Below are 113,414 nucleotides of genomic sequence, written 5' to 3' on the forward strand. Positions count from 1 at the left end.
GCGGATGGACCGGATACCAAAGTGACAAATCAAATGGCCCCATCACTATGCGCGACGGACTCGAACGCTTCTACGCTATCGCTGATGGTTACCATCTCGCAGCGCAACATCTGTGCTCAAGTTAGGCTTCGCTGGGGAGGAGGATGAGGATCACGCTTCACCAAACTGCACGATGTCGCGGTAGGCGTGCCAGGTGGCATGGGCGATGACCGGCAGCACGATCACCAGGCCGAGCAGCCCGGGCACCATGGCCATGGTCACCAGCACGACGATCAGTCCGGCCCACAGCAGCATCGGCCGTATGTTCAGGCGCACGGCGGCGACCGACGCCGCGATCGCCTCGAACAGGTTCGATTGGCGCCGGTCGAGCAGGTAGGGCATCGAGAACGCCCCGACGACGAACGCGACGGCGGCCAGCACCGCCCCGATGGCGATGCCGATCGCCAGGAACGGCAGGCTGCGCGCCGAATACCAGGCCAAATCCATGAAGCGATCCCATGACGGCACGGTCTGCCAGCCGAAGAAGGCGAACAGGAGTTGCGCCACCCGCATCCAGGCCAGGTGGAGCAACAGCAGCAGAAGACCCATCAAGGCGATCTGATCGGGATTGCGGCGCCACGCTCCAAACATCGCGCTTGCGTCAATGGCCAATCCGCCTTCGATTCGCCGGCTGATCTCGTACAGGCCGACGGCCATGAACGGACCGATGAAGAAGAAGCCGGCGCTGAGCGGCAGCACGAGATAGGGCAGGTCGCCCCATAGCAGCAGGGCGACGGCCAGCCAACCGGCGAGGACCGACAGGCTGCCGAAGCACAGGCTGAGGGCCGGCTCGGACCAGAGGTCGCTCCAGCCGGCCGCGAGCCATGTCCACGGCCGATCGATCGCAACTCTCCTGATGCGCGGCGGCGGGCCGGCAAACACGGCAACGGTCTCGCTCATGGTCGTCTTCTCCCAGGTCGTGCGAATTCAAACCCGCCGGAGACCGGCGGCCTTGACGCAAATCAAGGGCTCTCGCTCCGCCGCTTCCTATGGTGACCAAACCAGTGTGCGGAGAAAGCATGTCCAGCCAAGCCGTCGCGATAGCCGTTGCCCGGCCACAACCACGATACGTCGAAGACGTCATTCGCGCCGCGGTCGTGCTTACCATGTTCTGGGGCGTCGTCGCCTTCCTGGCCGGCGTCGTGATCGCAGCCCAACTGGTGTGGCCGCAGCTCAGCTTCGACAGCGAGCATCTCACCTTCGGCCGGCTGCGCCCCTTGCACACCTCGGCAGCCATCTTCGCCTTCGGCGGCACGGCGCTGATCGGCACTGCCTTCCATGTCGTGCAACGCACCTGCCGCGCCCGCCTGTTCGGCGGCGCGCCGCTCGGCTGGTTCGTGCTGCTCGGTTATCAGCTCTTCATCGTCGCCGCCGCCGCCGGCTATCTGATGGGCGTCACCCAAAGCAAGGAGTACGCCGAGCCCGAATGGTTCGTCGATGTGTGGCTGACCGTGGTCTGGGTGGCCTACCTGATCGCCTATCTCGGCACCGTGCTGAAGCGCGAGGAGCCGCACATCTACGTCGCCAACTGGTTCTACCTCGCCTTCATCATCACCATCGCCATGCTGCACATCGTCAACAATCTGGCGATGCCGGTGTCGATCGTCGGCAGCAAGAGCTACGTCGCCTGGGCCGGCGTGCAGGATGCGATGATCCAGTGGTGGTATGGCCACAACGCGGTCGGCTTCTTCCTGACCGCCGCCTTTCTCGGCATGATGTACTATTACATCCCCAAGGCGGCGAACCGGCCGATCTATTCCTACCGGCTGTCGATCGTCCATTTCTGGTCGCTGGTGTTCCTCTACATCTGGGCCGGGCCGCATCACCTGCACTACACGTCCCTGCCCGACTGGGCGCAGACGCTCGGCATGGTGTTCTCGGTGATGCTGTGGATGCCGAGCTGGGGCGGCATGATCAACGGCCTGATGACCCTGTCGGGCGCATGGGACAAGCTGCGCACCGATCCAGGCCTGCGCTTCTCGGTGACCGCCGTCGGCTTCTACGGCATGGCGACCTTCGAGGGTCCCGTCATGTCGATCAAGGCGGTGAACTCGCTCAGCCACTACACCGACTGGACGATCGGCCATGTCCATTCCGGCGCGCTGGGCTGGGTCGCCTTCATCGTCTTCGGCACCCTCTACTATCTCGTGCCGCGCCTGTGGAACCGGCCCGGCATGTGGTCGACACGCCTGATGGGCTGGCACTACTGGATCGCCACCATCGGCATCGTCCTCTACATCACCGCAATGTGGGTGAGCGGCATCATGCAGGGCCTGATGTGGCGCGCCTACGACGAGCTGGGCTTCCTGCAATACTCGTTCATCGAGACGGTCGCCGCGATGAAGCCGTTCTACGCGATCCGACTGCTGGGCGGCGTGTTCTTCCTGAGTGGCGGCCTGATCATGGCCTACAACATGTGGCGCACGATCCGCGGCAAGCCCGCGGCCGTCTCCGCCGCCCAACCGGCTACCGCGCTGACAGCCTAGGAGACGAGCTGTGTTTCTGCGTCACGAGACGATCGAGAAGAACGTCATCCTCATGGTGGTCCTGACCCTGATCACCGTGTCGATCGGCGGCATCGTGCAGATCATTCCGCTGTTCACCATCGAATCGACCATCGAGCGGGTCGACGGGGTCAGGCCCTACTCGCCGCTCGAGGTGCTGGGCCGCAACATCTACATCCGCGAGGGCTGCTACACCTGCCACAGCCAGCAGATCCGGCCGTTCAAGGACGAGGTCGAGCGCTACGGCCCCTACAGCCTCGCCGCCGAGAGCATGTTCGACAAGCCCTTCCAGTGGGGTTCCAAACGCACCGGTCCCGACCTGTCGCGGGTCGGCGGCCGCTATTCCAACGACTGGCACGTCGCCCATCTCGTCTCGCCGCGCGCCGTCGTGCCCGAAAGCATCATGCCGGCCTATCCCGCGCTGTCGACGCGCCGGCTCGACTATGCGGACGTCGCCCGTCATCTCGAGGCGCTGCGCGCCGTCGGCGTGCCCTACAGCGACGCGATGATCGCCAACGCGCGCGCCGATCTGGTGACGCAGGCCAGCCCCGATGCCGATCCGACGGCCTTGCTGGAGCGCTATCCGCGCGCCGTCGTCGGCAAGTTCGACAGCCAGTCGGAATCGATCACCGAGATGGATGCCCTGATCGCCTACCTCCAGATGCTGGGCACGCTGGTGCGCTTTTCCGACCTGCCGCCCGAGCGGCTGCGGCAATAGGAGAAATCACGATGAGTCTCGAGTCGTTCAATCAGATCGCCACGTCGGTCTGGACCGTGTGGGCGGTCCTGGTCTTCACCGGAATCGTGTCATGGGCCTTGCGGCCGGCCAATCGCCGCCGCTTCGAGCAGGATTCCCGCATCCCGCTCGACGACGAGTAGGAGACCAACATGCCGACGAAGATCGACAAGGACTCGCTGTCGGGCCGCGACACGACCGGCCACGAATGGGACGGCGTCAAGGAGCTCAACACGCCCCTGCCGACCTGGTGGGTCTACACCTTCTACGCGACCATCGCGTTCGCCGTGGTCTACTGCGCGCTCTATCCATCGTGGCCGTGGGTCAACAGCCACACCACTGGCTGGCTGGCTTATTCGAGCCGCGCCGAGCTCACGCACGAGCTCGCGGCCCAGACCAAGGCCCGTGCGATGTTCGTCGATCGCATCCGCACGACGCCGCTCGCCGACGTCGCCAAGGATCCCGAGCTGTTCAAGTTCGCGCTGGCGGGCGGGCGCTCGGCCTTCCAGACCAACTGCCTGCAATGCCATGGCGCGGGCGGCGCCGGCAGCACCGGCTTCCCCAACCTGGTCGACGACGACTGGCTGTGGGGCGGCAGCCTGCAGCAGATCTACGCCACCATCGAGCACGGCATCCGCAATGCCGACGACAAGTCACGTCAATCCCTGATGCCGCGCTTCGGCGTCGACGGCCTGCTGACCGGCGCGCAGGTCGCTGCCGTGACCGACTATGTGCTGAGCCTGTCGGGCAAGGGCACGGCCACGCCGGAAGGCGCGGCGATCTTCCGCGAGCAGTGCGCGGCCTGCCACCAGGCCGACGGCAAGGGAAACCAGGAGCTGGGCGCGCCCAACCTGGCCGATGGCCTATGGCTCTACGGCGGCGATCGCGAGTCGGTCTATCGCTCCATCTTCTATGCTCGCAACGGCAGCATGCCCGCCTGGAGCGGACGTCTCGACGAGGCGACGCTGAAGATGCTGGCGATCTACGTCCACGCGCTGGGCGGCGGACGCTAGACATTCGGTGGGCCTGTCATGGATGTACGCCTGCACGATGACGATGCGGTCTCGCTGCGCCAGCAGAAGGCGGAGCTGCCGCTCTATGTATCGCGCATCAAGGTCTATCCGCGCGCCGTCGGCGGCAAGTGGCGGCGCATCAAATGGTCCGTGCTCGTCCTGCTGCTCGGCCTCTACTATGCCGTGCCCTGGCTGCGTTGGGATCGCGGTCCCGGCGTCCCCGGCCAGGCGATCCTGATCGATCTCGACGGACGGCGCGGCTGGTTCTTCGATGTCGTCATCTGGCCGCAAGAGATCTATTTCGTCACCGGTATCCTGATCCTCGCGGCGTTTGGGCTTTTCCTGGCGACATCCCTGTTCGGCCGGGTGTGGTGCGGCTTCACCTGTCCGCAGACGGTATGGACCGACCTTTTCATGCTGGTCGAGCGCCTGATCGAGGGCGACCGCAACCAGCGCATGCGGCTCGATCGGGCGCCCCTGACGGCAGGCAAAGCCATCCGCAAGACCGTGAAGCATGCATCCTGGCTGATCATCGCCGCGGCAACGGGCGGCGCCTGGGTCTTCTACTTCGTCGACGCGCCGAGCACGCTGGCCAAGCTGTTCAGCGGCACTGCCTCGCTCGAGGTGTATTTCTGCGTCGGCCTGCTGACGGTCACGACCTACACCCTGGCCGGCTGGGCGCGCGAGCAGGTCTGCACCTACATGTGCCCGTGGCCGCGCTTCCAGGCGGCGATGCTCGACGAGCAGAGCCTGATCGTCACTTATCAGAAATGGCGCGGTGAGCCGCGCGGCAAGCACAAGGCCGGCCAGAGCTGGGACAATCGCGGCGACTGCGTCGATTGCAGCCTGTGCGTCGCCGTCTGCCCGACCGGCATCGACATCCGCGACGGCCAGCAGATCGAATGCATCGGCTGCAGCCTGTGCGTCGATGCCTGCACCCAGACCATGGAAAAGGTCGGCCGCCCCGCCGGGCTCATTCGCTGGGATACGCTGGCCAGCCAGCAGGCAAAGGAGAAAGGTCTCCCGGGCGCACGGTGGAAGCCCGTGCGCCCGCGCACCCTGCTCTATGGATTGCTGCTTGGCGTCGTCGCGGCGGTCATGCTGGGCGCCTTCCTCCTGCGCACCGAGACCGAGCTCACCGTGCAGCGCGACCGCAGCCCCAACTTCGTCCGACTGTCGAACGGCGACATCCGCAATTCCTATACCGTCAAGATCCTGAACAAGCGCCAGGACGAGCAGCGTTTCACGTTGGCGGTGGCCGGCCTGCCCGCCGCGCGGCTCGGCTTCGTCGGCGCGGAGATCGAAGGCGATGCGGCGGCTCCGCGCCTGCTTGTCCATGCCGACAGCGTCGGCACGTTCCGAATCTTCGTCACACTGCCGCCGACGGCGGCGCCGGCCGGTTCGCGGGCCCTGGAATTCTCGGTAATCGGCGCCGACGGCCGTCGGCGCGCCTCGCATGACGCCGTCTTCGTCGGCCCGGATCGCTAGGGAGAACGCCATGACCACCGTTTCAACCGCCCGCGATCGTCACGTACCCTGGCTTTTCGTCGGCGGTTTCGCCGTGGTGATTGCCGTCAACGCGATCATGGTGTGCCTGGCCGTCGGTTCGTTCTCCGGTCTCTACACGCCGCAGCCGCGCCAGCGCAGCCTTCACTACAACGAGGTCATTGCCCGGCAGGGCGACCGCGATGCCCTGGGCTGGCAGCTCGCGGCAAGTTGGCGACCGCAAGACAGCCGTCTCGAGATCGCGGTCGTCGATGCGCACGGCCGGCCGCTCGGCAACGCGCGCCTTCATGCCGAGCTGGTCCGACCGGTCGAGAAGCGGCCACCCCTCGTGATCGACATGATTGCCGTGGAGAACGGCCGCTACGCCGCGACCGTCGACCTGCCGGTGCGCGGGAACTGGGATCTCGATGTCGTGATCGACCACGACGGCCAGCGCTTCGCGCAGACCCGCAGGATGTTCCTGCAATGAACGAGTCCACGCTCTTTGCACCCGTGCTGAGCGCTCCGGCGAGCCGCGCCTGCGCGCATTGCGGAGAGACGCTGCGTGGAGCCCCGGAGGCCCGCTTCTGCTGTAGCGGCTGCGCCAGCGCCCACGCCATCATCGGCGCCGCCGGGCTTGGCTCGTTCTATCGTCGCCTCGAGCAGAACCGCGCCCGCCGTCCCGAGCCGACCGAGACCGACTTTACGGGCCACGTGCGCAGGCGCGGCCGCGACGAGTGCGAGCTCGAGCTGCTGGTCGACGGCCTCGATTGCGCCGCCTGCGTCTGGCTGATCGAGAGCCTGCTCGCGCGCAACCAGTCGGTCCTGAAGGCGCGCGCAAACCTCTCGACGCGGCGGCTCGCGTTGCGCTGGCGCGGGTCGGCGTCCGACGCCAACGCCCATGTCGGCCTTGTCGCCGCCCTTGGCTTCCGCCCCGTGCCCTATGACGCCACCGCCGCCGTGGCAGGCGAGGATGGCGAAGCACGCGCGCTGTTGCGCTGCCTCGGCGTGGCGGGCTTCGCCGCCGCCAACGTGATGCTGCTCTCGGTCGCGATCTGGTCGGGCCACGACGGCTCGATGGGCGATGCCACCCGCACCCTGTTCCATTGGCTGTCGGCCGCGATCGCCCTGCCCGCCGTGGCCTATGCCGGACGGCCGTTCTTCGCCTCGGCCGTGGCGGCGCTCAAGGCCGGCCGTACCAACATGGATGTGCCGATCTCGATCGGCGTGACGCTCGCCTGCATCGTCAGCCTGCACGAGGCGTGGATCGGCGGCCGGCATGCCTATTTCGATTCGGCGATCACGCTGCTCTTCTTCCTGCTGATCGGCCGCTATCTCGACCGGCAAGCCCGCGGCCGGGCACGTGACGCCGTCCGTTCGCTGCTGGCACTTTCCAAGGTGAACGCCCGGGTGATCGATGCCGACGGCACGATCGTCTCCCGTCGGGTCGAAGCCCTCGCGCCGGGCGACCTGTTGCTGGTCGCGGCGGGAGAACGGCTGGCGGCCGACGGCGTAGTCAGCGAGGGCCGTTCGGCGCTCGACGCCGCCCTGGTGAGCGGCGAAAGCCTGCCCCAGTCCGTCGAGCCGGGTACGTCGGTGTTCGCCGGCATGGTCAATCTCGGGGTGCCGATCCGGGTGCGGGTCACCGCCTCGGGCGATCGCACCTTGCTGGCCGAGATCGTCCGCCTGGTCGAAGCAGCCGAGCACGGGCGATCCCGCTTCGTCGCCCTCGCCGACCGGGTGGCACGGGCCTATGCGCCGGTGGTGCACGCCGCGGCGCTGCTGACCTTCATCGGCTGGATGCTGATCGGCGATCTCGCCTGGGATCGTGCCCTGCTGATCGCCACGTCGGTGCTGATCATCACCTGTCCCTGCGCGCTCGCGCTTGCTGTGCCGGTGGTCCAGGTCGTCACCAGCACGCGCCTCCTGCGTTCCGGGGTCCTGCTGCTGTCGCCCACGGCGCTCGAGCGCTTTGCCGAGATCGATCACGTGGTGCTCGACAAGACCGGGACATTGACCCTCGGCCGACCCGAGCAGGTCGGGATCGTTCCGGTGGATGCCCTGCAAAAGGCGGCAGCGATCGCTGCCAACTCGCGCCATCCGCTGGCAAGGGCGTTGGTGCGCGCGGCGGGGGGCGCCGCACCGGCCGCCGGGGTGATCGAGCATGCCGGTCTGGGGCTCCAGCAAGGCGCCATACGACTGGGCTCGGCGGCCTTTTGCGACGTCGAGGCGGCGACCGAGGACGGCCATTCCGAAATGTGGCTCGCCGAACCGGGACGGCGGCCCGTTCGCTTCGCCTTCGCCGACCGCCTGCGGCCGGATGCGGCCGCAACGATCTCCGCCCTGCGCGAGCTCGGACTGACGGTCGAGCTGCTTTCCGGCGACCGGCGCGCAGCCGTGGCGCTGGCAGCCGGGGACAGCGGCGTGGTGGATTGGCGGGCGGAAACCCCGCCGGCCGGCAAGGTGCAGCGCCTTCGCGACCTCGCCGCCGACGGCCGGCGTGTCCTGATGGTGGGCGATGGCCTCAACGATGCGCCGGCGCTGGCGACCGCACACGCCTCGATCTCGCCTTCCAGCGCCGCCGAGGCGACCCAGAACGCTGCCGACGCGGTGTTCCAGGGCGACATGCTTCGCGCCGTGGTCGACACGCTGGTGGCGGCGCGACAGTCGGGCCGGCTTGCCCGGCAGAATCTGATCCTCGCCCTGCTCTACAATCTCCTGGCCGTGCCGCTCGCGATCGCCGGCGAGGTCACGCCGCTGATCGCCGCCATCGCCATGTCCTCTTCGTCTCTTCTGGTGATCGGCAACGCCCTGCGGCTCAGCGCGGGCCGGCCGCGCCGGACGGTGACGTGATGGACAGCCTGCTGATCCTGATACCGGCAGCCTTGCTGCTCGGCCTCACGGGACTCGCCGCCTTCCTGTGGGCGCTGCGCAACGGCCAATACGACGATCCCGCCGGCGCGGCGGGACGCATCCTGTTCGACGACGATTGAGGAGAAGCAAATGTCTCATTGGATCATGGGGATACTGGCCGCCCTGTTCGGCCTGGTGGGCCTGTTCATGGCCGGCAGCGCACGTGATTTCGGCATCCTGAGCTTCGGCCTGGCGCTGGCGCTGTTCGCGGTCCTGTTCTGCTGGTGGATGATCAAGATCGCCTACGACGAGGCCGAGGAGCGAGGCTAGGGATCGAGCTGCTTCGTCCGCCGTTACCTCTGCCCCGATCCAATACCTGCTGTATAGTGCGAGGCAGTCCGAACGCCTTCTTGACCTGCATCAACGCAAGGCAGGGGGCGCTGCCGGCACGATCGTCGGCCTGCGATACGTCGTCGTCTCTGGAGAACGCTCATGAGCCTCAAGCGCATTCGACTGGAACTCGCCCGCACGCCGGATTTTCCCAACGGCAGCTCGGACCATGGCTATGAATTCGTGGCGCCGCTCGACGCCAAGGGACATCTCGACTCCGCGGCCTGGCCCCAGGCCAAGGGGGCGTGCACCGTCCGGCGCTTCTGGAGCCGCTCGCCCGACGAGCATGGCCAGCTGATCCATCGTCGCAACGGCAGCTGGGCATTTTCCTACGAGCCCGGCGAGGACGACGACGAGCCGATCTTCCGCTTCGACAAGCACAATTTCACGGTCGGCGAGTACGTCACCGTGACCGAGCACGATGGCGTCGCACGGCCGTTCCGCGTCGTCGATGTCTCCCCCGCGCTCATCCGTACGTGAGCGCCAGTGCCGGCCGCGCCGCTATTCCGCGGCGCCCGGCTGCTGCTTGATCCAGCGCCGGTATTTCACATAGGCGAGCGCCATGCTCGCGGCGAACACGAGAAACGCGCCGCAGACCAGCACCACAAAATAAGCTTGATTCGTTGTCACCCGCCGCTCCCGCTCCTGGTTCGCGCAAGATTGGCAAATCGCGAATGCGTCAGGATTGATCTGGATCAATTGACCGCGTTGTGACGGAGAACCTTGCGCCACCATTGGGTCATGACAGCTCCGTCGCTGGTTGACGGCGACACCTCAGGCTTTTGGCCGCTTGCAGCCAAAATGCCGACCACAGCGGAGCTGGGGAGGAAGACGAGGTTGCGTGTTACCGTCCCGCGCGGGAGGATACCGCCTTGACGAAGCCGATGATGCACCTGGCGCAGTTCCTGGTGCATGGGCCGACCTATCACAGCCTGGCGATGTGGCGGCATCCGCGAACGGCCGCCGCCGGCCACGATTGGATGCAGCCCGACCTCTATCAGCACATCGCCCGCGTCTGCGAGCGCGGCAAGCTCGACATGCTGTTCTTCGCCGATCTCAACTACGTGTCCGACACCTACCGCGGCTCGCTCGCCCCTGCCCTGCGCAACGCCACCCAGGCGCCCGAGCACGACCCGATCCCGCTGCTGTCGTTCATGGCCGCCGTCACGAAGCGGATCGGCCTCGGCGCCACCTACTCGGTCAGCCATCAGCATCCGTTCCACGCGGCGCGGCTGTGGGCGACGCTCGACCATCTGACACGCGGTCGCGCGGCATGGAACGTCGTGACCACGCTCAACCACAACCAGTCGGCCAATTTCGGCGAGGAGCTGCGGCCGGTCGACGAGCGCTACGACCGGGCCGAGGAATTCGTCGAGGTCTGCCGCAAGCTGTGGGACAGCTGGGAGGCGGACGCGCTGGTCATGGATCGCGCCAAGGGCGTCTTCGCCGATCCCGACAAGGTGCACCGCATCGAGCATGTCGGCCGCTTCTTCAAGTCGCGCGGGCCGCTCAATGTCGTGCCCTCGCCGCAGCGCGGACCTGCCATCCTGCAGGCCGGCACGTCGGGCAAGGGACGTTCCTTCGCTGCCCGCCACGCCGACGCGATCTTCGCCATCCAGCCCAACCTGGCCGGCGCCAAGGCCTACTACGACGATATCAAGCGCGGCGTCGCCGAAGCCGGCCGCCCGGTCGCGGCCTGCAAGATCCTGTTCGGTATCCAGCCGATCATCGGCAGCTCGCGCGCCGAGGCCGAGGACAGGCAGGCCGAGCACAATGCGCTCGTTCCCCTCGAAGGCGGGCTCGCAATCCTGTCCGGCCATCTCGATTTCGACCTGTCGCAGCTGCCGCTCGACACGATCATGGCGCATCGCGCCGAGCCCAAGCTGCAGCGCATGCAGACGCGCTATCGCACCATGACGGGCGAGCTGCTGACCCTGCGCCAGGTGGCGCAGAACCACGGCCAGAGCGTCGGGTTGCCGCAGATGGTCGGCACACCGACCGACATCGCCGACCAGCTCGAAGCCTATTTCGACGCCGTCGGGGGCGACGGCTTCATGCTGTCGCCGATCTACTGTCCTGGTGCGATTGAGGAATTCGTCGATCTCGTCGTGCCGGAGTTGCAGCGCCGCGGCCGTTTCAGGCGTGAGTACGCCGGAACGACGCAGCGCGACCATCTCCTGCAGGATTCGTGATCCGCACCCGGACGAAGACAAGGCTCCCTCGCTGCGCTCGGGATGACACTATTACTGACATTCTGAGTAATGGTGTCATCCCGAGCGCAGCGGGGGGACCTTTCCTTTCATCCGTCGGTGGTCCAGAAGATCATCGTCAACGAGCTCACGAATTCGCAGGAGAAAACGCAATGAAACTGGGCCTCGCCATCGGCTACTCCCGCGCTCATCTCGACATCCCGGTGAAGCTGGTGCAGCGCGCCGAGGAGCTCGGCTACGATTCGGTGTGGACGGCGGAGGCCTATGGCTCGGACGCGGTGACGCCGCTGGCGTTTCTGGCGGCGCACACCAGCCGCATCAAGCTCGGCACCGGGATCATGCAGCTTGCCGCACGCACGCCGGCCAACGCCGCCATGTCGGCGGCGACCGTCGACGCCATGGCGGGTGGCAGCCGCTTCATCGCCGGGCTCGGCGTGTCCGGTCCGCAGATCGTCGAGGGCTGGTACGGCCAGCCGTGGGGCAAGCCCTATTGGCGCATGCGCGACTACGTGGCGATCATGCGCAAGATCTTCGCCCGCGAGGCGCCGGTGACCCACGACGGCCGCGAGATCGCACTGCCCTATATTGGGCCCGGCTCGGTCGGGCTGGCCAAGCCGTTGAAGTCGATCCTGCACATGAACCCCGACATCCCGATCTACCTGGCCACGGGCAACGAATCGACCGTCAAGCTCACCGCCGAGATCGCCGACGGCTGGCTGCCGATGGGTTTCGTGCCGGGCGCGATGGAGGAGTTCCGGCCGTGGCTCGAAGAGGGCTTCCGCCGAGCCGGCAACGGCAAGAGCCTCAAGGATTTCGCGATCCAGGCCTCCGTGCATGTCGAGGTCGACAACGACGTCAAGGCGGCGCTCGCGCGGCTCAAGCCCGAGGTGGCGCTCTATGTCGGCGGCATGGGCCACAAGACGAAGAACTTCCACAACGACATCATGGTGCGCCGCGGCTTCGGCGACGCCGCCCAGCGCATCCAGGAGCTCTACCTGGCAGGCCGCAAGGACGAGGCCATCGCCGCCGTCCCCGACGAATGGGTCGACCTCAAGTCTCTGGTCGGACCGGCCGCCCGCATCAGGGAGCGCTATCGCGCCTGGGAGGATTGCGGCGCCGACTCGCTCAGCGTGCGCTCGCGCCAGCCCGAGGCGATCGAGGTCATGGCGCAGGCGGCGCGGCTGAACTGAGCCGCGCGAGTGTGGCGAGGGTGCGGCCGTTCAAGGCCGCGACAGGCTCAGCCTGCACTCGCGAGTGCCGACCCCCTGCTCTCTTCCCGCCGCGCTGATGCCTGCGCCGTCATAGTGGCCCGACAAGGTCCCCTGGTGGGCCCGCCCTATGCCATAGCTGCGCGTGACACTTACGGAATTGCCACTGACGACCAGACGAATCTCCAACGTGCCGGCGACGGGCATCGCCCAGGACTGCGTGCCCTTCCAGATCGCGGAGCCGTTCGAAACACGGAGCTCGAGTGGTATCGTGAAAGGCGGAGAGATATTCGAAGCAGCGCCGCAGGTATAGGCACCCCGCCACAATCCGTCGGATGAAGCCGCGGAAGGGGTTGCGGCCGCCGGCAACGCTGCGACGACCGGCAAAGCGGCGACGATCGGTGTAGCGGCGACGACCGGTGAAGCTTTGGCCGCCAACCGGGCGTTGAACGAACTCCGTCCTGAACGAAAATTGAGAGCAATCTCCTTGCCTTGGTATTCACCCGTGATCTTGAAATCGCCGGCGAAGATGGTGTTCCCGATGCTCCCGTTAGTCACGATGCAGTTGAAGTATACCTCGCCGTTGATTGCACCCAACGATGATACCGACACGATGAACCGGCTCTGGCTACAACCTGGAGTCACGAGCGCGCCGACACCGCGGCCGTTCGCCATCTGAAGGGATACCTGCAGCCGCGCGACACTGGGGCCGGTATAAACATCCCCTTGATAAGAACCGCCCTCCAGGACAGCGACAGCATTGCCGGCGGGAGAAGGGGACGCCAAGGGTGCGGAGGGTGGCACCGATAGCGACACGGCGACAACCGAGGGCGTCCTTGCCTCCTCCTCTGCATTTTTCTGTTCGTCGTATTTCGCGACCGCCGACGCCCCTTCCCTCAGCAGTGTCCGCTGCTGCTGAGCGGTCAAGAAGCCGGTTGGTCCGAGGCGACGCGCCTTCTGCCACGCCGCGATCATCTCGCGCGAGCGCGGCCCGAAGACGCCATCGCTGCCGCGCGTGTCGAAGCCGAGCGACGTCAGCGCAGCCTGCAGGCGCGCACGAGAGGTCTGGTCGAGGCTCAGCACTCTTTCGGCGACTTCCGCCTCTTCCTTCTGCCTGGCCAATGTCGCGCCTGGCGCCTCTTCCGAGGCCCGCCGCAGCGCTACCTGCTCCGCATCGGCTTTCCGCTGCGCCTCGCGTTCTGCTTCCTGCCGCTCGGACCGAGCCTTGGCCAGCGCCTCGTCTGCCTGGCGCTCGATCTCCGCATCGGCCACCGCTTTCTGCTTCGCCGTCTCTTCGGCCTGGCGCAGGCCGGCGGCCTCGTCCTCGGCCTTGCGCTGCGCGGCTTCCTCAGCCGCCAGACTTGGCGCGGTCTCCACCTGCTCACCCTGGCTGGTGTCGGACTTGCGACGAAGCTCGAGGTCGGCCCGGAGCTTTGCCAGATCGTCCTCGGCCTTCTGCCGCGCCTGGCGGGCGCGTTCGAGCTCTGCCGCGGCCTGCCGCGTGGCCTCGGCTCCAACCGCGGCCTTCTGGCGTGCTTCGCCCTCCAGCTGCCGTTTCTCGAGGGCCAAGGCGTCCGCCTTACGGCGCTCGGCCAGTGCCTGTTCGAGCTGCTCCGCCGACAGCGACAGGGCGACCGAGGAGACGGTCGCGGGCGTATTGGCCTGATAGGCAAAGTAGCCGCCAACGGCGAAAAGAAGCGCGACGCCGGTCACGGCGCCCCACAAGGCCGGCCCGCGCATGGTGAGCCGAGCGCTCAGGCCGTGTCGAGCGGCACGGGCCAGTTCCCCTGGCCAGCGCGCGATACGGACTGCCGGCGGCACGAGGACAGCGGCGTGCACCGAGGCGCCCGATCGCGGCCGGACATGGTAGATTCGCAGCGGCCGGCTGACATTTTTTGCCCGATGCTCGCCGCTATCGATGAACGCATACTCGGCGCGCAGATCCGCCGCCTCGCGCAGGACGTGCGACACGGCGATACCACCCGGCTCGGCCATGGTCTGGATACGAGCCGCGATATTCACGCCGTCGCCAAACAGGCTCCTTGTCGTCTCGTCGACGATGACCTCGCCGAGATGCAACCCGATGCGGAACATCAGCCGCTGGTCCCGCTCGAGTATCCCGTTGAACAGCGCCATGCGCTCCTGGATGTCGATTGCCGTCGCCACCGCAGCGCTCGGCGATCCGAACTCGGCCAGCACTGAGTCGCCCTCGATATTCACCACCGAGCCGCCGCTCGCCTCGATCGACGGCCGCCAGATCTCAGCCCGAACGGCCTGAAGGCGGTCGATCGTCCGCTCGTTGCCGCCCTCCATCAAGCGCACATAGCCCGCGATGTCGGCGTGAAGGATGGCGGAGAGCCTGCGGGGACGCTTTGCCATCAGGGCAACATCCCGGTCAGATTGGACCGCACATGCGGCAGCTCACGGTCAACCGTGCCTTCCGACACTTCGACAACGGAAGCGACTCGGCGCGGCAACCCCAAAGAGGCCATTGCCCGGTTGCTCCTTTCTCGGACAGTCTATTGTGAACCCCTTCACAGAACTCTTGCAACCTGTCGTGCTAAATTCTCCGGGCGAGGCTTCGCATGACATGACTCTCGGATGATACCGCGGAACAACATTCGTCTGCGCCCTTTTCGCGGCGCGCTGACGGCCATCGAGACGCAAGAACTGTTCAGGGGCGCTCTCGCCCCCAATGCTCGGCGTGTCGCGCGAGTTCGTGAGCAAGCTCCTCGCCATGTGGCGCGAATCGGGAGTTGTCGACATCGGCCGCCGCCGCCTCACCGTTGTCGACGCGCGCGCTCTAGGCGCGGACTGATGCCTCGGGAAGCAGTCCGTTACGAGGCCTTCGCTCCTACATCCCCGCCTTCACAAATCCATCGCGGAGATGCTGCAGGTCGGCGTCGTTCGCATAATGCATCATTGCCAGCAATTTCGGCGGATCCAGTTCGCGGTCGAGCTCGCGTACGCGGGCGACATGCGCCGCCGCCGCGGTGCGATCACCCAACCAGCCGTAGCACGCCGCGACGAAGGCATGCTGTTGGGCGTCCATCGCCGAAAGATGCATGAAAGCCTCGATCGCCTGGGCATATTGTCGGCCAACGAAATGGGCCTTGCCTAGATGGCTCCAGAAACGCGCCGGATGATGCGGATTCAATTTCATCGCTCTGCGAATCCACTCGACCCCTTCCTCTGATCGGCCGAGCCAGGTGAACAGCTCGCCCATCTGGACGACGACCAGGTCGTAGTTCGGATTCAAGGCCAAAGCGCGATCCTGATGAAACCGGGCGCGAGTCAAGTCGTTGCGGGTGATAGCGACGGCCGCGAGGATGCGATGCACGTCGGCGTCGTTGTCGTCGAGAGCCATCGCCTTGTCGAGCTCGAACACGACCTCGTCGAACGTCGCTTCCCTGTCCTCGCACCAGCCATAACCCCAGGCCTGCCCGAGGATGCAGCCGCGCCAGGCACGGGCATGCGCGTAGTCGGGGTCGAGCTGCAGCGCCCGGCCGATGAGCTTCTGGGCCTCGACATTGTCTTCCCGCGTGCTGCGATGATGCAGGACCTTGGCGGCCAGCACGCATTCGTAGGCCGCCAGGCTGGAAGGCTTCAGGCGAGCGAGCCGATCCTGCTGTGCTGCCTCGAGACGTCCGGGTAGCGTGGCGACGATCGATGAGGTGATCTCGTCCTGAATGGCGAACACGTCGTCGAGCTTGCGGTCGAAGCGCTCGGCCCAGACGTGGGTGTCGCTTGCCGTGTCAATCAGCTGGACGGTGATCCGCAAACGGTCGCCGGACTTGCGAACGCTGCCTTCGACGAGATAGCGCGCACCCAACTTCCGGGCGACCTCGCGCAGGTTCGCTGCCTGGCCTTTGTAGACGAAGGTCGAGGTGCGCGAGATCACGAACAGCTCGCGACGCCGGCTGAGCTCGGTCAGGATGTCCTCGGTGAGGCCGTCGGCGAAGAACTCCTGCTCGGGATCGCCGCTCATGTTGGCGAACGGCAGCACCGCGATCGACGGCTTGGTCACCGCGGCCTTGCGATCGGCCAGCGGTGAGCCGGCAGCGCTCTGCGGGACGGCTCCTTCGGTGACGACGCGATAAAGTCGCACCGGCCGGCTGATATTCTTCAGCAGCTTCTCGCCGAGATCCTCGAAGACCACGTCGAGGCGACCGTCGACCTGGCCGTGAACAGCGGCGCTGACACAGATCCCGCCGATATCGGCAAGCTGCTCGATCCGGGCGGCGATGTTGACGCCATCGCCGTAGATGTCGCCGTCCTCGAAGATGATGTCGCCAAGGTTGATGCCGATGCGAAAATCGATACGTCGATCGTCGGGAACGTCCGCGTTGCGCCGCCGCATACGCTCCTGGACCTCGACAGCACATCTGACGGCATCGGTCACGCTCTGGAACTCGACCAGCAGGCCGTCGCCGGTCGTCTTGATGATGCGCCCCTGGTTCTTGGCGATCGCAGGGTCGATCAGCTCTATGCGATGGGCCCGCAGGCGGGCCAGCGTGCCCCGCTCGTCAACCTCCATCAGTCGGCTGTAACCGACCATGTCTGCGGCAAGAACCGCCGCAAGCCTGTGCTCCATCGACACCGCTCCGCGAGCCGAGCCGACTGTACGGACGGACGGCAGAGCTGGCAACGTGTGCAGGGGTCAGCGACGTCCTGCAGGTCAGATCCGGTCGATGACCGCCGCCTTGAATCGGTGCATCTCGGCGATCATCTCGGCTGCCTTCGGGCGGCCAAAATCGATGTCGATGGCGCTGACGCCGAGGCCACGCAGGGCACGCAGGTCGGCCAGGATGTCAGCCTCGCTGCCCGAGAACAGCCGCCGGCCGCCGTCCGACGCGAGTGGCGGTATCGCACTGCCGTAGCGCTTGACGCGATAGCCGACCTGCACGGAAGCGGGATCGCGCCCGGCGGCGGCAGTGGCCTTGCGCAGCCGGCCGATGCCCGCCTCGAGGCGCGGCAGCGTATCGAGCAGGTGCTGGTTGTTGCTGCCGATCGGATACCACAGATCACCGATGCGGGCGGCGCGGCGTACCGAGGGGCCGCTCTCCCCGCCGACCCAGATCGGCGGATAGGGACGCTGCACCGGCTTGGGCTCGAGCACGATGCCGGCGAAGCTCGTGTACTTGCCGGCGAAGCGCGGCTGGGCTTCCGTCCACAGCACGCGGAAAGCGTCGATGTACTCGTCGGTCACCGCGCCGCGCTCGGCGAACGGCGTGTGGACCACGGCGTCGAACTCGGTCTTCAGCCAGCCGGCGCCGATGCCGACGACCAGCCGCCCGCCCGACAGGATGTCGAGCGTGGCCAGCATCTTGGCGGCGAGGACGGCCGGTCGATGCGGCACCACCATCACCGCGGCGACCAGCCGGATGCGGCTCGTCTTGGCGGCGATGTAGGCCATGGCGATCAGCTGCTCGTGCCGCTCGATCGGATCGGCCTCGTAGAACTCGCCGCTCTCCGAGTAGGGATAGCCGGGGACCTTGAGGTTCGGCAGCACCACATGGTCGGTCAGGGTCAGGTAGTCGAAACCCATCGCCTCGCCTGCGGCCGCGATCTCCGTCATCGTGTCGACGCCCGACAGGGGCCCGGAGTTGGGCAGGTTGAAACCGATCTGCATGATGCTCCTTGCGTAATGTGCCGAGATCAACCGCCGGTCCGCGCCATCCAACCGATCGTCACGTCGCTCCGCGGCCGGGCGCGGCAGGCCAGCGTCAACCCGGCCTGGCGCTGCGCCTCGCCCAGCGCCGCATCGGCACGCGGCAGCAACGAGACCTCGCCCGCCTCGAGCTTCGAGATGCAGGTCGCACAGTTGCCCGTGGCGCAGGCGTAGGGGTAGTCGATGCCGGCGGCGATCGCTGCCTGCAGGATGGTGCGGTCGGACGGGCAATCGATCGTCCGCTCGCTGTTGCGCACGGTGACGCGGAACACGCTCCGGGCTTCGGTCACGGCGTGACACCGGCATGGCGACGTGACGCCGTCGTGCGCACGGACATGAACTCGGGAAGGAACCAGCTCACAGAAGGAAAGCGCGTCAGGGCATAGCCGTACAGCGCCAGGCCGATCGCGGGATGCTCGCTCACCACCTCGGTGGCATGGATGTCGTGATCCGCCATCACCATGCCGCTGCCCGGCTGCACCAGCACCTCGCCCACCTTGAGGACCTCGGCACGCCCGGGCTGCCTGCCGTCATCGATGCGCCGATAGAAATCGTGCCGCTCGCGGCCCGAGATGACGGCGTTGGCGCACCAGATGCCATGGTCGTGCGGCGCCGCTTCCTTGCCGGGCAGGCTGATCGTCAGATAGAGGCCGTGACCGTCGTTGTCCTCGACCAGCAGAGGATGGGTGCGGCTCTCGGCGATCGGCATGGCGAAGTCGTTCAGCGGAAACAGTTCCGCGCGATTGGCCAGGGCGACGAGCTTCTGCTTGATGGCATGCAAGGTCGACGGATTGATGCCTTCCGTCGCGGTGATCGCATGCACCTTGTCCATCAGCGCCTGGCAGGCGCGGGCACGCCTGCCGGCTGTGTCCGATCGTTTCGCCATGGGATGTCCTCCTGGTGGCGGCGAGCGCACACGTTAGAGGCGTGACCGCTCCCGTCAACCGGCTCGCTCAAGGCATCGACAGGGTCGCTCACAACAGGGGGGCAAGGGCGCGCAAGCCACCGGCCGAGACAACTCCCACGACGACGACGGCGATCAGCGGCGACCGCCAGGCGACAATCAGCGTGATCAAGGCCGCCACGGTCTCGGGCCAGCCGGTCGCCAGCACGGCCGGTGCGATGATGGAGGCAAGGACGGCCACCGGCATCGCCTCGAATGCGGCCTTGAGGCGACCGCGTCGCGCGAAGCCCGCCGGCACGATCAGGCCGGCGAACCGGGTGGCAACGGTCGCAAGCGACATCGCGACGATCGCAGCCAGGGTCTCCGGGCTCATTGCGTTGCCTCGGCCGGATCGACCGCAAGGGCTGCGGCAAGGATACCGGCCGCCGCACCGGCGACAATCGACAACGGTCCTGGTTGAAGCAGGTGCACCAGGGTCGCCGCACCGGCGCTCGCCATCACGGTGACGACGAAGCCGGGACGCGACCGGAAGCCGACAATCAATCCAATGAAGATGGCGATGAAGGCAAAGTCGAAACCGTAGGCGCGCGGATCACGAATCAGGCGACCGACATAGGCGCCGGCCACGCTGGAGGCCACCCAATTGAGATAGAAGAAGCCCGACAACCCGGCATAGTACGCCGCTGTCAGTCGGCCTTTTGCGGCCCGGGCTTCCGCGAACGCCCAATTCTCGTCGGCCAGGAAGAACAGGGAGATGCAGCGCGCGCCGGGCGAGAAGGCCCCCATGTGCCTCAGGACCGAGGTGCTCATGAAAACATGGCGGAAATTGACGACGAACGTCACCAGCCCGATCAGCAGCCACGGCGCGGGCGATTGCCAGGTATCGAGCACGATGAACTGGGCGCTGCCGGCGAAGACCAAGGCTGACATCAGGCCGGTCTCCAAGGTCGACAGTCCCTTGTCGGTCGCCAGCGCACCGAGCAGGAAGGCAAATGGCGTCGCGGCTGCCATGGCCGGAAGGGTCGTGACCACGCCATCGCGGAAATCGGCGAGGATGGTCGATTCGTGCGGAGGGGGCATGGGAAGGCTGCTCGAAGGGTTTTCAAGCTCCCATTTGAGCGATCGAGAGCCGGCCGGCTTGGACAAAAGTGACGCCTGCGAGCCTCGTGGGCTGCGACAAGGCAAGGGCGCCAGTCGTGACGACACTGCTGTTCTCCCGAAGAGGGCGCTTGGCATCGCAAGCGCCGAAAGCGAGGGACCTTTCATGCTGCCCCAACGGTCCCTCGCTGCGCTCCGGATGTCACGGTACTCGTCGCTGACAGCGTGCGCCGGCCTCGAAATCTGTCGTACGCCGTCGCACGCTCTCAGTGAGCCCGGCTGCGCCGATGCCCGGCCTGGAACGCCCCAGGGGCGACGCCGACGCGCGCCTTGAAGGCCCGGTTGAGATGGCTTTGGTCATAGAACCCGCACGCTGCGGCGACCGCGGCAGGCGGCGCGCCCGTGGCGAGCATCGCTCGGGCGTGCCGGACCCGCCGGTCGGTCAGCCAGGCATGCGGCGTCAATCCCGTCTGCCGATTGAATGCCCTGATCAGCCGTGTCCGCGGAATGCCGGCGATGCCGGCCAGGGTGACGAGATCGACCATCTCGGCAAAATGCGCATCGAGGTAGTCCATGGCGCGCGAAACAGGACCGGGCTCGCCTGGCGCCGCGGTGCCCGGACCTGCGATGCGGCCGTGCCGCAACAGCAGCCGCACGAAGAACTGCAGCAGGAACTCATCGGCCTCGAGAGACTCGCCGCGCTCTTCGGCCAGGCGGTGCCCGGCAGCGAATACCCGCGCCAGCTCGGGATCTCGGACGATCGGATCGGGAAAGGACGGTGTCCCTGGCAATCGACGGCCGGCAGCGTCGGACGTCACATCCAGCAGATAGTCGGTGGTCGGGTAGGTGATCCGGTAGGCATAGCCATCGGCCGCCGGCCGGCCGTCGTGCACGACGGCAGGGCTGACCAGGCAAAGGTCGCCCGGCCCGGCGTAGCAGCGGCTGCCGTCGATCATGAAGGTCTCGCAACCGGAAATGATCGTGCCGACGACGAACGAGTCGTGCGTGTGCGGGGCATAGGCATGCTGGCGGAAGCGCGCCGACAGGCACTCCAGCGGTGCCGCCGGCGACACGCTGAAGAAGTTCGTCGCTTCGCCGGCGCCCAGCTGATCCAGGCCGAAATCGTTCCTCGACATTTGCCTCTTCTAGCACATTGACCACGGGTCCCGCCGGCGCATGATCCGTCGTCAACGAGGTTGAAGGGAGAAGACGCATGGAAGAGGTAGGCATCCTGGCGACTGGACTCGGCTTTCCCGAGGGGCCGGTCGCAATGCCCGACGGCTCGGTGATCCTGACCGAGATCCGCAACAATCGCTGCTCGCGCGTGACGCCGGACGGCAAGGTGTCGCTGTTCTCGGCGACCGGCGGCGGACCGAATGGCTTGGCGGTCGGCCCGGATGGCGCGCTTTATCTCTGCAACAACGGCGGCAGCCGTTATGTCGAGGGCGTGTCGATGGGCGTGGGTCCGCATCCGGACTACAAGTTCGGCTCGATCCAGCGTCTCGATCGCGCGACCGGCGCCGCCACCACGCTCTACACCGCATGCGACGGTCACAACCTGTCGGCCCCCAACGATCTCGTGTTCGACAAGCAGGGCGGCTTCTACTTCACCGATCTCGGCAAGCGCTATGCCCGGCATCGCGATCATGGCGGCGTCTACTACGCGCTGCCCGACGGATCGAAGATCGTGGCGCTGGCCTACCCGATGCTCAGCCCCAACGGCTGCAGCCTGTCGCCCGACGGCAAGACGCTCTACGTTGCCGATACCGAAGGTGCGCGGCTTTGGGCGTTCGATGTCGAAGGGCGCGGTGTGCTGCGCAAGCCCACGGGCCACGCACCACACAGTGGGCGTGTGATTGCGGGCTTGCCCGGGCCCGCCCGCTTCGACAGCCTCGCGGTGCTGGAGAACGGCAACATCACGGTGGCGACGCTCACCACCGGCATGATCAGCGAGATCTCGCCCGCCGGCGCGCTCATCCGCGAGGTCAAGATGCCGGACATCTATCCGACCAACATCTGCTTCGGCGGCGCCGATCGGCGCACCGCCTACATCACGCTGTCCGATTCAGGCAGGCTCGGGACGATGCAATGGCCAACGCCCGGCCTGAAGCTCAACTACGAATGACGTGGCCTTGCAACCGGGCAATGGGAGACCGATATGGCTGACAACGGACAGACAATCATCGACCTCGACAGGAAGCGCATGCAGGCAATGGCGGCCAAGGATGTCGCGACACTCGAGACCTTGCTGGCCGACGACCTGATCTATGCGCATTCCTCGGCGCGCCTCGACACCAAGCGGAGCCTCATCGATGCGATGGTGTCGGGCGCCACGGTGTACACCGGTGTCGAGCCGTCCGAGGTGAAGGCGCAGGATCTCGGCGACGCCGTGGTGCTGACCGGGATCGCCCAGATCAAGGTCACGGCCAACGGATCGCCCCTGGCTTTCGGCGTGCGCTTCACCGATGTCTACGCCAAGCGCAACGGGCGCTGGCAGATGGTAACCTGGCAGTCGACGCGGCTGCCCACGTGAGGAGACAGTCATGAGCGAAGCCAAACTCGCCCCCAACATGCCGAAATGGATGGTCGATCACGTCGACAAGTATCTCTCCAGCGGCGGCAAGGAAGGGCACATGTACACGCTGACGCCGCCCAATTCGGCGCCCATTACCGTGCCCTCCCTGCTGCTGATCACCACGGGCCGCAAGAGCGGGCAGAAATTCCTGTTCCCGCTGTTCTATGGCAAGACCGGCGACAGCTACTACATCGTCGCCTCCAAGGGCGGCGCGCCGGAACATCCGGGCTGGTACCGCAACCTCCTCGCCAATCCCGAGGTCGAGATCCAGGTCGGCACGGCCAAGATGCGGGCCAGGGCCCGCACCGCCAAGGGCGAGGAGCGTGCCCGCCTGTGGACGGACGCCGCCGTGTTCTGGCCGCCTTACATCGACTACCAGAAAAAGGCAGGCGACCGCGAGATTCCGGTGGTGGTGCTCGATCCGGTGCATTGATTCATTCTCCTCCCCAGCTTCGCTGGGGAGGTGTCCGCGTCTTCGCGGACGGAGGGGTCATGAGCAACCCTCCTGTGCCCTTGACCCCTCCGTCGCCGTATGACGGCGACACCTCCCCAACTTCGTTGGGGAGGGAGATGATAGTCCCCTCGCCTTGCCTTTCGGCATGCGAGTTGCCTAAGCTTCCGTCAGATCCAATGACGGTGAGTCCATGGCGATTGCCAAGCGTCAGTTGCGCTTTGGCGCCTTCTTCAGTGTTCCCGGTTGCCATCCGACGGGATGGCGCCATCCCGATGCGATCTGCGAGACGGACCTCGACATGCGGCTGCTCGCCGAGATGGCGCGCATGGCCGAGCACGGCAAGCTCGACTGCATGTTCTTCCAGGACAGTGTCGCGATTCCGGGCAGCACTGCCGTTTATGGCGCCAAACCGTTCCGGGTGAAGAACGGCCGCCAGGCGCACATCGAGCCGATGAGCGCCATCGCGGCCCTGGCCGCCGTCACCAGCCGCATCGGCCTCGTGTCGACCTGCACGACCTCCTACAACGAGCCATACAACGTCGCGCGGCGCTTCCTCACCATCGACCACATCAGCGGCGGCCGCGCCGGCTGGAACCTGGTGACCTCGCAGGCCGAGGACGAAGCCGTCAATTTCGGCCGCGACGCCCATTTCGAGCACGGCGTGCGCTACGACCGCGCTGCTGAGTTCCACGACGTCGTGATCGGCCTGTGGGACAGCTGGGAGGACGACGCCTTCCTGCGCGACAAGGAAAGCGGCGTCTGGTTCGACTACGACAAGATGCACATCCTGCGGCACAAGGGTAAGCACTTCACGGTGCGCGGGCCGCTCAACGTCGCGCGCTCGCCGCAGGGCCGGCCGGTGGTGGCGCAGGCCGGATCGTCCGACGTCGGCATGGAGCTCGCCGCGCGCACCGCCGAGATGGTCTTCACCGCCCAGACGACGATCAAGGAAGGCCAGGCCTTCTGTAACGAGATGCGCTCGCGCATGGACAAGTACGATCGCGGGCCCGACCACATCCGCATCTTCCCCGGCATCATGCCGATCGTCGGCCGCACCGAGTCCGAGGCGCAGGAGAGGTACGAGGAGCTGCGCGGCATGGTCGATGACGGCGTCGGCATCGCCGGCGTCGCACGCCTGGCCGGCGGCGTCGACATCTTCGCCTGCGACCCCGACGGCCCGCTGCCCGAGCTGAAGCCCAGCAACGCGGCACGCGCTCGCCAGGAGATGATCATCGCCATGGGCAAGCGCGGCATGACCATCCGCCAGATCGGCCGCGTGCTCGCCATGAGCCAAGCCCATCGCGTGCTGTACGGCACGCCCAAGTCGCTGGCCGACGACATGCAGGCCTGGCTCGAGGCCGGCGCCTGCGATGGCTTCAATCTCCTGTTCCCGCACTATCCCAAGCCGCTCGAGGAGTGGGTCACGCTGGTCATCCCCGAGCTGCAGCGCCGGGGCATCTTCCGCACCGAGTACGAGGGCAAGACGTTCCGCGAGAATCTCGGCGTGCCGATTCCCGAGAACATCCACGTCAAGAACCGCAGCAGCGTCCAGGTCAGCGCGGCGGCGTCCAATGACTAGCCCGAATTTCTCAAAGGGGCGCCAGCTCCGTCTCGGCGGCTTCTTCAGCGTGCCGGGCAATCATCTGGCGGGCTGGCGCCATCCCGACGCGCTGGTCACTGCCGACATGGATTTCCAGCTCTACGCCCACATCACCCAGGTCGCCGAGGCGGCCAAGTTCGACACCATCTTCTTCCAGGACACGGTCGGCGTGTCCGGCAGCCGCGCCCTGGCGCGCGGCGAGCGCACCCGGGCCAAGCTTTCGCGCACGGTCAAGCTCGAGCCGACGGCGACGCTCGCGGCCCTTGCAATGGTGACCAGCCGCATCGGCCTCGTGGCGACGGCGACCACGACCTACAACGAGCCCTACAATATCGCCCGCCGCTTCGCCTCGATCGATCACATCAGCGGCGGCCGCGCCGGCTGGAACCTGGTGACCTCGCAGATCGAGGACGAGTCGGAGAACTTCGGCTTCGACGAGCACATGGCGCACGCCGACCGCTACGAGCGCGCCGCCGAGTTCTACGAGGTCGTGACCGGCCTGTGGGACAGCTGGGAGGATGGCGGCCTGCTGCGCGACAAGCAGAGCGGCGTCTACATGGACCGCGACAAGGTCCATTTTCTCGATCACGTCGGCAAGCACTTCAAGGTCAAGGGGCCGCTCAACATCACGCGCTCGCCACAGGGTTGGCCGGTGATCGCGCAGGCCGGATCGTCGGAGGCCGGGCGCGAGCTCGCCGCCCGTACCGCCGACGTGGTGTTCACCGCCCAGACCAGGATCGACGAGGCCAAGGCGTTCTACGCCGACATCAAGAAGCGTGCGGCACGCTACGGCCGGGGGCCGGACGACATCAAGATCATGCCCGGCCTCACGCCGGTGCTCGGCCACACGATGAGCGAGGCGCGCGAGGCGTACGAGTACCTGCAATCGCTGATGCCCGATGACGTCGCGCTGCAGTCGCTGTCGCACATCTCGGGCGGGCTCGATCTTTCCAGGTACCCGCTCGACGGGCCGTTGCCCGAGCTGCCGCCCAGCAACGCCGCCAAGGCGCGCCAGGCACTGGTGGTGAAGACGGCGCGCGAGAACAACATGACCTTGCGCCAGATCGCCCGTCACACAGCGGCCGGCACCGGCCATCGCGTGCTGGTCGGCACGCCCGAGTACATGGCCGATGAGATGCAGGCCTGGCTCGAGGAGGAGGCGGCCGACGGGTTCAACGTCGTGTGCAACCACTATCCCAAGCCGTTCGAGGATTTCTGCCGCCTGGTCGTGCCCGAGCTGCAGCGGCGCGGCGTGTTCCGCACCGACTACGAAGGCACCACGCTCAGGGAAAATCTGGGCTTACGCGTACCGGAGAACCGATACACGCGCGAGGCGCGCCTCGCCAAAATCAAGGAGGCGTCATGAACAAGCTTTTTGGCTGGCCGGGAGCGCGCCACTCCGTTCATTCTCCTCCCCAGCATCGCTGGGGAGGTGTCCGCGTAATCGCGGACGGAGGGGTCATGAGCCATGAGACTCATGACCCCTCCGTCGCCGCAAGACGGCGACACCTCTTCAGCGAAGCTGGGAAGGAGAATGAACGGAGTGGCGCGCTCCCGGCGAAGAGGATACTGGCGGCTGTGATCGCCGGGCTCGCCGTCCTGTCGGCCGCGACGACAGCCATGGCCCAGGGCCCGACCGAGAAGGTCCGCAAGATCAACCTCTATACCTGGCCGCAGGCGGCGCTGCCGCAGCACTACCAGGCGGCGCAGCTGATCGCCCAGCAATGGCGCCAGCTCGGGCTCGACGTCGAGGTCAAGCCATTGCAACGCCAGCAGCAGACCCAGCTCATCTGGTTCAGCCGCGACAAATGGGACACCACCACGTGGCGCATGGTCGGCCGGCCCGAGCGCAGCGATCCCGACGAGTTTCTCTACAGCCTGTACCATTCGAGCTATGCCGAGAAAGGCTACAACTTCATCGGCTACAACAACCCGGAGTACGACAAGCTGGCGGAGAAGCAGCGCACCCAGCTCGATCCCGAGGAGCGACGCAAGACCGCCTATGCCATGCAGCAGATCATCAACCGTGATCAGCCGCAGGCATTCCTCGTCCATCCGAAGTATCCGCTGGCCTTCAACAAGGCGGTGTTCAAGGAGGATACGGTCGTCAACCAGAGCGGCATCGGCATCCGCAACGTCTGGACCTTCATGAAGATCGAGCCGCTGGGCGCACAGAAGGACCTGATCATCAACAGCAACGAGGTGATCAACGCCACCAACCCGCTCTATATCGGCGGCGCGGTCGACAGCTGGGTCACCGACCTGATCTGGGACCGCATCATGCGCATCGGGCCGGACGGCCTGCCGCAGCCGTGGGCGGCCGAGACCGTCAACTGGGTCGACGACAAGACCGTCGAGATCAAGCTGCGCGCCGGCATGAAATGGCACGACGGCAAGCCGGTGACGATCGACGACGTGGTCTTCTCCTTCCAGACGCCGGCCGGCTCCAAGGCACCGATGTACAAGCCGTTCGTCACCGACATCGTCGAGATGGAGAAGGTGGGCGAGCTCGGCCTGCGCTTCAAGCTGAAGCAGCCCAACACCACCTTCCTCGCCGCCTCGCTGGCCAAGATCAACCTCATTCCCAAGCACATCTGGGAGCCGGTGCTGAAGGACCTCGAGGGCAAGCCGGAGACGGCCGAGCAGCTCAAGGAGGTCTCCAAGATCGGTTCCGGCCCGTTCAAGCTCGTTCGCTGGTTGCCGACCGAGGAAATCCTGACCGAGCGCAACGCCGAGCATTTCTCGGCGCCCAAGATCGAGCGCTGGATCATGCGCATCGTTCCGAATGCCGAGGCAACGCTCGGCATGCTGAAGCGCGGCGAGCTCAATTTCCTCGGCATGTTCAACGGCGACCCCGAGGTGCTGGTCAAGTTCGCCAAGGAAAATCCGGATATCGCCATCAGGAGCGAGGTCGATATCGGCTTCGAGTACGTCGCCTTCAACAACCGCCGCCCGCCGTTCGACGACGTCGCCTTCCGCCGTGCCCTGTCGGTCGCCATCGACCGCCGCCTGATGGTGTCGGCGGCCTGGCAGGACTACGCGATCCCGGCCAACAGCCACGTCTCGCCGGTGCTGAAATTCTGGCACGACCCATCGGTCGACACTTTCAAGACCGGCCTCGCCGACGCCAGGAAGATCCTGCAGGACGCCGGCTACCGAGTCGTCGCCGGCAAGCTCTACTACCCGGTCGGCAAGTCGGAAAAGCTGACGACGGAATAAGATGCAAGACGTGCTGTCATCCCGAGCGCAGCGAGGGACCTTTACGGATCCCCAAAGATCCCTCGCTTGCGGCGCTTGCGGAGCAAGCGCCTTTCTCGGGATGACAGAGTGCGGGTGCGCGCTCCCATGAAGCTCGTCCTCGAGCGCTTCGCCCACAACGCGCTGGCGCTGCTTGCCGTCACCACGATCCTGTTCTTCATGTTCCGGCTGATGCCGGGCACGCCGCTCGCCGCCTTCATCAACGAGAACCTGAACGCCGACCAGCAGCAGGCGATGCTCGAGCAGTTCGGGCTCGATAAGCCGATGTGGATGCAATACCTCATCTATCTCGGCAACCTGCTGACCGGCGAGATGGGCCTGTCGTTCTTCCAGCGCCGGCCGGTGACGACCATCCTGCTCGAGGTGCTGCCCAACTCGATCGTGCTGACGCTGACCTCGCTGATCATCGCCTACATCTTCGGCGTGCTGGCCGGCGCCTGGCTGGCCTGGCGGCGCGGCACCTGGATCGAGCGCGTGGCGGTGCCGGCCGTGCTGGCCACCCGCGCCGCGCCGGAATTCTGGATCGGCATGGTGCTGCTCGCGCTCCTGTCGTTCAACGCCGGCTGGTTTCCCTCGGGCGGCGCCAGCAGCCCCGGTCTTGCCTACAACAGCATCTGGGAGCGCATGCTGTCGTGGGACTACCTGCACCATCTCGCCCTGCCCATGCTCACCCTCGCTTTGTACCTGCAGGGCCTGCCACTCCTGCTGATGCGCTCCAACATGCTCGAGGTGATGCACGAGGAGTTCGTCACCATGGCGCGCATGAAGGGCCTCTCCGAATGGCGCATCGTCATCGGCCATGCCGCGCGCAATGCGCTGCTGCCGGTTGTCACCGCCTTCGCGCTGGGCGTCGGCCTGTCGATGGGCGGCAACGTCGTGATCGAGACGGTGTTCAGCTGGCCGGGCATCGGCAGGCTGCTCGTGCAAGCCGTGTCGGTGCACGACTACCCGCTGGCCCAGGGCGCCTTCCTGATGATCGCCCTGGTGCTGGCGATGATGAACTTCGTCGCCGATCTCCTCTACATGGTGCTGGATCCACGGGTGAGCCATGGTCGACGCGCCTGAGACCAGCGTGGTCGTGCCGCGGCACCGCGGCCGCGGGCAGTCGATCCTGCCCGTGCTGCGCCGCATGGCGGCGATGCCGCTCAAGGATCCGTTCGCCTTCGCCGGCCTGCTGATCTACCTGCTGTTCGCCGTGGTGGCGCTGCTGGCCGACCAGCTGGCGCCGGTCGATCCGCTGGAGATCCTGTTCACCCAGGCCGGCAAGGTCGCCGCCAACCTGGGCCCGAGCGGCGAGTTCCCGCTGGGCACGACCAATCTCGGACGCGACATCTATGCCCAGCTGGTGCACGGCACGAGGAGCGCGCTCGCCGTCGGCCTGTCGGCCGCGGTGATCGTCGCCACGGTCGGCACCGTGGTCGGCCTGCTGGCCGGCTATTTCGGCGGCGCGACCGATGCGGTGCTGATGCGCATCGCCGACATGGCGCTGTCGCTGCCCTTCCTGCCGTTCGTCATCGTGCTCACCGGCTTCCTCGGCGCCAGCACGTCGAACATCGTGCTCGCCGTGGCGCTGCTCTTGTGGCCCAATTCGGCGCGCGTGATCAGGAGCCAGGTCCTGAGCCTGCGCGAGCGCGCCTATGTCGAGGCCGCCCGCGTCACCGGGGCGAGCCACCGCCGCATCCTGTTCGTGCACATCGCCCCCAACATCCTGCCGCTCAGCTTCGTCTATGCCGCCATCGCCATCGGCTGGGCGATCATCACCGAGGCCAGCGTCAACTTCCTGGGCTTCGGCGATCCGACCAGCGTGTCGTGGGGCATGATGCTGCAGGACGCCTTCACCTCGCAGGCGCTGTCGCGCGGCCAGTACGCCTGGTTCGTGCCGCCCGGCATCTGCATCATCCTGGTGGTGGTCGCCGGCTTCTTCATCAGCCGCGGCTACGAGGAGGTCTTCATGCCCAGGCTGCGCGGCCGATGATCCTCGAGGTCGACGGCTTGCAGATACACTATCGCACCGCCGGCGGCACGGTGCGCGCCGTCGACGGCGCATCCTTCGCCATCCCCGAGGGCCGCATCGTTGGCCTGGTGGGCGAATCGGGCTGCGGCAAGACGACGGCGGTGCGCGCCATCATGGGCGTGCTGGCCGAGAACGGCCGGCGCGCCGGCGGCCGCGTGACCTTCAAGGGCAAGCCGATCGACGAGGCGACGACGAAGCCGCTGCTGTGGCGCGACATCGCCTACGTACCGCAATCGGCAATGAGCTCGCTCGATCCGGTCTATACCGTGGGCTCCCAGATCGTCGAGGTGCTGACCAAGCGCGGGCGCTACGGCAAGGCCGCGGCGCGCATCAGGGCGGCCGAGCTGTTCAACCTGGTGGGCTTGAGCGAAAGCCGGCTCGGCGACTATCCGCACCAGTTCTCCGGCGGCATGCGCCAGCGCGCCGCCATCGCCATGGCGCTGGCGCTGGAGCCCAGCCTGCTGCTGGCCGACGAGCCGGTGACCGCCCTCGACGTCATCGTGCAGCGCCAGATCCTCGACACGCTGCGCGCCCTGCAGCAGCGGCTGAAGCTCTCCATGGTGCTGGTCACGCACGACATCAGCGTCGTCGCCTATCTCTGCGACGAGGTCGTCGTGATGTATGCCGGCCAGGTGATCGAGAGCGGGCCGGTGCGCGAGGTGCTGGGCCAACCGCGCCATCCCTACACGATGGGCCTGCGCAACGCCTTCCCCGACCTGATGTCGGACGCGCTCGATCTGGTGCCGATCGCCGGCAGCCCACCCGATCTCGGCGACCCGCCGTCGGGCTGCCGTTTCACCCCCCGCTGCCCGTTCGCGCTTGCCAGCTGCAGCACGCAGCCGGCCTCCATCGGAGCCGGAAGCAACCAGGCACACGTCTCGGCCTGCCTGCGCGACGGCGAAGCCGATCACCTTCGCACCTCCGCCCTGGACCCCGTGACATGGCAGCGCTCGTCAGCGTACGCGACGTCGTAAAGCACTTCCCGGTTGCGCGCTCGCTCGGCGAGGTGGTGCGTGGCGAGCGGCCGGTCGTGCGCGCCCTCGACGGCGTCAGCTTCGAGGTCGGCGCCGGCGACGCGGTGGCGATCGTGGGCGAATCTGGCTGCGGCAAGACCACGCTCGGCCGGCTGATGCTGAAGCTGGTCGAGCCGACCACCGGGTCGATCACCTTCGACGGCTCGGGGCTGGGCGGCTTGAAGGGCCCGGCGCTCAGCGAGTTCCGGCGCCAGGCGCAGCTCGTGTTCCAGAACCCGTTCGATGCCCTGAACCCGCGCTTCACCATCTACCGCGCGGTCGCCGAGCCGCTGGTCAATGCCGGCATCCCCGAGGCCGAGCATGCCGACCGCATCGCCGCCGCCTTTCGCCGCGTCCACCTGCCCGACCTGGATCGCTATCTCGACAAGTACCCGCACCAGCTGAGCGGCGGGCAGCTGCAGCGCGTCGTGCTGGCGCGCGCTCTGGTGCTGGCGCCGCGCTTCCTGGTCGCCGACGAGCCGGTGTCGATGCTCGATGTCAGCGTGCGCGCCGGCATCCTCGCCCTGATGCGCGAGGTGCGCGACGACATGGGGCTGACCGCCATCTACATCTCGCACGATCTCGCGCTGGTGCGGTACCTCTGCGATCGAACACTGGTGATGTATCTCGGGACCATCGTCGAGGACGGCTCGACCGAGGAGATCGTGCGGCGGCCGCGCCATCCCTACACCCAGGCGCTGGTCGCCGCCGTGCCGGTGCCCGATCCCGACCAGTCTCGCGCGCCCCTGCCGATCAAGGGCAACGTCCCGGACGCCCGCGAGCCGCCGTCGGGCTGCCGCTTCCGCGACCGCTGCCCGCATGCCTTCGCCCGCTGCAGCGACGAGCCACCACTGCTGCGCGCCATCGCCGACGGTCATCGGGCGGCGTGCCATCTGGAGATGGGCTAAGTCTTCGCTGGGACCGCGCCACTCCAGTGGCGTCCACGGGATTTATGGTCGACGAGAAGAGCGCCCTCGGAGTGGCGCGGTCCCGGCGTATGATCACCGCTTCCTGATATCTGCCAGCAGGCGATCGACGAACTTCGGCGACAGGCCGAGCATCGCTTTTTCGTCGGCGAGCTCGCGCTCGAGCTGACCCAGCGCCGCGACGAACGAGCCGCCCTTGGACAGGGCCGCCTCGACGATCTTGCCGGCCTGTTCCTTGCCCATCTTCTCGGCCAGCAGGAAGGTCGCGCGCTCGGCCAGGACAGCACCATTGGTCGCCGCCAGGCTGGCGGCCAGACGATCGACGTCGATCACCAGGCCGGGCGCCACCTCGGCCATCGCCTCGACCGCCGAGCCCATCGACTCCACGAGTGCAGCCAGCGTCGGCCATTCCGCCTGCCAGCCGCCCAACGCGCGCTCATGCTCCTGCGGCAGGCCGGCGACGATCGTGGCGGCAAGCTGCGGCGCCCGGCTCGCCGCGGTGAGCACCGTGCCGGCGCCGACCGGGTTGCGCTTGTGCGGCATCGTCGACGAGCCGCCACGGCCGGCACCCGTCGGCTCGCTCGCCTCCGCGACCTCGAACTGCATCATGAGCGCGATGTCGCGCGCCGCCTTGCCCAGCGCACCGACCACCAGCGCCACATCCTGCGCAAAGGCCGCGACCCTGACGCGCTGGGCAAACCACGGCGCCGGCGGCAACGCGAGGCCAAGGCGACTCGCCAGCAGTTTCATCACGGGCTCGGCCTTCTCGCCCAGCGCCGAGAGCGAGCCGGACGCGCCGCCGAACTGCAGGATCTGGGTCTCGGCAAAGCTCTCTTCGAGCCGGCGCGTCGCGCGATCGATGTCGGAGGCCCAGCCGGCGATCTTCTGGCCGAGCGCCAGCGGCGTCGCCGGCTGCAGCAGCGTGCGGCCGAGCATCGGCGTGGCGCGATGCCGGCGCGCCAGCCCGGCCAGAGCCGTCACGATGCCGTGCAGGTCCTCGAGGAGCGGCGGCACGGCTTCGCCGAGCTGCAGCACCATCGCGGTGTCGATGAGATCCTGGCTGGTCGCCCCCCAATGCACGGACGCCGCCGCCCCGGCGTCGCGCTTGCGCACCTCGGCGGTCAGCGCCCGCACCACCGCCACGGTGAGCGTGAGATTGCGCCGCGCCGTCTCGGCGAGGGCGACCGGATCATAGAGGTCGGGATTGCAGGCCTGCTCGATCACCGCCAGATGCTTCTTCGGGATCAGCCTGGCGCGGGCGACCGCGACGGTCAGTGCCGCCTCGAAACGCAGCATATGGCGCAGCGTTGCCTGATCGGAAAACGCCTCTGCCGTTCTCGCCGCCGCGCCCAACGCATTGACCAATCGTCCCGCCATGCTGCTCCTCCCTCGCGTCTGCACTGTAGCGGCTCGATCGAATGCCCGTCATTCATCTGCTGATCTCGCGTCTCAGCGGGCACGACGATGCCGAGGACACCAGGCAGCTGGTCGAGGAGGCCGGACGCAAGGCCGGCGGCAGACCATTTCTGTAGCGCGCACGGGTCCGCACTGTAGGTGTGGAAGTTCGATTGCTCGACGGGCCCGTCCTGAACGGCGATCTCGCCTTAGAGCGCGGCGGAGATGCCGAAGATGGTGCCGCTTCGATCTGCGCCCATACCGTGTCGGATTGATCACCGCAGGCCGCTTTCTGACACCGACGAGATCACAACGGTCCCGGATGACAGCCACGCAAGGCGCGCGGTACAGATCGGAAAAAGGAGGAGACGATCCCGCCCGTCAATGTCGGTCGCCTGGTCGATCTGATCCGCGTCGTCGTGCGCCGCCAGCCTGACGCGCCGGCGATCGAGTTCGAGGGCGGTATGCAAACCTACCGCGAGACGTACGAGGCTGCGCTGCGTCTCGCCAGCGGGCTCCGCCAATCAGGCCTGCAGCCGGGCGATGCCGTCGGCATGCTGGCCGGCAATAGCCCTGCCTATCTCGAGATCTATCTCGCCTGCCAGCTTGCCGGGCTGGTGGCCGTCCCGCTCAACTACCGCTCGGTGCCGGACGACGTCGCCTATGTGCTGGGCAACTGCCGGGCGCGCGGTGCCTTCGTCGGCCTCGACTATCGCCACGTGATCGACGCCGCGCTGTCGCGCTTGCCGGCGTTGCGGCCCGAGGCGATCTTCGAGATCGGCGGCGCCCGCCATCTCGAGCTGCGCAATCACGGCGCCGCCGATGCCCTGCCCCCGGTAACCCCGCTCGCACCGGCCACCATCTTCTACACCTCGGGCACCACCGGCTTCCCCAAGGGCGCGATGATGAGCCATCTCAACGTGCTGGCGCGACTCACCTCGTGGGGCTGGGAGCTCGGGTTGAACGCGACCGACGTCGTGCTGGTCCCCGGGCCGGTGTTCCACATGTCGTTCTCGTCGATTGCGCTGATCACCCTTGCGGCCGGCGGCCGCGTCGTCCTGATGCGCGATTTCGAGCCGGCCAATGCACTTGCCCTGATGGGCCGCTTCGGCGTCACCTGGTTGTTCCTGGTGCCCAAGATGATCTCGATGCTGCTCGAGGCGATCGCGGCCGGCGGCGATCGCGGCGCCGGCCGGAGCCTGCGCGGCCTCCTGAGCTCGGGCTCGCCGCTCGCTGCCGACGTGCTGGACGCCCTGGTGCGCGCTTTCCCCAAGGCGCGCATCGCCGACGCCTATGGCTGGACCGAGACCGGCTGGGTGAGCCTCTGCCGCCACGACGAGCTTCTCGGCGGCAAGCGCTCGGTCGGCCGCGCCGCCTTCGGCTGCGAGCTCGCCGTGCTCGACGCCGACGGCCACGAGCTGCCGGCCGGCGAGGTCGGCGAGGTCCATGCCGCCAATCCGGTCACCTTCCTCGGGTATTTCGGCAATTCGGCTGCCACGGCGGCGACGCGCCGCGGCAAGTGGGAGACCGGCGGCGACATGGGCTACCTCGACGCCGACGGCCATCTCCATCTTGTCGATCGCAAGAACGACATGATCCTGAGCGGCGGCGAGAACATCTATCCGGCCGAGATCGAGCGCGTGCTGGCCGAGCATCCACAAGTTCTCGAGGTCACCGTGGTCGGCGTGCCCGACGATCGATGGGGCGAGTCGCCTCGCGCCTGCGTCGTGCTTCAGCCGGGCGCCAGCGCCACGCCGCAGGAGCTGCTGGCGTTCTGCGACGGACGCATCGCGCGCTACAAGATGCCGCGCTCGGTCGACTTCCTCGACGCGCTGCCGCGCAACGCCATGGGCAAGGTGCTGCGCCGCGAGCTGCGCGAGCGCTACTGGCAGGGTCACGCCGTACGAGTGCGGTAAAGCGGCCGATGCCAGTCGCTACCCGGTCGCGCCGAGCGGCACGACTCCGATACGAAAGAAGGTAACCTCAATCGCGCGTGACGATCAGCGAAGCGTTCTGACCGCCGAAGCCGAAGGCGTTCACCTGCAGGGTACCATAGCGCATCGGCTTGGGCTGCCCGACCACCACCTCGAACACCGCTTCGGGATCAGGCTGGTCGGTGTTGGCGATGTGAAGGAAGCGATCCTCGCGCATGCCGAGCAGGCCCGTGATCACGCCCATGGCGCCGGACGAAGCGCCGCTGTGACCGACATGACCCTTCACGCCGGCCACCGGTAACGCTGTACGGCGCTTGCCATGCACCCGGTTGATGGCGCGGATCTCGGCCGTATCGCCCTTCGGCGTTCCCGTCGCATGGGCGATCAGGGCATCGACGTCGTCCGCCGTCCTGCCGGCGTCCTCGAGCGCAAGCTCCATGGCGCGGGCCTCCCATTGGCCGCTCGGTTCGGGCGCCGACGGGTGGAAGGCATCGGCCAGCGTGCCGTAGCCGCGCACGTACCCCAGAATCTCCGCGCCGCGCGCGCGGGCATGCGCGCCGCGCTCCAGCATCAGCATAGCCGAGCCCTCGCCGACCACGATGCCCGAGCGCTTGACGTCGAACGGCAGCATGGCGCGGCGCGAATCGGACGACGGCGCCGTCATGCCGTAAAGCGTGCTGGTGTAGAACGTCGCCGGCACGAATGCCCCGTCGGCGCCGCCGCCGGCCAGGCTGATGCCGCCCTCGGTGCCGCCTGCCACGATCGCGTCGGCGCGGCCGCTCTCGATCAGCCATGCCGCCGTGCCGATGGCGTCGAGCGAGGAGGCGCAGGCCGTCGTCACGGTGAGGCTAGGCCCGTGCAGGCGATGGCGCATCGCGATCTGCGACGCTGCCATGTTGGGATAGATCTGGATCTCGGTCTTGCGTGGGATCGCCTGCGGCCCCTCCATCTCGAGGCGATGCTGTGCCTTCATGAGCGCGCGCGAGCCGCCGATGCTGGTGCCATGCACGATGCCGGTGCGCAGCGGATCGAAGGCCGCAACTCCTGCCTGTTGCAGCGCCTGCTCGGCGGCGGCGAGCGCGAACTGGGCGAACAGGTCGGTGCCGTCCTCGATCTTGTCGTCCATCCAGTCCCGCGGCACGAAGCCTGCCACGGTACCCCACCAGGCGCGCTGGCCGGGCAGCGCCGGCGACCACGGCGCCGGGCCAATGCCGCACGCTCCTTCCATGATGCGACGATGAAACTCGCCAACCGAAAGACCGATGGCGGAGATGATGCCCATGCCGGTGATGGCAACGTCGTGCATCGTCCTTCCTCCCATTGCCTCTCACCATAACAAGAGTTACGGTTTGCACCAAGACCGGCGGAACGCGCCATGCGCAGTGCGCCACATTGGTCCGGGAGGGCAGCATGGGTCTGAAGACACCGCAGCAATATGTCGAGAGCCTGCGCGACGGCCGCGTCACCTACTGGGACGGCGAGCGCATCGACGACATCACCACGCATCCGCGCTTCAAGGTGCCGATCGCGCTCACCGCAGCCGACTGCGAGTACGACGCGCCCGATCTGGGCGCCCTGCGCCGCTATCGCACCGAGGCCGGCGATGACGCGCATCGCATCTACCAGATCCCGATGAACGAGGGCGATCTCGCGACGCGCGTCGAGATGCTACGCAACACCTCGATCGGCACCGCGGTGTCGGGCGTCTACATGGCGCTGATGAGCGTCAAGGACGATGTCGCCCAGGTCAATCCGCAATGCGCCGCCAACATCGAGCGCATGTACCGCTACTGCCGCGACAACGATCTGCGCGCCGCCGAGGTGATCACCGACGCCAAGGGGGATCGCAAGCGCCGCGCCCACGAGCAGGACGATCCCGACCTCTATGTCCGCATCGTCGACCGCAACAAGGACGGCATCGTGGTGCGCGGCGCCAAGCTGCACATCACCGCCGCGTCGCTAGTGCACGAGCTGGTGGTCATGCCGACCAAGGGCATGCGCCAGGACGAGAAGGACTACGCCGTCTCGTTCTCGATCCCGGTCAACACCAAGGGCGTCAGCATCATCAACCGGAGCTTCGCACCGGCGGAGCTCAACGCCTTCGACTATCCGGCGAGCGCCCATCACAGCATGCCGGAAGGCTTCGTGGTGTTCGACGACGTGTTCGTGCCGTGGGATCGCGTGTTCCTGGCCGGCGAAGTGCAGCTCGCCAGCCGGCTCGCCCAGTCGCTCGGCCTGTGGGAACGCACCGGCGGCCTGATCGAGGCGGTGCGCATGTCGGAGCTGTTCGTCGGCCTGGCCCAGCTCGTGTCCGAGCACCAGGGCAAGGACAAGGACCCGACGGTGATGAACACCATCGCCGAGCTGATCACCTATGCCGAGATGCTGCGCATGAGCCTCGACTATGCCTGCCGGCATTACGAGCGCACGCCGTCAGGCATGGTTCATCCCAACATCCTGGCGATCAACGCCGCCAAGTACTACTACGCCGCCAACTATCACCAGACGGTGCGCCATCTGCACGATGTCAGCGGCGGCCTGGTGCTGACCCTGCCGCTCGAATCGGACCTGCGCCACGAGCCGTCGGGCAGCTACCTGCGCAAGTACCTGCACACCAAGAAGGACGTCGACGTCGAGACGCGCATGCGGGTCTACAACCTGATCCGCGACCTCACCGCCGATGCCTATGGCGGCTGGCAGTTCGTGGTGGCCCTGCAGGCCGGCGGCGGCCTGACGGCCCAGCGCATCATGATGCATCGCACCTACGATCTCGCGCGCGCCAAGGAGCGCGCGCTGATCGCCGCCGGCGCGCTGCCCCGCGGTGGCGACGCTACGCGGAAGGCCGCCGAGTAGCGCGCGGAAATGTGCGCGATGCACCGGCAAGCGCCGGCGCATCGCGGGTCAACAGGTCGAGGCTCTGGTCGAACAGGGCGCGATTGCCCTCGAGGCGGAAAGCGCCGATCAGCGCCACGTTGGCAGACAGCAGCAGATGCGCGCGCAGCGCCGCATCGGCTGGCGCGAAACCAAGCTCGGCGAACGCGTCAGTGAGATAGGCCAGCACCAGCTTCTCCGATGCCTTGACGCTCGCCATGGCGCGCCGGTCGGATGTCGCCCAGATACGCATGGCGCGATCGAGCTGGAAGATGGTGCTGTTGAGCGAGATCGCCGCCAGCCGGCGGATCCGTGACAGCGGCCCCGAGGCGCCGTTGGCGGCGCGCTCGAGGATGCGTTTGACGTCGCCGCGGCTGAAATGGCGCGCGAGGGCGTCGAGATAGGCCTCCATATCCTGGAAGTGGTGATAGAAGCTCCCCGTCGAGACATGCAGCCGCCGCGTCAGCGCCGACAGGCGCAGTCCCGCGATGCCGGCCTCACAGAGCACCGCCTGCCCCGCCGCGATCCAGTCGTCGCGGCCAAGCCGCGGCGCACGGCGCGCGGCGGGTTTCAGGAGAGTCTCCGATTCATTCCAGCGTCATACGGGACGATACGAAGCGGCAAAATCGGAATCATTCGGACCTTCCTCCTCAGCTTCGATGGGGAGGTGTCGCCGTCATACGGCGACGGAGGGCTCATAGGCCCCTCCCGTGATTCATGCCCCCTCCGTCCACGATTGCGCAGACACCTCCCCAAGCACAGCTTGGGGAGGAGAACTCGAGCGTCACCCCGCAGTCACGCGCCGGGCCCGCCGCACCCGAAGCAGCACCACCAGCAGCGCGGCAACCGCAATCACCGCGCCGGCGACGATGACGGGATGCCGCTTCACCGAACCGACCGTTTGCGAGGCCCAGGTCTCGACGCGGCGCTGCCAGAAGGTGCCGGCGGCGGCGAAGTCCGGCTCGGCGCACTCGCGGCCGAAGTTCTTGGTCCACGGCTGGTAGGCGCCGGTCGCCACATAGCGGCGATAGATCGCCTCGGCCTTGGCCGGATCGGCGCTGGCGAAGGCGTGCCGGGCGGCCCAGCACAGGGTGGCGGCATAAGCCTGCGAGCGTTGCGGCAGGTAGTCGGCCGCGGCCAGCGCCTGGTCGGCGGCGACGCCGCGATAATGGTAACGCGTCTCGGGCTTGGGCGCGCTCGCCTCGAAGCGGCGAACCTCGTCGGGCCCGAGCAGCTTGCTCGGCGTGTCGCGGTAGCCGTTCGGGCTCGCCTGGCCGATGCCAGACGGGAACGAGCCGCCCATCGAGGCCTCGTCGGGCGGCCCCTCCGTGCCCATCAGCTGCATGCCGCGCTGTCGGGTCAGGACGGACAGCTTGAACAGCGCTTCGGCTCGATCGACCCATTGCCACGGCCAGTCGAAGGGCCAGCCTGGACGCGTCGCCTCGACCGCCGCGAGATAAATGCGCGCTTCCTCCTGGGTGGCGTTGTCGTCGCTGCGCGGCCGATTGGACTCGCGATCCGCCGAGGTGTCGAAATAGGGTATCGCCTCGGCAATCCGCCCGACACGAATGAGCCGGCGGGCGAGCAGCTCGCGCAGCTGCGGGATCGGCTGCACGCGGTAACCCCATTCGGCGTCGTTCGGCGGCGGTGCCGGCCGCGCCGGCGGCAACGCGTCGACGAACGTCTTGAGCTCGTCGACGCTGAGGACGCGTTCGGCGATGTAGATGACGTCGCCCCAGTAGGTCGCGGCTGCCGGAAACAGCAGGGTGAGCGAGTCGCGATACTCGCCCTGGCTGATCTTCATGACGGCGGTTTCCCCGCGCAACCGGGTCTGCGTGTCTGGATCGATCGCCGGCTGGGCATTCGGCGGCTCGAGTGCGGCGAACGCGGCGACCCAATCCTTGATCGCCGCTGCCCGATCGTCTCGACGCAACGCCAGCTTCGCGCGGATCCATAAGCCGAGCGGCCCTGCGGCCTGCGCCGTGAGCTTCTCGGCGAGCTCGTAACGTCCGGTCTGGTAGGCGAGCGCGGCGAGGCGGTCGAGATCCGGCCCGGGTGGAGGCGCTGGCTGGGCGACGACCGCCGCGCCGATGCTGACGACCGACTCGCTGTCGTTGCCGTAAGGCCCTTCGTCCCAGATAGTCGCGCCGTCGCGTGCAAGCACGTAGGCAACCAGCAGGCGACGGATCAGCGGATCGGCAGCGGCGCGCTTCAGCTCGGTTTCATCCTTGAGCAACAACCGCACCACTTCCCGCAACGACAGCAGGGCCATCTTCGAGCCGCGGTTGGCCTGCTCGGCGTAGAGCCGAACGGCATCCGCGATCATCCTCTGCCGGGCGGCCTCATCGGCGGTCAGCGGCGGAATGGCCCATTCGGGTTTCGACAGGCCGGCCTCGACGAGGTCGACCAGCGCTTCCTCGCCGAGACTGGCGACGGCGAGGCCCTGCGGATCGGGCGCTCCCGCTTCGGCGAGGCGGCGCGTTGCCTGGAAGGCGGCGCGCGCCTTCGCGAACTCACCCAGTCGCTGGTGGATCCTGCCCTGCATATAGGCGGAAGCGACCTCGCGAAGGCGCCGCTGATCGACCGGAAGGCGGTCGATCGCCTCGAACCAGCGCAGCGCGTCCTCGAAGTTGAAGGCGCGGAACTCGACGGCGCCGGCGATGTAGTCGAGCACGGCCTCCGGCAGCCCCCGGCCGGCCACCAGCACCGCCTCGCCGTCGTCGGCGCGGCGGGCCGCCTCGAGCTTTGCCAAGCGCGCCTGGACATCGAGGTTGGCGTCGGTCATCAGCCCCTGCCAGGCATCGGACTCCGCTTCGGCACGCTCCGACGTGATGACCTCCGGCGCCGTCCTGTCGTCGTAGCCCCAGGTCGGATCGTGCGGCTCGACGAGCTGCAGCCTGTCCTTGGGCGCGGCCACCAGACGTGAGGCCTCGAAATTGAAACCGAGACCGACCGGATCGGCGACGGTCTGGTCGCGGTTGTCGAGCAACTGCCAGGGAAAGTTCGGCCCGCAGGCGAGCGCCACGCTCACGCAGGCGGCGGCCAGCAGGGCGCCGACGACGATCTTATTCGATGACATCCAGTTCGCTCCGAGGCTGGGTGCAACGAGCCCAACCGATGACACGCGTGCGATGAGCGCGCAGGCGTCCTCCGCCTGCCGCTTCGAGGATCAGGGACCGGTCGCCGCTCGCGCCGGCCGTCCTGAGCCGGAACCCGTTGGCGCCGTCCGCCAGCGAACAGGCCTTGTCGAGCCGGACCTGGCGCGGCAGCAGCGCATCGGTCGCCCCGTCATTGGACAAGGCGACGGACCAGAGGTCGGCTCGTTCGGTCGGCACAAGCGAGGCGCCGATTTGGCGCGGTGGCAATGCGCCGCCGATCACCGCCCGCCAGGTCGCGAGGCTCCAGGCGCGCCGATCGGCATCGGTCGGCAGCCGGAACCAGGCGATGCCGACCAGCCCCTGCGGCGCAGCAACCGAGAGCCGGTTCAGGAAGCGCAGGATGGTCTCCGGCGCGGCCCCCAGCACGGCGCCATCACGCGCGCCGTTCAACAAGGGCGCCTCGCCCTCGACGCTCGCCAGACGGCCGTCGGAGTGCCAGCTCACGCGGACGTCATAGACCGGCAGGGCGACCCGGAACGGCCGACCCATGCGGCGACCGAATTCCCGGATCCAGCCCTCGGCGCGCGCCGGATCGAACAGGCCGCGCCGGGGGTCCTCGACGGCATGAACCTGCAGGACGATCTCGTCCACCGGCGGCGCAAGGGATTCCAGAGCACGGGAATTGAGCCAGGTCGGCAACGCCGTGATCGACAGCGCCAGCGGGCGCGGCAACCGGCTGCGCAGCCCGGCCAGTAAGCGCGCATAGGTCGCAAGCTTGGCGGTCGGGCAATCGTAGTCGATCTCCAGGCCGGTAAGGGCATTTCCCGACCCGGCCGCCGCCGCGGCACCTGAGGCCGTCGCGACCCTGGCCACGATCTGGTCGACCAGCGCGCCGATCCGCGCCTCGTCGAGCCGGCCGTCGATTCGGACCACGGCCACGACCGGCCGCCCGGCGCCCGCGAGGTCTTTCCAGGGCACGGCGACATCGGCCCAGCGGCCCGACCGGTCGGCCTCGGCCAGCAGCACGCGCCAGGCGCGCACGAGATCGGCCGAGCCCCGGACGGCGGCAATCACCGGCGGCGTCCAGGCGCGCTGCCAGATATAGGCGTCGTGGGCAAGCGGCTCGGTGGTGGTCCGAAGCTGCGGCGTCGATCCCGACAATCCGACGACACCCAGCAGCAGCAGCGCGGTCAGCAACCGCATGACGTCTTCCTTCGGCACCGGACCGACGACAATTCTCGCCACAACAGCGGCGTGGCGATGACCGATAGTGACAAAAATCGCGGCGTCTCGCGAGGGTCATGGTCATGCGGACCGCGGGCGTCTCGCCCATGAGCGGGCGTGGCGCCCGCGGTCCGGGAGACCGTGACCCTCGCAGCGAAATCTGGTTCCTCCACGTCATTGCAATGGGGCGATTTGCGGGCATGCTGGCCTGCAGGAGGATTGGCCCATGAAGTTCGGCATTTTCTACGAGCTGCAGCTGCCGCGGCCCTGGAAGGCGGGGGACGAGCATCGGCTCTACCAGAATGCCCTGGAGCAGATCGAGCTGGCCGACCGGCTGGGCTACGACCATGCTTGGCAGGTCGAGCACCACTTCCTCGAGGAATATTCCCATTCGCCGGCGCCGGAGTCCTTCCTGGCGGCCGCCAGCCAGCGAACCAGGCAGATCCGGCTCGGCCACGGCATCGTCCAGCTCACCACCAACCATCCGGCCCGGGTCGCCGAGCGCATTGCGACCCTCGACCTGCTGTCGAACGGCCGCTGCGAGATGGGCATGGGCGAGAGCGCCTCGATCACCGAGCTCGAGCCGTTCGGCGTCGCGATGGAGAGCAAGCGCGAGATTTTCGAGGAGGCGGTGCGGGCGATCATCCCGATGTTCGGCGACGCACCGACCGAGCACCAGGGCAAGTATTTCAACATGCCGCTGCGCCAGGTGGTGCCGAAGCCGCTGCAGAAGCCGCACCCGCCGCTGTGGGTCGCCTGCTCGCAGCTCGAGACGCTGGCCAAGTGCGGCGAATGGGGCATGGGGGCGCTGGGCTTCCAGTTCGTCTCGGCCGACGCCGCGCACGCCTGGGTGCACGCCTACTACAACGCCTTCGTGAAGCGGCAGAAGAAGCTCGCCGACTACCGGACCAACCCGAACATCGCCCTGGTCTCCTTCTTCATGTGCGCCAAGACCGACGAGGAGGCGCGCGAGCGAGCCGACGGCGACACTTTCTTCCAGTTCTCGCTGCGCTTCTACGGCCAGTCGGCGGGCCGCCGACGCCCGCCCGCCAGCACCGTCAACATGTGGGACGAGTACAACAAGTGGAAGAAGGCCAACCCGGACCTTCACGCCGCGGCGCTGCGCGGCGGCCTGATCGGCTCGCCCGAAACCATCCGCCGCAAGCTGCGCCGCTTCCAGTCGTCGAACATCGACCAGGTGGTGCTGCTGAACCAGGCCGGCAAGAACACCCACGAGCACATCTGTGAATCGCTCGAATTGTTCGCCAAGGAAGTCATGCCCGAGTTCCAGGAGGCGCATCCCAAGCTCCTGAAATGGAAGGAGCAGGTTCTCAATCGCGAGATCGGGCTCGAGGAGATCGACACGACGGCCTTCAACGACCGCTATGGGGGAGCGATGAAGCAGATGGGCCCGGACGCCGCCGAGGCGCAGGCGGCCGAGTAGCGCCGGCCCGCTCTGGGACGACAAGCCTCTTGTTATCCCCAGGCGCAGCGAGGGACCTTTCGCGCCATGTTGGTGACGGTATTCTCCGATGCCTCATGGTGTCCAAAGACGAGGGCCGGCGGCTGGGGTGCGTGGGCCAAGAGCGAACGCGTGCAATGGGGTGTCCAGTTCTCCGGGGCGTTCCGCCGAATGGCGAACGGCAGCAATGAAGCAGAGATCATGGCGGCGGCCTGTGCGCTCGCGAGCACCCTCCGGTCGGAGGTCGCAGCGATGGGCGACACGATCCTCTTCGAGATCGACAACGAGCATGCCTTGCGCCTGGTGACGCATGACGCGCCGACGGGGCGCCTGCCGCGCACGGACCTGGAGAAGGAAGCCATCGAGGTGCTTCTCACCCTGAAGAGCCGGCATGAGCTGATTTTCAAGACCAGGCACGTGAAGGGCCATAGTGGCCGGGAGCGCCGCGACCGGTTCGGCGTGAACGAGCTGTGCGACCGCCTGGCCCGAAAGCACATGCTGGAGGCCCGGCAACGAGCCTACGATCAGCGGCTGATCGAGAACGGCTCGCCGTCGCTCAGGCCTCGCCGCAAGCGCAAGAAGTGACGTCGCGAGAGCGAACCGCCTTCCTCGACCACTTTCTCGCGGAGGCACGACGCTCCCTCTGCACGGCGAACCGCGGCGCGACTGAGCGGGACGAAAACTGTTGTCATCCCTGGCGTCGCGAGGGACCCTTGCCGACAGGCGCAAGTCGAAGACGCCCGACGGAGGGAACATGAGCCGCAGCTACGACGTCATCGATGCCGACGGACATGTGCTGGAGCCCTTCACGCTCTGGGACGACTACATGGACCCGGCCTATCGCGCCCGCGCGCCCAAACTGGTCCGGGACGAGAACGGTCGCGAGAAGCTGTTGCTCGAGGACAAGCTGCTGGGCAGCAAGGCCGGCTTCGGCGGCATCGGCGGCGTCGGCGCCCGCCAGGGCGTCGTCCAGGCCAACGCGATGGATTACAAGGACGGCCGCAAGGGTGGCTTCGATCCGCACGCGCGCATTCCCGACATGGACCTTGACGGTATCGACGCCGCCTTCCTCTATCCCAGCCTGGGATTGTTCGCGGGCTCGGTCGCCGATCCCGCCTTTGCCGCCGCAATGTGCCGGGCCTACAATCGATGGCTCGCCGACTACTGCAAGCCCTATCCCGACCGGCTGTTCGGCATCGCCATGCTGCCGCTGCAGTCGATCGACGCGGCGATCGGGGAGATGCGGTTCGCCCGCAAGGAGCTGGGCTTCCGCGGCGGCTTCCTGCGGCCCAATCCCTACGCCGACCGCCTGTTGCACTCGCCCGACTACGAACCATTCTGGCGCGAGGCCGAGGAGCTCGACTTCTGCATCGGCCTGCACGAAGGCGGCAACAGCGGCATGCCGACGGTCGGCGTCGACCGCTTCGACGGCCGCGGCGCCCAGCACATCATCTCCCACACGATGGAGATGATGCTCGCCGCCATGAGCATGATCTGGGGCGGCGTCTGCGAGCGCCATCCCAGGCTGCGCGTCGCCTTCCTCGAATCGGGTGGCGGCTGGATCGCGCCGTGGCTCGACCGCATGGACCGCCATTTCGACGACCAGGGCTTCAACGACTCCGGCCTGAAGAATCGGCCGAGCGACATCTTCCGGCGCAACTGCTGGATCTCCTTCGAACCGGTGGAGGGCTCGATCGGAGCCCTCGCCGAGTATATCGGCCCGGACAAGATCCTGTGGGCGACCGACTATCCCCACCGCGACGGCTTCTTCCCCGGCGCCCCCGACATGATCCGCGAGCGCATGAAGGGCCTGTCGCCCGAGTCGCAGCACAAGGTGATGGCAGGCGGCGCCATGAAGTTCTACGGGTTGAACTGACGCAAACGGCCTCGCGAGGTGCCACTCGACCACCGTAGCCGAAGAGGGAACCCGCTCGCGGAAACTCGCTCTGCTCGCCGACGACGGCGATTCCGGCTTCGGTGGCGATCCGGCAGATTTCGTCCATCAGGGTGCTCAGGCGGAGAGCGCTTGAGCGACAGGCGACGCAAGCCAACAGGACAATCTTCCAAAGTCAGCCGGCGCTGGCCTCGACAGGTCTTGCGTGCCGCATGTTCGCTTCCGCCGCCCAACCCGTGGCAAGCGTGGCGAGCCCTGTTGGATCGTGTGGCGCCGCATCGCCACGCCAGACGATGTGCAGGTCGGGCCGCAGCAGGAACAGGCTGGCGCCGTAGACGCCGCGCACGCGCGGCTCGTCGCGACGGATGACCTCGAGCGGCGCGCCGCGCGCGCGAAAGGCAGCCTCCAGTGCGGCGGTATCGGCGTCGCCTTTCAGATCGAGCAGCGTGTAGTCGTCGCCCAGGATGTCCTGCATCGCCCGGCCGTCGGCCAGCCACATGTGCGGGATGCGCGCGCCGGGCACCGCCTTGGGATCGTAGCGGCTGACCTCCCACTCGGCCGTGTTGCCGGGCTCGTCGGCGATCAGCGGCGAGCCGGCGTAGGAGTAGCCCGCCTCCACGCCCACCATGCCGTGCATGCGCCGATGCCCGATCTCGAACAACCCGCCGAGCCGCGCGCGCAACGCCGCGCCTTCCGGGGTGTCGTCCCAGGCCTCGCGCGTCAGCTGGCTGCGCCAGATCGGCACGCCGGCGGCGGCCCACCCGGCGGCGTCGACATTGCGCCGCCCGATCGGCCGGCGCTCTCGCTCGTAGCCGTCCAGCAGGCCCGGCCCGCCCCAGCCCCGGATCGTGCCGGCGAGCTTCCAGGACAGATCGAAGGCGTCGCCGACGCCGGTATTCATGCCGAGGCCGCCGCTCGGGATCACCAGGTGGATGGCATCGCCGGCCAGGAACACGCGCCGGTCGCGATAGTGCTCGGCCAGCAGCAGATTGTGATGCCAGCGGATGACGTGCGTGATCTCGCAGGTGAAGGGGAAGCCGACCAGCCGCTCGATCACCGGTCGAAAATCAGTCTCGGCTGGCAGCGAGCTGTGCAGGGTGAACTCGGTACGGCAGCCCTGGGCGATCAGGGTCGTGCTATCGATATCAACAAAATTGTAGTGCCGCCCGCGCCCGGTGACGATCTTCCCATAGAGATCAGGGGAGCGGAAGATCACCTGCACCAGGGCGCGAATGCGGCCCTGCCCCTCGAGCTTGATGCCGGCCTTCTTGCGCACCGTGCTCGTGCCGCCATCGCAGCCGACGAGATATTTTGCCTGCAACTTCTCGCGCGTCCCATCGACGGTCGAGGCCTCGATCGTGACGCCTGAATCATCCTGGGTAAAGTCCTCCAGAGCGCAGCCGTAACGCACGGTGATGTTGGGCGTGCCCTCCGCCACCTCTTTCAACAGCGGCTCGAGCTTGTTCTGCGAGACGAGCTGATACGGTTCGAGCAGGAAAGCACCGTTGGGACTCTCGGCGATCTGCTGGCGGCGTTCGCCGACCGACGGGTATTTCAGCACCGCGATCGGCGGCTCGCTGAGCCGGCGGGTGAGAAAGACGTCCATCGGGTTGTCGGCCGGATAGCCAAGCGCCCGCACCCGGTCGGCAATGCCGAGGCGGCGGTAGAACTCCATGGTGCGCGCGTTCGAGCGATCCATCTTCGGGTAGGGCAGCGTCGTCGGGCTGCGTTCGATCAGCAGGCAGCGCACGCCGCGCCGGCCAAGGTCGATGGCCAGGGTGAGACCGACCGGGCCGGCGCCGACAACGATCACGTCGTAGGTGGGCAATGGTGTTTCCTCGTGTTGCGCGACTGTAGCATGTCATCCGTTCATTCGGACCGCAGGCGCCTGCCGGTCCAGGCGGCTTCGTTTTTGCTATGGTAGATTGCAAAGGAGTACCGCATGACCGACGAAATCGACGCAAAGACCTTCTGGAAAGCGCAGGGATGCCGCGCCATCGGCGTGGCCATCGTGACGGCGAAGGGGGTGGACGGGCCGGCCGGATTTCTTGCCCTGTCGGCCACGCATTTCTCGGCCAGCCCACCCATGATGATGGTATCGATCGGTCTCACGACCTCAGCCCTGGCCGCAGTTCGGCACGGCAATCATTTCGCCATCAACTACGTGCCCAAGGGGGCGGAGGCGATGGTCAAGGAGTTCGGCGGCGGCGGCTCCCTGAAAGGCGCTGACAGGTTCCTGCCCGGCGCCTGGGCCGAGCTGAAGACCGGTGCACCGACCCTCGTCGACTCCGTCGGCGTGATCGATTGCCGGCTCGACGAGTTGATCGAGCGACACGGCACCATCATCGCGCTGGGTCGCGTGGTGGCCTTCACGGCCTCGACCAAGGACCCGCTGATCAGCTTCCGCGGCGGCTATATCTGAACAAGGAAGCCGCAAGCAACCCCATGCCTGCCCCCTCTGTCGCGTGCCGGCCGGACACGCATCAACGCCATCTCGATGGGCCGCCTGCAGAAGACCCGCCAGACCACGAGCGCGCGGCCGGAGTATCTCAACGAGCCGGGCGAGACCTGCGGCGACCCTGCTATACACGACCGGTGGGCACACGACCAACGCGGTGTTGATGCGTCGAATACCCTACGACCCTGTCGAGGGCTTCACCGCCATCACCGTGCTCACGCGCTCGCAGGGCTTCCGCTTGATCGTGGCCGGCGAGTCGCGCTTCAAGACCATGGACCGGTTCCTGGCCGCGGCGCGTGCCGAGCCCGGAAAAGTCACCTACGGCGCGCCGGGCATCGGCAACACCACGCACGTCGGTGGCGGGACGACAAAGGCTTTGTCATCCCGAGCGCACGAGGGATCATTGCTCAGCGAGTGCTCACTCCCGACAGCGCTCGGCGGCGATCTCGGCGGCGCTGGTTGCCTCGGCGACCGCGTGAGTGAGGCGGCCGCCGTAGCCGGCGCGGACGGCGCCGATCGCGAACACGCCGGGCAGCGCGGTTTCGAAGGAAGCATCGGTGACGACGAAGCCGGCCGCATCGCGCGCGACGTGCGATCCCAGCAGGCCGACATTCGGCGCAAGCCCGACAAACACGAACAGGCCGCTGCAGGCGATCACCTCCTCGGCACCAGCCTCGCGGTCGCGCACGCGCACGGCCTCGACGCCGCTCTCGCCCAGCACCTCGACGATCTCGCTCGCCCAGCGCAGGCGGAAGCGCTCGTCATCGGCGATGCGCGATACGTAATGCTGCCGGGCGCGGAACATCTCGCCGCGAGTCACGATCGTCACGGCGCGCGCATATTGGCCGAGATGGATCGCCTCGGAGAGTGCCGCATCGCCGCCGCCTGCGACCACGACCTCGGCATCGCGGTAGAGGCCGCCGTCGCACCAGGCGCACTGCGACACGCCGCGTCCGGCAAGCCGCTCGGCCCCCGGCACGTCGAGGGTGCGCAGCTGGGCGCCGGTGGCGACGATCACCTGACGCGCCTGCCACGTGCCGTCGGGCCCGCTCAACGTCTTGACCGCGCGCCCCTCGATCCGATCGATGGCTGACGGAACCAGGGTGACGCCGAGCTCCTCGTTGCGGCTGAACAGGCCTGCCGCCAGGTCCGCGCCGCCGATCGGACCGGCCGACGGCCAGCCATCGAGCGCGCCCACGTTCAGCACCAGCCCGCCTGTCATACCGAGCTCGACGAAATGCGCCACCGAAGCTCCCGCGAGTGCGGCATGATGGGCCGCCGTCAGGCCCGCGATTCCGCCGCCGATCACGGCAATGTCGAAGCTCGTTCCTGTCACGCCAAGGCACTCCCTCTGCACGTCCATCTTGCCGCCGGCGCCGCGGCCCTGCCAAGCTCGCCGCTCCATCGTGCAGGAGAAACGCCGTGCGGCTCTATGTTACGCCCGCCTCGCCCTGGGTCCGGCGAGTCGTGGTCTCGATCCTCGAGCTCGGGCTGCGTGATCGCTTCGAGCTCGTGCAGACCCGGTGGCCGCACAGCTGGGGCACCCGCCGGGTCGCCCATCCCGGCGATTTCCCGCACGACACGCCGGTCGAGCGCATTCCAGCCCTGGTGGTGGGCGATCTCCATCTCGTCGAATCCCATGCGATCTGCGACTACATCAACGGCGAGCTGGGCGGCCATCGCCTGCTGGCCCGCGAAGGGGCGGCCCGCTGGCGCGCCTTGGCCGACGTCTCGGTCGCCAACGCCGTGATCGAGGCGCAGATCGCACGCCGCGCCGAGCTGCTGCGCGAGGAGCGCGAGCGCTCGGACGATTTCATCGGCAAGATGCGCGACCGCTCGTTGCGCTGCCTGGTCGCCCTGGACAAGCGCGCACCCGAGTTCGGCATGGACTTCGATCTCGCACAGATCACGATCGCCGTCGCCTGCGGCTACCAGGATTGGCGCTACCCGTCGGACGATTGGCGCAGCGACGCTCCCGTCCTCGCGAGGTGGTTCGACGGCATCTCGTCCCGGCCGTCGCTCATCGCCACGAGACCAGCCGAGACGCCACAAGCGTGACAACCTCATGGTCTTCCAGACCGCGAACGTCCCGCTTGCTCATGACTCTGAGCGAGCGGGACGTTCGCGGTCTGGAAGACCATGAACCCCGAGCGATCCGGTCGTCGCGCGTACCGGTCGCCGATCAATCGACAGGATCGCGTCGCGCGCCCGGCTCGCTGCCGCATCACTCAACACCGTGCCGGCCGCCGCCATGAACTTCGCCGAGGCTTCCTCTACCGAGAGCGCCCGCTCGCCGGCGCCGCTGTTGACACGCACGTGGCGGCGCAAGCGACGGCCATCGTTCAGGTCGAGCTCGACACCGCCCGAGAAGTAGGCCGGGAAGGCGGTGTCCGGATCGGGCGCGCACTCGGTCCGCTCGCAGAGCGCGAGGACGGTGGGATGCTTCAGCGCGTCCGGCCTCAGTTCGGAAAGGCCGAAGCGGCCGTGGACGAGGCAGGTGCCGATCACGAAGGGCGCGCTGAACTTGGCGGCGTAGTCGGTCTGCGGTCGGCGCTTGTCGCCCGACGGCTCGGCCACGATCGGCAGCGTCGGCTCGGGCAGCAGGACCCTGACGCGGGCGATGGCATCGACCGAAGGAAGCTCCGCCCGCAAGGCGAGCGCGGCATCGGCGGCGCCATGGATGAAGTGACAGACCGGATAGGGCTTTATCGCGGTCTCGGCGAGTTCCCATCGACTGCCGAGCCCGGCGGCGAGGCGCGTGCCATCGACGGTCGCGGCCTCGGCCTGCAAATGAGTCTGGAACAGTCCGAACTTGCCCTCGTAGGGCCGGCTCGGGCCGACGAATCCCGATCGTGCGAGATAGGCCGCCGTGATACCGCCCACCGCTCCCCAACCCGGATGGAAGCGCTTGGTCCAGGCGCCCTCCTCCAGGAACACCTGCACGCCCGATGCCGAGCTGGCCGCGATGCCTTGCGCCGAGACCAGCTGATCCTCGGTGAGGGCCAGAAGCTTGCCGGCAACAACGGCGGCGCTGAAATGCGAGACGATGCCCGTGGCGTGGAAGCCGGCATGGTGAAAGCCGCCTTTCACCGCCGCGCCGAGCCGGATCGCCACCTCCATGCCGGCAACGTAGGCGATGAGCAGATCGCGGCCATGCAAGTCGAGCGCTTCGGCAAGCGACAGCGCACAGGGCAGGCACGCCGCCGTGGCATGCACGATACTTTCGAGATGGGTGTCGTCGAAATCGAGGCCGTGGATCAGGATACCGTTGGCGAGCGCGGCATCGCGCAGCGGCAGGCACTCGCGGCGGCCCACCACCGTGCAGGCGCCGTCACCGCCCAGTGCGTGGATGCCGGCGATGGCCTTGTCGGCGAACGGATAGGCGTTGGCCGCGAAGCCGACGCCGAGCCCGTCGAGAATCTGTACCTGCGCGCGTTCGCGCACGGCGCGTGGAATGTCGTCGTAGCGAAGCACGGCGGCGAACCGGGCAATGGCACGTGCCGGTGAGTCACTCATCGCTGGGACCGCGCCACTCCAGTAGCATTTCTGCCTTGGGCTCGGCACGGCATGACCGCCACAGTGCGTCGGCGAGGGGCGAGCCGATCAGGCTCGCGCCGCCGGTGATCAGATAGGCCTTGCCGGCAAGCTGGGGCATCGCGCTACTCCGCCGCCGCGCGCGCCGGCTGCTGCGCGTACTGGCCGGCCGAGCGCCCGGAGAGGCGGCCGAACACCGAACCCGACATCAGGCCGGCCCCGCCGAGGTAATTCTGGTAGAAGATGCCGCCCACCAGCTCGCCGGCGGCATAGAGGCCGGGGATGACGGCGTCGGTGGTGTCCAGCACCTCGCCATCGGTCGAGATGCGCAACCCGCCGAAGGTGAAGGTGATGCCGCAGGTCACGACGAAGCCGTAATAGGGCGGCTCGTTGATCGGCAGCGCCCAGTTGGATTTCGGCGGCGTGATGCCGGCCGTGTGCTTGCCGTCGAGGATGGCCGGATTGTAGTCGCCGGGCTGGCAGGCGGCGTTGTAGCCGGTGACGGTGCGCACGAAACCCGCGACGTCGATCTCGAGGGCCTGCGCCAGCTCCTCGAGCGTGTTCGCTTCCGCCTTGGTCACCTGCTTGATGCGGTATTCGTCGCGCACCATGCCAATTGTCTTGCTGTCGAAGATCTGCACGGCGGCGCGCTGCGGCTGCTTCATCACCTCGCGCCCGTACTTGGCGTAGGTGTGGTTGCGGAAGTCGGCGCCCTCGTCGACGAAGCGCTCGCCCGCCATGTTGACCACGATGCCGAGCGGATAGGAATGCTTCTGGAAATTGTCGAGCACGACGCGATCGCCGAACGGCGGCGCGCTGATGTCCCACTGCACGGCATGGCATGTCGACCAGCCGCCATAGGCCTGGGCGCCGATGTCGAGCGCCGCGCGAATGCCGTCGCCGGTGTTATGCTTGGTGCCGCGCACCCGGCAGAGTTCCCAGCCGGAGCCGAGATAGCGCGTGCGCATCTCGGGGTTGGCCTCAAAGCCGCCGCAGGCCAGCACGACGGCACGGGCGCCGATCTCCTCATAGCCGTCCGGGCCGAACGCCAGCACGCCGGAGACGGCGCCGCTCTTCTCCTGCAGGAGCTTGCGCAGGCCGGTGCGGTAGCGGATCTCGATGCCGGCGCGTTCCGCCGCCTTGACCAGGAAATCGACCAGGCCCCAGCCGCCACCGACCGCCTCGATGTTCACGCCACCATAGAAGTGGTGGATGCCGTTCACCTTGTAGGACTGGCGGCCGAACATCGGAATGAAGCGCACGCCCTTGCTCTTCATCCACATCACGGTCTCGCGCGAGCGGCCGATCAGCAGGCCGGCCAGATCCTCCTGCGAGAGGCTCTCGGTCACCTTCATCAGGTCGTGCATGTAGAGATCGGCCGGCAGCGGCGGGATATAGATCTGCCGTGCCTCGGCGTCGGACAGGTCGCTCAGCACGTCACCGCGCAGATCCTCGAGCCCGGCATGAACGAACCGGAATCCGCCGGCGGTGAAGGTCGAGTTGCCGCCGCGCTCCTCTTCGCTCGCCTTCTCCAGCATCAGCACCCGGCTGCCCTGCTCACGCGCCGACAAGGCGGCGCACAGCGCGGCATTCCCGGCGCCGACGACAATGACATCGTATTCGGCGGCGTTCGCCATCGCGTTTCCCCTTCCTTCTCTCTTCGCTCTCTTGCCCACATGGTGCAGCGGGCTGGCGCATGCGTCAATGTACGTATGTATACATCAGTATAGTTATTTATCTTGAAGGACTTCGGTTGTGAGCATAACCTCGACCAAATGACTCTCGACGCCTTCGGCAACGACCCGCAGGACAGACGGCCCGGCCCGCGCGGCCGCAGCGACTGGGCCTACGAGCGCCTGCACGAGGCCATTCGCGACGGTGCCCTGGAGCCCGGCCAACGGGTCATGGAAACCGAGGTGTCGACTTGGCTGCGCATCAGCCGGACGCCGGTGCGCGAGGCGATGCATCGGCTGCTGGCCGAAGGGCTGCTCGAACCCGCTTCCACCGGCGGGCTCCAGGTGTCGCTTTACGACCTGCGCGCCCTCAGCGAGTTCTACGCCACGCGGGAGCGGCTCGAGGGCGCCGCGGCGGCGCTGGCCGCCGAGCATGCCGATCCCACCGAGCGGCGCATCCTGTCGGCGATGCTCGAGGCCATGCGCGCCCTGCCCGCCGATCCACGGGCGCACGCGCGCGAGAACCAGGCGTTCCACGAACAGATCTACCGCGCCGCCCACAATCGCTTCCTGCTGAAGAGCCTGCGGGCGCTGCTGAATTTCGTGCCGCTGCTGGGCCGCACCACCTACCACGCCCCCGACCGCATCACCGAGGCCGACCGCGAGCACAGCGAGACCGTCGAGGCGATCCTGGCCCGCGACCCGCCCCGCGCCGAGGAGGCCGCGCGAGCCCATATCCGCCACGCCTACAACAGCCGCGTGCGCGTGGTGACCGAGGACATGCGCACGGCGGCGGCGCGGCGGTCAATGCAGAAGCCGGTACTGGCGCCGCTGGGGACGGCATCGCAGCGCGACTAAGAGCTGACAACGAATTCCCAAGCTTGTTCCACGCCAGTGGACCGGCGTGCTGTCGCGAAGCAGCCCGTCGCGATCAGCCCCTTCCGCCTGCGGATTTCGCATCGCGTCGAACCGCTGCCGCAATCACGTTCGCCCGAGGATGATCGATGCTCTCGAGAGCGTCGAGCACTGCCGATGCAAAGGCCGGCCTCTCGCGGGCGAGCCGGCCCAGCAGGACCATGCACTCCTCGTCGCCGATCGCCGCCACCGCCTCGACGATCTCCCTGGAGGGCTGCTCGCGCAGCAGTTTCTTGAGAGCGGGGCGGGCTTCGCTGCGACCCATTCGTCCCAGAGCGCACGCCGCCGAGCTCGCGACCGTCCGGTCGTGGTCGCCGAGCAAACCGACGAGGAGAGTCATGACTTCCGGAAGGGGGCGAGCACAGCGGCAAGCGGCAGCCCGCGCGACCGGATCGGGGTGCCGGAACAGCGATCCGAGAACTTCGGCCGGCAGAGTGGCGTTCATCTGGGCGGCTGCGGTAGCCGCGATAACCAGTGTCGGGCCCTGCACCACTGCGCGGCCGATCATCCCAGATACCGCCTGGGTCGCCTCGGGACCGCCGATTGCCGCAAGGGCGCGAAGGGCGGATTCTTGTTCCCGCACGGGGCGATCCGCGCCGAAGCCGGTGAAGCGCCGGCAAAGCGCCGCCAGGGCCGGTACGGCTGCAGCGAGCCGGCGCCGCGCGGCCTCGGCGGCCAGCGCGGCGCTGTCGACGAGGCTTGCCCTGGGGATCGCGGCAATCAACGCCGCGTCGTCCAGGTCTGCAGCGATGACGGGCCGTTGCGTGCTGTGCTGCGCGTGCGACGCCGTCTGCACGTCGATGTCCGAGAAAAGGTCGAGCTGGCGTTCGATCACCTTGCCATGATGCGCCGAAGCGTCCCTGCGTCAATGAATTGAGCTAGCGCCAGCATCTCCTCGCGCAGGTCCTGCGGCGACAGAACACCCCCGCCGGCTTCATGATCAGGAAGTCATGGCTCATTTTTCGGCCTTCAACGGTTGAACATCGCCGGCGTACGGAAACGAGGCGGTCAAACTGCTCGCTTGATAGCCTTGTCCGGCGGTCGGCCGAGCAGATCGGCGAGCCAGCGGGCGGAGGGATGCTCGCCACAGATGGTCAGGATGGCGATGGTTATCGGCACGCCAATGAAAGTGCCGAAGAGACCCCACAGGAATGTCCAGAAGAAGATCGCGAACAGCACGACCGTGGGAGAGATCGACAGCAGGTTGCCGGCGACTCGCGGCTCGACGTAGCTGCCGACCACGAACTGAATGACATTCAGGCAGACGAAAACGCCCAAGGCGGCCTGCCAAGTGTCGAAATGACTGATTGCAAGCAGGGTCGGGAACAGGGTTGCAATGAACGGGCCCAGGAACGGGATGTAGTTCAGCACGAAGGCAATCACTCCCCATTCGGCCGCGAACGACAGGCCAGTGGCCCAGGCGAACACCCACACGAGCAGCCCCGTCAAGGCGCTCATCAGCGTCCTCACCAGCATGTACCGCCTGAACTTGGCGGCAGCGGACGCCGCACCCGTCAGCAGGAAGCGCGCCGTTTCCGGATTGCGCAACGCCTCGACCTTGCGGCGCATGTCATCGACTTCCAGCAATCCCAGGAGAACGTAGACCAGGGTGACGATCCAGAAGGTCAAGGCCGTATTGATACGTCCGCCGAGGTGCTGAAGGACACGGAGCATCCAGGAAACATTGAAGTAGTCCGCCCAGACCTCCGCCAGCGAGAACCCCCGCGCTTCGAGCCAGACGATCAGCTCGTTGTAGAGCGCCTGATAACGCCCGGCATCGGCAACCAGCGACCGCCCGACCCGACCAAACCCCCAGACCGCAAGAGACGCGAAGGCCATGCAGACCGAGATTGTGACAATGATGGTGATGGCGAGCGCCAGCAGCTTCGGCATTCGTGCCTGCAACCAGCGTTGTACCGGCCAGACGATCGCAATGATGAAGAGCGCGAGCGCGAGCGGCGCCAGGACACTGCTCGCTTGCTGGGCAGCGACCGACAGCAGAATGACCAGCATCATGCCGACCATGGTCTTGAGAGCTCGGTCCGCCGCCATCAGGAACAATCCTCCATTCCCAGCGCCGGACCCTGCTGCCATGGTGTTTCGGCGGTGCCGACAACAGCGTAGCATCCGGGACGGGGGCAGCGCCATGTCGACGGTCGTCTGCGTTGCACCGTTTTGCCGGCAGGCGAGAGCCACGGCACCCGGTCGGCGCAGGACAGGCGGCATCGAGCGCGTGGGCCTCCCCCTTCGGCACTCGCATTGTATGATCGAGGTTTCTTCGAGCGTCAGCCTGTCGTTCCAAGCCTGTCCCCAGCGTCCCACATCGCACCCACTGCTACTTTAGCGCGAATTCCGTCACGGCCTCCCCTTGACACCGTTGCCGATCATCGAGCTCATGGCTGACCTATCTCGTGGGAATGGCCACGGGCGGGAGTCTTCGGGCGCTGCTGAGACAGTCCCTTCACAGATCAAAGCTCACGAGCATCACTGACAGCCGCTAGGCGGCGTCGCGCCGAGGCCTGGTTCCACCGAACCGGCCCTACCCGGCTTTGCACGTCACCAGTGCCATCGCAGCATGGCACAGCCTCCGAACAGCAGGGACACGACGGCGATCGGCGAATGAAAGAACGGAATCGACGACAGGCACAGCAGCGCATCCAGGCCCGAGCGCGCTTTGGGACACAGCGAACAGTCCAGGGACAGGGTGCCAACCAAAACGACGCCGGTTCACCCTAGGATGCGGGTGTGAACCCGTCGGACGCCCAAAAGCTTACACTGCGCGCGCTCATCGCCCTGGTGGTGGGGTCGATGATCGGCTCGGGCATTTTCGCGCTGCCATCGGCCTTTGGACGCGCGACCGGCGGCTTGGGGGCGCTGCTCGCATGGACCGTCGCCGGCGTCGGCATGTTGATGCTGGCGCTCGTGTTCCAGACCTTGGCACGACGCAAGCCGGACCTCGACGCCGGCATCTACGCCTACGCCAAGGAGGGCTTCGGCAACTATCCAGGTTTCGCTTCTGCTGTCGGCTACTGGTTCGGGGCCTGCCTTGCCGATACCGCCTGCCTGGTCCTGATCAAAGCGACGCTGGGCCTGTTCTTTCCGGTGTTCGGCGATGGCACCACGGCGACTGCCATCGTGTCGGCGTCGGTGTTGCTGTGGGCAGTGCATTTCATGGTGTTGCGTGGCATCAAGGAGGCCGCGGCGATCAACACCATCGCGACATTCGCCAAGATCGTGCCGATCGCCCTCTTCATCGTCGTCGCCGTGGCGGCGTTCAGGGCCGACGTCTTTGCGGCCAACTTCTGGGGCGGCGAGGAGCCGACCTTTTCCAACGTGACGGGCCAAGCGCGCAATTCGATGCTGGTGACAGTCTTCCTGTTCGTCGGCATCGAAGGGGCCAGCGTCTACTCGCGCTATGCGAAAAGACGGGAGGATGTCGGCATAGCGACTGTGCTGGGATTCCTGGGCGTCCTTTGTCTGCTGATCCTGGTGACCATGCTGTCGTTCGGTGTGCTGCTGCGTCCCGACCTGGCGGGGTTGCCTTCTCCCTCGATGGCTGGTGTCCTCGAAGCCATTGTCGGCCCGTGGGGCAAGATCTTCATCAGCATCGGGCTGCTCGTTTCCGTTCTCGGCAACTATCTGTCCTGGTCATTGCTGGCCGCCGAGGTCATGTACTCGGCGGCGCAGACCGGCAGCATGCCTGCCTTCCTGGCGCGCGAGAACGAGAACAAGGTGCCGGCTGCCTCGCTGTGGCTCACCAACGCCGTCATTCAGGCCTTCCTCGTCTTCTCCTGGTTCGCCGAGTATGCCTTCAGCCTGGCTCTCAAGATGACGAGCGCCATGACGCTGCTTCCTTACCTGTTCGTCGCGGCCTATGGGCTCAAGCTCGCCTGGACCGGCGAGACCTACGGAGGCGTCGGACGCAGCCGCACCGTCGACTGGGTACGCGGCGCGATCGCCACCATCTATACAGCCGCCATGCTGTACGCTGGCGGAGCCAAGTTCCTCATGTTGTCCGCCCTGCTGTATGCACCGGGCAGCATCCTGTTTTTCGTCGCCAGGCGTGAGCGGGGCCTGCCTGTGTTCACGCGCGTCGAATGGCTCCTGTTCGGCGTGGTCGTTGCCGTGGCGATCGGCGGACTGTACGGCCTCGCCACGGGCGCCCTTTCGATCTAGGACGACAATTGCCGTGCAACCGAGAGCCGAAAGGTTCTTGATGCGGTCCTGCCGGGTGCGCCGGCGATCGACAGCGTCACCCTATGATCACCACCCGCAGCTCGACATTCGCAGCCGACAGGCCGTTCGGCGTCATCTTCCCCGTGCTCGAGCAGGCGCCGCGTGATGTCGAGCCCGAGCCACGCGCAGGCGTTGAACGTGCTGCCTGGTCACCTGTGTGCTGCTTGGTATGCCCGCCATCCTCGAGTCATTCCGGGCGTCCCAATCGGCTCCCGATCGACCGTTCGTCAGGGCGCGGCCTCACAGTGAGTGACAGTTGCGGCTGCCAGAAGATTTTCGCCACTTCCGGATTGGGACACCGGGAACAGCGCTGGGACGTCATGCCGATGTGTTTACATCCTCCGACAGTAAAATGCACCAGTACAACCAACCTTCACCTGCGCCGCAGCGTCAGGCTCCGCTTCGGCCAAATGAAGTCATGCCGGCAGGCAGGGGCAACACCGGCTCGCGCTGCTGCTGATTCCTGGGCCATACAACGCAGGCCCTGTCGTTGACACACTGGATGACGGCAGGATTGTCGTGACACACCTTGGTCCGTGCAGGCTCGCCAAAGTGGCAATCGTCATCGCACGGCGACATCACTTGGTGGAGAAAGATCATGTTGTTCAGCGCCGAATCCTCGTTCGCCAACTTCCTGGCTGACGCTTTCGCGATCTTTCTCTTCATCCTCTGGTTCTGGCTATTCATAACCGCGGCGAGCGACCTGTTCCGGCGACAGGACGTATCGGGGCTCGGCAAGGTGATCTGGGTGATCCTGCTCATCGTGCTGCCCTATGCCGGCGTCTTCGCCTACATCCTCACCCAAGGAAGCGGCATGGCGGAACGCAGCCGTTCGCGCGCACGGCAGGTCCACGATGAGCTGCGCCAAGCGGTAAGTTTCAGCCCGACCGACGAGATCACCAAGCTCGAGCGCTTGAGGTCGGAGAGGTCGATCTCGGAACAGGAATACACCCGCCTCAGAGCGCGCATCCTCCAGTAGTCACGAGGCAGAGCTGAGAGTATGGCCGGTGGGAAGATCCAGCACGGCGAGGAGCGCGGACAACTAACGCATCCGCGCTCCCGGTCGCGCCGATCACTTCCGTGGAGGAAGCGGGATCCTTCTGCCGTTCAGAATTTCCTCGAGCCTGGTAATGCCGACCGCGAAGTTGCCCTTGTCACACTCATTCATGGCCGCGGCAGCAACTGCGTTGGCCGTCTGGAAGCGCGCAAACATACGGTACAAGCTGCTCAATTCCTGGCAGTAATCCTGATCGCTCAGCGATTGAGCGAAGGCGCCGCTGGAAAGCAGCACGACGGAACCTGCCAGCGTCAGCGTGCGAAGGAGCCTCATCGTCTATTCCCCCTTTAAGGTGTGATTGCCCGCGGTCGATGTGGGCACGACAGATTTGGTCCTGTGCTTGGTCAAGTCAATTCGCTGCGAACTGATTGGGACACCGGAACCAGTTCTGGGATTCCGCGGCGACGAGTTGCCCAACGTCTCATGATCGCTTCGCTTTCCGATAGACAACTCATGGCTGAATCCGCGGCCAGACAGGGCGTGTCGCGAGGCCGCCACGTCGCGTTCTCAGCTCTACCGCCTGTTGGAGAAAGAAGGTGGCGCAGCGCACTGCATCCCGCGCCGGCGGCTGTCAGCGAGCTTTGCCAGCCTTTGTGACGGATAGAGTACCCTGCCAATCGAGAAGATTGCCGCGATGCTTTGCTTTGCCGACGCATCGGGCTTCAGCCGAGCTTTCAGACGGGCGCTCGGTGCGAATCCGCGAGACGTGCGCGCCGACGATTTCTGTCGAGCGGGACATTCGGACTTTCGCCGACTGCCTGCGCTCCTTCTAGGATCTGTTGCGCCGACAAAATGGGACATCCGGCACAGTCCCGAGACTCGCCGCCCATCAAATATCTCTTCCTTGGCCATAGAATGCGCCACGTCCGCACCGGAGGAGAAGATGCTCAAGTCGAAAGTCCTGATGATCCTCGCGATAATGGGTCTTACGGGTGGTTGCGAAGACATGACCCCCGGTCAGCGCGGTGCAGTGACCGGCGCCGCCTTGGGTACAGGCATCGGCATGGTAGCCGGCGGCAGCTTCGGTCAGGTCGTTGGAGCGGGTCTTATTGGTGGCGCGGCGGGTTCCATCGTCGGCTCTGCCGCGGGCAACAGGTAGAGGGATGGTCATGCTTCGCGCGATTCTGATTGGCGGTTCCTTGGCGGTGATGGCTTCGGGGCCTGCACTGGCGCAGACGACCTCGTTTGCCTTTGACCAGGCAGCGTATGTCACGTGCCGCGAAGCTCAGGCGCTACAGCCCAATGCAAGAAGAGCGCTCGCGACCTTCCTCGCCGAGCATGTCGCACGCAAGCACGGCGTGGTGATCCCCGAGAGTGAGATGGGCGCTCAGATCGGTTACCTGGTTCGCGGTGGCTGCACGCTCGCGCCCGATTCCTATCTGTTCACGGTGATCGACCGGGCGGTCCGAGCGGAGATGGCAAACCTCCCGAAGCGTTAATCGTCCTGCCGCCTGTGCGTCGGCTGCCGACGGCTTCCTCGGGCCCTGCCAGACTGCCATCGCTTGCAAAGGCTCAAGGGTTATCCGGGAATTGGCGGTCAAAACAGAGCACAGGGGCAACGGCAGAGACGAGAGGAAACTCAGCAGGGCACTCTGGGGACTTATGTCCCTCCCGCGAGCGCCGTGGCTGTTTCCCACGCATCAGCGAGCAGCTCCGTCCATTCCGCAGGCAACCGCACCTCGCGCGTGATGCGGGCGGGCGGGAAGCCCCACGACGGGCAGTAGGCGTTCTGCGGGATCGGCACGTCGCCGCCGACGACCACGAGCACGATGTCGTCGGGCGTGCGCGTCACCGGGATGTCGCCCGCCTTCGCCGTTTCCTCGACCCAGTCGGGCCAGCGTCGACCGGCGACGATGCGCTCGGTCAGCCAGGCTCTCTCCCACTGCTCGCGGCGCCAGCGGCCATGCTGCCACAGGAAACGGCGCACGTCGTCCTTGCTCATGCCGCGGCGCGCGCAGTCGGCGGCGACCGCGGGGGCGATCAGCACGGCGGGCTTGCCGTTCCACAGGATGCCGAAGCCCGACATCGCCGTGCCCATGATGCTGGCGATCTCGGCCAGCCCGCCGGTGACGTTCGCCACCGTCTCGGCGCGCGTCACCGTGACAGCGCTCGCATCGGCGGCCAGCCCGGCCTCGACATGCAGCGGCGCCCACGGGCTCAGCGCCTCGTTCTCGGCGAGACAGAGCGTATAGCGTCCGGGCTGGCCGAGGCCGGCGAAGGCCACGGCGCCGGGCCAGCCGCCGCCGAGATTGTGCATCACCAGGCGCAGCGCGCGGCCGATCGTGGCGTTGGCCTGCCAGCCGGGTCCAAGGGCGCCGAAGCTGCCGTTGACATCGAGCGTGCGCGCGACGGGACCGTTGACGATCAGCAGCGGCGTCACGTTCTCGTCGGTCGTCTGCACGCCACGCATGTTGAAGGCGGGATCGAGCAGGCAGTCGACAGCGGCCAGAACCACCGGCAGGTACTCGGGCCGGCAGCCCGCCATTACCGCGTTGGCGGCCACCTTCTCGACCGTGGCGAGACCTTTCAGCGGCTCGACCTCGCCCAGCGAATCGGTCGGTGGGCGGTCGGTGAACGCAAGCGCCCGCTTGACCCGCGCCACGGTCGGCGGCACCAGCGGCAGGCCGTCGCTCCAGCCACGGCGCAGGTACAGCTCCTGCAGCCGCTCCTCGGCGCGCGGGCCGCGAACCACCTCGATGCGCTGGCGCGGGAAGGCGGCGGCGAGCGGCACCTTGGCGCCCAGGCCCTGCTCAAGGGCGCGCTGCTTCAGCGTGTCGTCGATCCAGCCGCCACTTGCCTGCTGGCCTGCGGGCACCACGACCCACAGGCTTGCCTCATCGCTCATGCCGCGCCCGCAATGCCGCGACCGTGGTATCAGGTTCCATCACGACTCGGCTTCGCGCAGCTTGGCGCGCCAGCCGTGCGGCAGCTTCACGGTCTTGGTCGTCGGGAAGCCCAGCATGCCGTTGTGCACGAAGAGGTAGCAGTTGGAGCGCAGCGGATCGCCGGAGACGGCGATCATGACGTGCTCCGGCTTGGTCACCACCGGTACCAGGCGGTTGGGATCGTTGCCGGCAAAGGTGCGCGGCAGCTTGCCGAGCCGCACCCAGTCGTTCAGCGAGCGCTTGCCCGGCACCAGGTTGGTCCAGCCCCACAGATATTTCTCGAACAGGTGCGCCGGCATGCGCGCGTTCTCGAACAGCCAGGCCTGCACCTCCGCCTTGGTCATCGTCTTGGCGATGGTCTCGGCGATCAACGGGCTCAGCACCAGCAGCGGCCGGTAGGTGCCGGTCGCCATGCCGACGGTGAACACCAGCTCCCAGCTCGTGTGGGTCACCAGGGCGTTGCCGAGATAGGGCAGCGCCTTCTCAGCGCTGTCGCCGAAAACCGAGACGATGACGTTGCCGCCGGTGAAGCGCGAGATGGTGACGGCGCTGTCGCCGGCCGGTGCTCCCATGTCGACGGCAACCGTCGGCCATTTCATCTTCGCCAGGCTGTCCTCATTCTCGGCCAGCACGACACGCCAGGTGTTGCCGAACGTGCCCTTGTCGTTCTGATGCGGCAGGAAGCCCGCCACGTTGCGCAGGTAGAGGCGCCAGAAGCGGCCGATCGAGGTGTTGGCCTGGAAACCGTCGCGCAGCGCGCCCTGCTCGTAGTTGAAGCGCAGTTGCTTGATCAGTGGCCCGTTCAGCACGATCAGCGTCTCGGCGCCCGGCGTGTTGCCGGAATGCTCGACGCCGTATTGCGGATCGGCCATCGCCTCGGCGAGCGCCACCAGGATCGGCATGTATTCTGGCCGGCAGCCCGCCATCACGCCGTTGACGGCGACGTTCCACACGGTGGCAAGCCGGTTGTCGGGCAGCAGCTTGCCGATCGCGTGGTCGGCCGGAAGATCGGTGAAAGCCAGGAACTCGGCGATCTTCTCCTTGGTCGGCGGCACGATCGGCAGACCGTCGCTCCAGCCGTTCTCGACGAACAGCCGGTTGACCTCCTCGAAGCTGCCTTCGAACACGATGTCGCCGGGCTCGGGATCCTTCGTCGTCTGGACCGCCGCGATCTCGCCGGTGAGGTTCCTGATCACATGGTCGACGGTGGTGCCGACGACGTTGTTCCTGAGCTCATCGGCGCTCTGCACGTCGACATGGCCGGGCACGATGGCCAGTGCCAGGTTGGGATAGCCCAACCCGACCGAGGTGGTCTTGGCCTGGCCGAGGAAGCCCTCGCAGCACAGCGAGGAGGTCGGCACGCCGGCCTGTTCCGCAATGGCGCTGACCCGCAACACGGCGGGTGTGCAGCTGCCTCAACAGCCCATGCCGGAGACGACCGCGTCGATCTTCATCGACTTGATCTTGCCCGGCAGCTCGGCCAGCACACGATGCTCCTCGTCGCCGTGCGTCGAGCCGAAGATGTCATGGTCGATGAAGCTCAGGCCGCTGAAGCGGGCCGACAGCTCCTGCTTCAGGATCGGCCAGATCTCGTCGCCGCGGAACAGGTCGTCCCACAGGAAGGCCACGGTCTTGCCGTCCATGGTGTCGAGCCGCCTGGCGAGCGGCTTGATCTCCACCGACTTGGCGCTGCGCGGCCACACCACCGCGTAGTCACTGCTGTTCCGTCCGGTCATCGCCCGCCCTCCCGACTCTGTGCTTCCTGTCTAGCGCCGCGTGGCGATCGAGAACAATCTCTTCCCGATGTGTTTGGCTTGCCTGGCAAACATCGTAGGGTTGTCCGAACTCAGGAGATCTCGATGCTGCTCAACGCTCACTTTCCGACCCGTGACATCGGCACCGACCCGGCGAAGATCCGGGACTGGGCGCAAGCCGCGGAGGATATGGGCTTCCATTGTATCGAGGTCGCCGATCACGTCTACGGCGCGGCCCCGCGCGGCGACTGGAAGCCGACCTACAGTGAATTCGACCCGTTCCACGAGACCTTCACGACGATGGCCTTCATCGCCGCCGTCACCAAGAAGATCCAGCTGTGCAGTGGCGTGCTCATCCTGCCGCAGCGCCAGACCGGCCTGGTCGCCAAGCAGGCGGCCCAGGTCGACATCCTGAGCGGCGGTCGGCTCAGGCTGGGCGTCGGGGTCGGCTGGAATCACGTCGAGTACGAGGCGCTCAACGAGGATTGGAAGACGCGCGGCGCGCGCCAGGCCGAGCAGATCACGGTGATGCGGAAATTATGGACCGAGGATTTCGTCACCTTCGAGGGCCGCTTCCACAAGCTGATCGACGTCAACCAGCTGCCAGTTCCGGTGCAACGCCCGATCCCGATCTGGTTCGGCGGCTCGTCGGACGCCGTCATCAAACGCTGCGCGCGCATCGGCGACGGCTGGATGCCGATCCTGGCGCCGGATGCGCAGGGCCAGGCCAAGCTGGGGCAGTTGCGCGAGCACCTGAAGGCCTTCGGCCGTGATCCCGCGACCTTCGGGCTCGAAGCGTGGATCCGCACGGACCAGCCGGATTACGAGCGATGGGCCGCCGCGGCCCAGGGCTGGAAGCGGCTGGGCGCCCAGATGGTGATGCTCCATACGATGTACCGCCTGACGACGTTCGAGCAGCAGATCGAAACCTTGAGGCGATTCAAGGAGGTAGCCGACAGCTAGCGCTTGGCCGCCCGGCCCGCCTGCAACTGAACGACGGGTTCACGCGTTTCTATCCGGCATCACGAGCCGGAAGGAAAATCATGCGCCGTTCGTTTGTCGTTTCACGCTCCGGTCGCCGCCGCCTGTTCAGTGCGGCGTTGATCGTGCTTGCCGCCGCATCTCTCGGTGGATGCGGCGTCGTTGCCTTTCCGGTCCGCGTGAGCAGCGCCGCCGTCAAGGTCGTGCCGGTGGCTGGTGACGTCGTCGCCGCACCGCTCGACGCAACCGCGGACACGATCGACTGACGAACTCCGACGATCGACAGCCGTACTCGACGCCAGGGGGACGATCGATCAACCACACATGCAGACCCTGCTGGAGTTCGCAGGGCCAGATGTCCCACCCGAAGCCTCACGGGCTTCCAGCTACGATCGATAGCCGTACTTGGCCTTGGCGAAATCCGGCGTGACGTAGCCGTCGGCGATGTCCTCGGCGATGGCATCGCGCCGCCGTTCGCCCGCCGGACCGTAGCCGCCGGCACCCGACAGCCGATAGCTCACGACATCGCCCTTGCGGATCTCGCGAACCTCCTTCGAGCCCAGCGGCTCGGCGTTGCGCTGGGGATTGAGGATCGTCTCGGCCTTCGCCCCCGACTCGCCACCTGCAAGCCCATACGGCGCAAAGCGATGGCGGTCGCCGAGCAGCGACAGCGTGGCCGTCGAGTTCAGCAGCTCGACATCCTTGCGCAGGCCGCAGCCGCCGCGCCACTGGCCGGCGCCGCCGGTGTCGGCAAGCAGCTCGAGGCGGTGCACCAGGACGGGATTGTTGGTCTCGTGCACTTCGACCGGAATGTTGGAGCAGTTCATCACCGGACTCAGCGCCTCGGCGCCGTCGCGACCGGCACGGCCGCCGTAACCCGCCAGGCCGAGGTCGTACATGACGAAGGCGCGTCCCGTGCGATCGTCGATGCCGCCGATGTTGGGATTGCACCAGTGCGAGAAGGCGCCCATCGCCCGATTCGGCAGCGCCTGGGCGATGGCGCCATTGATGGCGTCGAAGATGCGGACCTGCACCGCCGCGCGGCCGCCCGACGGTGCCGGGAAGCGTGGATTGAAGAACGAGCCTTCGCGCGCCGTTACCTTGATCGGCCGCATGTTGCCTTCGTTCTGCGGCTGCAGGGCATCGCAGAACACCTTGATGGCGAAGATCGCGTAGGCGCGCGTGTAGTTGATGTAGGAATTGATGGCGGCCGGAACTGCATCGGACGAGCGCGAGAAATCGACCTCGACACCGCCCTGTCCGTCGAACGTCACATCGACGGCGATGCGGATCGGATCGGTGCCCGGCCCATAATCGTCGAGATGATCCTCGAACGAATATCTGCCCGGCGGCACCTTCGCCAGGGCCTGGCGCATGGTCTCCTCCGAGCGGTCGAGGAAGATGTCGTAGGCCCGCTCGAGCATGGCCGCGCCATGGTCGCGGAAAAGCTGTTCCAGCCGCGCCGCCGCCGTGCAGTTGGCCGTATGCTGCGCCAGCAGGTCGCCGCGCACCTTGTCGGGCATCCTGACGTTGCCCAGGATCAGCCGCAGGATGTCCTCCTGGACCTCGCCCTCGCGCACGAAGCGGACCGGCAGGATGCGCAGCCCCTCCTGGAACGCCTCGGTGATGCCGTGCACCTTCTGCGAGCCGGGCGCCGCGCCGCCCATGTCGACCTGATGCGCCGAGCAGGCGACGAGCCCGACGAGCGTGCCGTCAACGAAGACCGGCATGACCTGGAACGTATCGGGGAAGTGGCCCGACCCGAGAAAGGAATCGTTGAGCAGGATCGAATCGCCGGGTCGCAGGGTCTGTGGCGGAAAGTACTCGAGCGCATGTCGCGCGACCGCCGGCATCGAGCCGAGATGGCCGGGGCTGAAGTTGCCCTGGGCGACCAGCCGGGCGTTGCGATCGAAGATCGCCGTCGAGAAATCGTCGCCCTCGCGCACGCCTTCCGAGAACGCGGTGTGGCGCAGCGTGACGCCGAGCTCCTCGGCGATCGACATGAGAGCGTTCCAGATCACTGTAAGGGTGATGGGATCGATCGCCGCTTTCGCCCCAGTCATGCACGATTCCGTCATGCACCGCCTCCTTCGGACGCGACCTCGATCCGTAGATTGCCCGCCGGGCTGATCCTCGCCGTCTGACCGGGGAGGACAATGGCGGTGCAATCCGGATCCTCGACGATGGCCGGCCCGCGGATGCTACCGCGATTGGCCAGGGCCTGGCGATCGACCACGTGGGTTTCGACATACCCGCCGGCTTCCGGGAACCACGCCTGACGCACCGACTGCCGGCCGGCGCCGCCGCCGGCCACGGCACCTGCCAGTCCGAGCGTGCCGCGTCGCGCGGTCGGCACCGTCGCCACCAGGGTCCAGTCCACGGCCTCGACCGCGGCGGTCGTCTCCGACCAGCGATGCTTGCGGGCGTAGGCGGCATGAAAAGCCGCCGCCGCGCGGCTGGCGTAGCCGGCGCCGATATCGCCATCGGGCAGATCGACCTGGATCTCGAAGCCCTGTCCGGCATAGCGCATGTAGGCGTAACGCGACCAGCGGATGTCGCCGCCACCGAGATGGCGCAGCTCACGCTCCGACTGATCCTGCAGACCGGCATAGATCGCCGCGATCGTCGCATCGCCGGCGTCGTCGAGGCGCAGGATGCGCGTGACCGAGACGTCGAAACGTCGATCCGCCTGCAGCAGGCCGACCGCCGAGCCGACGCCGGCGCCGAGCGGCACGATCACCGTCGGGATGCCGATCTGGCGGGCAAGCCGCGCAGCGTGCAGCGGGCCTGCCCCGCCGAACGCCACGAGGACGCACTTGCGCGGGTCGCGGCCCTGCTCTACCGAGACCAGGCGCATCGCATGCTCCATGCTCTTGGTGGCGATGAGATGAGCGCCCCAGGCCGCCTCGCCGATTCCGATCCCGAGCGGCTCGGCCAGAGCCTGCGAGATCACGCGCTTGGCAGCGGCGCCATCAAGCGGCATTGCGCCGCCGTTGAAGTATCCCGGGTCGACGTAGCCCAGCACGACGTTGGCGTCCGTCACCGTCGCGTCGGTGCCGCCGCGACCGTAGCAGGCGGGACCCGGTTCCGATCCGGCGCTTTGCGGACCCACGATGATCATGCCCGCCTCGGCACGCACGATGCTGCCGCCGCCCGCGCCGATCTCGATCAGCTCGAGGGCGGGCGCATTGATTGGCAGGCCGCTGCCCTTCTTGTAGCGGATCGGATCGACCTCGAAGCTGGGCGCAATGGCCGGCTGGCCGTCGTCGACCGCACCGAGCTTGGCCGTCGTGCCGCCCATGTCGAAGGTCACGACCTGGCCGAACCCTTCCTCGCGTCCAACGGCGGCACACATCAGCACGCCGGCGGCCGGGCCCGATTCGACGATGCGGATCGGATAGTTGCGCGCCAGGTCCGGAGTCATCAGCCCGCCCGACGACTGCATGATCAGGAGATCGCGCCGGTAGCCGCGCGCGGCCAGCGCCGCCTGCAGACGCTCGACGTAGCGTCCGACCAATGGCTTGATGTAGGCGTTGACCACGGTCGTGTTGGTGCGCTCGTACTCGCGAAACTTGGGCGACACCTCCGACGACAGCGACACCGAGATCTTCGGTGCCCGCGCCAGGATGCGGTCGCGGATGACGCGCTCGTGCTCCGGATTGGCATAGGAATGCAGGAGGGAGACCGCCACGGCATCATGCCCGGCGGTGCACAGCGCATCGACGGCAGCATCGACCGACGCCTTGTCGATCGGTGTCAGCACCTCCCCGGCATACGACGTGCGCTCGCGCACCTCGTAAATGTGCCGGCGCCGCAGCAGGGGCGCCGGCTTGTCGATGTACAGATCGTAGGTCTCGTAGCGCTTCTGGCGACCGATGATCACGATGTCGCGGAAGCCTTCCGTCGTGATCAGGCCGACATGGGCGCCCTTGCGCTCGATGATCGCATTGGTCGCCACCGTCGTGGCGTGCAGCACCGTCTCGACATCGCCCAGCGCCAGGCCGGCCTGGCGCAGGACGGCATCGATACCGGCCAGCACCGCGTCCTCCGGGGAACGCGGCGTGCTCGGCACCTTGAGAAACCAGGCGCGCTCCGTCGCCTCATCGTGCAGCACGAAGTCGGTGAACGTGCCGCCGATGTCGAACGCGAGATGGATCATCTCCCCGATGGCCGCTCAGGCGGCCAGCCGATGGACCTCGGCGGCCGTGTCGTCGAGTGTGCGGCCAAGGCGCTGCAGCAGCTCGCCGACCTCGTCGCGGGTGATGATCAGCGGCGGCGACAGCGCCAGGCGGTTGCCGATGACGCGCAGGATGAGGCCGTGCTTCTTCGCCATGCGGTCGGCCACCGCGCCGATCTGCACCTCGGCCGGGAACGGCCGGCGCGTCGCCTTGTCGGCCACCAGCTCGAGGCCGGCGATCAGGCCGACGCCGTTGACGTGGCCGACGATGGGATGGTCAGCGAGCTTGCGGATCCCCGCCAGGAGATCGGGGCTAACGTCGCGCACGTGGCCCACGATATCGGTCTCCTCGTAGATCTTGAGCGCTTCGAGGGCGACGGCCGTGGCCACCGGATGGCCCGAGTAGGTGTAGCCGTGGGCGAAGTTGCCGAGCTTGTCGCTGGCGACCAGCATGGCCTGGTAGATCTTCTCGTTGACCAGCAGGGCCGAGACCGGCTGGAAGGCGGCCGACAAGGCCTTGGCACAGGACAGCATGTCGGGCCTGAGGTCGAAAGTCTGGCTGCCCCACCAGTTGCCGGTGCGGCCGAAGCCGCAAATCACCTCGTCGGCAATGAACAGCACGTCGTATTTCTTGAGAACGGCCTGGATCTTCTGGAAGTAGGTGCGCGGCGGAACGACCGCGCCGCCGGCGCCCATCACCGGCTCGGCAAAGAAGGCGGCGACCGTCTCCGGCCCCTCTTCGACGATCAGCTTCTCCAGGGCCTCGGCCATGCGCGTGGCGAACCCTTCCTCGCTCTCGCCCTCGAGGTGATTGCGATAGAAGTGCGGGAACTCGGTGTGGCGCATCATCGGCAGCGGGATGCCGAAGCTCGCATGCATGTCCGGCTTGCCCGACAGGCTGGCGGCGGCGACCGTGTTGCCGTGGTAACCTTGGATGCGCCCGATGATCTTCTTCTTGTCGGGCTTGCCGATGGCATGGTGGTAGTACCAGATCAGCTTGATCGCCGTATCGTTGGCTTCCGATCCCGAGCACTGCAGCAGCACCTTGGACATCGGCACCGGCGCCAGCTTCAGCAGCTTCTCGGCGAGGTCGATCGTCGAATCGTTCGAGACGCTGCGATAGGTCTGGTAGTAGCCCAGCCGCCGCATCTGGTCGTACGCGACGCGCGCCAGCCGCTCGTTGGCGGCGAAGCCCAGCGAGGCGCACCACAGGCCGGCCGAGGCATCGAGCGCACGCTTGCCTTCGCTGTCCTCGACCCAGATCCCGTCGCCCTTGGCGATGATGCTGGGCCCGGTCTCCTGGTGCGTGCGCGGGTTGGTCTGCGGATGGATGTACGAGGCGATGTCTCGGGCTTCCGGCGAATTCGGCATGAAGGTCATAGGTGGCTCCCTCGGTTGTGCGCAGTTCCGCACATTTCGACGCGGTCTGCCAGAAGCAAAGGTCCCTCGCTGCGCTCGGGATGACAATATTGGTGTCATCCCGAGCGCAGCGAGGGACCTTTGTCTTCTGCTGATCGCTCATTGACTGCGCTTGCCAACTCCTGTCGCAGACCCGGCTTGTGGATCTTCCCGGTCGCCGTGCGCGGGAACTCCGCTGCGGCCCGGACGACCAGACGCGACGGAACCTTGTAGCTTGCCAGCCGCTCACGACAGAAGGTGACGACCGCGGCGGTGTCGTTCGTCGCCCCGTCGCGCAGCTCGATCGCCGCGGCGACGGCTTCTCCCTTCGCTGGGTCCGGCACGCCCACGACGTACGCTTGCACCACATCGGGATGCTGCATCAGCACGTGCTCGACCTCGAGCGGCGCGACATTGACACCGCCCGTCTTGATCATCTCCTTGAGGCGTCCGCGGAATCGGACACGTCCGTCCGCCTCGATCGAGCCGAGATCGCCGGTCAGGAAGAAGCCGTCGCGGTCGATGGCTTCGGCGTTGGCTTCCGGCGCCTGGTAATAGCCCGGCGTGATGCGGCCCCGCACCGCCAGCTCGCCGACCTCGCCTTGCGGCAAGGCCTGTCGCGTCACCGGGTCGACGGCGCGGATCGTCATGCCGGGCAAGGGCAGGCCCTGGCGCTCGAGGCGCATCTGCAGCGGCTCCTCCGCGTCGGTGACGGCGCAATTGCCATAGGTCTCGGTCGATCCGTAGACATTGCACAGCTTGTCGGCACCGAGCGCGCGCATCGTCAGCGCGATGTCCTCGGGCGGGCCGATGGTGAGCCCGGTGCGCATGGCGCCGAGGCGACGCCCGGGATGGGCGGGATGCTCCAGCAGGGCGCGCGCCATGTTGACCATGCCGTAGTAGACGCTGCAACGCTCGCGCTCGATCAGGGCCAACGTCTCGCCCGGCTCGAAGCTCTCCTGGAGCACAGCACAACCGCCATGGGTCATGATCGCCGGCAGGGCGTTGGCCGAGCCGAACGACCAGAACAGGGGCACGGCAAGCCACAGGCGGTCGGTGGCTTGGAGATGCATGCGCTCGCCGATCTCGAAGCCATTGTCGATCAACGGCCCGTGGGCCAGCGTCACGCCCTTGGGCGCCGCCGTCGAGCCCGACGTGTAGAGGATGTAGCAGAGATCGCCCGGCGCCACGGCGGCCTGCGCCGCCGCCAGCTGCGCCGCATCGACTGCCGTCGCGCGGGCCAGGAACGCCGACGGCGTGAGGGCCGCGGCCGGCACCGGACCATCCAGCACGACGACGGTGCGCAGCGCCGGCAGCTTCGCGCTGTCGAGAGCGCCCGCCGTCCCCTGCTCGAGCTCGGGGCAGAGCGCGACGAGCGGCTCGAGAAAGCGGCGGCCGCGGAACCCCGACAGCATGATCAGCGTCGAGGCGCCGCAATGCTCGAGCGACCAGACGAGCTCGCGCGGCGTCGAGAAGGTGCTGATGGCAGCGACGATCGCGCCGATCTTGGCGCTTGCCAGCGCCGCCACGATCCATTCGATGCGGTTGGAGACGACGAGCGCCACGCGATCGCCATGGTGCACACCGCTCGACAGCAAGGCGCGCGCGAACTCGTCGACCCGGCGCTTCAGGGTGGCGTAGTCGAGGCGCTCGTCGGCGAACACGACGGCAGGGCCCGCAGGCGTGCCGGCCGCCAACGCGTCGACCAGCTCGCCCAGGGTCCGGCTGCTCGGTCGCGCGCTGGCCATGGCCTGCCGAAGGCTCACTTGTAGCGCGGCTGGCGCTTCTCGCGGAACGCCGCGACGCCCTCGGCGAAATCCGGGCTGGCGCGCACGGCGTCGCCGAGCTGCTGCTCCAGCGCCTCGCGCGTCTGCGCATGGTCGGCGATGGTGGCGCTCACCTGCCGCTTCACAGCCTGCACCGCCGAGGGGCTGTTGGCCGCGATCATCTCGGCCGTGGCGAGTGCCCACTCCATGAGCTTGTCCGCCGGCACCACGCGGTTGACCAGCCCGAGCCCGGCCGCCCGCTCGGCATCGATCAGCCGCGCCGTCAGCAGCAGGTCCATGGCGTGGACGTAGCCGATCTGCTGCATCAGCTTGATGGTCGAGCCGCCGAACGGATAGATCGACCACTTCACCTCGGTCAGGCCGAAGCGCGCCTTGGGCGTGGCGGCGCGGATGTCGGTCGCCAGCATCAGCTCGACGCCGCCGCCGATGCAGTCGCCGTTCACCGCAGCGATGATCGGCTTGGGATAGGAATCGTTCTTCAGCAGGGCATGGCTGACGACCTTTGCCATCTCCGGCCCGGCGGAAAGATCGCCGCTGACGTCGGCGCCGACCGTGAACGCCCGCTCGCCGGCACCGGTCAAGATGATGCAGCGGCAGTCGTCGCGCTCGAGCTCGTCCCACAGGCGCCCCAGCTCGGCCAGCATCTGGCGCGTCATGGCGTTGAGACGCGGCTGGTTGTCGATGGTCAGGATGGCGATATGCCGGCCGTGCCGGGTGAGGCGGATCTCCATCACGGGGCCTCCAGCTCGATCACGACCTTGCCGTGCGCGCGCCGCTCGGTCAGCAGGTGCAGGGCCTCGACCGTGCGCTCGAGCGGCAGACGATGGCTGATGCAGGGCTTGAGCTTGCCCTCGCCGTACCAGCGGAACAACGCGTCGACGGAGCGCTTGAGCTTGTCCGGCGCGTTCCAGCGGAAATAGCGCAGCGACGATCCCAGGGCCGAGCGATGCTTGACCAGCAGGCGGTTGGCCGGGATCTGCGGTACGCCGCCGACAAAGCCGATCAGCAGGATGCGCCCGCCCCAGCCGAGCGACGACAGCGCCGCATCGAACAGCGGACCGCCGACCGGATCGAAGCAGACGTCGGCTCCCTTGCCGCCGGTCAACGCCATGACCCGCTCGGTGAGCGGCTCGTCGGCATAGTTGATGGTGTCGTCGGCGCCGTGCGCCTTGGCAAGCGCGAGCTTCTCCGCGGTGCTCGCCGCGGCGATGACGCGGGCGCCCATCGCCTTGCCGATCTCGACGGCTGTCAGGCCGACGCCGCCCGCCGCGCCGAGGACGAGCATGGTCTCGCCCGCCTCGAGGCGTCCCTGCCAGCGGATGGCCACGTCACTCGAGATGTAGGCGATGGGAAACGCGCCGGCCTCGGCGAAGCTCATGCCGGGTGGAATGCGCCAGGTTTCGGCGGCCGGCGCGACGGTGTACTCGGCGAGGCCGCCGTAGGCCAGGATCGCCATCACCTTGTCACCCGCCGCGAGGCCTTTCACGTCGGCACCGCACGCCGTCACGGTTCCGGCGGTCTCCAGCCCCGGGCTGAACGGCAGCTCGGGCTTGGTCTGGTAACGCCCGGCGACCATGATCGAATCGGCATAGTTGACCGCTGTCGCCGCGACCTTGATCAGGACCTCGTCGGGTCCGGGCACGGGCATCGGTGCGTCTCCGAGCGACAGCTCGTCCACCTTGCCCCATTGACGACAGATCAGCGCGCGCATGCCGGCGATGATGGCGGACGGAACTCGACGACAGCAAGCGGATTGTCGGTTGCCTGTCGACAAGTGGAAAAGTCTCTCGCTGCGATCTTCTCATTCTCCTCCCCAGCTTCGCTGGGGAGGTGTCTCGGTAATCCGAGACGGAGGGGTCATGAGCAGCGGGACTGGGGTCTATGACCCCTCCGTCGGCGATTACGCCGACACCTCCCCAGCTTCGCTGGGGAGGAGAATGAGAGAGGTCCGCCCGTCACACGTTCTGGCAGGATTCGACGAACGCCATCAGCTCACGGTTGAACCGCTCAGGATGCTCGGCGAACGGTGAATGACCGCAATCGTCGAACCATGATTGCCGGGCGTGCGGGATCGCCTTTGCGGTTATGTCGACGGCGCCCGGCAGCACCACGTCGTCGTTGCGGCCGTGCGTGATCAGGACCGGCACGCGCACCTTGTTCAGCGCGACGATCGTCGGCGCGGCCTCGGTCGACCAGCCGCCGATCGCGCGGCGCACCGCGGCGGGCACGCGCATGTTGTAAGCCACCACGCGCAAGAACGCGGCCGCCGTAGGCTTCCGGCGGTAGCAGCCATCGGCGAACTCGATCGCCGCCTCGATTTCCTCTTCGAGCGTCTGGCCATCCGGTGGCCGTTTCGGCGCCCCAGGCCCGCGGCAACTCGGATCCTCGATCACCTGCGAGGCAACGAAGTTGATGCCGGCGAGCCGGGCATCGCCGTGGACCATCAGATACTGCCGGATCACCCGACCACCCATCGACCACCCGGCGAGGACGGGACGTTTCAGCCGCTTTGCCTCCAGCACAGCGGCAATGTCATCGGCCCACGCCCGACTGCCCTGGTAGGCCGCCGGATCTGTCGGCTGCTCGGAGGCGCCATGCCCACGTTGATCGAAGGCGACGATCCGGTAGCGCGCGGCGAGCGCGCTGCGAATCTGCGGCATGAAGCAAAGATGAGACTGCGCAAAGCCGTGGATGAGAACGACTTCCGGCCCGGCGGGATTGCCCCATTCGTAGACGGCAAGCCTTGTCCCATCGGGGGCGCGCACGCCGCCCCCGATCGCCTTCACCGAAGTCATGCCGGCAACCTCAGGTCTTCTCGATGTTCCACAACACTGTCACCGGAGCCTTCAGCCAGCCGACCACGTTGGCGCGTGCCGCGCCCGGCCCATACCACATGCCGAGCCAGCCATACTGCGCCTGATCGAGCGCCCGATTCTGCACCGCCGCGGCCAGCGCCTTGGACTTGGCCGGATCGGTCTCCCGCGCGTAGGAATCGCGCAGCTTCTCCATTTCCGGGTCGTTGGGCCAACCGAACCATGCCTTTTCAGGATCGGCGACCATCCAGTTGGCCGAGATCGGGTTCAGGATGTCGGCGGCGATGGCATAGGTATGAAACACGCTCCAGCCGCCCTTGTCGGCAGGGTCCTTCTTGGTTCGGCGCGTCACCACCGTCTGCCAGTCCATCGACTGCATGTCGACCTTGAAGCCGCCCTGCTCGAGCAGTGACTTGGTGACGGGCGCCGTATTGGTCAGCACCGGCAAGGTGGTGGACTGCATCAGCACGGCTGGCGTGCCGTCGTAGCCGGCCTCCTTCAGAAGCGCCTTCGACTTCTCGAAGTTCGGCTTGGTCAGCAGGTCGCCCTGGATCTCGACGCCGTTCGGTGTTCCGCAGACGAAAGCGGCAGTGCAGACCTTGTAGTATTGTTGCTCGCCCACCGTCGCCTTGAGGTAATCTTCCTGGCGCATGCACAGCAGTGCTGCCTGGCGGACCTTGAGATTGTCGAACGGCTTGGTCAAATGGTTGAAGCGGATGCAGAATTGCTGTCCGAGCGGGTTCCAATTGACCGTCTGCACACTCTTGTCGGCCTTGAGCAGGGGCAGAAGGTCGTGCGGGACATTCTCGATCATGTCGATCTCGCCCGCGATCAGCGCATTCACCTGCTGCGTCGGATCGGGCATGTCGACGAACTCGACCCGGTCGACCTTGGCGACCTTGCCGCCGGCCAAGGCCGAGGCAGGCTCGGACCGCGGCTTATACTTCGGGTTCCTGACATAGACGTGCTTCTCGCCGGGCTTGGACTCGGCGTTGACGTAGATGAACGGCCCCGAGCCGACTTGGCTGTCGATCTGCTTGAACGGGTCGGTGCTGGCGATCCGCTTGGGCATCATGAAGGGCACAGTGGACGATGGCTTGCCCAGCGTATCGAGCACCAGGCCGTACGGCTCCTTGAGCTTCAGAGTGAAGGTTTTCGCATCGACCGGCGTCAGTGCGGCGACGAATTCCATCAGCTTCTGCCCCATCGCGTCGCGCGCCTGCCAGCGCTTGAGCGAGACGACGCAATCCTCGGCCGTGACCGGCTGGCCGTCGTGCCATTCCAGTCCGTCGCGCAGGGTGAAGGTCCACAGCGTCTTGTCGGGCGAGACCTCGTACTTGTCGACCATCTGCGGCTGTATTGCGCCCTTCTCATCGGTCGCGAACAGCGTGTCGTAGATCATGTACCCGTGGTCACGGGTGACGTAGGCGGTCGTCCAGATCGGATCGAGGATCGTCAGATTGCCATTCTGCACGAAGCGTAGCAGCTTCTTGTTCTGGGCACCCGCCACGCGCGGCGCGAGCGCGAGCGCGGCACTGCCCGCCGCGAAGGTGCGGCGATTGATCTTGATCATTGTTTCCTCCCAAGCCTTTCGATAGCAACGACTTTGCAATCGTTTCCAGGAGACTTGCCGGCCGGATGATCGGAGTCAATAGTTGCGGTCAAATGAAGAGGAAAACGTTTCCAGGATGAGTGTCGTGACGATCCGAGACGTTGCCCGTGCGGCCGGCGTTTCGCTGAGCTCGGTATCGCGGGCGCTCAACGGCGGCAAGAACGTCAGTGCCCGCGTCGCTCGCGACGTCGCCGAAGCGGCCGACCGGCTGGGCTATCAGCCCGATTTCCTGGCGCGCGGCCTGCGCACGCGCACCACCGGCATGGTGGGCTGCCTGGTCTCTGATGTCGCCAATCCGCTCAACGCGACGATCGTCAAGGCGGCGGAGGCGCGCCTGCGCGAGGCCGGCCATTTGCTGGTCGTCGCCGGCACGGCAAACGACCCGGCACGCGAGCGCGCCGCCGCAGCCCAATTCAGGGGACGTCGCATGGACGGGATGCTGGTCGCGCCCGGCAGTAGCGCCAATGCCGAGGTGTGGCGCGAGATCGCCGCTGCGGGCACGCCGGTCGTCATCCTCGACCGCGATCCGCTGTACGAAGGCAACGACGCGCGTTGGCCGGCCGTGATGGTCGATCATCGCGCCGGAGCCAAGGCGGCGACCCGCTACCTTACCGGGTTGGGTCATCGGCGCATCGCTCTCCTTACGGCAGACGCACGCATGCGGCCCAGTCGCGAGCGCATCGCGGGGTTTCGCGAGGCTTTCGCCGAAGCAGGCCTCGACTCCCAGAACGCCCAGCTCTGCATCCAGAAATCACCGATGGATTTCGCGCAAGCCGACACGCTGGCCCTGTTGTGCAGCGAGGCGCGACCGACGGCGATCATCGCCCTCGGCACGCGCATCCTCGCGGGCGTGCTGCGCGCTGCCCGTGACCTTGGCCTGTCCGTTCCGCGCGATCTCTCCGTGCTGTCGGTCGGCGACACCGATCTCGCCGCCGCCTACACGCCACCGATCACGGCGCTGCGCTGGAGCCTCGACGATGTCGGGCGCGCTGCCGCCGAGTTGCTGCTGCAGCGACTGAGCGGCGATGTCGGCGATGCGCAATCGCGGGCTCTGCTGCCCGTCGATCTCGTCCTGCGCGAGTCCTGCGCGGCTCCGGCGGCATGATCATTCTCCTCCCCAGCTCTGCTGGGGAGGTGTTGGGCAGGACGATCAGATCGGCCTGCGCCACCGCCTTCTCCTCGGCGACGCCCCCGATGTAGTCAGGCGATCGACGAGCGACGCGAGGGCGGTTCGTGCCATGGAATTCCCTGAGCTTTGTCACTGGGCCTGGACACCCGCGGCCGTGATGACGGCCTTCCAGCGGGCGGTCTCGTCCTTGATGAAATTCGTGGCGTCGGTCCGGCTGCCACCTACCGGGATGGCGTGCAGGTTCTTCAGCTGCTTGAGGAAGTCGGGCCGCGCCATCACCTCGTTGGTGACGCGATTCAGCGTGTCGAGGATCTCGACGGGGGTTCCCTTGGGGGCGGCCAATGCGTACCAAACGATGGCCTGGAACCCCGGCAGGCCTCCGGCTTCCTCGATCGTCGGCACGTTGGGGAAGTCCTCCAGTCGCTCGCGGGTCCCCACGCCAAGCAGCTTTGCCGACCCATCGGTGACCGACGCCACGTAGCTCGGGATGTTGTCGACCACGAGCTGGACGCGTCCCGCCGCCAGGTCGAACCGGGCCGGCGCCGCGCCCTGATAGGGAACATGGACGATATCGACCTTGGCCATGTTCTTCAGCAGCTCGAGCGAGAGGTGCCCCGAGGTGCCGATTCCGGCCGACGCCCCGTTGAGCTTGCCGGGATTGGCCTTGGCGTAGTCGATCAGCTCCTTCACCGAGTTGGCCGGAACGTCCTTGTTGACGATCAGGGCATTCGGGAATTTCGCGACGACGACGATCACGTCGAAGTCGTTCGGCGCGAACGGCATGGTCTTGTAGAGAAAGTGATTGGTGACGAACGCGCCGGGATTGGTCAGCAGCAGCGTGTATCCGTCCGGCCTGGCATTGGCGACTGCCTCGGCGCCGATGTTGCCTGCCGCGCCGGGCCGATTCTCGACCACGAACTGCTGGCCGAGCGCCTTGGAATATTCCTGCGCCAGCAGGCGTCCCAATGCGTCCGTGATGGCGCCTGCCGACCACGGCACGACGATCCTGACCGGCTTGTCCGGCCACGCTGCATGAACGGGTGCCGAATGCCCCAGCCACGCGATCGCAAGGACGACAGCAGCGACAACGAACAAGGCCAAGCCACGCACGAATCGAGTCATTCATTCCTCCCATTGCCGGACCTTTCAGCGAAGGCCTTCTGACCGTGAACCATAGGTGTGGGCCGGCTGGCGGAGAATCGAGCTGACCAGATCGAATTCGCATGCTGCTATAAGACAACGACATTCAACTCCGCGGCGGGACGCCTGGAAGCGACCGCGTCCGAAAACCGCGAGCCCATGCCCTGCGCCCGTGGCAGCCTTGCGGTCCAGCGAATGCCGGCCGATTCCGGCGATCCCCTGTTCGAGAGGAATAGCGATGACCCTGTTGCTCAATATCGACGTGCCCGATGTCGAGAGCGGTGTGCGCTTCTATGCGACGGCGTTCGGCCTCCAGGTCGGCCGTCGTTTTGGAACCGACTTCGTCGAGCTGCTGGGATGGCCGGCGAAGGTCTACCTGCTGACCAAGCAAGCCGGCACCATCGGTGCCGGCGGTGATCGTCGGCGCTACGAGAGGCACTGGACACCGGTCCATGCCGACATCGTCGTCGACGACGTCGACGCGGCCGTCGAGCGGGCGGTTGGCGCCGGCGCGAAGCTGGAGGCGCCAGCGAAGGACACATCCTATGGACGGATCGCCATGCTCGCCGATCCATTCGGCCATGGCTTCTGTCTCCTGCAGTTCAATGAGCGCGGCTACGATGCGCTTCTCGAGAGCACGGCTTGAGTCCGGTTCGGCCCACCGTCAGGCTGAATCCGCATGCTGCTATAAGCCAACGATATTCAGGCGCGTGTTTCCCGGGTGTTAGCCTCTCGGATCACGACCGCCAAAGGCGGCGATCTTGTCGGGAGGAACGACATGCGGCTCGATCTGCGCCCGCTCAACCCAAGCTTCGGTGCCGAGGTGGCGGGCATCGACTTGTCGACCCCGCTGGACAGCGAGACCTTCGCGAGGATCGAGAAGACGTTCGACCGGCATTCGCTGCTGCTGTTCCGCGGCCAGACGCTGGACGAGAACGATCACGTGGCGCTCAGCCGACGCTTCGGCATGCTGCAGAGCCATGTCCTGAAGCCGTACCTCTCCAACGAGCATCCCGAGCTCCTGGTGCTGTCGAACATCAAGGAGAACGGCCGGGCGACGGGGATCGGCGACGCGGGTCAGATCTGGCACGCCGACACGTCCTACGTCGAAACGCCGTGCCGCTGCTCGCTGCTGCTCGGCCGCGAGATCCCCGCACCCGAGGGCGACCGCACCTTCGGCGACACGGTGTTCCTGAGCGCCGCGGCCGCCTACGACGCGTTGCCCGAGGAGAAGAAGGCGGCGCTGGCGCAGCTCACCGCCCCGCATTCCTTCATCCATTACTACAAGCTGAAGCAGGCCCAGGGCTCCAACCGCCCCGACCTCACCAAGGAGCAGGAAGCCGAGGTGCCGCCGGTCAACCAGCCGGTCGTGCTGGCGCATCCCATCACCGGCCGCAAAGCGATCTACGTCAATCCGTCCTACACGACGACGATCAACGAGCTGCCGGACGCAGAAGGCCGCGCGCTGCTCGACGAGCTGTTCACCCATCTGATCAAGCCGGAGTTCGCCTATCGCCACAAATGGCGGCCGGGCGATCTCGTCATCTGGGACAACTACGCGACGCAACACCTGGCGATCGGCGACTATGCCCTGCCGCAGCGTCGCCTCATGCATCGCACCACCGTCCTGCTGCGCGACGACGCCAAGGCCCGGCTTGCCGAGACTCGCAGGGCCCTTGTTTAGCGCTCACATCTAGAGCGTCACCTTCCCGGATCGAAGCGCCAACCTTTATGGCGACGTCCAAGTCTTTGTCGTCCTGAGCGCAGCGAAGGACCTCATCACCGCCTGCACGAGAGCACTTTGAGACTCCTGGCGATGATCCTTCGCTGCGCGCAGGGCGAAAGAATGGATGCCGAGTTGGTTCCACGTAAACCAATCATGCTCTAATAAGAGACAGGCTCTTCCGCTGGGAGCGCGCCACTTCAGGCGGAGTAACCTCCGCCGGCGATGGCGCTCATCGTCTCGATCCCAGATCCCATGGGCGTCATCGGAGTGGCGCGCTCCCAGCAAAGAATCCCGTCAGGCGACCGCCTGAATCAGATTGTCGAGGATGTACGGCATCATGCCGCCTGCCCGCACGTAGTCGAGCTCGGCCTGGGTATCGAGCCGCAACCTGAGCGGCACGGCGAGGATGCTGCCGTCGCGACGGTGGATGCGAAGCATGATCGGCTGGCCCGCGCGCACCTCGCCCGCCAGCCCGGTCAGGTCGAGCGTCTCGGTGCCGTCGAGGCCGAGCGTTTCCGCCGTCGTGCCTTCCGGAAACTGGCACGGCAGCACGCCCATGCCGACCAGGTTGGAGCGGTGAATGCGCTCGAAGCTCGCGGCCACGACCGCCCGCACACCGAGCAGCCGGGTGCCCTTCGCCGCCCAATCGCGGGCGCTGCCGGTGCCGTATTCCTCGCCGGCCACGATGACCAGCGGTACGCCTTCCTGCTCGTAGCGCATCGCCGCATCGTAGATCGTCGTCTCCTCGCCCGACGGCTGGTGCCGCGTGAATCCGCCCTCCCGGCCTGCCGCGACGCGATTCTTCAGGCGAACGTTCGAGAAGGCGCCGCGGATCATGACCTCGTGGTTCATGCGCCGCGCGCCGTAATTGTTGAAATCCTTCGGCGCGACGCCGTTTCCCTGGAGGTAGCGCCCGGCGGGCGACTCCCGGCCGATGCTGCCGATCGGAGAGATGTGGTCAGTGGTCACCGAGTTGCCGAGGATGGCCAGCGCCCGTGCACCGACGATATCCTGCAACGCTGACCGGCGCAGCGGATCGGCGAGAAACGGCGGCTCCTTGATGTAGCTCGATCCGCTGGCCCATGGAAAAAGCGCGCCCGACTCGAACGGGATGTCGCGCCAACGGGGATTGAGGTCGGCAAGGTCGCCGGAATAGGTCTCGCGGTAGAAGGCGGGATCGGCGGCGGCGGCCAGCGCGTCGGCGAGCTCGGCGGCGGTCGGCCAGACGTCGCGCAGGAAGACGGGATCGTTGGCCGGCGTGCGGCCAAGCGGCTCGCTCTCGAGGTCGATGTCCACGGTGCCGGCGATGGCGAAAGCAACCACCAGCGGCGGGCTGGCGAGGTACGAAGCGCGCACCGACGGATGGATGCGGGCCTCGAAGTTGCGATTGCCGGACAGCACGGCGCAGGCGATGAGATCGCGCGCCTTGATCTCCTCCTCGAGCGCCGGATCGATCGGCCCTGAGGCGCCGACGCACGTGGCGCAGCTGTAGCCCGCGACCGCAAAGCCCATCGCGTCGAGGGAAGCCTGCAGGCCGCTGGCCTCGAGGTAGCGGCTGACGACGAGCGAGCCCGGCGTCAGCGAGGTCTTCACCCAGGGCGCGGCGCCGAGGCCAAGGACCGCGGCCTTCCGGGCGAGCAGGCCGGCCGCCAGCATCACGCTGGGGTTCGACGTGTTGGTGCAGGACGTGATGGCGGCGATGACGACATCGCCGTTGCGCGGACGGCGCCGCGCTTCGGTGGCGGTATCGGCCGGCAGATCGAAGGCGGAGCGGAAGTTCGCCTTGAGCCCCTGCAGCGCCACCCTGTCCTGCGGCCGCTTCGGTCCGGCGAGGCTCGGTCCGACCGATGACAGATCGAGCTCGAGGACAGCGGAATAATCGACCTCACCAGTGCGCGGCGCGCCGAACAGGCTCTGGGCGCGATAGTACTGCTCGGTGGCGCGGACACGATCCTCCTCTCGTCCGGTCTGGCGCAGGTAGCGGCAGGTCTGCTCGTCGACCGGGAAGTAGCCGATGGTCGCTCCGTACTCCGGCGCCATGTTGGCGATGGTGGCGCGGTCCGGCAGGCTGAGCGTCTGAACTCCTTCGCCGTGGAACTCGACGAACTTGCCGACGACCTTGGCCTTGCGCAGCATCTCGGTGACATGCAGAACGAGATCGGTGGCGGTGACGCCCTCGCGCAAGGTACCCGACACGCGCACGCCCACGACATCAGGCGTCAGGAAGCTCACCGGTTGGCCGAGCAGCGCACCCTGCGCCTCGATCCCGCCGACGCCCCAGCCGACGACGCCCAGCCCGGCGATCATGCAGCTGTGCGAATCCGTGCCGACCATCGTGTCCGGAAAGCACAGGCCATCTTTCAGCAGGATCCCCGGCGCCAGGAACTCGAGATTGAGCTGATGCAGGATCCCGGTCCCTGGCGGCAGCAGCCTGATGCCGTCGTACGCCTGCATCGCCCACTTCACGAACTGGAAGCGCTCGTGATTGCGCTCGATCTCGAGCGCCATGTTGCGCTGCAGCGCATCGGGCGTACCGTGGAAATCGACGCTCAGGGTATGGTCGAGCGCCATGTCAACCGGAACGGCGGGAGCGACCGCGCCGACCGGCAGGCCGCGACGGTGCATGGCGCCACGCATCGCCGCCAGATCGCCCAGCAGCGGAATGCCCGCCGCACAATTCAGGATGATGCGTCCCACGGTGAACGGGATTTCCTCGCTGCGCGGCGCATTCGGCTGCCAGTTGGCGAGGGCGCGTACCTGGTCTTCCGTGATGCGACGTCCATCGCAGCGCCGCAGCAGGGATTCCAGGACGACTCGCAGCACGACCGGCAGGCGGGAGATCGCGCCAAGCCCCGCCTTCTCGAGCTCGGGCAGGGCAAAGTATCCGGTCCTGCCGATGCCGGGCAGGTCGATGGTCCTCTGAGTCCGTGTGGCAATAGGGTTCGTCATGACACTCTCACTTTCCTCCCCAGCTCCGTTGGGGAGGTGCCCCGTCATACGGGGCGGAGGGGTCATGAGCCCCGGTCCCGCTGCTCATGACCCCTCCGTCGCCGAAGACGGCGACACCTCCCCAGCGGAGCTGGGGAGGAGAGTGAAAGGCGCGCCCATATGCGCCTGCCCTGCCGCCAGCGGGCCTGCTCTCAGTCGTCTGGCGAGAGGATCGATGCTCGGCAGCCGTTCCAGTCGCGCGACGTCGTCGGCGATGGCTTGCGCTTCCGGCGCAGCGAGGCGCCGGCTCGCCAGCAACATGAATTTGGCCCGCAGATCGTCGCTCGAGCAGGGATCGGCCGGCGTGCCGCGGCATTCGTCGACGCGCGCCAACACCGGGGCAGCGCCCGCGACCGAGAGCTCGACGCTGGCCGCGAACTTCGCCGGATAGACCGCTTCGGCGGCCGGATCGACATGGATCTCGACCTTGCGGGCGACGGCACGCAGGTCGGCATCGGCGACCCTTTCCTTGGCGTATTCCGTCGGATCACGCGGATCGCCGAGCAGCGACAGCGCGGCGCAGTAGGGAATGCTGTACTGCGCGCCCATCGTGTCGAGCGGCGCGGGCTCGCCATTGTTGCGCGCGGCGTAAGCGCTGACGCCGACGCGCACCTTTTCGACGTCGGCGGCTTGAAAGGTTCTGTTTCCTCGCAGGTCTGACAGGATCTGCACGACCGACTGGATCCAGCCGCAGATCGGATAGACCTTGAACCATATGTCCATGACCGCCCAGTCGCGGCCGAGCCCGTGCGTCAGCCGCTCGGGGCGCGCCGTATCGCCGCCGAACACCTCGAGCAGGCCCATCTTGCCGTCGATGGCGTTCGGCGGGCCGGTGAACTGGCGCGCAGCCAGGCGGCTCATGCGGACGCCGGCCTCGGCGGCGCGGCCGAGATGCAGGCGCTTGACCATGCCGCCGCCGTGGCCGGCGGCGAAATTCTTGACGCCCGAGGACGCCGAGCAGGCAAGCCCGATCGCCGAGCGCAGGTCGGCGAGTGGCAGGCCCATCACCATGCCCGCCGCGATCGTCGCGGCGATCGGCGCGGCCAGGCTGGTGGTGTGGAAGCCGCGCCGCGCCGGCCCGTCGCCCAGGCTGAGCCCGACCCGATGCATGATCTCGTAGCCGGCGACGATCGCCAGCAGCACGCGCCCGCCCGAGGCGCCGCATTCCTCGGCAGCCGCCAGCGCCGCCGGGATGACGGCGGCGGCCGGATGGACAATCGACTCGGCGATCAGGTCGTCGAGCTCGAAGCCATGGATTGCGGTGCCGTTGCACAGTGCCGCCGCCGGCGCGGGCAACGGCCTGGTCCGGCCGATCACGGTGCAGGCGCCGGCCAGGCCGTCCGCATCCATCTCCTCACAGAGGATGCGCGACCACGGCTGCTCCGAGCCGAACAGGCCGCAACCCAGCCCGTCGAGCAGGCAGTCCTTTGCCTTGATCACCACCTCAGGCGGCAGATCGTCGAGCGTCAGTCCGTGCAGGACGCCGATCAACCGGCCGGCGTCGGTTTCGCTGACATCGTCCACGCGCGTTCGCCTCCCCTGAGAGCTGCTCATGCTCCCCCTCCCCAGCGAAGCTGGGAGGTGTCGCCGTCTTACGGCGACGGAGGGGTCAAGGGCCGCAGTCCCGTTGCCCATGACCCCTCCGTCGGCGATTACGCCGACACCTCCCCAGCGAAGCTGGGGAGGAGCACATGAGGCTACGAATCGCCCCCGCCGCGGGCAATCCGCAAATCACCATAGTGGTATGGCGATTATCTATTGTGGCTCCTCCGCATCGCCCGAAGCCGCGGCCTCACGGCTGGCGAGAACCTTGCGGCGCGTCAGGGCGGGCGAGAGCAGCTCCATGAAGTCGAGCTCGAGCTTGCGCAGGTAGCTGCTACGGCGGAACGAGACATAGGCCGGGCTGGAGCGGAAGAGATGGCTGACGTCGCGCGCCTCGAGGTCGCCGTCATGGGCCGGATCGACCGCGACGGAAGCCATGATCGCAATCCCCATGCCGAGCTCGACGTAGGTCTTGCCGACGTCCGAATCGACGCCCGAGAACGGGATGGTCGGCGTGATGCCCTTCTGCAGGAAGGTCTCGATGATGTTCCATCCGCCGCTGCGAAAATTATCGTGGGCAATGATCGGATAGCCGGCCAGGTCCTTCAGGCTGATTTTCTCGAGGTCGAGGATCGGATGGCCCTTCTTCGCCATCACGCAACGCGTCACCGTGAGGCACGGCAGGCGCACCAGGCCGAGGAAGGTCTTCAGGCTTTCCGTGCCCACGCCGAGGTCGGCATGGCCAGCATGGACATACTCGCACACCTCGGTCGGATTGCCTTGCATCAGCCCGACCTGCACCTTGGGATGCTTCTGCAGGAAGGCCTGGACGACTTTCGGCAGGACGTATCGCGCGAATGTGTGCGTGGTGGCGATGATGAGCTTGCCGCCCTCCTCCTTGTTGTAGTCGTCGCGAATCTTCTGGATGTCGGCGACCTCACCGAAGATGCGCTCGGCGATCTCGATGACCGCACGGCCGGCTTCGGTGACACCGACGATCCGGTTGCGCGTGCGCTCGAAGATGTCGAAGCCCAGCTCGAGCTCGAGCAACCGGATCTGCTTGCTGATGCCGGGTTGGGAGGTGTGCAGCGCCTCGGCCGCGTCGGAGATGTGATTGCCCCGCCGGTACACCTCGACGACGTATCTGAGCTGGCGGAGTTGCATTGCCTTCGGCACCCGGACGTGTTCGACCCGTCAGCCGTCTGGTGCAGCGGCAGGCCTGCGGCAATGACCTTAGCAATATTGGGCGTCGCCGCTAGAGCAGCGTTGCGCGGCCCGCTGCCCAGTATAGGGCATTCGCATTCAAAAAACACCGTCATCCCGACCGGAGCCGAGCGCAGCGAGGCGTAGTGGAGGGACCTTTCATGTTATCGACAAGGAACGGTCCCTCGACTGCGCCGCCCTACTGGCAGCTCCGCTCGGGATGACGGAGAAAAGGCCCATGCGAATGCCCGCGCTGCCCGGCGGGCGTGGCGGCGCTACTGCGCCGCCTGGACCTGCAGAGTGCGCGCCGCAACCGCCGCGCTGCGTCCGGCCAATCGGCCGAACACCGCCCCGCTGGTAAGTCCAGTCGAGCCGGGATAGTTGAAGTAGAACAGCCCGCCCACCATCTCGCCGGCGGCGTAGAGGCCGGGGATCGCGCGATGATTCTGGTCCATCACCTGGCCTTCGGTGGTGATCCGGAGCCCGCCGAACGTGAAGGTGATGCCGCAGGTCACGGCATAGGCTTCGAACGGCGGGTTCTCCAGCGGAATGGCCCAGTTGGATTTCGGGATGGCGAGACCCAGCGTGCCCCGTCCGTCCTTCACCGTGGGGTCAAACGGCACGTCGCGTTTCACCGCGGCATTGAACTCGCGGACGGTGGCGAGGAGCTGCTCGGTGTTCACGTCGTCGATCTTCGCGGCCAGCTCCTCGATCGAGCTGGCGACGACCTTGGTCACCCGGCGGGCGCGGTACTCGGGGCGCAACAGGTGGCTCACCGAAGAGTCGAAGAGCTGCCAGGCGAACTGGCCAGGCTGCTTCATCACGATGTGGCCGTACTTGGCATAGGTGTAGTTGCGGATGTCGGCGCCCTCGTCGAGAAAGCGCCGGCCTTCGCTGTTGACCATGATCGAGAACGGATAGCTGTCGCGCTCATAGTCGTCGGTCACCGAGAAATCGCCGAAATTCTCGGCGTAGCGTTCCCAGCTGACGGCGTGGCAGCCCGACCAGTTGCCGCATGGCTGCGCGCCGATGCGCAGCGCCATCTCGAGCCCGTCGCCGGTGTTGAACCGGGTGCCGCGCACCTTGGCGAGGTCCCAGCCCGGGCCGAGATAGCGGGTGCGCCATTCGGTGTTGGCCTCGAAGCCGCCGCAGGCCAGGATCACGCAGCGCGCACCGAGGCGCGTCGTCTGGCCGGCGATCTGGGCCACGACGCCGTGCACGCCGCGATCCGACGATTGCAGCTCGCGCACCCAGGCATCGTAGACGATGTCGACGCCCTTTCGCGTCGCCGCCCTGTACAGGTAATCGACCATGCCGCGGCCGGCACCCGAGACGGCCAGCGTGGCGCCGCCCCAGAACTTGAAGCGCCCGTTCACCTTGAACGACTGGCGGCCGAACTGTGGGATGAAGCGCAGCCCGTGGCTGCGCAGCCAGTGAATCGTCCGATTGCTCTGCCGCACCAGGATCTCGCACAGGTCAGGGTCGGTGCGGTTCTCCGTCACCCGCGCCATGTCGTTGAAGAAATCGTCCTCGGTATAGCTTCCGAAATCGCTCTTCCTTTCCTCCTCCGAAAGATCGGGGGAGAGCGCGACGATGTCCTCGGCGCCGTCGTAGACGAATCGCATCAGGCCTTCGGTATAGGCCGTGTTGCCGCCGCGCTCCTCTTCCGGGGCCCGCTCCAGCAGCAGCACGCGCGCCTGTTCCTCTGCCGCCGAGATCGCAGCACAGAGCGCCGCGTTGCCGCCGCCGACGACGATCACGTCGTATTCTTTCCCAGGCTTCATCGGAATCCCCGTTCCTCCGTGGCCCTCGAGCGGGCGGACGTCCAGGAACGCCCTACCACCGCCGACGCCTGGCTGGTTAGAATGCTTGGTCATTCCAGTATGGCGAATGAGCTATGCCGACGGTGTGGCCAGGGCATTCGCATATGGGCGCGCCTTTCATTCTCCTCCCCAACTCTGTTGGGGAGGTGTCGCCGTCTTCAGCGACGGAGGGGTCATGAGCAGCGGGACTGAGGCTCATGACCCCTCCGCCCCGTATGACGGGGCACCTCCCCAGCAAAGCTGGGGAGGAGAAGGAGGAAGCGTCCACATGCGAATGCCTTGGCAGTGTGGCCGGCAGGTCGAGGATGCCCGTCCGGCATACTTCTATAAGCCCTCCGTAGTTGACCATGGCGTGCCGGCCGGGAACGCTTCATCCTTCATGAAACGGGCCCGACCGCGGGCGCCCAGAACAAGACAGCAAGGGATGGAGACGTTCGATGGGATCGAGATTGGCGATGGGATCGAGAGTCGCGTTCATCCTCGCCACGGCCGTGGCGTGCCTCGCCCAGCCTGCTGGCGCCCAAACCTATCCCGATCGTCCCGTCAGGATCGTCGTGCCGACCGGCCCGGGCGGCGCCACCGACATCGTGACCCGCGTGGTTGCCGAGAAGGTCCAGGCCTCCCTCGGGCAGCCCGTCGTCGTCGAGAACAAGCCCGGCGCCAATGGCAATGTCGGTGCGGCCTACGTGCTGTCGCAGCCTGCCGACGGATACACCCTGATGATGGGCCATATCGGGCTGATGACGATCAATGCCCACTTCTACAAGGACATGAAGTTCGATCCGCTTCAGGAATTCGCGCCGGTCATTCGCGCGACGACCTATGCGAACGCCCTGGTCGTCACCAACAGCCTTCCCATCCATTCCACCAGGGATCTCGTCGAGCACGCGAAAAAGAGCTCCACGGGCCTCAAGTTCTCGTCGGCCGGTGTCGGCGGCTCCCTCCACATGGGCTTCGAGCTGTTGAAGGTGGAGGCCGGCTTCGAGGCCCAGCACATTCCCTACACCGCGACCGCCAAGGCCCTGCTGAGCGTGATCTCCGGCGAGACGGATGCCCTGTTCGCCGACGTGCTGGCGGCCATCCCTCACATGTCCAGCCGTTCCCTGCGCGGCATCGCCATCAGCAGCAAGCAGCGCTCGCGTCTGCTGCCCGACCTGCCGGCCGTTGCTGAATCGGGCATCCCGGCGCTCGCCAACTTCGACGTGGTCGGATGGAACGGATTGGTGGTCAAGACCGGCACGCCGGCCGACCGCATCAAGCTGATCAACGAGCACGTAAGACGCGCGCTGGAGTCCCCCGACATGGCCGAGCGCATGTCCAAGCTCGGCGCCGACGTCGCCGTGATGTCGCCCGAGGAATTCGGCGCCTTCATGCGCGCCGAGGACAAGAAATGGGGCGACCTGGTGAAGAAGGCTGATCTGAAGGTCAACTGAGCCCATCTTCGCCTCTCCAGCTCCGCCGCTACGGAGTGGACACATTTCGAGTCCCTCCCTCGTAATCGGGGGAGGTGCCCCGTCATACGGGGCGGAGGGGTCATGAGTCTCCCGGACGGCGTGCGTCCCGCTCATTCATATGCCGGGAGCGCGTCACTCTGAGCTTGTGAATTTATGGCCGATGCCGCCTTCGTTCCGAAATTGAAGAAACCAAAGGTCCTCGCTGCGCTCGGGATGACAACGATACTGTCGCCAGCGACAACAATACTGTCATCCCGAGCGCAGCGAGGGACCTTTCTCGGATCTGCGGCCAAAGTCGATGCCGGCAATAATGTGATTTCACATGCTCTCTGTGGCGTTCCTCTCATGGGGTCACACATCCCACCATGAGCGCCACGGAGTGGCGCGCTCCCGGCTCATGACCCCTCCGTCCGCGCAGACGCGGACACCTCCCCAGCGAAGCTGGGGAGGAAATGAATCAGCCCGCCTCTTCCGCCGACCAGGCGATGATTCGCCGAAGCCCTTCCTCGATCGAGATCTCCGGGCGCCAGCCGAGCTGCTGGGCGATCTTGGCGTTCGAGAATTTCAGCGTGCTCGACACGGTCGCGCGGATCTTGCCCTCGATCTTCTTGTGCTCGGGCTTCAGGTCCGAGCCCATCTGCTTCAGGATGATGCCGACCAGCTCGTTCAGCGACGTCGAGATGCCGGTGGCGACGTTGTAGGATTCGCCCGACGCCTCGGACTCCATCGCCATCACGTTGGCGCGGGCAATGTCGTGGATGTGGATGTAGTCGTGCACCTCGCTGCCGTCGTCCGGGATCACCGGCCGCTTGCCCTGGCGGATGCTGTCGATGGTATCGACGATGTAGGCCGAATTCAGCGCCCGGCGATGCTGCCGTTCGCCGTACACCGAAGAATAGCGCAGCGAGACGAAGGGCACGCCATAGCGGCTGTGGTAGAGCCGCCCCAGATTCTCGCCGATGATCTTCGATCCGCCATAGAGCGCCGCTCCCGGCTGCTGGCCGCTCCACACCCAGGGCGCCTTCTCGGTGGTGACGTCCTCCTCGGTCTCGCCATAGACGGCCACCGACGAGGCGAAGATCACCTTGACGCCGCCGCGATAGCGGCTGGCCTCGCAGATGTTCAGCATGCCCTGCACGTTCACCGCCAGCCCGAGCTGGGGATTGAGCGACAGAGGCAAGGTCAGGAATCCGGCCACCGCGAACACGCCCGCCGCATTCTCGAACGCGTCGAACAGCTCGTTGGTGCGCAGGATGTCGCCACGCGCGAACTTCACCCGCGGATCGCTGACGACGCCGCTCACGGTATCCATCGTGCCCAGGGCGAAATTGTCGAACAGCACGACCTCGCGCGCACCGCCACGCAGAAGATGCTGCGTGATCTCGGAGCCGATCTGGCTGAGCCCGCCCGCGATGACGAATTTGTTGCCTTCGATCTTGGCCATTTCCCCCTTCACCCTGATTGCATTGCCTGTCGCGGCGCGGAGTATGGCAGAGCGCCGGCGAGCGCCAAGATCGGGGCTGAGCCTTTTTTGGCTATCCTACTATGCTGGTTTGGCGGCGCGTTGTTGCACCTACCCGGCGATCGTCGAATACTCCCTCCGCGACGAGCGCCGGAAGCAGAGGGAGTCCGGTCGGCTCATCGGTGACGACGCGGCGCGCCGATTCCCGGATGGACGCCCCAGCCTACGCTCATGGAGGAAGATCAATGTCATTCTACCGAGGCATGACCTGCGAGAACGTGACTCTCAAGGGCGACAAGGGAACCTCGATCACGGCCTACGTGGCCAAGCCGGCGGGCACGGGCCCCTTCCCGGGCGTCGTGCTCATTCACCATCTGCCGGGCTGGAGCGAGCTCTACATCGAGACGACGCGCCGGTTCGCCCATCACGGCTACATGGCGATCTGCGCCAATCTCTACGAGCGTGAGGGCGGCGGCAGCGACGGCAATCCGGACGACGTCGCCGCCAAGGTGCGCGCCGATGGCGGCATCGCCGATTCGCAGATGGTCGGCGACACCGCGGCGGCCGTGCAGTGGATGCGCGCCCAACCCAATCTCAACGGCAAGGTCGGCGTGTTCGGCTCCTGCTCGGGGGGCCGTCATGCCTTCATCTACGCCTGCCAGAAGAAGGACGTCGATGCCTGCATAGACCTGTGGGGCGGCCGCGTGGTGATGGGCAAGGAGGAGCTAAACGCCAAGACACCGGTCGCGCCGATCGACATGACCAAGGACCTCGCCTGCCCGCTGCTCGGCCTGTTCGGCAACGACGACCGTGCGCCCAGCCCCGAGCAGGTCGATCAGCACGAGGCCGAGCTCAAGAAGCTCGGCAAGAACTACGAGTTCCACCGCTATGACGGCGCTGGCCACGGCTTCTTCTACTGGCATCGGCCGCTCTACCGGGCCGAGCAGGCGATGGACGGCTGGAGCAAGGTGTTCGCCTTCTTCGGCAAGCATCTGGCGAAGAAATAGGAGATCCACCCATGTGTACCTCGATCATCGAGATCGCACCGGCGGAGGGCATGGCCAAGCGCGGCGACGAGTGGTTTCCGCTCACCCAGTCCGTGGTCGCCTACGACCACGCCCGCCATGCGCCGCTGGGCGACGTGATCACGCTCGACTTCTTCAACACCAACCTCGACGCCGGTGCGCGCGCCGCGGTCGAGCTCACGCTCGACTCGGCCAAGGAGCTGCGGGCCGCTCTCGATCGGGCGATCGCCGCGGCGGAATACGAGGAAGCCGAAGTCCGGGGCAAGGGCGCCAGACCCGTGCTCGTCCAGGCGGCGTGACCACACCGATCGAGGGATGACTCCTCATGAAGATAGGGAGTCGATCCGCGAGCTGTTGAGTGACTACAGCTTCCGGATCGACGCCTTCGAGTTCGCCGAGCTCGGTGCCCTGTTCACCGAGGACGGCGAATGGATCGCGCGCTACGCCAGGGCGCGCGGCCCGGCCGAGATCGCCGCGCTGATGGCGCGCAACATCCCGACCGAGCCCAAGCGCAAGCACTTCATCATGAACAGCCTGATCAGGCTCGACGGCGACAAAGCCACCGCCCGCACCAGCTACCTGGTCGTCCTCCAGGCCGCCGGCGCCGGGCTGGTGCCGTCGGTCGCCGGCACCTACGAGGACCAGCTCGTGCGCATGCCCGCCGGCTGGCGCTTCCGCGAGCGCCGGCTCGTCCACGACCTCGCGGCCGACCTCGGATTGAACCTGCCGAGCACTCGCGGCTGACGCTCTTGTCCTCCTCCCCAGCTTCGCTGGGGAGGTGTCCGCGTAAGGCGTTTGGCCGCTCCGCGGCCAAAAGCCGATGCGGACGGAGGGATCATGAGCAACACGACTGAGGCTCATGACCCCTCCGTCGCCGTATGACGGCGACACCTCCCCAGCAGAGCTGGGGAGGAGAATGAGAAACGCCACCCATCGACCGCCGCCTTGACACTGCCGTCGCTGGCGCGCGAACGTCGTTTTGTTAGAAGAACGCAGTTCACATCCATGAACGACAACGTGAAGTCCGCCGCCCGCGTGCTCGACATTCTCGAGCTGCTATCGCGCAGCGACGAGCCGATGGCGCTCAGGGACCTCGTCGCGGCGCTGGCGCTGCCGAAGAGCAGCGCGCACGCGCTGATGCAGACGCTGCAGGCACGCGGCTACGTCGAGCGCGATGCTGCCGACCGCTACGCCCTGAACGGGTCGCTGCGGCAGTCGGCAGGCTGGATCGGCGGGCCGGAGGCGCATCTGGCGGCGGTGGCCCGCCCGGTCATGGAACGGTTGCGCGACGAGCTCGATGAAAGCGTGTTCCTGGGTGTTCGCGCCGGGCGCGGCGACGTCAAGGTCATCGCCAAGTCGGTCAGCCGGGCGCAGATCCGTTACGACTCGGTCGATCCAGGTCTCAGGCCGGCCTACTGCACCGGAATGGGCCGGGTACTGCTGGCCTATTGGGACAAGAAATCGGCCGATGCCTATGTGCTGCGCACACGGTTGCGCGCCTACACGCCGAGAACCGTCGTCGACGCGGCCAGGCTGCGCGCGATCCTGGCCAAGGTGGCGAAGGACGGTTACGCAATCCTCGAAGAGGAATACGTCCTTGGCGGATCGGCGACGGCGGCGCCGGTGTTCGGCGGCGATGGTACGGTCATTGCTGCGCTGAATGTCGGAACGGTGTCGGCGCGCTATCCGGCGGCCAAGTCGCGGATCGTCTCCGGCGTCGTCCGGGCGGCGGCCACCATCAGCCAGCGCCTCGGCCACCGACGCGCAGCGTAGACCTCGACGGAAGGAGCCCGGCTGTGAGCTATCGGATCGGCGTGGACATCGGGGGCACCTTTGCCGACTTCTGCGCCCTGGACGAGGTGACCGGCCGGCTGGCCACGCTCAAGGTCCTGTCGACGCCGCAGGAGCCCGGGCGCGAGGTCATCACCGGATTGAAGGAGCTCGGCACACGGTTTGGAATCCAGCCGGCCGACATCGGCTATTTCACCCACGGTACCACCGTCGGCATCAACTCGGTGATCCAGCGCAAGGGCATCCGTCTCTGCCTGATCACGACCGAGAACTTCATCGACGTGCTGGAGCTGGCGCGTCTCAAGATGCCCGACCCCTATCACCTGATGTCGTCGCGGGCAGAGCCCCTGGTGACGCGCGATCGCGTGCTGGCGGTGCGCGAGCGGATCCTGGCCGACGGAACCGTGGAAACGCCGCTCGACCACGCCAGCCTGCGCCACGCGCTCGACCAGGCGATGGTGCTCAGGGCCGAGGGAATCGTGCTGGCGCTGCTGCATTCCTATCGCAACCCGGCGCATGAGCGGGAGGCGCAGAAGCTGATCAAGGAGTGGGCACCCACGATGCCCGTGTTCTGCTCCAGCGACGTCTGGCCGATCATCCGCGAGTACGAGCGCACCGCGACCGCCACGATCCACGGTTACGTGCAGCCGAACGTGGCGCGCTACCTGTCGGCCCTGCAGGCCGCCCTCAAGCAGGCCGGCGTCGCTGCCGAGCCGATGGTGACCAAGTCGAACGGCGGGGTCATGACGGCCGAGCTCGGCAAGTCGGCCTGCCTGCAGATGCTGCTGTCGGGCACGGCCGCCGGCGTGATCGGCGCCGGCTTCGTGGCGCGCCAGGCCGGGCTCGACCAGGTGCTGAGCCTCGATATCGGCGGCACGTCGGCCGACGTCGCCATCATCGTGGACGGCACGCCGACCTACGGCACCGGCGAGATGGTGGGCGACTTCCCGATCTACATCCCGACCGTGTCGGTGACCTCGATCGGCGACGGCGGCGGCTCGATCGCCGCGGTCAGCGCGTTCGGCGTTCTGTCCGTCGGCCCCGAGAGCGCCGGCTCGACGCCTGGTCCGGCCTGCTACGGCCGCGGCGGCACGCGGCCCACCATGACCGACGCCTTCGCGGTCTGCGGCATCATCGGCCACGGCAACATCGGCTACGACGCGGTCTCGGTCGACATCGACAAGGCGCGCACCGCGGTCGGCACGATCGCCGGCAAGCTCGGGCGCGGGCTCGAGCAGGCGGCCGAAGCGATCATCCAGGTGGCGGTGTCCGGCATGTACCGCGAGGTCGGCAAGCTGGCTTCACGCCAGGGCATCGACCCACGCGATTTCACCCTGCTGGCGTTCGGCGGCGCCGGGCCGATGCTGGGCTGCTTCCTGGCGCGCGAGCTTGGCATGCGCCAGGTGCTGGTCCCGACGACGCCGGGCGTGCTGTCGGCCCTCGGCGGCCTCGTCGCCGACGTCAAGAACGACTTCATCAGCACCGCCTACTACCCGCTGTCGGCCAACGAGCTGCCGCGCCTGAGAACCGATTTCGACCGGCTCGCCAAACGCGCGACGGCCTGGATCACCGAGGAGCAGAAATTCGCCGGACGCTACGTGCTGCAGCCGGCCGCCGACATGCGCTATCTCGGGCAGTCGTTCGAGATCGAGGTGCCGCTGCAGATGGAGTGGATCGCAGTCGGCGACGTCGAGCGGATCGCCGCCGCCTTCCATGCCGAGCACGAGCGCCTGTACGGCCACGCCGCCGCCTCGACGCCGGTGCACATGGTCAGCCTGCGCATGGTCGTCGTCGGAACCTCGCCGCAGCCGAACTTCCTGGCGCAGCCGAAGCAGACTGATCAGCCTGTCCCCGCCAAGCAGGTCGACGTGTACCTCGATGGTGCCTGGCGCAGCGTGCCGCTCTATAGGCGCGCCGATCTCGGCCACGGGCACCAGCTCGGCAGCCCGTGCGTCGTCGCCCAGGAAGATACGACGATCTGCATTCCCGAAGGTTTCACGGGCGCAGTCGACGCATACGGCAACATTCTCCTGTCGCTCAGCCAGTAGTAGGACACGCGATGCGTATCGATCCGGTCACCCTGCAGATCTTTGCCAACCATGCGCAGGCCGCGGCCGACAGCATGGCGTTCACGCTGTTCCGCACGGCGCACTCGACCTTCGTCAAGGAGACCGAGGATTTCACCACCGGCCTCGCCACGCCGGACGGCATGACGTTCGCCAGCCCGCGTGATCTCGGCGCCACCTGGTTCATCGGCCTCGACTACGCCAACGCGCTCAAGATGATCCCCGACTATCGGCCGGGCGACATCTGCATCACCAACGATCCCTACAGCGGCTTCGTGTGCACCCACACGCCCGATCTGCACATGTGGAAGCCGATCTTCTGGGAAGGCGAGCTGGTCGCCTTCTCGGTGAGCCACATCCACAACACCGATGTCGGCGGCGCGGTGCCGGCCTCGCTGTCGCGCCAGCTCACCGAGGTCCACCAGGAAGGCATCCGCATCCCGCCCAACAAGCTCTACGCCGAGGGCAGGCTCAACCAGGCGCTGCTCGACGTCATGCTGACCAACGTGCGCATGCCGGAGCAGAACTACGGCGACCTGCAGGCGCAGATCGCGGCGATGAACACCGGCGAGCGCAAGGTCCATGACATGGTGCGCAAGTTCGGCGTCGACGTGTTCCGCCAGGGCGTCAAGGACCTGCTCGATCTCGGCGAGCGGCAGGCGCGCGCCCTGCTGAGCCGCATTCCCGACGGCGACTATTTCTTCGCCGACTATCTCGACGAGGACGCGCCGGGCGGCGTGCCGGTGCGCCTGGCGCTCACCCTGAAGATCCGCGGCGACGAGGCGATCCTCGACTTCACCGGATCGGATGCCCAGCTGCAGTCATCGCTCAACGTGCCGACCGGCGGCGCCGAGCGTCACATCCTGCTGATGGTGGGGTACACCTACTGCCTCTACAGCATCGATCCCTCGATCCTGCTGAACGGCGGCATCACCCGGCCGGCGCGCTGCGTCATCCCCGAGGGCACGATCCTCAATCCGAAGTTCCCCGCCGCGGTCGGCATGCGCAGCATGACCTGCGGGCGCCTGCAGGGCCTCACCATCGGCGCCTTCCAGGCGGCGGTGCCCGACCTCCTGCCGGCGGGGCCGGCCGGCAGCAGCGCCATCATGAACGTCAAGACGACCGACAACCGGACCGGGCGGCTCATCATGGCCTCGATCGATCCGATCACCGGCGGCGCCGGCGGCTGGTCGGGCGGCGACGGCGCCGACGGCTCGGGCGCCAATTCGAGCTTCCTCAAGAACACGCCGGTCGAGATCAACGAGACCGAGGTGCCGATCAAGGTGCTGCGCTACAGCCTGGTGCCCGACTCGGGCGGTGCCGGCAAGCATCGCGGCGGGCTGGGCACCCTGCTCGAGTTCAAGGTGTCCGCGCCCAACACCGTCGTGACGGCGCGCAACCGCGACCGCACGCGCTTCTCGTCGTGGGGCAGCAACGGCGGCAAGCCCGGCGCGACGTCCGGCTTCTGGCGCAATCCGGGCCGCAACGACGTTGTCGACCTCGGCAATACCGACGTGGTGGCGCTCGATCCCGGCGACGTGATCCTGGTGACGGCATGCGGCGGCGGTGGCTGGGGGCCGCCTTGGGAGCGCGATGCCAAGGCGGTGCTGTTCGATGTCGAGCAGGGCAAGGTCTCCGTGCAATCGGCAGATGACGATTACGGTGTGGTCATCCGCGACGGTGCAATCGACGAGACGGCAACGGCGGCTCGGCGCGCCCGCCTGGCGGCGCAGGCAAAGCCCGGCATCTTCGCCTTCAACGAGCAGCGCGAGGCCTACGAGCGCGAGTGGACGGACGCGAACTACGCCGCCCTGACCGAGGTGCTGGCCACCCTGCCCATCCACTGGCGTCATTTCATCAAGAAGCGGATCTTCGCCTCGCTGGAGCCGCTGCCGGCCCAGCAACGCCGCGGCGACGGCAGCGAGGTGCGGCGCGCGTTCGAGCTGGCCGTGGCTGAGTTCCCCGAGCTCCGCCAGGCCCAGGCGGCGGAATGAGCGGCTGATGGACATCCATTTCGACAACCAGGCCGTGATTGTTACCGGCGCCGCGCGCGGCATCGGCGGCGGGATCGTCGAGGGCTTCGTCGAGCGCGGCGCCAGGGTGTGGGCCTGCGACGTGCTGGAAAGCGAGCTGGCGGCGCTGAAGGCACGGGTGAAGCCGCAGCGCGGAGGCAGCCTGGAGACTCGCAAGGTCGATCTGACGCGCTCGGCGGAGGTCGATGGCTTCGTGCGCGAGGTCGAGCAGGCGAGTGGCGCGGTCGACGTCCTGGTGCATGTCGCCGGCGGCGTGCGCGGCCAGGTCAAGCGCCCCGTCGAGGAGGTGAGCGACGACGATTGGCGGGCCATCTATGCCGTCAATGTCGAGGGCGCGTTCTTCGCCAGCCGCGCCGTGACGCCGGGCATGAAGAGGAAGGGCAAGGGACGCATCGTCGTGATCGCGAGCCGCGCCGGCCTGGGCGTCAGCCTGACCGGCATCCAGTCCTATGCCACCGCCAAGGCCGGCCAGCTCGGCCTGGTGCGCCAGCTGGCGCACGAGCTCGGCCCGAGCGGCATCACGGTCAACGCCGTGGCCCCCGGTTTCCTGCGCACCAGCCCCGACTACGAGAGGCAATGGGACTCCTACGGCCCCGAAGGCCAGAAGGCGATGATCGAGCGCGTCGCCATGCGCCGCCTGGGCGAGCCGCAGGACATCGCCCACGCCGTCATGTTCCTCGCCTCGCCCTATGCCTCGTGGATCACCGGCCAGGTGCTGCCGGTGACTGGCAGTCCACTTGCATGAGCGTCATGGCCTATGGGCGCGCCTTTCACTCTCCTCCCCAGCTTCGCTGGGGAGGTGCCCCGTCATACGGGGCGGAGGGGTCATGAGCCTCAGTCCCGTTGCTCATGACCCCTCCGTCGCCGAAGACGGCGACACCTCCCCAACAGAGTTGGGGAGGAAAATGAGAGAGCGCCCATATGCGAATGCCCCACCCTAGCCGAGGGGAGAGGAATTCGAGGAAGATAAGGAGGAGGAGACCATGTCTGCACGCCCGACCATCGTTCCCCCCGTCGCCGTTCCAAAGCCCGAAGAGCCCGAGCAGCCCTGGCAATGGTCGGAGGCGCGTTGGCGAGGCATCGTCGAGCGCGTGCGTGCCGGCCGGACACTGCGTCCCGAGATCTGGCCGAACGGCGCACGCTGTGCCGTGGCTCTGTCCTTCGATTCCGACCACGAGACCGGCGAACTGCGCGAGGGCGGCGAGTCGATCGGTCGGCTGAGCCAAGGCCAATACGGCAGCCGCGCTGGCATCCCGCGCATCCTGAAGCTCTTGGAGAAGTACTCGGTCCCGGCGACTTTCTACGTCCCGGCCGTGTCGGCGATGCTGCATCCCGACGAGCAGCGCCGGGTCGCCGCCGAAGGCCACGAGATCGGCATCCACGGCTGGATCCACGAGCGCAACTCGATCCTGCCCGAGGCCTCCGAGCGCGACCTGCAGATGCGCTCGGCCGAGATGCTGGAGAAGATCTCCGGCCAGCGGCCGGTCGGCATCCGCACGCCGTCGTGGGACTTCTCGCCCAACACCCTCGCCATCACGCGCGACATGGGTTTGCTCTACGATTCCTCGCTGATGGCCGACGACGATTGCTACGAGCTGCTGCTCGACGGCACGCCGACCGGAGTCGTCGAGCTGCCGGTGGAATGGATCCGCGACGACGCGGTCTACTTCAACATGAACCGCTTCGCCTCGCTGCGCCCCTACACGCCGCCCTCGTCGGTGCTGGAGATCTTCCGCCGCGAGTTCGACGCGGCCTATGCCGAGGGCGGGCTCTACCAACTCACCATGCATCCGCACATCATCGGCCATCGCTCGCGGATGATGATCCTGGAGGAGCTGATCCGGCATATCCGCGCGCATGCCGACATCTGGTTCGCAACGCACGCCGATGTCGTGCGCTACGTCAAGGGGAGCTGATCGACAGAGGAGGAAGGGGCATGAAACGAAGAAGTCTCGGAGTGCTGGCGGCGCTCGCCGCGGCAGCGTCACTGGCCGTCGCCGGAAGCGCCTGGGCGCAGGGCAAATACGTCCACGCCAACAACAGCGGCTACGACAACCTCGATCCACATGCCGTGTACGACGTCGGCCGCGCCGCATCGCGCATCAACTTCTACGACGGCCTGTACCGCTGGGTCGACAATCCGCCGAAGATGATTCCCTGGCTGGCGGAGAGCTACACCGCCTCGCCCGACGGCAAGACCTGGACCTTCGCCCTGCGCAAGGGCGTGAAATTCCACGACGGCAGCGAGTTCACCGCCGAGGACGTGGTCTACAGCATCGAGCGCCTGCTGGCGATGAAGAAGGGCGCGGCATCGCTGTTCCTGCCGATCATCGATCCGGGCAGCACCAAGGCGCCGGACAAGTATACGGTCGTGTTCACGCTCAAGGAGCCGTCGGCCATCTTCTTCGCCACCGTGCCGGAGATCCTGATCGTCAACTCCAAGCTGGTGAAGAGGAACGAGAAGGACGGCGACTGGGGCGCGGCGTGGCTGGCCAGGAACGTCGCCAGCACCGGCTCCTACAAGCTCAAGCGCTACGATCCGGCGATCGGCTTCGTCGGCGAGCGCTTCAAGGAGCATTTTGCCGGTTGGGAGAAGAAGGCGTTCGACGAGATCGAGTTCCGCACCGTGCTCGAGACCAACACCCGCGTGCAGGGGCTGATCAAGGGCGACTTCCAGGGCACCGACGGCTACCTGCCCTACGACCAGATCCTGCGGTTGAAGGAAGCGAAGAACGTGCAGATCCTCGAGGCCGAGTCGATGCGCGTCTTCTACTTCTCGATCCACAACGCCCGCGGGCCGATGAGCGACGTGCACTTCCGTCGGGCGCTCGCCTATGCCTTCGACTATGACGGCTTCATCAAGGACATCCTGAAGGGTGCCGTCGCCCGCAATCCTGGTCCCAACCCCAACAACCTGTGGGGCGCGCCCAAGGACCTGAAGGGCTTCACCTACGACCTCGAGAAGGCCAAAGCCGAGCTCGCGAAAGTCAAGGAGCCGCTGCGGCCGATCACCATCGGCACACTGGCCGGCTTCAGCGAGACCGAGCAGGCCGCCACCCTGCTGCAGAACGGCGCCAAGAAGATCGGCATCGACATCAAGATCGAATCCGCGCCGTGGCCGGTCGTGCAGAGCCGCATGCAGGATCGCGACAAGAACTACGACATGGTGCCCTTGTGGAAGAGCACCTACTACGTCGATCCCAACAACTGGGTCGGCGAGCTCTACGGCTCGCGCTACATCGGCACGCGCAACGCCTCCTACACCAAGGACGCCGAGCTCGACTCCTGGATCGACGAGGCGCTGGCGGTCAACGATCAGGAGAAGCGCCGCGTGCTCTACGAGAAGGCCGCGACCAAGGTGACCGACGAGGCGATGGGCATCTTCGTCTACAACACCAAATGGTACGGCCCCTACGCCGCCAATGTCGGCGGCATCCGCTTCAGCCCGATCGGCAGCGGCCAGGACATGCGCTGGGCGTACTACAAGTAGATGGAAGAACTCCACGGCGTGGGAACATCTCAAGCGCCTCCTCCCCAGCTTCGCTGGGGAGGTGTCGCGTCATACGCGACGGAGGGGTCATGGGCCGCCAGCACGCGACGTCGTGGCGCTTCTTCATCTTCTTCCGGACCGCGAGCGTCTCACTCGCTCATGCTCATGAGCGAGCGAGACGCCCCGCGGTCCGGAAGAGGGCCTGGAACCAATTCGATGAAGCGAATGCTGTCATCCCGAGCGCAGCGAGGGACCTTTAAGGCCACAACAAGTCCCTCGCTGCGCTCGGGATGACACGAGTATCGTCGCAATCAACCTCTTCAACTCATCACAGACCCTTTAATGCGCCGCCTGGAAATGATCGTCTCGCGGCTGGCGTGGTTCGTGCCGACGCTGGCCGGACTGGTCGTCATCGTCTTCCTGATCACCAACGTGATCCCGACCGATCCGGTGCGCGTGCTGCTGGGCGAGAACGCCACGCAGGCCCAGATCGAGGCGATGCGCGCCAAGCTGGGCTACGACCAGCCGCTCACGACCCAGCTGGTGCGGCACTTCGGCGACGTGCTGTCGGGCAATCTCGGCACCAGCATCTACACGCAGCGTCCGATCTCGGAGGATCTCGCCCAGCGCCTGCCGGCCACCCTCGAGCTGACCCTGGTCGCCATCACGCTCGCGATCGTCCTCGGGATTCCGCTCGGCGTGATATCGGCCCTGAAGCGCAATTCGTTCTGGGATCACGTCGTGCGCGTGATCAGCGTCTCGGGCCTCGCCATCGCCGCGTTCTGGCTGGCCATGCTGCTGCAGTTCCTGTTCTCGATGAAGCTACGCACGGCGCCGCTCAACGGCCGGATCGACGGCTTCGGTCCCGAGCCGGCGACCGGGTTCATGATCATCGATTCGCTGCTCGGCTGGGACATGGAGTCCCTGAACAGCGCGTTCTCGCACATCGCCCTGCCGGCGCTGACCTTGGCGCTCCCGGCGGCAGCGACGATCGTGCGCTTCACCCGGGCGGGCGTGCTCGACGTGATCAACAGCAACTACGTGCTTTACCAGCGCGCCATGGGCATGCCGCCCGGCCTGATCGTGTGGAAATACGTGCTGCGCAATGCCCTGATCTCGACGGTCACGCAGATCGGCCTGATCTTCGGCGTGCTGGTGACCAATGCCGTCGTCGTCGAGACGGTGTTCGACTGGCCGGGCATCGGCACCTTCGCCGTGCAGTCGATCCTGCAGTCGGACCACAAGGCGATCATCGGCTTCACCATCTGGATCGGCGCCCTGATCGTGATCGTCAACCTGCTGGTCGATATCGTCCACTCCTTCATCGACCCACGAGGCGCGCGATGAAGAGGCTCGCGACGACGGGGCGCCGACCATGACCGGCTGGCGGCGCGAGCTGCGCCGCTTCGCGCACGACCGGGCGGCCGCGCTCGGCGTGGCGCTGCTGCTGCTGCTGGTCGTGGTGGCCGTCTTCGCGCCGCTCCTGGCGCCGTTTCCCGGCGACGTCTCGGAATTCCACACCGCCAACCGCCTGCGCCAGCCCGACATGGTGAACTGGCTGGGCACCGACCGCATGGGCAGCGACCTCCTGAGCCGCATCATGTTCGGTGCCCGCATCACCATCACCATCGCCGTCGTCGCCGTCGGCTCGGCGGTCGTGGTCGGCGTGCCGATCGGGCTGGTCGCCGGCTACTACGGCGGCTGGCCGAGCAACCTCCTGATGCGCGTCTCCGACATCTTCCTCGCGGTGCCGCAGATCGTGCTGGCGATCGCCATCGCCCAGACGCTCGGCCCCTCGATCGAGAACGTCATCCTGGCGCTCAGCATCACCTACTGGCCGTTCTGGGCCCGCCTGGTGTACGCCGAGACGCGCTCGCTCAAGAACGAGATCTTCATCGAATCGGCGATCGCGCTCGGCGCCTCGCCGCTGCGCGTGATGACCCTGCACGTGCTGCCCAACATCGCCTCGTCGATCATCGTGCGCACCTCGATCGGCATGGGCGCCACGATCCTGACGGCGGCGGCACTCGGCTTCCTGGGGCTCGGCGCTCCGCCGCCGACGCCGGAATGGGGACGCATGATCGCCGAGTCGCGCGAGTTCCTGCCCGAGGCTTGGTGGTACGCGACGGCGCCCGGCATCGCGATCTTCATGGTCGTCATGGGCTTCAACCTGCTGGGCGACGGCCTGCGCGATTTCCTCGACCCGCGCATCCGGCGGGGAGCGGCCGGCACGTGACATCGCTGCTCGCGGTCGAGGAGCTGTCGCTGGGGTTCGCGACGCAGGCCGGCTTCGCCTCGATCCTCGACCGGGTCAGCCTGTCGATCGACCGCGGCCAGGTACTCGGCCTGGTCGGCGAGAGCGGTTGCGGCAAGACCACATTGGCGCGCGCCATCCTGGGCGTGCTGCCGCGCGACTCGGCGCGGATCACCGGCGGCCGGGTGCGCTTTCGCGACACCGACCTGCTGACCGCCGACCAGGCCGTCGTCAACCAGACGGTGCGCGGCCGGGCGATCACCTTCGTGCCCCAGGACCCGTTCACGAGCTTCAATCCGGTGTTCACGGTGGGCGACCAGATCATGGAGATCCTGAAATGGAAGTCGCCGCGCGCCGCCGGACCGCCGGGCCCTGGCTGGCTGCCGGCCGTCGTGTCGCGCTATCCCGCCGACCGGCGGCGAACCGACTTCCAGTCCGTGCTGGAGCTGCTCGATGCCGTACAGCTGCCGCGGCCGGAGCAGCTGCTGCGCAAGTACCCGCACGAGCTGTCCGGCGGCCAGCGCCAGCGCCTGATGATCGCCATGGCGCTGCTGCCCGGCCCCGACCTGGTTATTGCCGACGAGCCGACCACCGCCCTCGACGTCACCATCCAGGCCCAGATCCTGGGGCTGATCCGTCGCCTGGCGAGCGAACGCAACGTCGCCGTGCTACTGACCACGCACGACCTCGGCGCGGCCTACGAGATCTGCGACGCTGTCAACGTCATGTATGCCGGGCAGGATGTCGAATCCGCGCCGGTCGATCGTTTCTTCGCCGCCCCCGCCCATCCCTACACCACCAAGCTGCTGGCCAGCCTGCCCGATGCGAGCGGCAATGCCCGCGGGATCCCCGGCGAGGTGCCGGTGCTGCTCTCGCCACCCGGCGGTTGTCGCTTCCATCCGCGTTGCGAACGAGCCGCCCGCGAATGCCGCGAAGCGCGTCCGCCCGTCGAGCAGCTCGGCGCCGGGCACTGGGTGCGCTGCTATCATCCGTATCGCCACGCGCCATGACCGACGCGATCCTCAGCCTGCGCGACCTGCAGGTCCACTTCGCGGTGCGCGGGCCGTTCGGCCGCCGTGTCGGATCGATCAAGGCTGTCGACGGCGTCTCGCTCGACCTGATGCCGGGCGAGGTCTTCGGGCTGGTGGGCGAATCGGGCTGCGGCAAGTCCACGCTCGGCAAGGCCATCATGGGCATCAACCAGCCCACTGCCGGCGAGATCTGGTTCGAGGGCCAACAGATCGACCGGCTGTCCGCGGCCTCCCGTCGCGCCGTGCGCCGCAGCCTGCAATACGCCTACCAGGATCCGGGCGCGTCACTCGATCCGCGCTGGAAGATCGGCAGCTCGCTCAGAGAGCCGCTGGCAATCCATACAGAGCTCGACGCGGCGGCGCGCGAGCAGCGCATCCGCAGCATCCTCGAGGCGGTCGGCCTGCCCAATACCCATCTCGACCTCTACCCGCACGAGATCTCGGGCGGGCAGCAGCGGCGGGTCGGGCTGGCGCGCATCCTCACCCTGCATCCCAAGGTCGTCATCCTGGACGAACCGACCTCCGGCCTCGACGTCTCGGTGCAGGCGACGGTGCTGGCGCTGTTCCGCGACCTGCGCGCGCGATTCTCGCTCACCTACATGCTGATCAGCCACGACCTCGCCGTGGTACGAACCATGTGCAGCCGCATCGCCGTGATGTATCTCGGCCGCATCGTCGAAAGCGGGCCGACCGAAGAGATCTTCGACCGGCCGCGCCATCCCTATACGCGCTCCCTGCTCGCCGCGATTCCCACGATCGGCGGCGCCCGCATTACGCGGGATTTCTGGCTGCAGGGCGAGCCGCCCGACCCGGCCAACCTTCCGTCGGGTTGCCGCTTTCGCACGCGCTGCCCCAAGGCGACCGATCTCTGTGCGAAGGACGACCCGGCGTCGCTCGCCCAGGCTCAGAGCACGATCGCCTGTCATTTCCCGGATTGAGCGCTCACCGTCACCGATTGCGATGCGTTGCGCGGGCCATGTCGACCGGGAAAGGCTGCCTTGGGGACGCCCCATACCGCTCCTACCATCGATCAATGACAATTCGAGGCGAATCTTGCCGCGTCCGGTGACCCGTCGCAGTGATCGGGCGCGACCGATGTTCCGGCGGACGGTGCTCGCTGGGACCGCTTCGCTGCTGGCTCCCGGGGCTGCCTCGGCCCAGAGTGCGAGCGGGGACAAGGTCGCGGGCGCGCTGCCGCGGCTCGAGGAATTTGCCCGGCAGGCCGTGGACAAGAAGCTCGTACCCGGGCTCGCGATCGCCATCGTCCATCGCGACGCCATCGTCCTGCTCGAGGGCTTCGGTGTACGCCAGGCAGGCAGGCCCGAGCCGGTCACCGTCGACACGGTCTTTCAGCTCGCCTCAGTCTCCAAGCCGCTGGCCTCGACCGTCGTCGCGGCGCTGGTGAGCGACGGCAAGGTCGCGTGGGACAGCCGCATCCGCGACATCGACCCCGGCTTTGTCCTGCAGGATGAGCTCGCGTCCGCCGCCGTCACGGTCCGCGACCTGTTCGCCCATCGCAGCGGCTTGCCGGGCAACATCGGCAACGACATCGAGGCGCTGGGCTTCACTCAGGGCGAGATCCTCCAGCGTCTGCGCCTTGCCAAGCCGGCCTACCCCTTCCGCGGCGGCTACGCCTACAGCAATTTCGGCCTGACCGAGGGCGCCGTCGCCGCCGCGAGGTTTTCTGGCGGAAGCTGGGAGGAGGCCGCCGAGGACCGGCTCTACAGGCCGCTCGGCATGAATTCGAGCAGCTCGCGCTACCGCGACTTCATGGCCCGCGCCGATCGCGCCAGCCTGCACGTGCCGGTCGACAGGACATGGGCCTCTTTCACGCGCCGCAACGCCGATGCGCAATCGCCGGCCGGCGGCGCCAGCTCGAGCGCGCGCGACCTCGCGCAATGGCTGCGCCTGCTGCTCGCCAACGGCCAGCATGACGGCCGCCAGGTGATCGCCCGGGAAGCGCTGGAGCAGGCCTTTCTTCCCGCCGTCGTGCGCAGCGTCGACCCGACGACCGGCACACCGTCCTTCTACGGCCTGGGCTGGAATGTCGATTATCGCGAGCATGGCGTCGAATGGAGCCATGCCGGCGCATTCAGCGCCGGCGCGCGTACCTTCGTCCGCCTAGTGCCCGGCGAGCAGCTCGGCATCGTCGTCCTGTCGAATGCCTTCCCGACGGGCGTGCCCGAAGCCATCGCCGCCACCTTCCTCGACCTGGTTTTCGCCGGCAGGCAAACGCGAGACTGGGTGGCTTATTGGAACGAGCTCTTCGAGAGCGGCGCCAAGGCATCGATGAAGGGCACCTTCGCCTATGCGTCGCCGCCCGCTCCTGCAGCGCCGGCGCTGCCGGTGTCGGCCTATGTCGGCGACTACCACAACGACTATGTCGGCGGGGCGAAGATCGTCGACTCCGGCGGCTCGCTGTTCCTGCTGCTCGGTCCCGCAGGCAAGCGCTTTCCCCTCGCTCACTTCAATCGAGATCTGTTCGTCTACCTGCCCTTCGTAGAGGCGCCGGCCTTGCGTGTCGGGGTGACCTTCACGATCGGGCCGGACGGCCTGGCGCGCGAGGTCACGATCGAGGACCTCAACGAGGAAGGCTTGGGAAGGCTGGCACGTGTCGGCGCGACATAGCGCTCATCTCACGTCGCGCCGTCCGCGCGGGCGCGCAAGCGCGCGGCGTCCTCGATGCGACCGCGAGCATCCAGCCCTTGGGCGATCCAGCGGAGATCGGCGGCGCCGATGTCGGCGCCGGCGGGCTCGCCCAACGCCGTGTCGATACCGCCGGCAAGGATCGCTTTCAGCACGTGTCGGCGTCGGCTGTCGTGGCGTTCGTAGTCGAGCAACGCCAGCGAAGGCCGGTCGCCCGGCATGAGGCCAGCCAAAATGTCGGCCATGATCGACAGGCCCGAGGTCCCGTTGGTGAAGGCGACCAGCGCGGCGCGTTCGCGCGCCGAGCCGATGGTGAAGGCCTTGTACGTATTGTTGTCGCCCCACTGGAAGAAGGTGCCGGCCGACAGCTCCAATCCCCAGCCGAGTCCCCAGCCAAGGCCGGTGGCTTTGCGCTCGATGTCCGGACCCAGGGCCTGATGGCCGCCATGGTCGACCACGATCTGCGGCTTCAGCCAGAGGGCCGCCGTCTCCGGTTTCAATCGCCGGCCTGACAGCACGGCGTCGAGGAAGCGCGCAAAGTCGGCCGCGGTGGTCTGCAGGCTCGCGGCGGCATTCGCCTCGGCCGGCTTGCCGCTCACGGCAGGGAACCCGAAAACATCATGTGGCCAGGCGCGGTTGGCCGCGAAGCGATCCCGCCAGACGAAGCTCGACCGCGTCATGCCGAGCGGGTCGAACACGAGCCGCTGAGCCAGCTGCTCCAGCGTCTCGCCGGTAATGCGTTCGATAACCCGCTACAGATAGAGGTAGCCCTCGCCCGAATAGCTGAAACGATCCCCAGGCGGGAAATACATCGCCATGGCAATGCCGGGAACATGGCCTGACGCCAGGAGCTGGCGCAGCCGGGATTCATCGATGTGCATGTCGACGCCCGGCATCAGCGCCCAAGGCGATGCACGTCGTCACGTCCGGCGATTGCTCGACGCATTTCCAGTGGATCCGGAACCCTCGCCGTCACCAGCCCGCTTGTGCGGCGTTCGCCCGAACATCGGCTCGCCCGCGGAGTCGGATTGCTGGGTCCGGGGTGACCGGATATCCGACCGGTAGAGGTGCCACGCAAAGCCTCCGACGGCAGCGAGGGCAACGATGACCAGGACTTCGTAGAGAGACATGAGCTTCCATTGCAGGGGTTGGGGTTCGAGACAATATGAATCGAGTGCGCCTCATTCCCCTCCCCAGCTTCGCTGCGGAGGTGTCGCCGCCGTGCGGCGACGGAAGGGTCATGGCTGGGGGCGCGCCACTCCAGTGGCGCGTCCTCTGCGCGATCCACGATGATCGCGCCACTGGAATGGCGCGCCCCCAGCGATGATCAAGCGGCCGACCGCGCGCTGGCGCGCGCCGCCGGGTGCGGTGGCCGTGCCAGACCGAGATGGTCGCGCAGCGTCCTGCCCGTGTATTCCTTCCGGAACAGGCCGCGGTCCATCAGGATCGGCACGACCTGGTCGACGAAGCGCTCGAACGGCTGCGGCGAGTAGGGAGTCATGATGGCGAAGCCGTCGCAGGCGCCGCTCGTGAACCAGGCTTCCAGATCGTCGGCGACCTGGGTCGGCGTGCCGATCAGGACACGGTGGCCGGAGCTGACCGCCGCATAGTCGCGCAGCTGGCGGATGGTCATGCCGTAGCGGCGGGCCACGGATTGCAGCACACGGGCATGGCCCTGCATCATGGTCGAGGGCGGCAAGTCGGGCAGCGGGCCGTCGATGTCGTAGGGCGCCAAGTCGATGCCGACACGGTCCGACAGCACGCGCATCGACGTCACAGGATCCACGAAGGCGCCGAGCCGGGCGATGATGTCGCGCGCTTCGGCTTCGGTGTCGCCGATGATCGGCGATACGCCGAGCAGGATCCTGATCGCATCGCGCGGTCTGCCCGCCGCCTCCGTACAGTCGCGCAGCTTGCCGGCAAAGGCGATCGCCTCTTCCTGGAAGGACTGGCTGGCGAACACGACTTCCGCCGTCGCGCCGGCCAGCTCCATGCCGCGGTCCGAGGCGCCGGCCTGGAAGATGACCGGGTAGCCCTGCGGCGGCCGGCTGGCGTTGAGCGGCCCCGCGACCTGATAGTGTTTGCCGACATGGTTCAGCACATGCAGCTTGTCGGTATCGATGAACTGGCCGGTCTGCTTGTCGGCTACCAGGGCGTCGTCCTCCCAGCTGTCCCACAGTCCCTTCACGACCTCGAGATACTCCTGCGCCATGGCATAGCGCTCGTCGTGCGGCGGATGCTTGTCGCGCGAGAAGTTCGCGGCGGCGTCCGGGCTCGACCCGGTCACGACGTTCCAGCCGATGCGTCCGTGGCTGAGATGGTCGAGCGAGGCCAGCGCGCGCGCCACGTTGTATGGCTCCGAATAGGTCGTCGACACGGTCGCCACCAGGCCGACGCGATCGGTGACGGTCGACAGCGCACCCAGCAGGGTGAGCGGCTCGAAACGCACGACGAACATCGGCGCGGCATCAGCCCCGGTGTTCACCGCGTCGGCGAAGAAGACGAAATCGAGCTTGCCGCGCTCGGCGGTGCGCACGGCGCGGGCGACGAGATCGAAATTCTCCTTCTCCGTCTCGGCCCCGGGCATGCGCCAGCCGGCGACATGGCTGCCGACGCCGTGCGACAGCGATCCGAGATGCATCTGCTTGGGCATGTTCCCTACTCCTGCTGCTCCTGCAGAGACTTGGCCAGGAACTTCCGCGTCCGCGGGTCCTGCGGCCGGGTCAGCACCTCGCGCGCTGGCCCTTCCTCGATGATGACGCCATCGGCCATGATGGCGGCGACGTCGCCGACCTGGCGCGCGAAGGCAACCTCGTGCGTCACCACGATCATGGTCATGCCGGCTGCCGCGAGGCCCTTCATGACATCGAGCACCTCGTCGGTCAGGTGCGGATCGAGCGCCGAGGTCGGCTCGTCGAACAGCATCAGCTTGGGCTGCATGGCGAGCGCGCGGGCGATCGCGATGCGCTGCTGCTGGCCACCCGACAGATGCCGCGGATAGGCCTTCGCCTTGTCTGCCAGCCCGACACGTCCCAGCAGCTCGTGTGCCCGCTGCGTCGCGGCGGCGCGGCTCTCGCCGCGCACCCGCATCGGCGCGTCGATGATGTTGTCGAGCACCGACAGGTGCGGGAAGAGATTGAAGTTCTGGAACACCATGCCGATGTCGGCGCGCTGTCGGCTCACCTCCCGTTCGGACAGGCGGATGAACCTGTCGCCGTCCTGGCGGCAGCCGATCGCCACCCCGTCGAGATAGATCATGCCGCGGTCGGGCAGCTCGATGGCGTTGATGCAGCGCAGCAAGGTGCTCTTGCCGGCGCCCGACGGACCGAGCAGGCAGACGACGGTGCCCTGGTGCGCCACGAGATCGACGCCCTTCAGCACGACGTTGGCGCCGCGCTTCTTCCAGACGTTCGAGATGCGAACGAGCGGAACGGCCGCGCCGGTCGGGGTCTCGTGGACTGTCATGCCTGCAGCGGGGCGTGGACCTCTGCCTGCCAGCCTTTCAGGTAATGCCGCTCGATGAAGTGCTGCACGACGGAGAGCGCGCTCACCATGAAGAGGTACCAGAGCGCAGCGACGATCAGCAACGGCATGGTCTCGTAGGTCCGGCTGTAGATCGTCTCGACCGAATGCATCAGCTCGTGCAGGGCCACGACGCTGGCGAGCGAGGTATATTTCAGCATGCCGATGAACTGGTTGCCGGTCGGCGGCACGATCGCCTTCATCGCCTGTGGCAGGACGATGACGCGGAAGGTCTGCCAGGGACGATGGCCGAGCGCCTTCGACGCCTCGGTCTGCCCGGCGTCGACCGACAGGAGACCCGCCCTGATGATCTCGGCCATGTAGGCGCCCTCGTTGAGGCCCAGGCCGAGCAGCGCCGCCGTGAAGGAGGAGATGGCGGCGGTCGCCGACACCTCGAAGAATTTCGGGCCGCCGAACGGGATGCCCAGCGACAGCTGCGGAAACAGGGCGGCGAGGTTGTACCAGAACACCAGCTGGACCAGGACCGGCGTGCCGCGGAAGAACCAGACGAAGCCGTGGGCGCAGAAATTGAGCAGCGGATCGCGCGACATGCGCATCAGCGCCACCACGACGCCGACGACCACGCCGATTGCCATGACCAGCACCGTGAGCTGGATCGTCATGGCGACACCGCGCAGCACGATGGGATCGAACAGGTAGCGCCCGACGATGTCCCACTGGAAGCCGGGATTGGTGATCAGCTGCCAGGCGATCCAGGCCAGGCCCACGACGACAGCGGCCAGGGCGAACCAGCGCCCCCAATGAGGCGGGTCGACGATGCGCTCGGCCGGGGAGTGTGATCCCGGCCATTCCGGTGCCGAGGGGACGACGTTCGTGGTCATGGCTTCCCTGTCATTGCCCCCAGGGCATTTGCAGATGGACGCTTTTCATTCTCCTCCCCAGCTCCGCTGGGGAGGAGACGGAAGAGCGCGCTCACGCGCGATTGCCCTGGTCACTAAGCCTTACTCAGCCGACTTCATCACCAGCGCCAGCGGCACCGCGGCGTTGGCGACGCCGAACTCCTCGAGGATCGCCTTGTAGGAGCCGTCCTCGATGGCGCTCGCCAGCGCCAGCGCGATCGCCTTGCGCAGCGCCGCGTTGCCCTTCTCCAGGGCAATGCCGGCCGGAGAGCGTTCGACGTTGGGCACGTCGCCCTTGACCAGCTCGACCTTGGGATTGACGCGCGAGATATAGACGCCTTGCGGCGTGGCGGTGAGGAAGGCGTCGCCGCGGCCGTTCGACAGCGCCAGCAGGGTCTCGGCGCTGCTGGGGTAGAGCTGCTGGGTGATCGCCTTGCCGCCCTTGGCGACGCAGGCCTCGGACAGCTGGTTGAGCTGGCGGACCTGCACGCTGCCCTGGGTGACGACGAAGTTCATGCCGCACAGATTGGCGAGGTCCGGGACCGGCTTGCCCTTGGCGGTCAACAGCACGCTGGTGGTGTCGAAGTAGGGCACCATGTCGACGGCGTTGAGCCGCTCGGGCGACATCGAGAGCTGGTTGACGCCGACCTGATAGCGGCCCGACGACACGCCCGGAATGATCCCGGGAAACTTCATGTCGTCGAACTCGGGCTTCAGCCCGAGCTTGGCGGCGATCAGCTTCATCAGGCTGATGTCGATGCCGACGGCTTCGTCCTTCTCCGACCGGTAGGCGAACGGCGCCCACTGCAGCGACGTCGCGATGCGCAGCACGCCGCCGTCGCGGACCTTGGCCGGCAACGCGGCGCGTGCGGCCTCGGCCATCTTGACCTGCTGCGCGATGGCCTCAGCGCCCGGCCAGGCGGCCAGCGTGCCCAGCACGAGCAGGGCGCCCAGCGAGCGGCGGCGCAGTGTGCGGATCATCGTCATGTCAGTTCCTTCCCCAGAAGATTCTCCCTCAGCGTCCGTCCGGTATAGTCCTTCCTGAACACGCCGCGTCGCTGCAACTCCGGTACCACCATCCGGCAGAACTGCTCGATCATGCCGGGGAAATAGGTCGGCG

The 113,414-nt window shown here is 67.0% G+C and carries 102 protein-coding genes and 1 pseudogene (1 of these 103 running past the window's edge); 56 read left to right on the forward strand and 47 right to left on the reverse strand.

All coding sequences use genetic code 11. From position 1 onward, the window contains the following. Positions 1–150: 150 nt before the first annotated feature. A complete protein-coding gene (locus tag ACILR9_RS13800; RefSeq protein ID WP_395710509.1) occupies positions 151–939 on the reverse strand; it encodes a DUF2189 domain-containing protein in 789 nt (262 codons plus the stop codon). A 119-nt stretch (positions 940–1,058) separates the two neighbouring features. Between ACILR9_RS13800 and ccoN the strand changes: the two genes are divergently transcribed. The 10 genes from ccoN to ACILR9_RS13850 all read left to right on the forward strand — a co-directional run bounded on the left by ccoN (position 1,059) and on the right by ACILR9_RS13850 (position 9,500). After that, positions 1,059–2,525 carry a cytochrome-c oxidase, cbb3-type subunit I gene (ccoN, locus tag ACILR9_RS13805; protein ID WP_395710510.1) on the forward strand — a complete coding sequence of 489 codons (1,467 nt, stop codon included), beginning with the start codon at positions 1,059–1,061 and terminating at the stop codon, positions 2,523–2,525. A gap of 10 nt (positions 2,526–2,535) precedes the next feature. Then, positions 2,536–3,261: a cytochrome-c oxidase, cbb3-type subunit II gene (gene ccoO / locus ACILR9_RS13810; RefSeq protein WP_395710511.1), complete on the forward strand. Its 726-nt coding sequence runs from the start codon at positions 2,536–2,538 to the stop codon at positions 3,259–3,261. 11 nt (positions 3,262–3,272) lie between these two features. Next, the gene (locus ACILR9_RS13815; RefSeq protein ID WP_395710512.1) at positions 3,273–3,422 is read left to right on the forward strand and encodes a cbb3-type cytochrome oxidase subunit 3; all 150 of its coding nucleotides are present in this window, start codon (positions 3,273–3,275) and stop codon (positions 3,420–3,422) included. A gap of 9 nt (positions 3,423–3,431) precedes the next feature. After that, complete coding sequence (gene ccoP / locus ACILR9_RS13820) at positions 3,432–4,292, forward strand: cytochrome-c oxidase, cbb3-type subunit III (RefSeq protein ID WP_395710513.1); 861 nt, start codon at positions 3,432–3,434, stop codon at positions 4,290–4,292. Between the two features lie 30 nt (positions 4,293–4,322). After that, complete coding sequence (ccoG, locus tag ACILR9_RS13825) at positions 4,323–5,780, forward strand: cytochrome c oxidase accessory protein CcoG (protein WP_395710644.1); 1,458 nt, start codon at positions 4,323–4,325, stop codon at positions 5,778–5,780. A gap of 10 nt (positions 5,781–5,790) precedes the next feature. Then, positions 5,791–6,267 carry a FixH family protein gene (locus ACILR9_RS13830; RefSeq protein WP_395710514.1) on the forward strand — a complete coding sequence of 159 codons (477 nt, stop codon included), beginning with the start codon at positions 5,791–5,793 and terminating at the stop codon, positions 6,265–6,267. Next, entirely contained in the window at positions 6,264–8,630 is a 2,367-nt protein-coding gene (locus ACILR9_RS13835) for a copper-translocating P-type ATPase (protein ID WP_395710515.1), read from the forward strand. The genes ACILR9_RS13830 and ACILR9_RS13835 overlap by 4 nt, the downstream gene beginning before the upstream one ends. Next, positions 8,630–8,770, forward strand: coding sequence for a cbb3-type cytochrome oxidase assembly protein CcoS (ccoS, locus tag ACILR9_RS13840; RefSeq protein WP_395710516.1), 141 nt, complete (start codon positions 8,630–8,632; stop codon positions 8,768–8,770). Before ACILR9_RS13835 ends, ccoS begins: the two co-directional genes overlap by 1 nt. A 10-nt stretch (positions 8,771–8,780) precedes the next feature. Continuing rightward, the gene (locus ACILR9_RS13845) at positions 8,781–8,960 is read left to right on the forward strand and encodes a hypothetical protein (protein WP_395710517.1); all 180 of its coding nucleotides are present in this window, start codon (positions 8,781–8,783) and stop codon (positions 8,958–8,960) included. 162 nt (positions 8,961–9,122) lie between these two features. After that, on the forward strand, positions 9,123–9,500 hold the full coding sequence (locus ACILR9_RS13850) for a hypothetical protein (RefSeq protein WP_395710518.1): 378 nt from the start codon (positions 9,123–9,125) through the stop codon (positions 9,498–9,500). Positions 9,501–9,521: 21 nt separating this feature from the next. On the opposite strand, the gene ACILR9_RS13855 is transcribed toward ACILR9_RS13850, so the two are convergent. Further along, on the reverse strand, positions 9,522–9,719 hold the full coding sequence (locus tag ACILR9_RS13855) for a hypothetical protein (RefSeq protein ID WP_395710519.1): 198 nt from the start codon (positions 9,717–9,719) through the stop codon (positions 9,522–9,524). Positions 9,720–9,892: 173 nt separating this feature from the next. Here ACILR9_RS13855 and ACILR9_RS13860 point away from each other — a divergent pair, with 173 nt between their 5' ends. Both ACILR9_RS13860 and ACILR9_RS13865 read left to right on the forward strand, forming a co-directional pair. Next, entirely contained in the window at positions 9,893–11,212 is a 1,320-nt protein-coding gene (locus ACILR9_RS13860) for an LLM class flavin-dependent oxidoreductase (protein WP_395710520.1), read from the forward strand. Between the two features lie 170 nt (positions 11,213–11,382). Then, positions 11,383–12,420, forward strand: a complete 1,038-nt coding sequence (locus tag ACILR9_RS13865; RefSeq protein WP_395710521.1) for an LLM class F420-dependent oxidoreductase — start codon at positions 11,383–11,385, stop codon at positions 12,418–12,420. A gap of 30 nt (positions 12,421–12,450) precedes the next feature. Here the strand turns inward: ACILR9_RS13865 and ACILR9_RS13870 are convergent, their stop codons facing one another. Further along, the gene (locus ACILR9_RS13870) at positions 12,451–14,817 is read right to left on the reverse strand and encodes a peptidoglycan-binding protein (RefSeq protein ID WP_395710522.1); all 2,367 of its coding nucleotides are present in this window, start codon (positions 14,815–14,817) and stop codon (positions 12,451–12,453) included. 316 nt (positions 14,818–15,133) lie between these two features. On the opposite strand from ACILR9_RS13870, the gene ACILR9_RS13875 reads away from it, so the two are divergent. Next, positions 15,134–15,256 (forward strand): helix-turn-helix domain-containing protein, encoded by a 123-nt coding sequence (locus ACILR9_RS13875; protein WP_395710523.1) that lies wholly within the window; start codon positions 15,134–15,136, stop codon positions 15,254–15,256. A 36-nt stretch (positions 15,257–15,292) separates the two neighbouring features. Here the strand turns inward: ACILR9_RS13875 and ACILR9_RS13880 are convergent, their stop codons facing one another. The 7 genes from ACILR9_RS13880 to ACILR9_RS13910 form a co-directional block, all read right to left on the reverse strand. Continuing rightward, positions 15,293–17,032, reverse strand: a complete 1,740-nt coding sequence (locus ACILR9_RS13880) for an adenylate/guanylate cyclase domain-containing protein (RefSeq protein ID WP_395710524.1) — start codon at positions 17,030–17,032, stop codon at positions 15,293–15,295. A gap of 84 nt (positions 17,033–17,116) precedes the next feature. Continuing rightward, positions 17,117–18,070, reverse strand: a complete 954-nt coding sequence (locus ACILR9_RS13885) for an LLM class F420-dependent oxidoreductase (protein WP_395710525.1) — start codon at positions 18,068–18,070, stop codon at positions 17,117–17,119. 26 nt (positions 18,071–18,096) lie between these two features. Next, positions 18,097–18,399: a 2Fe-2S iron-sulfur cluster-binding protein gene (locus tag ACILR9_RS13890; protein WP_395710526.1), complete on the reverse strand. Its 303-nt coding sequence runs from the start codon at positions 18,397–18,399 to the stop codon at positions 18,097–18,099. Beyond that, complete coding sequence (locus ACILR9_RS13895) at positions 18,396–18,995, reverse strand: hypothetical protein (protein ID WP_395710527.1); 600 nt, start codon at positions 18,993–18,995, stop codon at positions 18,396–18,398. The genes ACILR9_RS13890 and ACILR9_RS13895 overlap by 4 nt, the downstream gene beginning before the upstream one ends. 88 nt (positions 18,996–19,083) lie before the next feature. Next, complete coding sequence (locus tag ACILR9_RS13900) at positions 19,084–19,386, reverse strand: AzlD family protein (protein ID WP_395710528.1); 303 nt, start codon at positions 19,384–19,386, stop codon at positions 19,084–19,086. Further along, complete coding sequence (locus tag ACILR9_RS13905; RefSeq protein ID WP_395710529.1) at positions 19,383–20,093, reverse strand: AzlC family ABC transporter permease; 711 nt, start codon at positions 20,091–20,093, stop codon at positions 19,383–19,385. Before ACILR9_RS13905 ends, ACILR9_RS13900 begins: the two co-directional genes overlap by 4 nt. 284 nt (positions 20,094–20,377) lie before the next feature. Beyond that, positions 20,378–21,247, reverse strand: coding sequence for an AraC family transcriptional regulator (locus ACILR9_RS13910; RefSeq protein ID WP_395710530.1), 870 nt, complete (start codon positions 21,245–21,247; stop codon positions 20,378–20,380). A gap of 77 nt (positions 21,248–21,324) precedes the next feature. Between ACILR9_RS13910 and ACILR9_RS13915 the strand changes: the two genes are divergently transcribed. From ACILR9_RS13915 to ACILR9_RS13960, 10 genes are all read left to right on the forward strand, one after another. After that, positions 21,325–22,236 (forward strand): SMP-30/gluconolactonase/LRE family protein, encoded by a 912-nt coding sequence (locus ACILR9_RS13915; RefSeq protein WP_395710531.1) that lies wholly within the window; start codon positions 21,325–21,327, stop codon positions 22,234–22,236. Positions 22,237–22,269: 33 nt separating this feature from the next. Then, positions 22,270–22,644: a nuclear transport factor 2 family protein gene (locus tag ACILR9_RS13920; RefSeq protein ID WP_395710532.1), complete on the forward strand. Its 375-nt coding sequence runs from the start codon at positions 22,270–22,272 to the stop codon at positions 22,642–22,644. Positions 22,645–22,654: 10 nt separating this feature from the next. Then, complete coding sequence (locus ACILR9_RS13925; RefSeq protein ID WP_395710533.1) at positions 22,655–23,119, forward strand: nitroreductase family deazaflavin-dependent oxidoreductase; 465 nt, start codon at positions 22,655–22,657, stop codon at positions 23,117–23,119. 211 nt (positions 23,120–23,330) lie between these two features. After that, entirely contained in the window at positions 23,331–24,719 is a 1,389-nt protein-coding gene (locus ACILR9_RS13930; RefSeq protein ID WP_395710534.1) for an LLM class flavin-dependent oxidoreductase, read from the forward strand. Beyond that, a complete protein-coding gene (locus ACILR9_RS13935; RefSeq protein WP_395710535.1) occupies positions 24,712–26,106 on the forward strand; it encodes an LLM class flavin-dependent oxidoreductase in 1,395 nt (464 codons plus the stop codon). The genes ACILR9_RS13930 and ACILR9_RS13935 overlap by 8 nt, the downstream gene beginning before the upstream one ends. Before the next feature lie 212 nt (positions 26,107–26,318). Next, positions 26,319–27,959, forward strand: a complete 1,641-nt coding sequence (locus ACILR9_RS13940) for an ABC transporter substrate-binding protein (RefSeq protein WP_395710536.1) — start codon at positions 26,319–26,321, stop codon at positions 27,957–27,959. Between the two features lie 126 nt (positions 27,960–28,085). Beyond that, positions 28,086–29,063, forward strand: a complete 978-nt coding sequence (locus ACILR9_RS13945) for an ABC transporter permease (protein ID WP_395710537.1) — start codon at positions 28,086–28,088, stop codon at positions 29,061–29,063. Then, entirely contained in the window at positions 29,047–29,973 is a 927-nt protein-coding gene (locus ACILR9_RS13950) for an ABC transporter permease (RefSeq protein ID WP_395710538.1), read from the forward strand. The genes ACILR9_RS13945 and ACILR9_RS13950 overlap by 17 nt, the downstream gene beginning before the upstream one ends. After that, positions 29,970–30,986 (forward strand): ABC transporter ATP-binding protein, encoded by a 1,017-nt coding sequence (locus ACILR9_RS13955; protein WP_395710539.1) that lies wholly within the window; start codon positions 29,970–29,972, stop codon positions 30,984–30,986. Before ACILR9_RS13950 ends, ACILR9_RS13955 begins: the two co-directional genes overlap by 4 nt. Beyond that, positions 30,953–31,933, forward strand: coding sequence for an ABC transporter ATP-binding protein (locus ACILR9_RS13960; protein WP_395710540.1), 981 nt, complete (start codon positions 30,953–30,955; stop codon positions 31,931–31,933). The genes ACILR9_RS13955 and ACILR9_RS13960 overlap by 34 nt, the downstream gene beginning before the upstream one ends. 93 nt (positions 31,934–32,026) lie before the next feature. Here ACILR9_RS13960 and ACILR9_RS13965 read toward each other — a convergent pair whose 3' ends face one another. Further along, on the reverse strand, positions 32,027–33,328 hold the full coding sequence (locus tag ACILR9_RS13965) for a lyase family protein (protein WP_395710541.1): 1,302 nt from the start codon (positions 33,326–33,328) through the stop codon (positions 32,027–32,029). 437 nt (positions 33,329–33,765) lie between these two features. Between ACILR9_RS13965 and ACILR9_RS13970 the strand changes: the two genes are divergently transcribed. Then, a complete protein-coding gene (locus ACILR9_RS13970; protein ID WP_395710542.1) occupies positions 33,766–35,262 on the forward strand; it encodes a class I adenylate-forming enzyme family protein in 1,497 nt (498 codons plus the stop codon). Positions 35,263–35,329: 67 nt separating this feature from the next. On the opposite strand, the gene ACILR9_RS13975 is transcribed toward ACILR9_RS13970, so the two are convergent. Next, the gene (locus tag ACILR9_RS13975; RefSeq protein WP_395710543.1) at positions 35,330–36,586 is read right to left on the reverse strand and encodes a beta-ketoacyl-[acyl-carrier-protein] synthase family protein; all 1,257 of its coding nucleotides are present in this window, start codon (positions 36,584–36,586) and stop codon (positions 35,330–35,332) included. Positions 36,587–36,690: 104 nt separating this feature from the next. Here ACILR9_RS13975 and ACILR9_RS13980 point away from each other — a divergent pair, with 104 nt between their 5' ends. Continuing rightward, positions 36,691–38,133, forward strand: a complete 1,443-nt coding sequence (locus ACILR9_RS13980; RefSeq protein WP_395710544.1) for a 4-hydroxyphenylacetate 3-hydroxylase N-terminal domain-containing protein — start codon at positions 36,691–36,693, stop codon at positions 38,131–38,133. Here the strand turns inward: ACILR9_RS13980 and ACILR9_RS13985 are convergent. The 3 genes from ACILR9_RS13985 to ACILR9_RS13995 form a co-directional block, all read right to left on the reverse strand. Continuing rightward, positions 38,111–38,725 carry a TetR/AcrR family transcriptional regulator gene (locus ACILR9_RS13985; protein WP_395710645.1) on the reverse strand — a complete coding sequence of 205 codons (615 nt, stop codon included), beginning with the start codon at positions 38,723–38,725 and terminating at the stop codon, positions 38,111–38,113. The genes ACILR9_RS13980 and ACILR9_RS13985 overlap by 23 nt on opposite strands. Positions 38,726–38,935: 210 nt before the next feature. After that, on the reverse strand, positions 38,936–41,230 hold the full coding sequence (locus ACILR9_RS13990; RefSeq protein WP_395710545.1) for a hypothetical protein: 2,295 nt from the start codon (positions 41,228–41,230) through the stop codon (positions 38,936–38,938). Further along, positions 41,217–42,452: a DUF3142 domain-containing protein gene (locus ACILR9_RS13995; protein ID WP_395710546.1), complete on the reverse strand. Its 1,236-nt coding sequence runs from the start codon at positions 42,450–42,452 to the stop codon at positions 41,217–41,219. Before ACILR9_RS13995 ends, ACILR9_RS13990 begins: the two co-directional genes overlap by 14 nt. 247 nt (positions 42,453–42,699) lie before the next feature. On the opposite strand from ACILR9_RS13995, the gene ACILR9_RS14000 reads away from it, so the two are divergent. From ACILR9_RS14000 to ACILR9_RS14010, 3 genes are all read left to right on the forward strand, one after another. Continuing rightward, on the forward strand, positions 42,700–43,917 hold the full coding sequence (locus ACILR9_RS14000; protein ID WP_395710547.1) for an LLM class flavin-dependent oxidoreductase: 1,218 nt from the start codon (positions 42,700–42,702) through the stop codon (positions 43,915–43,917). Positions 43,918–43,983: 66 nt separating this feature from the next. Next, the gene (locus tag ACILR9_RS14005; protein WP_395710548.1) at positions 43,984–44,520 is read left to right on the forward strand and encodes a ribonuclease HI; all 537 of its coding nucleotides are present in this window, start codon (positions 43,984–43,986) and stop codon (positions 44,518–44,520) included. A gap of 169 nt (positions 44,521–44,689) precedes the next feature. Continuing rightward, complete coding sequence (locus ACILR9_RS14010; RefSeq protein WP_395710549.1) at positions 44,690–45,811, forward strand: amidohydrolase family protein; 1,122 nt, start codon at positions 44,690–44,692, stop codon at positions 45,809–45,811. A 193-nt stretch (positions 45,812–46,004) separates the two neighbouring features. On the opposite strand, the gene ACILR9_RS14015 is transcribed toward ACILR9_RS14010, so the two are convergent. Beyond that, a complete protein-coding gene (locus tag ACILR9_RS14015) occupies positions 46,005–47,657 on the reverse strand; it encodes an FAD-dependent monooxygenase (RefSeq protein ID WP_395710550.1) in 1,653 nt (550 codons plus the stop codon). Positions 47,658–47,771: 114 nt separating this feature from the next. Between ACILR9_RS14015 and ACILR9_RS14020 the strand changes: the two genes are divergently transcribed. Together ACILR9_RS14020 and ACILR9_RS14025 are read left to right on the forward strand one after the other, a co-directional pair. Continuing rightward, complete coding sequence (locus tag ACILR9_RS14020; RefSeq protein ID WP_395710551.1) at positions 47,772–48,251, forward strand: flavin reductase family protein; 480 nt, start codon at positions 47,772–47,774, stop codon at positions 48,249–48,251. A gap of 43 nt (positions 48,252–48,294) precedes the next feature. After that, positions 48,295–48,633, forward strand: a pseudogene (locus tag ACILR9_RS14025) (tripartite tricarboxylate transporter substrate-binding protein); the annotation flags it as partial. 72 nt (positions 48,634–48,705) lie between these two features. Here ACILR9_RS14025 and ACILR9_RS14030 read toward each other — a convergent pair. Beyond that, a complete protein-coding gene (locus ACILR9_RS14030) occupies positions 48,706–49,623 on the reverse strand; it encodes an NAD(P)/FAD-dependent oxidoreductase (protein WP_395710552.1) in 918 nt (305 codons plus the stop codon). Positions 49,624–49,709: 86 nt separating this feature from the next. Between ACILR9_RS14030 and ACILR9_RS14035 the strand changes: the two genes are divergently transcribed. Next, the gene (locus ACILR9_RS14035) at positions 49,710–50,345 is read left to right on the forward strand and encodes a glutathione S-transferase family protein (protein ID WP_395710553.1); all 636 of its coding nucleotides are present in this window, start codon (positions 49,710–49,712) and stop codon (positions 50,343–50,345) included. Positions 50,346–50,384: 39 nt separating this feature from the next. Here the strand turns inward: ACILR9_RS14035 and ACILR9_RS14040 are convergent, their stop codons facing one another. Genes ACILR9_RS14040 through tcuA (ACILR9_RS14050) form a run of 3 tightly spaced genes read right to left on the reverse strand, consistent with a single transcriptional unit; the run spans position 50,385 to position 53,458 of the window. Beyond that, on the reverse strand, positions 50,385–51,803 hold the full coding sequence (locus tag ACILR9_RS14040) for an MmgE/PrpD family protein (protein WP_395710554.1): 1,419 nt from the start codon (positions 51,801–51,803) through the stop codon (positions 50,385–50,387). Next, on the reverse strand, positions 51,796–51,942 hold the full coding sequence (locus ACILR9_RS14045; RefSeq protein WP_395710555.1) for a hypothetical protein: 147 nt from the start codon (positions 51,940–51,942) through the stop codon (positions 51,796–51,798). The genes ACILR9_RS14040 and ACILR9_RS14045 overlap by 8 nt, the downstream gene beginning before the upstream one ends. A 4-nt stretch (positions 51,943–51,946) precedes the next feature. Beyond that, positions 51,947–53,458 carry an FAD-dependent tricarballylate dehydrogenase TcuA gene (gene tcuA / locus ACILR9_RS14050; RefSeq protein WP_395710556.1) on the reverse strand — a complete coding sequence of 504 codons (1,512 nt, stop codon included), beginning with the start codon at positions 53,456–53,458 and terminating at the stop codon, positions 51,947–51,949. Positions 53,459–53,596: 138 nt separating this feature from the next. On the opposite strand from tcuA (ACILR9_RS14050), the gene ACILR9_RS14055 reads away from it, so the two are divergent. Then, a complete protein-coding gene (locus ACILR9_RS14055; RefSeq protein ID WP_395710557.1) occupies positions 53,597–54,352 on the forward strand; it encodes a GntR family transcriptional regulator in 756 nt (251 codons plus the stop codon). A 73-nt stretch (positions 54,353–54,425) separates the two neighbouring features. Here ACILR9_RS14055 and ACILR9_RS14060 read toward each other — a convergent pair whose 3' ends face one another. Further along, positions 54,426–55,244: a HEAT repeat domain-containing protein gene (locus ACILR9_RS14060; protein WP_395710558.1), complete on the reverse strand. Its 819-nt coding sequence runs from the start codon at positions 55,242–55,244 to the stop codon at positions 54,426–54,428. A 173-nt stretch (positions 55,245–55,417) separates the two neighbouring features. Then, a complete protein-coding gene (locus ACILR9_RS14065) occupies positions 55,418–56,461 on the reverse strand; it encodes an AI-2E family transporter (protein WP_395710559.1) in 1,044 nt (347 codons plus the stop codon). Between the two features lie 693 nt (positions 56,462–57,154). Between ACILR9_RS14065 and ACILR9_RS14070 the strand changes: the two genes are divergently transcribed. Further along, the gene (locus tag ACILR9_RS14070; RefSeq protein WP_395710560.1) at positions 57,155–58,585 is read left to right on the forward strand and encodes a basic amino acid/polyamine antiporter; all 1,431 of its coding nucleotides are present in this window, start codon (positions 57,155–57,157) and stop codon (positions 58,583–58,585) included. Positions 58,586–59,243: 658 nt separating this feature from the next. Beyond that, the gene (locus ACILR9_RS14075) at positions 59,244–59,624 is read left to right on the forward strand and encodes a PLDc N-terminal domain-containing protein (protein ID WP_395710561.1); all 381 of its coding nucleotides are present in this window, start codon (positions 59,244–59,246) and stop codon (positions 59,622–59,624) included. A gap of 93 nt (positions 59,625–59,717) precedes the next feature. On the opposite strand, the gene ACILR9_RS14080 is transcribed toward ACILR9_RS14075, so the two are convergent. Next, the gene (locus ACILR9_RS14080) at positions 59,718–59,975 is read right to left on the reverse strand and encodes a hypothetical protein (RefSeq protein WP_395710562.1); all 258 of its coding nucleotides are present in this window, start codon (positions 59,973–59,975) and stop codon (positions 59,718–59,720) included. 610 nt (positions 59,976–60,585) lie between these two features. Between ACILR9_RS14080 and ACILR9_RS14085 the strand changes: the two genes are divergently transcribed. Then, positions 60,586–60,801, forward strand: coding sequence for a hypothetical protein (locus ACILR9_RS14085; RefSeq protein ID WP_395710563.1), 216 nt, complete (start codon positions 60,586–60,588; stop codon positions 60,799–60,801). 10 nt (positions 60,802–60,811) lie between these two features. After that, positions 60,812–61,141: a hypothetical protein gene (locus ACILR9_RS14090; RefSeq protein WP_395710564.1), complete on the forward strand. Its 330-nt coding sequence runs from the start codon at positions 60,812–60,814 to the stop codon at positions 61,139–61,141. A 161-nt stretch (positions 61,142–61,302) separates the two neighbouring features. Here the strand turns inward: ACILR9_RS14090 and ACILR9_RS14095 are convergent, their stop codons facing one another. From ACILR9_RS14095 to ACILR9_RS14105, 3 genes are read right to left on the reverse strand one after another with little or no spacing between them, the layout of a single operon-like run. Then, positions 61,303–62,547: a hypothetical protein gene (locus ACILR9_RS14095; RefSeq protein WP_395710565.1), complete on the reverse strand. Its 1,245-nt coding sequence runs from the start codon at positions 62,545–62,547 to the stop codon at positions 61,303–61,305. A 39-nt stretch (positions 62,548–62,586) separates the two neighbouring features. Continuing rightward, a complete protein-coding gene (locus ACILR9_RS14100; RefSeq protein WP_395710566.1) occupies positions 62,587–63,984 on the reverse strand; it encodes a UGSC family (seleno)protein in 1,398 nt (465 codons plus the stop codon). Between the two features lie 18 nt (positions 63,985–64,002). Further along, positions 64,003–64,323: a hypothetical protein gene (locus ACILR9_RS14105; RefSeq protein WP_395710567.1), complete on the reverse strand. Its 321-nt coding sequence runs from the start codon at positions 64,321–64,323 to the stop codon at positions 64,003–64,005. Positions 64,324–64,446: 123 nt separating this feature from the next. Between ACILR9_RS14105 and ACILR9_RS14110 the strand changes: the two genes are divergently transcribed. Further along, positions 64,447–65,304, forward strand: a complete 858-nt coding sequence (locus tag ACILR9_RS14110; protein WP_395710568.1) for an LLM class F420-dependent oxidoreductase — start codon at positions 64,447–64,449, stop codon at positions 65,302–65,304. An 80-nt stretch (positions 65,305–65,384) separates the two neighbouring features. Continuing rightward, positions 65,385–65,588, forward strand: coding sequence for a DUF6726 family protein (locus ACILR9_RS14115; RefSeq protein ID WP_395710569.1), 204 nt, complete (start codon positions 65,385–65,387; stop codon positions 65,586–65,588). Between the two features lie 120 nt (positions 65,589–65,708). Here ACILR9_RS14115 and ACILR9_RS14120 read toward each other — a convergent pair whose 3' ends face one another. The 8 genes from ACILR9_RS14120 to ACILR9_RS14155 all read right to left on the reverse strand — a co-directional run bounded on the left by ACILR9_RS14120 (position 65,709) and on the right by ACILR9_RS14155 (position 77,070). Continuing rightward, on the reverse strand, positions 65,709–67,400 hold the full coding sequence (locus tag ACILR9_RS14120; protein ID WP_395710570.1) for a hydantoinase B/oxoprolinase family protein: 1,692 nt from the start codon (positions 67,398–67,400) through the stop codon (positions 65,709–65,711). Beyond that, entirely contained in the window at positions 67,397–69,481 is a 2,085-nt protein-coding gene (locus tag ACILR9_RS14125) for a hydantoinase/oxoprolinase family protein (protein ID WP_395710571.1), read from the reverse strand. Before ACILR9_RS14125 ends, ACILR9_RS14120 begins: the two co-directional genes overlap by 4 nt. A gap of 15 nt (positions 69,482–69,496) precedes the next feature. After that, the gene (locus ACILR9_RS14130) at positions 69,497–70,879 is read right to left on the reverse strand and encodes an aminotransferase (RefSeq protein ID WP_395710572.1); all 1,383 of its coding nucleotides are present in this window, start codon (positions 70,877–70,879) and stop codon (positions 69,497–69,499) included. 95 nt (positions 70,880–70,974) lie between these two features. Further along, positions 70,975–72,645 carry an AMP-binding protein gene (locus ACILR9_RS14135; protein ID WP_395710573.1) on the reverse strand — a complete coding sequence of 557 codons (1,671 nt, stop codon included), beginning with the start codon at positions 72,643–72,645 and terminating at the stop codon, positions 70,975–70,977. 14 nt (positions 72,646–72,659) lie between these two features. Continuing rightward, positions 72,660–73,415, reverse strand: a complete 756-nt coding sequence (locus tag ACILR9_RS14140; protein ID WP_395710574.1) for an enoyl-CoA hydratase/isomerase family protein — start codon at positions 73,413–73,415, stop codon at positions 72,660–72,662. Beyond that, positions 73,415–74,332: an NADPH:quinone oxidoreductase family protein gene (locus ACILR9_RS14145; RefSeq protein ID WP_395710575.1), complete on the reverse strand. Its 918-nt coding sequence runs from the start codon at positions 74,330–74,332 to the stop codon at positions 73,415–73,417. The genes ACILR9_RS14140 and ACILR9_RS14145 overlap by 1 nt, the downstream gene beginning before the upstream one ends. Before the next feature lie 307 nt (positions 74,333–74,639). Continuing rightward, a complete protein-coding gene (locus tag ACILR9_RS14150) occupies positions 74,640–75,479 on the reverse strand; it encodes an alpha/beta fold hydrolase (protein ID WP_395710576.1) in 840 nt (279 codons plus the stop codon). Between the two features lie 10 nt (positions 75,480–75,489). Further along, positions 75,490–77,070: an ABC transporter substrate-binding protein gene (locus ACILR9_RS14155; RefSeq protein ID WP_395710577.1), complete on the reverse strand. Its 1,581-nt coding sequence runs from the start codon at positions 77,068–77,070 to the stop codon at positions 75,490–75,492. 124 nt (positions 77,071–77,194) lie between these two features. On the opposite strand from ACILR9_RS14155, the gene ACILR9_RS14160 reads away from it, so the two are divergent. After that, positions 77,195–78,214 (forward strand): LacI family DNA-binding transcriptional regulator, encoded by a 1,020-nt coding sequence (locus tag ACILR9_RS14160; RefSeq protein WP_395710578.1) that lies wholly within the window; start codon positions 77,195–77,197, stop codon positions 78,212–78,214. A 153-nt stretch (positions 78,215–78,367) separates the two neighbouring features. On the opposite strand, the gene ACILR9_RS14165 is transcribed toward ACILR9_RS14160, so the two are convergent. After that, positions 78,368–79,360 carry a Bug family tripartite tricarboxylate transporter substrate binding protein gene (locus ACILR9_RS14165; RefSeq protein ID WP_395710579.1) on the reverse strand — a complete coding sequence of 331 codons (993 nt, stop codon included), beginning with the start codon at positions 79,358–79,360 and terminating at the stop codon, positions 78,368–78,370. Positions 79,361–79,616: 256 nt separating this feature from the next. Between ACILR9_RS14165 and ACILR9_RS14170 the strand changes: the two genes are divergently transcribed. Next, positions 79,617–80,024: a VOC family protein gene (locus tag ACILR9_RS14170; protein ID WP_395710580.1), complete on the forward strand. Its 408-nt coding sequence runs from the start codon at positions 79,617–79,619 to the stop codon at positions 80,022–80,024. 132 nt (positions 80,025–80,156) lie between these two features. Continuing rightward, the gene (locus ACILR9_RS14175; protein ID WP_395710581.1) at positions 80,157–81,062 is read left to right on the forward strand and encodes a TauD/TfdA dioxygenase family protein; all 906 of its coding nucleotides are present in this window, start codon (positions 80,157–80,159) and stop codon (positions 81,060–81,062) included. 336 nt (positions 81,063–81,398) lie between these two features. Here the strand turns inward: ACILR9_RS14175 and acnA are convergent, their stop codons facing one another. The 4 genes from acnA to tcuA (ACILR9_RS14195) form a co-directional block, all read right to left on the reverse strand. Next, positions 81,399–84,053 carry an aconitate hydratase AcnA gene (acnA, locus tag ACILR9_RS14180; RefSeq protein WP_395710582.1) on the reverse strand — a complete coding sequence of 885 codons (2,655 nt, stop codon included), beginning with the start codon at positions 84,051–84,053 and terminating at the stop codon, positions 81,399–81,401. A gap of 84 nt (positions 84,054–84,137) precedes the next feature. Beyond that, the gene (locus tag ACILR9_RS14185; protein ID WP_395710583.1) at positions 84,138–85,616 is read right to left on the reverse strand and encodes an MmgE/PrpD family protein; all 1,479 of its coding nucleotides are present in this window, start codon (positions 85,614–85,616) and stop codon (positions 84,138–84,140) included. 231 nt (positions 85,617–85,847) lie between these two features. Next, on the reverse strand, positions 85,848–86,798 hold the full coding sequence (locus tag ACILR9_RS14190; RefSeq protein ID WP_395710584.1) for a LysR substrate-binding domain-containing protein: 951 nt from the start codon (positions 86,796–86,798) through the stop codon (positions 85,848–85,850). Positions 86,799–87,112: 314 nt separating this feature from the next. Then, positions 87,113–88,621: an FAD-dependent tricarballylate dehydrogenase TcuA gene (gene tcuA, locus ACILR9_RS14195; RefSeq protein ID WP_395710585.1), complete on the reverse strand. Its 1,509-nt coding sequence runs from the start codon at positions 88,619–88,621 to the stop codon at positions 87,113–87,115. 494 nt (positions 88,622–89,115) lie between these two features. Between tcuA (ACILR9_RS14195) and ACILR9_RS14200 the strand changes: the two genes are divergently transcribed. After that, positions 89,116–90,093 (forward strand): Bug family tripartite tricarboxylate transporter substrate binding protein, encoded by a 978-nt coding sequence (locus tag ACILR9_RS14200; RefSeq protein ID WP_395710586.1) that lies wholly within the window; start codon positions 89,116–89,118, stop codon positions 90,091–90,093. A 478-nt stretch (positions 90,094–90,571) separates the two neighbouring features. Here ACILR9_RS14200 and ACILR9_RS14205 read toward each other — a convergent pair whose 3' ends face one another. After that, positions 90,572–91,558 carry an NAD-dependent epimerase/dehydratase family protein gene (locus ACILR9_RS14205; RefSeq protein WP_395710587.1) on the reverse strand — a complete coding sequence of 329 codons (987 nt, stop codon included), beginning with the start codon at positions 91,556–91,558 and terminating at the stop codon, positions 90,572–90,574. A 263-nt stretch (positions 91,559–91,821) separates the two neighbouring features. Here ACILR9_RS14205 and ACILR9_RS14210 point away from each other — a divergent pair, with 263 nt between their 5' ends. The 14 genes from ACILR9_RS14210 to ACILR9_RS14275 all read left to right on the forward strand — a co-directional run bounded on the left by ACILR9_RS14210 (position 91,822) and on the right by ACILR9_RS14275 (position 107,894). Further along, positions 91,822–92,583: a dienelactone hydrolase family protein gene (locus tag ACILR9_RS14210; RefSeq protein ID WP_395710588.1), complete on the forward strand. Its 762-nt coding sequence runs from the start codon at positions 91,822–91,824 to the stop codon at positions 92,581–92,583. 11 nt (positions 92,584–92,594) lie between these two features. Then, a complete protein-coding gene (locus ACILR9_RS14215) occupies positions 92,595–92,900 on the forward strand; it encodes a DUF6295 family protein (protein ID WP_395710589.1) in 306 nt (101 codons plus the stop codon). A gap of 16 nt (positions 92,901–92,916) precedes the next feature. Next, the gene (locus ACILR9_RS14220) at positions 92,917–93,345 is read left to right on the forward strand and encodes a nuclear transport factor 2 family protein (protein ID WP_395710590.1); all 429 of its coding nucleotides are present in this window, start codon (positions 92,917–92,919) and stop codon (positions 93,343–93,345) included. Positions 93,346–93,606: 261 nt separating this feature from the next. After that, entirely contained in the window at positions 93,607–94,374 is a 768-nt protein-coding gene (locus ACILR9_RS14225; protein ID WP_395710591.1) for an IclR family transcriptional regulator, read from the forward strand. Positions 94,375–94,397: 23 nt separating this feature from the next. Continuing rightward, positions 94,398–96,440 carry a hydantoinase/oxoprolinase family protein gene (locus ACILR9_RS14230; protein WP_395710592.1) on the forward strand — a complete coding sequence of 681 codons (2,043 nt, stop codon included), beginning with the start codon at positions 94,398–94,400 and terminating at the stop codon, positions 96,438–96,440. A gap of 11 nt (positions 96,441–96,451) precedes the next feature. Beyond that, positions 96,452–98,452, forward strand: coding sequence for a hydantoinase B/oxoprolinase family protein (locus ACILR9_RS14235; RefSeq protein ID WP_395710593.1), 2,001 nt, complete (start codon positions 96,452–96,454; stop codon positions 98,450–98,452). Between the two features lie 7 nt (positions 98,453–98,459). Beyond that, positions 98,460–99,236: an SDR family NAD(P)-dependent oxidoreductase gene (locus tag ACILR9_RS14240; RefSeq protein ID WP_395710594.1), complete on the forward strand. Its 777-nt coding sequence runs from the start codon at positions 98,460–98,462 to the stop codon at positions 99,234–99,236. A gap of 238 nt (positions 99,237–99,474) precedes the next feature. Continuing rightward, positions 99,475–100,407: a polysaccharide deacetylase gene (locus tag ACILR9_RS14245; protein WP_395710595.1), complete on the forward strand. Its 933-nt coding sequence runs from the start codon at positions 99,475–99,477 to the stop codon at positions 100,405–100,407. 20 nt (positions 100,408–100,427) lie between these two features. Next, positions 100,428–101,981, forward strand: coding sequence for an ABC transporter substrate-binding protein (locus ACILR9_RS14250; protein ID WP_395710596.1), 1,554 nt, complete (start codon positions 100,428–100,430; stop codon positions 101,979–101,981). 342 nt (positions 101,982–102,323) lie between these two features. Next, the gene (locus ACILR9_RS14255) at positions 102,324–103,328 is read left to right on the forward strand and encodes an ABC transporter permease (protein ID WP_395710597.1); all 1,005 of its coding nucleotides are present in this window, start codon (positions 102,324–102,326) and stop codon (positions 103,326–103,328) included. 28 nt (positions 103,329–103,356) lie between these two features. After that, complete coding sequence (locus ACILR9_RS14260; RefSeq protein ID WP_395710598.1) at positions 103,357–104,217, forward strand: ABC transporter permease; 861 nt, start codon at positions 103,357–103,359, stop codon at positions 104,215–104,217. After that, positions 104,214–105,245 carry an ABC transporter ATP-binding protein gene (locus tag ACILR9_RS14265; protein ID WP_395710599.1) on the forward strand — a complete coding sequence of 344 codons (1,032 nt, stop codon included), beginning with the start codon at positions 104,214–104,216 and terminating at the stop codon, positions 105,243–105,245. The genes ACILR9_RS14260 and ACILR9_RS14265 overlap by 4 nt, the downstream gene beginning before the upstream one ends. Next, positions 105,242–106,204 (forward strand): ABC transporter ATP-binding protein, encoded by a 963-nt coding sequence (locus tag ACILR9_RS14270; protein WP_395710600.1) that lies wholly within the window; start codon positions 105,242–105,244, stop codon positions 106,202–106,204. The genes ACILR9_RS14265 and ACILR9_RS14270 overlap by 4 nt, the downstream gene beginning before the upstream one ends. A 157-nt stretch (positions 106,205–106,361) precedes the next feature. Further along, positions 106,362–107,894 (forward strand): serine hydrolase, encoded by a 1,533-nt coding sequence (locus ACILR9_RS14275; RefSeq protein WP_395710601.1) that lies wholly within the window; start codon positions 106,362–106,364, stop codon positions 107,892–107,894. An 8-nt stretch (positions 107,895–107,902) separates the two neighbouring features. Here ACILR9_RS14275 and ACILR9_RS14280 read toward each other — a convergent pair whose 3' ends face one another. The 7 genes from ACILR9_RS14280 to ACILR9_RS14310 all read right to left on the reverse strand — a co-directional run. Then, positions 107,903–108,658: a serine hydrolase domain-containing protein gene (locus ACILR9_RS14280; protein WP_395710646.1), complete on the reverse strand. Its 756-nt coding sequence runs from the start codon at positions 108,656–108,658 to the stop codon at positions 107,903–107,905. Positions 108,659–108,664: 6 nt separating this feature from the next. Next, entirely contained in the window at positions 108,665–108,793 is a 129-nt protein-coding gene (locus tag ACILR9_RS14285; RefSeq protein WP_395710602.1) for a hypothetical protein, read from the reverse strand. A gap of 446 nt (positions 108,794–109,239) precedes the next feature. Continuing rightward, complete coding sequence (locus ACILR9_RS14290) at positions 109,240–110,565, reverse strand: LLM class flavin-dependent oxidoreductase (RefSeq protein WP_395710603.1); 1,326 nt, start codon at positions 110,563–110,565, stop codon at positions 109,240–109,242. Between the two features lie 5 nt (positions 110,566–110,570). After that, positions 110,571–111,377 carry an amino acid ABC transporter ATP-binding protein gene (locus ACILR9_RS14295; protein ID WP_395710604.1) on the reverse strand — a complete coding sequence of 269 codons (807 nt, stop codon included), beginning with the start codon at positions 111,375–111,377 and terminating at the stop codon, positions 110,571–110,573. Next, entirely contained in the window at positions 111,374–112,276 is a 903-nt protein-coding gene (locus tag ACILR9_RS14300; RefSeq protein ID WP_395710605.1) for an amino acid ABC transporter permease, read from the reverse strand. The genes ACILR9_RS14295 and ACILR9_RS14300 overlap by 4 nt, the downstream gene beginning before the upstream one ends. Positions 112,277–112,396: 120 nt before the next feature. Beyond that, positions 112,397–113,281: an ABC transporter substrate-binding protein gene (locus tag ACILR9_RS14305; protein WP_395710606.1), complete on the reverse strand. Its 885-nt coding sequence runs from the start codon at positions 113,279–113,281 to the stop codon at positions 112,397–112,399. Further along, a protein-coding gene (locus ACILR9_RS14310) for an NtaA/DmoA family FMN-dependent monooxygenase (RefSeq protein WP_395710607.1) crosses the window boundary here: on the reverse strand, positions 113,278–113,414 show its 3' portion. The gene runs 1,177 nt beyond the window's last position; 137 of the gene's 1,314 nt are visible here — the last part of the coding sequence; its start codon lies beyond the right edge, outside the window; it ends in the stop codon at positions 113,278–113,280. Before ACILR9_RS14310 ends, ACILR9_RS14305 begins: the two co-directional genes overlap by 4 nt.

It is taken from the genome of Reyranella sp., assembly GCF_044224635.1.
Lineage (GTDB): Bacteria > Pseudomonadota > Alphaproteobacteria > Reyranellales > Reyranellaceae > Reyranella.

Excerpts from the sequence above, each read along its gene's own strand:
- ACILR9_RS13800 (WP_395710509.1), bottom strand. The coding sequence starts at position 939 with ATGAGCGAGACCGTTGCCGTGTTTGCCGGCCCGCCGCCGCGCATCAGG.
- ccoN (WP_395710510.1), top strand. The coding sequence starts at position 1,059 with ATGTCCAGCCAAGCCGTCGCGATAGCCGTTGCCCGGCCACAACCACGA.
- ACILR9_RS13815 (WP_395710512.1), top strand. The coding sequence starts at position 3,273 with ATGAGTCTCGAGTCGTTCAATCAGATCGCCACGTCGGTCTGGACCGTG.
- ccoP (WP_395710513.1), top strand. The coding sequence starts at position 3,432 with ATGCCGACGAAGATCGACAAGGACTCGCTGTCGGGCCGCGACACGACC.
- ACILR9_RS13830 (WP_395710514.1), top strand. The coding sequence starts at position 5,791 with ATGACCACCGTTTCAACCGCCCGCGATCGTCACGTACCCTGGCTTTTC.
- ACILR9_RS13835 (WP_395710515.1), top strand. The coding sequence starts at position 6,264 with ATGAACGAGTCCACGCTCTTTGCACCCGTGCTGAGCGCTCCGGCGAGC.
- ccoS (WP_395710516.1), top strand. The coding sequence starts at position 8,630 with ATGGACAGCCTGCTGATCCTGATACCGGCAGCCTTGCTGCTCGGCCTC.
- ACILR9_RS13845 (WP_395710517.1), top strand. The coding sequence starts at position 8,781 with ATGTCTCATTGGATCATGGGGATACTGGCCGCCCTGTTCGGCCTGGTG.
- ACILR9_RS13850 (WP_395710518.1), top strand. The coding sequence starts at position 9,123 with ATGAGCCTCAAGCGCATTCGACTGGAACTCGCCCGCACGCCGGATTTT.
- ACILR9_RS13865 (WP_395710521.1), top strand. The coding sequence starts at position 11,383 with ATGAAACTGGGCCTCGCCATCGGCTACTCCCGCGCTCATCTCGACATC.
- ACILR9_RS13870 (WP_395710522.1), bottom strand. The coding sequence starts at position 14,817 with ATGGCAAAGCGTCCCCGCAGGCTCTCCGCCATCCTTCACGCCGACATC.
- ACILR9_RS13875 (WP_395710523.1), top strand. The coding sequence starts at position 15,134 with ATGCTCGGCGTGTCGCGCGAGTTCGTGAGCAAGCTCCTCGCCATGTGG.
- ACILR9_RS13880 (WP_395710524.1), bottom strand. The coding sequence starts at position 17,032 with ATGGAGCACAGGCTTGCGGCGGTTCTTGCCGCAGACATGGTCGGTTAC.
- ACILR9_RS13885 (WP_395710525.1), bottom strand. The coding sequence starts at position 18,070 with ATGCAGATCGGTTTCAACCTGCCCAACTCCGGGCCCCTGTCGGGCGTC.
- ACILR9_RS13895 (WP_395710527.1), bottom strand. The coding sequence starts at position 18,995 with ATGGCGAAACGATCGGACACAGCCGGCAGGCGTGCCCGCGCCTGCCAG.
- ACILR9_RS13900 (WP_395710528.1), bottom strand. The coding sequence starts at position 19,386 with ATGAGCCCGGAGACCCTGGCTGCGATCGTCGCGATGTCGCTTGCGACC.
- ACILR9_RS13905 (WP_395710529.1), bottom strand. The coding sequence starts at position 20,093 with ATGCCCCCTCCGCACGAATCGACCATCCTCGCCGATTTCCGCGATGGC.
- ACILR9_RS13910 (WP_395710530.1), bottom strand. The coding sequence starts at position 21,247 with ATGTCGAGGAACGATTTCGGCCTGGATCAGCTGGGCGCCGGCGAAGCG.
- ACILR9_RS13915 (WP_395710531.1), top strand. The coding sequence starts at position 21,325 with ATGGAAGAGGTAGGCATCCTGGCGACTGGACTCGGCTTTCCCGAGGGG.
- ACILR9_RS13920 (WP_395710532.1), top strand. The coding sequence starts at position 22,270 with ATGGCTGACAACGGACAGACAATCATCGACCTCGACAGGAAGCGCATG.
- ACILR9_RS13925 (WP_395710533.1), top strand. The coding sequence starts at position 22,655 with ATGAGCGAAGCCAAACTCGCCCCCAACATGCCGAAATGGATGGTCGAT.
- ACILR9_RS13930 (WP_395710534.1), top strand. The coding sequence starts at position 23,331 with ATGGCGATTGCCAAGCGTCAGTTGCGCTTTGGCGCCTTCTTCAGTGTT.
- ACILR9_RS13935 (WP_395710535.1), top strand. The coding sequence starts at position 24,712 with ATGACTAGCCCGAATTTCTCAAAGGGGCGCCAGCTCCGTCTCGGCGGC.
- ACILR9_RS13945 (WP_395710537.1), top strand. The coding sequence starts at position 28,086 with ATGAAGCTCGTCCTCGAGCGCTTCGCCCACAACGCGCTGGCGCTGCTT.
- ACILR9_RS13950 (WP_395710538.1), top strand. The coding sequence starts at position 29,047 with ATGGTCGACGCGCCTGAGACCAGCGTGGTCGTGCCGCGGCACCGCGGC.
- ACILR9_RS13955 (WP_395710539.1), top strand. The coding sequence starts at position 29,970 with ATGATCCTCGAGGTCGACGGCTTGCAGATACACTATCGCACCGCCGGC.
- ACILR9_RS13960 (WP_395710540.1), top strand. The coding sequence starts at position 30,953 with ATGGCAGCGCTCGTCAGCGTACGCGACGTCGTAAAGCACTTCCCGGTT.
- ACILR9_RS13965 (WP_395710541.1), bottom strand. The coding sequence starts at position 33,328 with ATGGCGGGACGATTGGTCAATGCGTTGGGCGCGGCGGCGAGAACGGCA.
- ACILR9_RS13975 (WP_395710543.1), bottom strand. The coding sequence starts at position 36,586 with ATGCACGACGTTGCCATCACCGGCATGGGCATCATCTCCGCCATCGGT.
- ACILR9_RS13980 (WP_395710544.1), top strand. The coding sequence starts at position 36,691 with ATGGGTCTGAAGACACCGCAGCAATATGTCGAGAGCCTGCGCGACGGC.
- ACILR9_RS13990 (WP_395710545.1), bottom strand. The coding sequence starts at position 41,230 with ATGTCATCGAATAAGATCGTCGTCGGCGCCCTGCTGGCCGCCGCCTGC.
- ACILR9_RS13995 (WP_395710546.1), bottom strand. The coding sequence starts at position 42,452 with ATGCGGTTGCTGACCGCGCTGCTGCTGCTGGGTGTCGTCGGATTGTCG.
- ACILR9_RS14000 (WP_395710547.1), top strand. The coding sequence starts at position 42,700 with ATGAAGTTCGGCATTTTCTACGAGCTGCAGCTGCCGCGGCCCTGGAAG.
- ACILR9_RS14005 (WP_395710548.1), top strand. The coding sequence starts at position 43,984 with ATGTTGGTGACGGTATTCTCCGATGCCTCATGGTGTCCAAAGACGAGG.
- ACILR9_RS14010 (WP_395710549.1), top strand. The coding sequence starts at position 44,690 with ATGAGCCGCAGCTACGACGTCATCGATGCCGACGGACATGTGCTGGAG.
- ACILR9_RS14020 (WP_395710551.1), top strand. The coding sequence starts at position 47,772 with ATGACCGACGAAATCGACGCAAAGACCTTCTGGAAAGCGCAGGGATGC.
- ACILR9_RS14040 (WP_395710554.1), bottom strand. The coding sequence starts at position 51,803 with ATGAGTGACTCACCGGCACGTGCCATTGCCCGGTTCGCCGCCGTGCTT.
- ACILR9_RS14045 (WP_395710555.1), bottom strand. The coding sequence starts at position 51,942 with ATGCCCCAGCTTGCCGGCAAGGCCTATCTGATCACCGGCGGCGCGAGC.
- tcuA (WP_395710556.1), bottom strand. The coding sequence starts at position 53,458 with ATGGCGAACGCCGCCGAATACGATGTCATTGTCGTCGGCGCCGGGAAT.
- ACILR9_RS14055 (WP_395710557.1), top strand. The coding sequence starts at position 53,597 with ATGACTCTCGACGCCTTCGGCAACGACCCGCAGGACAGACGGCCCGGC.
- ACILR9_RS14065 (WP_395710559.1), bottom strand. The coding sequence starts at position 56,461 with ATGGCGGCGGACCGAGCTCTCAAGACCATGGTCGGCATGATGCTGGTC.
- ACILR9_RS14075 (WP_395710561.1), top strand. The coding sequence starts at position 59,244 with ATGTTGTTCAGCGCCGAATCCTCGTTCGCCAACTTCCTGGCTGACGCT.
- ACILR9_RS14080 (WP_395710562.1), bottom strand. The coding sequence starts at position 59,975 with ATGAGGCTCCTTCGCACGCTGACGCTGGCAGGTTCCGTCGTGCTGCTT.
- ACILR9_RS14085 (WP_395710563.1), top strand. The coding sequence starts at position 60,586 with ATGCTCAAGTCGAAAGTCCTGATGATCCTCGCGATAATGGGTCTTACG.
- ACILR9_RS14090 (WP_395710564.1), top strand. The coding sequence starts at position 60,812 with ATGCTTCGCGCGATTCTGATTGGCGGTTCCTTGGCGGTGATGGCTTCG.
- ACILR9_RS14095 (WP_395710565.1), bottom strand. The coding sequence starts at position 62,547 with ATGAGCGATGAGGCAAGCCTGTGGGTCGTGGTGCCCGCAGGCCAGCAG.
- ACILR9_RS14105 (WP_395710567.1), bottom strand. The coding sequence starts at position 64,323 with ATGACCGGACGGAACAGCAGTGACTACGCGGTGGTGTGGCCGCGCAGC.
- ACILR9_RS14110 (WP_395710568.1), top strand. The coding sequence starts at position 64,447 with ATGCTGCTCAACGCTCACTTTCCGACCCGTGACATCGGCACCGACCCG.
- ACILR9_RS14115 (WP_395710569.1), top strand. The coding sequence starts at position 65,385 with ATGCGCCGTTCGTTTGTCGTTTCACGCTCCGGTCGCCGCCGCCTGTTC.
- ACILR9_RS14120 (WP_395710570.1), bottom strand. The coding sequence starts at position 67,400 with ATGACGGAATCGTGCATGACTGGGGCGAAAGCGGCGATCGATCCCATC.
- ACILR9_RS14125 (WP_395710571.1), bottom strand. The coding sequence starts at position 69,481 with ATGATCCATCTCGCGTTCGACATCGGCGGCACGTTCACCGACTTCGTG.
- ACILR9_RS14130 (WP_395710572.1), bottom strand. The coding sequence starts at position 70,879 with ATGACCTTCATGCCGAATTCGCCGGAAGCCCGAGACATCGCCTCGTAC.
- ACILR9_RS14135 (WP_395710573.1), bottom strand. The coding sequence starts at position 72,645 with ATGGCCAGCGCGCGACCGAGCAGCCGGACCCTGGGCGAGCTGGTCGAC.
- ACILR9_RS14140 (WP_395710574.1), bottom strand. The coding sequence starts at position 73,415 with ATGGAGATCCGCCTCACCCGGCACGGCCGGCATATCGCCATCCTGACC.
- ACILR9_RS14145 (WP_395710575.1), bottom strand. The coding sequence starts at position 74,332 with ATGCCCGTGCCCGGACCCGACGAGGTCCTGATCAAGGTCGCGGCGACA.
- ACILR9_RS14150 (WP_395710576.1), bottom strand. The coding sequence starts at position 75,479 with ATGACTTCGGTGAAGGCGATCGGGGGCGGCGTGCGCGCCCCCGATGGG.
- ACILR9_RS14155 (WP_395710577.1), bottom strand. The coding sequence starts at position 77,070 with ATGATCAAGATCAATCGCCGCACCTTCGCGGCGGGCAGTGCCGCGCTC.
- ACILR9_RS14165 (WP_395710579.1), bottom strand. The coding sequence starts at position 79,360 with ATGACTCGATTCGTGCGTGGCTTGGCCTTGTTCGTTGTCGCTGCTGTC.
- ACILR9_RS14170 (WP_395710580.1), top strand. The coding sequence starts at position 79,617 with ATGACCCTGTTGCTCAATATCGACGTGCCCGATGTCGAGAGCGGTGTG.
- ACILR9_RS14175 (WP_395710581.1), top strand. The coding sequence starts at position 80,157 with ATGCGGCTCGATCTGCGCCCGCTCAACCCAAGCTTCGGTGCCGAGGTG.
- acnA (WP_395710582.1), bottom strand. The coding sequence starts at position 84,053 with ATGACGAACCCTATTGCCACACGGACTCAGAGGACCATCGACCTGCCC.
- ACILR9_RS14190 (WP_395710584.1), bottom strand. The coding sequence starts at position 86,798 with ATGCAACTCCGCCAGCTCAGATACGTCGTCGAGGTGTACCGGCGGGGC.
- tcuA (WP_395710585.1), bottom strand. The coding sequence starts at position 88,621 with ATGAAGCCTGGGAAAGAATACGACGTGATCGTCGTCGGCGGCGGCAAC.
- ACILR9_RS14200 (WP_395710586.1), top strand. The coding sequence starts at position 89,116 with ATGGGATCGAGAGTCGCGTTCATCCTCGCCACGGCCGTGGCGTGCCTC.
- ACILR9_RS14205 (WP_395710587.1), bottom strand. The coding sequence starts at position 91,558 with ATGGCCAAGATCGAAGGCAACAAATTCGTCATCGCGGGCGGGCTCAGC.
- ACILR9_RS14210 (WP_395710588.1), top strand. The coding sequence starts at position 91,822 with ATGTCATTCTACCGAGGCATGACCTGCGAGAACGTGACTCTCAAGGGC.
- ACILR9_RS14215 (WP_395710589.1), top strand. The coding sequence starts at position 92,595 with ATGTGTACCTCGATCATCGAGATCGCACCGGCGGAGGGCATGGCCAAG.
- ACILR9_RS14220 (WP_395710590.1), top strand. The coding sequence starts at position 92,917 with ATGACTCCTCATGAAGATAGGGAGTCGATCCGCGAGCTGTTGAGTGAC.
- ACILR9_RS14225 (WP_395710591.1), top strand. The coding sequence starts at position 93,607 with ATGAACGACAACGTGAAGTCCGCCGCCCGCGTGCTCGACATTCTCGAG.
- ACILR9_RS14235 (WP_395710593.1), top strand. The coding sequence starts at position 96,452 with ATGCGTATCGATCCGGTCACCCTGCAGATCTTTGCCAACCATGCGCAG.
- ACILR9_RS14240 (WP_395710594.1), top strand. The coding sequence starts at position 98,460 with ATGGACATCCATTTCGACAACCAGGCCGTGATTGTTACCGGCGCCGCG.
- ACILR9_RS14245 (WP_395710595.1), top strand. The coding sequence starts at position 99,475 with ATGTCTGCACGCCCGACCATCGTTCCCCCCGTCGCCGTTCCAAAGCCC.
- ACILR9_RS14250 (WP_395710596.1), top strand. The coding sequence starts at position 100,428 with ATGAAACGAAGAAGTCTCGGAGTGCTGGCGGCGCTCGCCGCGGCAGCG.
- ACILR9_RS14255 (WP_395710597.1), top strand. The coding sequence starts at position 102,324 with ATGCGCCGCCTGGAAATGATCGTCTCGCGGCTGGCGTGGTTCGTGCCG.
- ACILR9_RS14260 (WP_395710598.1), top strand. The coding sequence starts at position 103,357 with ATGACCGGCTGGCGGCGCGAGCTGCGCCGCTTCGCGCACGACCGGGCG.
- ACILR9_RS14270 (WP_395710600.1), top strand. The coding sequence starts at position 105,242 with ATGACCGACGCGATCCTCAGCCTGCGCGACCTGCAGGTCCACTTCGCG.
- ACILR9_RS14275 (WP_395710601.1), top strand. The coding sequence starts at position 106,362 with ATGTTCCGGCGGACGGTGCTCGCTGGGACCGCTTCGCTGCTGGCTCCC.
- ACILR9_RS14285 (WP_395710602.1), bottom strand. The coding sequence starts at position 108,793 with ATGCACATCGATGAATCCCGGCTGCGCCAGCTCCTGGCGTCAGGCCAT.
- ACILR9_RS14290 (WP_395710603.1), bottom strand. The coding sequence starts at position 110,565 with ATGCCCAAGCAGATGCATCTCGGATCGCTGTCGCACGGCGTCGGCAGC.
- ACILR9_RS14295 (WP_395710604.1), bottom strand. The coding sequence starts at position 111,377 with ATGACAGTCCACGAGACCCCGACCGGCGCGGCCGTTCCGCTCGTTCGC.
- ACILR9_RS14300 (WP_395710605.1), bottom strand. The coding sequence starts at position 112,276 with ATGACCACGAACGTCGTCCCCTCGGCACCGGAATGGCCGGGATCACAC.
- ACILR9_RS14305 (WP_395710606.1), bottom strand. The coding sequence starts at position 113,281 with ATGACGATGATCCGCACACTGCGCCGCCGCTCGCTGGGCGCCCTGCTC.